Consider the following 91,845-nt stretch of genomic DNA (forward strand, 5'->3'; position numbering starts at 1 on the left):
GCACAGGGAGCCGTTGGCCTGCCAGTCGAGCGTCGCCGGTCCCCGGTAGCTGCCCATCGCACCAGTATCCTCACCGGGCCGTTGCCGCGCCCGCCTGTTTCCGGGGAGCGGCCGCATCCCCGCACCCGGCAAAGCCGCTACACCGACATGGTGTGGATGAACCCGAGGGAGGTCAGTCCTTCGGCTCGGCACAGTGCATCGGACGGCCCCCCGACCTCGGTTTGCAGAAGTTGATAGGCGGCGCCGTGGGACTGCCCCCAGTGCATCGCCGCCCGCCACAGGGCGCGGCCCAGCCCCCGGCCTCGGTAGTCGGGTAGAACGGCGAAGTACTGGGGCATGAGTTGGGGGCACCCGATCGCGTCGGGTCGCACTTCCATGGGCCCGATGGCACCCACGATGCGGTCCTCGACGGCGGCGCTGAGGACCGGGCCGCACAGACCGGCACGCATCTGCCCGTGCAGAAAGGCCAGGCCGTCCGCGGCCATGGCCACGGCAAACGCGCCGAACGTCTCCTGCACGGCGGCAGGCCAGTCAGTGACCGGGCGGACCGGGCCGCCGGGGTCGGGGCAGGCGCGGGCTGCGAAGTCGTGGAGCTGGATCCGGTTGCCACGCGGGAAGCCGTTTTCGGGGCCGAGCGGGCGCACGACTCGCGCTTGGACCGCACCGTGCACGACGGCGAGCTTCGCCGACAGTTCGGCCGCTTCGTCCACGACGCCGTCATGGTGCCCATAGGCAAAAACCTTGACGGTGCCGCGTCCACGCCGGTTCAGGGTGGGGACGAGCGTCCGATCGGCCCGGTGGACCACTTCGCCACGAAGGACCATCTCGTCCTTCTCACTAGTCCAGCGCCTGTCCTTGTCGTAGTGAAGGAAGGAGCGGGCGGCCACGGCCGCACGCAGGGTGTCCTCGAAGAGATCCGCAGTGAGGACGTGCGGGTGGACGGGCCCCAGAGTCGGCACGACGGGTGCGGTCAGCACAGGCCGGAGCCAGTCCCAGCGGAAGAACATGAGCGGCACCCTAGCGGTCGGTACGGCAGGGCTCGGGCCCCGGCAGGATCACGCCGGGGCCCAAGCGAAACGAAAAGCCGGTCACCTCGGCTAGTGGGGGTTGTCGTCACCGGCGTCGCAGGAGCATTCCGCGCTTTCCACGATGTCGTCCAGGTCCAGGACAGCAGTCACGGAGAGGACGGCAACAGGCGGCGCCGGACGACGGGCAGCAGCCGGTGGACCGGGCAGAAGATCCACCGATACGGGCGAGGTCATGATGCGTTCTCCTTGTCGCCGTGTTGGCAGTAGCTGTGCAGAGGCGCCTTGGCCTCCTGGTAGTGCTTGGCCAGGGGGCGGCAGACCCGGCAGGTGCCGGACAGGGCGCAGCCCTCGCACCCACCGGTGCGAAGCATGAGGCGATCGGCGATGGCACCGAGCCGGGTCAGGCCTTCGATGCCTTCGGCCATGAGGTCGATCCTGTCGTCCCGGCCCACCTTGCAGATCGACACCTTGGCGTGCGGGTCGGCGTGGAAGAAGGTGTGTCCCGCGTTGCAGCCGGCGAACGGCTTGCGTTGCCTCAGATGAGCGGCGGACTGGGCAAGAAGCGGCTCACCGCCGCCATAGATTGTGGGCGTCATGTTCGTGTAGGCGTGGTTCTCGACGTTCCACGCATTGGCGAGAGCAGCCATCTCGTCCGCCTCGGAGGCGTTGTCCTCTGTCACCACAACGTTGATGCGCAACGGCAGGCCCGCTTCGCGCGCGGCGTCCAAGCCCCGCCTGAATGCCTTCCACGCCCCGCGACGCCGGGTGAGCGCGTCGAAGGCCTCCTCACTCGCCCCGTACATGCTGACGACCAGCCGGTAGGGCGGGCAGTCTCGGAAGAGTCCGAGAAGGTCCGGCCGCCAGAGCAGCGAGCCGTTGGTGGAGACGGTGAGCATCATCCCGGCCCGCCAGGCGTACCGATAGGCATCCGGGAAGTGGGGGTCCATCGTGGGCTCCCCGCCCGTGATCTGAAGCCAGAGGACACCCGCATCACGCATGATGTCCAGCAGCCGCACTTTGTCCTCCCAGCCGAGGCCGGAGAACGGGCGCTCAGCGAGATAGCAGTGCTTGCAGCCGAAGTTGCAGCCGAGGTTGATCTCCCAGGAGGCACGGCAATAGCCGTACAGGGACGGCTCTCGCACCAGCACCGCGCCCTGCGCAGGCCGACCGTTCAGGTCCAGACTCCACATATCTGCGGCGGTACGCACCGCCCAGGCCGGCAACTCCTGACCGTCGGTCACGGCCTGTCGCAGGTCCTTGTAGCGTTCGACGGGGATACGGGCTCCGGCCCTCGCTCCGGGCCTGAGCAGCAGGTGCCCGTCGAGGAACGGCGACGCAATCAGTGTGTGGGCCATCAGTGGCCGCCCTTCGAGATTCTGGAACGTGGCGATTGCACCTCTGCGTCCTCTCTCGGTCGGTTACCGATCCGCGGGGGAAGCAACGATTCGCAGACGCGCCGTGGTGGGGTCATTACGGTCCGCTGTGGGGAGGGGCCGCATCTCCGGGCGGCTGTGACCAGTCAACGCCGTCGGCCATGCCCCGAACAGGGCATTCCACTAGGCATGTTCCAGGCACGAGGAAGGCAGATCGGGACTAGGCTGTCGGCGCCCAACCCGACCAGAGGACGGCGGGAGCATGGCGAACGAGGCTCTTCGCAACCACAGACGGACACGCCGATGGACTCAGGCACAAACCGCGGAGCGTGTGTGCGCCCAGGTTCGGGCCGACACCGGACGTGACCCGGAACTCGATGCGAACTGGATCTCCCGTCTTGAACGAGGGACCATCACATGGCCTTCCGGCGGCTACAGGGCGGCCCTGTGTGCAGTGTTCCAGGTAGCCGACGAGACGGAGCTGGGCCTGTACCCGAAGGCGTCTGCAGGACAGGGGGCGAAGACGCCTCAGACGGCCCCCGCAGACGGTGGCTGGTGCCTCGCCGTCGATACGGAGCTCTCCACCAGGCTTACCCGATACGCAGCGGAGACCAATGTCAACTCACTTGTCCTGGAACAATTCGATGCCGATGTTCAGCGGCTCGCCAGGGACTTCATCTGCACGCCTCTGCCGCTCCTGATCCCGGAAATCCGGGCCGCCAGGACTGCGGTGTTCCGATTATTGGAAGGCCGACAGCACCCCGGTCAGACTCGTCATCTGTACGTGATCGCAGGCTGGCTGTGCGGGCTTGCGGCGCATGTGTCCCTCGACCTCGGTGACCGGTCCGCCGCAGCCACCCATGTTCGCACCGTGGTGCAGTGCGCGAAGATCGCCGAACACTCGACGCTGCGCTCCTGGGCACGGTCGTACCAGTCACTCGCCTCCTACTGGGCCGGGGACTACCGGAGGGCGGGAGAGTTCGCCCGGGCCGGGCAGAACGAAGGCCGGGGCCCCGGCCCAGGAACAATCAAGACACGGCTGCTGAGCCTGGAAGCACGTGCGCGTGCAGCGGAGGGAGACCGCCGCGGGGCGCTCCGGTGCCTCGCTCTGGCCCATGAAGAACGGATGGCTGCGGAACCCGATGAGCTGCCCGGGGTCTTCTCGTTTCCGGAGGCCAAGCAGTGGGCTTATGCGGGGACTACCCTGCTGGCCGTCGGTTGTGCCGAGCAGGTCCGGCAAGCCGTGGCGGCTTCCCATCGTGCTGTGGAGCTGTACCGGACCGGGCCGGAGGCAGAGCGCTCTCCCGGTGATCTGCAAGCCGCTCACCTCGACCTGGCCACTGCTTGTCTTGCAAGCGGAGAAGTAGACGGGGCCGACGCGAAACTCTCGGAGGTCTTCGCCGCCGAGAGGTTCACGGCCAGCATCACCATCCGGCTTCGCCATCTGAGCGCTCTCCTCGCTAGCGAGCCGTACCGTGAATCGCAAGCGGCAATCGAACTGCGCGCCCGCATTCACGAAGTGACCCGTCGGCCCGCATTGCCCAGCAACCCCATGGAGCCGCGATGACCTACGAGCCCACACCCGATCGCATGATCACCAACCGCAGCCTTCTCGCCACCAAGGCGTACGGCACGGCCCGGCACCTGGCCGCCCGACAATCGCTCTACCAGTGGCAGACCCCTCGTCACGATCTCCCCGGCATCGTCGTGAACGAGTTGGCCGGGGTACGCGGTGCGGTTGCCGACATCGGTTGTGGGAACGGGAAGTTCGTCGCCCGGGTACGGAAAGACCGGCCTGATCTGACCGTCCTCCCCATGGACATCTCCCCCGGCATCCTCGGCGTCATACCGGGAGCCGTCGTCGCGGATATCCACCAGTTGCCCATCTCGGACGGAGCACTCGGTGCGGTCCTTGCCCTGCACATGCTCTACCACGCCGAGCACCGTACCCAAGCCGTGCGCGAACTGGGCCGGGTCCTTGAACCCGATGGCATCGCGATCGTCTCGACCAACAGCAGGATCGACAAGCGGGAACTGCAAGACCTCTGGCGCCGCGCCGCAGGTGATGTGTTGGGCATCGGCGAAGGGCCGACCCGTGTGCAGCTCTCCGCCCGCTTCACCCTGGAGGAGGCCCCCAGGGTCCTCGGTGCGGTGTTCGAGGATGTGCGGACGATCCCCCTACCCGGGGTGATCGAGGTGACGGACGCCGAACCGGTCATCGCCCACTTGGCCTCGTACGAAGCCTGGGCGGACCGGACCGGCGTACCGTTCGAGGCGACCATTGAGCGCGCCCGGGAGCGGGTCGCGGAGTCCATTAGCGTTACGGGCGCGTTCCGTGTCACCTGCCTGGGCGGCATGCTCATCTGCCGACGGCCCCATCTGTAGGTCGGCAACCCGGTGCGGACGTCATCGCCGACGACACCCCCGGGACGAAGATCAGACAGGCCGGACGGCGCGGAGACGCCTCCGCAACACCCTCCTGAAGGATCCCCGGGGAAACGGCCTACACCCGCAGCGAGTCCCCGAGGGGCGGCAGGTCATCGTAGAGGCGCAGTTCGGCGGAGTCGTCCAGATAGGGCAGGAAGTCCGTCTGCGGCAGCACCCAGCCCTCCCGGGCGAAGATCTCCGTGCCCGCCTCCCGCAGCGACCGGTCCGCCCCGGCCCGGGCCACCCAGGTCCGCGGGTCGGGGCCCAGCAGCTCCCGCAGCGGCGCGGAGGCCGCGAGCAGGTCCGCCAGGATTTCGGCCTGGTCGCCGCCGCCGGGGCGGGGAGTGCCGTCCGGGCCCGCCAGGACGCCGTGGGCGCTGAAGTAGATGTACGCGCCGGACAGCCGCTCTCCCGAGGGCATCGTCATCGGGAACTCGTCGCCCGGCAGGATCGCCCGCCGGTAGTCCGGGAACTCCGTGTCGTCCACCGCCTTGAGCTGGGTCGCGTCCAGCCAGGTGACAACGAGGACCGTCTCCGCCTCCGGAGCGATATAGGGCGTGCCCGCCACATACCCGGCCGGGCTGATGTGCCCCGAGCATCCGACGCCGATGCCCCGCACCCGTACCGGCACCATCGGCACCGCCGCCGGGATGCCGAGCCGGGTCAGCTTGTGGCTCACCTGCCCCGGGGAGGCGTTGGAGCCCACCGAGATGACGGGATGCCTGCGGCCGGCCGGTGCCTGGCCCAGTTCGCTGAGGAGATCGTCCAGGCTCTGCCCCGCGGCCTGCTCCAGCACGGGCCACTCGCCGAGCCTGCGGGGGCGGACGTCGAGCGGGAGCAGTTCCTTCCCGGTGAGCAGCGACGGCTCGGTGGTGGGCCGGCCCGGATAGGTCAGCGGCTCCTTCGCCGGTACTCCGTCCAGGCCCAGCGCTGCGAGGCTTCGGTCCGTCACGAGAGACGCCCTCCACGGTGTGGTGCTTCACGGTGTGTTGTACGAGCACGGGCGGAACTCACATTCCAGGTCTACCCGCGCCGAGCGTACGGGACGCGCCGCCCCGCCCGGATTGGCGGGAACCCGGACCGGGCATCACGTACTCCACGTATCAACACAGCGGATTCACGGGGGAGTTGAATCGCTATGTGGTCACGGCCGGGGTGGCGCAGACCCCATCCCAGATATCGGACATCGGTTCGCTGGTGGATCGCCGGACACTCCGTCCACGCCCTGATGCTGATGGCCCTCGGCGGGCTGATGGTCCTCGCCGTCGCCATCGCCTCGATATGGACCCTCACCGACAAGTCCCCGAAGAGCGTGCGGGAGCGCTTCGGCGACGGCGAGGCGCTGCTGAACCTCTCCCTGGAGGCGCTGCGGGCCTCCGTGGGCACCGACAACCTCAATCCCGGCAAGGACAGTGCGATGCAGCAGTGGCTCGCCACCATCGCCTCCCTGACCGGCGCGCTGGTACCCGCCGTACTGCTCGGCATCGTCCTGATCAAACTGTTCTCGCTGCGGCCCTTCGTCTGGCGGCGGCGGGCCAGCATCTCGCACGCCTGGGCCGCGGACTTCCCCGGCTACGCCCGCCTCCACGCCACCAGCGACCACGCCATCATCGCCGTCCGCTTCTACAACCGCTTCGACAACCTCTCCGTCGTCGACCTCCGCGCCCGGGCCCATCTGCGCTTCCTGGAACCGTCCCCGAACGACGGCAGCCTCGTCATCTACAAGAAGTGGCTCAAGGTCCTCGACGAGAAGGGCGAGCCCGCCGACGAGCGCTCCTGGCTCGCGGTGGAGCGCGGCGCGCCCTTCACCGTGTGGATTCCGGTGGAGGCGCCGGTCCCGCGGTTACCCGTCCACGAGATCCAGGGCAAGGACCTGTCGGCGTCGCACGGCGCGAAGCTCCTGGTCCGACTGACCGCCCGGACCATCGGCATGGGTACCGAGGTCGTCGACGAGCGCTGGTTCGACCTGGAGGCGGACGATTTCGAGATCGGCCGGTTCGTCCCCGTGGAGGCGAACCTCATGAAGGACGTCTGGGTCTGGCGCGGCTGGCGCGGCTTCGACGGCCTGCTGCCCGACGAGGGCAGTCCCCCCGCACCGGAGCCCGGGGAACCGGACCCGGCCCCGGACGCGGACGCGGCTCCGGCTCCGGCGGTACCGCCCGCCCGCGGGTCCGGCGTTCCGGAGGAGCCGCCGGGCGCCTCCGCACCCTAGTGCCGTGACCAACGACGTACACCGGCGCGGCGCTTGCGGGCCGCCTCGGGTGCGCTACTCGAAGTAGTCGTGACGTCCTGGGGCTTCGGCGCGAAGCCGGCTGCGGGTGCGCATCAGAATCCGGCCCAGCATGTTCTTGCCGCTCCCGGTCCTGCCCCGGCCCCAGTAGTGGTCGGTGCCGGTGTCCTCGACGATCTCCTCGTCGCCGGTGGACAGCAGAATGCCGCGGATATCCGCATGCGCCCGGAACTTGGCTGCCACGGCACGGCGCATCACATCGTCCTTCACCCGCTCCCAGTCCCGTCGCAGCGGCCTGGAAGGGTCACGGCCCAACTCGGCGGCACGCAGCGGCGTACGAGCCCGGCGGACGAGATCGGCATGGCGGGTGCCGATGAACTTCTGGGCCTGGAAGTAGTGCTCCGAGGTCGGCCACACCTGACCATCGAGTTCCAGGCTGTGCGCGGAGAAGTTGGAGAAGCAGCCGTACGGCACTTCGTCCGCGCCGTAGAAATAGATCGTCATCCCAACCTCGTCGCACTTGCCGGAACCCGCACGCTCCCAGGCACCGGGCAGCACCCGCAACCGGTTTCGCCCGCCCCTGCGGCCCTCACCTTCGTCCCCCGCTTCGGGCACCGGCACCGCCGACCGGCGGACGTTGCCGGTCACGGCACCAGGGCTCCGGGTCAGGTCCGCTTGCGGCTCGCGATCACATCGGAGAGATGCTGTACGTTGGCGGGGTCCGCGTCCCGGGCAAGGGCGACGCAGTGGTCCATGACGGCCGGCCGGTAGCGCACGGGCAACGTCTGTCCCTTGGCGAGCCGGGTCAGCTCGGTGATCGTGAGGTCTTCGTCCGCGATCCCGCGGAACGAGGTGCCCCCCGCGGTCTCCACGTCGAGCATCAGGACCACGCGCGGATTGCTGTTGACCTCCCGCCAGTCGACGAGAACACCGAGCGCAAGCGCCCCCGTGCGCAGTTCCGCATTGCGCTTCCGTGCGTCACCGCTCAGGAGCGGGTTCGGGGCGACGCCCGGGAATCCGGGCCCGACACCGAGCGCTTCCCGGCTGAGGTCGGGCCTGAGCCGCGCCATCAGGTCGTTCAGATCGTCGCGCTTCTTCTTCCTCGAACCGAACATCCCGCCCCCTCCGTCACGCCGGTGCCGGGAGTCCCGGCCCGGCGCCTCGCCCTCACCGCGAGTGTACGTAGCGGCCGCCGGGTGCCGGCGCCTCGGACGTGTGCTCGTCCGGAGTCGGGCCGGGTGGCGCCAGCGGAGCACACTGCGGGCAGGCGTACCGTACGGCCCGCTCCACCCAGCGCACCGGCACCGGGGCGTAGGTGATCCGGCCGCAGCGCAGACAGTTCGCCGTCAGCGGGCAGGGTACGGGCCCGGTGAGCGCCGCCGTCATCACGGACGGCCCCTCGGCGGTACGGAGAGTTCGGCCCAGACGTACTTCCCGGGCCCCACCCTGCTCTCCACCCCCCACCGGTCGGCCAGCTCCGCCACCAGCCACAGCCCCCGCCCGCCGCCCGCGTCGGGCCCGGGGCGGGCCGGGGCCGGGCTGCCGTCACCGGTGTCGTGCACCTCGATCCGCAGCCCGCCGGTGGTCGTGCGGACGCACCGCGTCTCGATCTGACGACCGGGCGCACCACCGTGCCGAACCGCGTTGGTGACCAGCTCGGAGAGCACCACGGCCGCGGAGTACTCGATCTCGGAGAGCCCCCACCCCGCGAGCGCCTTGCGCAGCCCTAGCCGTGCCCTGCCGACGCTCCGGGGGTGCCGACTCCACCGGGCGACCCAAGTACCGCCGTCACAGGGACTGTTCATGCCGCGCCGCTCCTCTGAGTACCCGCGCAAAAGCGGAGGATTCTCTACCAACTAACCGGAATCATCTGATCCTTAGTCGGATCAGGTGAATTACACTGCGCTTGATGGTTCCAGCATGGGGGTGCGGCGTTAGCTTCAACAGGTCGGAAGCAGTGACACCAAGGGGGTGTCACGAGGGGAGACGGCCATGCGGCGACGCAACGACAACTCCGGAGCGGCAGCCACATCAGCGGCACTCTTCGGGGAGTTGCTGAGACACCACCGCGAGCGGGCGAACCTCTCGCAGGAGCAGCTCGCGGCCCGGATCCCGTGCGACCGGTCACTGGTGACGAGGGTGGAGGCGGGGACGCGTGTACCCCAGCTGCCCTTTGTGAGCCGCTGTGATGCGATTCTGGGGACGGATGGACTCCTGGCACGGCTATGGCTGAAGATCAACTGGTACCCGAACGTCGATCATCCAGACTGGTTCCGGCGACGGGCGGACATGGAAGCCCGGGCCCTGACGCTGCACGAGTTCCAGGCACTGGTCATGCCAGGCCTTCTCCAGTCCGACGAATACGCCCACGCGCTGTTCTCGCGCGTTCTCAGCGCAGACGAAGCCCGTGAAAGGGCTGCTGCCCGGCTCAGCCGACAGCAGCGCTTCGTCCATCCCGATGGCCCCCTGCTCATCGTGATTCTCGACGAGAGCGCCCTGCGGAACGTCATCGGCGATGCGTCGGTCATGCGCAATCAGTGCGCACATCTGCTGGCCCTCGCTCAGCAACCGAACATCTGGGTCCAGGTCGCACCCGCGAATCTGTCGTTGATCCGCCCGAACACTTCCATGTCACTGATCACCCTGCCCAATGATCAGCAGTGGGTGTACTCCGAGTCCTTGGACCGAGGTCACTTCAGCGACGATCCGGCGGTCTACGCCCGGCACCTCCGCACCTATGATGTGCTCAGGGCGGGCGCCCTGTCCGCCCAGGAATCTGCTGCTCTGATCAGCGACTTCATGGAAGGGTACGCCCGCAATGAATCACCAGCTCAACGCGGCAGCCTGGATCAAGAGCAGCTACAGCGGCGACAACGGCGGCAACTGCGTCGAGGTGGCCCACGCATCCGGGGACACCAGCGCCGCCGTCGCCGTACGTGACAGCAAGAACCCCACCGGCCCTCAACTCCACCTCACCTCCCGCGCCTTCGCCGGGCTCCTCGACTACGCAAGAGGCGCCTCACTCTGAGCCGCGGGGTGTCTGCGACCGCGAGCTGTGGCCCAGTTCGCGGCCCAGGCCGAAGTAGTGGCGGAAGTTGTAGACCAGCGGGCTCCAGGCCCCGGGTTCGACGTACTGGGTGCCGGGCACAGTGATGCCCGGGGCCGCGTGGACCCGCAGGACCTGGGCCTCGACGATCAGGAACTCCCGCTCGCCGTCGTACCGCACCACCGCCGCCGTGGCCTCCATCTGGAGGGGGCACTCCGCGACGCGCGGTGGGGCGATCAGCTCCGAAGGGACGGGGGTAAGGCCGGCGGCGGTGAACTTGTCAGGCTCGTGGGTGACCCGGCCGCGCGAGTCGCCGGGGAAGGACGGGCGGCCGGTCAGCCCGCCCAGCCGCTCCACCTGAGGCCACAGCTCGGGGCCCGGGAAACTGATGGCCAGGTCGCGGCGTCCGGCGAGGAGGTTCTCGCCGGTGCGGCCGTCGGGGCCGAGGCCGAGGACCAGGGTCTGGCCCAGCGCCCAGGCGGAGGAGATGGGCGCGAGATTGTCGGTGCCGTCCTCGTTCCGGGTGGTGAGCAGGGCTACGGGGGTGCCGAAGTAGAGGATGCTGGGCGTGATGGTGCGGGTGGCGGCAGCCGCCGGGGCCTGCGCTGTTGCGGTTGTTTCCATGGCCCGAACCGTAGGAGGGCGACGTTTCGGCGGGTGCCGAAGCGTCCAGGCAGGAGAATCGGTGGATGGACCCCCGAGAATCCGGCCGCGACCTGGCCGCCGTCGCCTCCCTGCTCGCCGACCCGACCCGGGCCGCGATCTGTCTGGCGCTGCTCGACGGGCGGTCCTGGAGCGCCGGGGAGCTGGCCCGGTACACGGGTGTGGCGCCGTCGACCGCCACCGGGCATCTGCATCTGCTCGTCGCCTCCGGGCTGCTGGCGGAGCAGCGCCAGGGGCGGCACCGGTACGTGGCCCTGGCGGACCCGGCCGTCGCGGAGCTGGTGGAGTCGCTGGCCGCGTTCGCCCCGCCGTCTCCCCCGGTCGCCCCGCGTTCGCTCCGGGCCGCCCGGGCAACCAAGGCGCTTGCCCGGGGCCGTACCTGCTACGACCATCTGGCGGGCGAACTCGGCATCGGCATCACCGACGCACTGACCGGCCGGGGCCTGCTCGACGACCGCGGCGGACTGGCGCTGACCCCCGACGGCCGGGCGTTCCTCACGGATCTGGGCATCGTCCTCCCGGTGACCCGTAGACCCGCCGTGCGGTCCTGCCTGGACCTCACCGAGCGCCGCCCGCACCTCGCGGGCGCGGTGGGAGCCGCCCTGTGCAGCCATGCCTTCGACGAGGGGTGGATCACGCGTATCGACTCGACCCGGGCGGTCGCCGTCACCGAGGCCGGTGCCCGGGAGTTCCGTCGGCACTTCGGGCTCGACATGACGGACGCCCGCACGGCCGCCTGACAGGGACGGCCGGGCGGGCGCTCGGTGGGGTTACGTCAGGCCGAGGGAGTCGGCCCGCATCATCATCGGGCAGGCAGTGAGACCCGGCCGTCACCGCCACCCGCAAGAACGCTGTCCGGTGGCAGCCGTCCGACCGCTTCCGGCGCCGACACACTCGGAACGGTTGAATTCGACACGACCGACAGAGCACGGAAGGAAATATCGGGCCATTTGGCCGGCCATCCAAGCCATTCACACCCAGGTGCCGCCCCCGCCTTCCTCTGCCTGAAGTTCCGCTTCCGCGAACAACCGCAGGCCAGTTCTCGAACGCATCTTGAAGCGGAATTTCCCGTAGCGGCGATCAAACACCCCCCGCGCCCCGCAGGCGTGATATTCGTTGCCTCGAAAAATGCGGCCCCATAAGCTCTCGGGGAGCCCGGAGATAGATTCCGGTCCGGGCTGACACTCACAAGCCCACGCACCGAACAAGGAAGTCGAGACAGCTGTGCAGTTACGCATTCACCGAAAAGTAATCGCCACAGCCGGAACCGCCTTGGCGATATCGCTGATGGCGATTCCGCAATCCGCCCAGGCCGAGACCGGAACCGAGGAGCCCGCCGAGGTTTCCGCACCGATCGGCCCCGGCCCGCACGAACTGAACCTGGTCCCGGAGGTCGTCGAGGGCGAGCCCCCTCCTGTATCCGGCCAGAGCGCAACGAAATGCACACCCAACGGCGACACCTGCCAGATCCTCAAAGGCTCGGGGCTCAGGGTCGACAAGTGGTGGAGCACCGCGTACCAGTTCCCGGCCGACGGGCGAAAGTGCGATATCCTCGCCACGTTCAAATACAACACCACGCACCCCTCGGGACCCAACGTCTGGGCCATCGCCAGCTTCCCGGGGTGCGCAACCGCACGCCCCGGGACCTTCATCAAGTGGACAACCGAAGACGTGGGACCTGTGATCTTCAGCAGGAACAATCACGTCAACGTGTCCTGGACTGACGGCTTCGGCACCACTCCGAACGCCCACGTTCACCGCTGACTCGTGATTCCGGCCATGCCGCCGCAACAGTGAGCGGCATGGCCGGAACTCTTCGCCGGTTCGCGGAAAAATGAAACAATGGCTGCCATGACTAAAAAGGTATCCATCACCGGCGAAGCCGTTCCGATGACCTTGCCGAGGGAAACGATTCGCAAGGTCGCGCATCTCCCCGGCATCTTCCAAATGATCACCTGGGCCGACGCATCCGTCCCTCTGCTCCGCAATCGGATCGGCACGCTGGTGGACGGCCCGGCCAAGCACGACCGCTCGCCTGCCTGAGGCCGTCGAACCCGGGTCGCGGACATACGCGTCCCGTGCCCTGGCAGGCGATGCCCTCAGAGCCACCGACCGCCCTCCCCCGCCCCCGCCCGTCATGCGATGATCCGCTCATTCGTTCGTCTCGGAGTGCGGAAAACGGGGGTTCACTCAATGACGGAGCTTCTGCGGCGTGCCACTTGTCCGGTGCCGGTCGCGTCGTTGCGGATCGGGGTGATGCCGGAGATGTCGGTCGGCGTGGAGCTGTGCACGCCGGACGCGCCCTCCGGAAGCGAGAACTCGTCCTGGGTCACCGATGAGCAGCCCGTGCACCCATCCGGTGCCGTGCGTCTGGTCGGGGCGCACGACGGAGCGCAGTGGCTCCAGGCCGATGTCCCCTATATCGGCGGGGCGGTCGACACCATCAACATCATCGGGCTGCCGGGGGCGGATCTCACCGAAGCGGCCATCGGTGTGGTCGCGCCCGACGGCACCCTCATCGCCCGGCACACGGTCACCGGCGCCCGTGACGGGGACGGGCTCTTCCTGGGGCAGCTCATCCACCGCGACGGCACCTGGTCCTTCCGCGCCGTCGGGCAGTGGCTGAAGCCCGACGAGGAGGACACACCCGAAGAGCCCGAAACCGCACCCGAGCCGGAGGACGAGGCCGAGGACGAGGCCGTCCCCGTACCCGTGCCCCGGGCGCCCGACGGGTCCTGGCAGCCCGGACCGGTCTTCGAGCCGTACACCGTGGAAGGGCGGGGCAAGGACGTCATCACCGCGCCCGCCTGGCTGCCGCCGGGGCTCGTCATCGTCGAGCTGGAGGCCGACGACAACAAGGGGTACACCACCGTCCGCACCATCGACCGGTCCAACGAGTGCAGCAGCCTGTTCAGCGCCCCCAGCCCGCGCAAGGGCCGCCACCGGGCCGTCGCCGAGGTCCCGGCGCACGGGCGGCTGCGGCTGTCCGTCGACGACAAGCGGGCCTGGACGCTCCGGATCCTGCCGCTGTCCATGGCCGAGCGGCTCAACGGCCCGGTCAGGGGGCGGGGCGACGACGTCTTCCTGTACGACGGCCCGCCGGCCGACCTGAAGTTCCGCTCCGAGAGGTACCACCTGATCCGCGTCCACCAGAACGCCAACCTGGACAATTACAAGAGTTTCAGCGGGGACAGTGACGAGACGTCGCCGCTGCCGGTCGGGCGACTGCTGTTGCGGGTCGGCTGCGACGAAGCGTGGGAGATTGACGCCGCCCCGGTCGAGGACGCGGGTGACCGCAGCACCGACGGCTCCAGGGCGAAGCCCGAGCCCCGGCCCCGCGCAAAGGGGGAAGGGAAGGCTCCGGAGCCGCTTTACGCCGGGTCCGACGACAGCTGGCCGTTCACCCCCTTCGAGACCTTCACCACCGAGGGCAAAGGCGAGCAGGTCGTATCCGCTCCCGGCGGACTGCCCAACGGCTCGGTCATGGTCCAGTTCGAGGCCCTCGGCAAGCGCTCCTACACGAGCATCTACTCGCTCAACCGGTGGCACAAGGACGAGGACAACCTCCTCGGCGCCGAGGTCATGAACCCCAGCCATCTCTTCCTCGCCGAGGAACCGCCCATGCGGCGTCTCCGGATGCGGGTCACCGACCAGAAGTATGAATCCCAGCCGCGGCCGTGGACCGTACGGATCATGCCGGTCACCGCCGCCCCGCGGCTCGACGCCGCGCCCCGGCAGGGACGTGGCCACGCGGTCTTCCTCTACCACGGTCCCCTTGCCGATCTGCGGCTGCGGACCGTCGAGGGCGACGAGCACTACGTCAATGTCCGGGCGTACGACAACGCGGACACCAGCGATCCCGGCAACTGGCGCTCCCTGATCTCCGACGACGGCGGAGGAACCGCGCCGCTGCCCGCCTGCAAGGTGCTGCTCGTGGTGAAGACCGACGCCCGCTGGGAAATCGAAGCCCGGCCCGTCGCCGACTGACGCGGCGGGGAACAGAGAGACCGAAAGGCAGAGGAGCAGGAGAGATGACGGACCTTCTCAAGGGAGCGAACTCCTTTGTCCCGTCCGTACCGTTGCGGGTCGGGGTCATGCGGGGGCTGAACGCCTCGGTACTGCTGCTGACGGAGCAGGGGCGGGTACGAGGCGATGCCGACCTGGTCTTCCAGGGGCAGCCCCGGCATCCGTCCGGCGCCGTACACCACCTCGGGCCGCACGACGGCGCCGACTGGCTCCAGGTCGACCTGCCCGCGGTCGAGCCCGGGGTGGACCGGATCCTGATCGCCGCGTCCTCCGGGGGCGGGCCGCTGCACCCGGCCGGGCCGACGGTCGCGGCCTTCGCGCCCGACGGCACGATGGTCGTCCGGTACGCCCTCACCGACGCGACCACCGAGACCGCCTGTGTGCTGGGCGAGTTCTACCGGAAGGCCGGCGGCTGGAAGTTCCGCGCCGTCGGGCAGGGCTGGGACAGCGGACTCGCCGGGCTGGCCACCGACTACGGGCTGGAGGTCGCCGGGGCGGGAGCCGCGGCCTCCGCCCCCGTACACCCGCCGGTTCTCCCGGCCCCCGCGCCCGTAGCCCCGCCGGTTTTCCCGGCGCCCCTGGCCGCACCGGCGCCGTACTTCCCGCCGCACGGCGCCCCCGGCGCCCCCGCCGCCCCCGCCTTCGCCGCACTCCAGCCGCATGCGCCGAAGACCGGGTACGAGGCCGCCGTCCCGCAGGTGCAGCAGCTCCGCAGCGGGCCGCCCGCCCCCGTGGTGCCCGCCCCCGCCCCCGCACCGGCCGTCCCCGCGAGGCCCGGCGGCTGGGACTTCGGTGCCGAGTTCCGGCCCTACACCGTGAAGGAGCGCGGCAGCCAGGTCGTCACGGTGCCGTCGAACGTGCCGCCCGGCCCGGTGATCGTCGAGTTCGAGACCACCGGCGACGAATACGTGTACGTATACACACTCGACAAGCGGAACAAGGACGACGACCTCGTCATCAACACCACCCTGAAGGATCCGCGGCACCGCGCGCTCGCCGTCGTCCCCGAGGGCCGCCGTCTCCGGCTCAAGGTCCGCTGCGACCGGCGGTGGACCCTGTCGGTCCTGCCGCTGAGCGCCGCCCGGCTGCTCGACGGCCCGCTGGAGGGCCGGGGCGACGAGGTGGTGCGCTACACCGGTCCGCTGGCCGATCTGGTCTTCCGCGCCAAGTCGGACGGCCATCTCACGATGTACGGCTACCAGGTCGCCGACGCCGGGAACAAGCTCCCGAAAGACGAGATCCTGCTGGTCAACGAGGTCGACAATGTCCGGATGAGCTGCCCGATGCCCAAGGGCCCGCTGCTGCTGAAGCTGCGTGCGGACGGGGCCTGGAACATGAAGGCCCGGCCCGTCTGAGCCCGCCTGAGCCCGTACGGGCCCGTGCGGGCCGGGCCGTCCCCCGGCGGGCGGCGCCCGGACTGCGCCGTGGGCGGTGATCGCGGACACTGGCCCCGTACGCCGTCGTACCCACGCCGCCCCGCCGGAAGGACCGCCGCCATGAGCAGCACCGCCCCCGCCGATCCCGCCGCGCCCGTCATCGCCGTCACCGGGGCCTCCGGGCGGCTCGGCGGCCGGGTCGCCAAGGGGCTCGCGGACCGCGGGACGGCGGTCCGGCTGGTGGGGCGGGACCCCGGACGGCTGCCGCGGCTGGCGGGGTGCAGCACCGCGGGGATCGCGTCGTACGGCGACGAGGAGGGCATGCGCCGGGCCTGCAAGGGCGTCGGGACGCTGTTCCTGGTCTCCGGGCACGAGGACCCGGGCCGGGTCCGGGAGCACCAGATCGCGGTGGACTCGGCGCTGGCGGCCGGGGTGGAGCGGGTGGTGTACGTGTCGTTCCTGGGCGCCTCCCCGAAGGCGACGTTCACCTTCGCCCGCGACCACTGGTACACCGAGGAGTACATCCGCGCCTCGTCCCTGCGGTACACCTTCCTGCGGGACAGCTTCTACCAGGAGGGCCTGGCCGGGATGGCGGGCGCCGACGGGGTGATCCGGGGTCCGGCGGGGCAGGGCCGGGTGTCGGCGGTCTCCCTGGACGATGTGGCGGACGCGGCCGTCTCCGTACTCCTCGGCGAGGGGCACGACAGTGCCGTGTACGACCTCACCGGCCCGTCGGCGCTCACCCTGGCGCAGGCCGCGGAGCAGCTCTCGCGGTTCTCCGGCCGTACGGTGACCTACGTACCGGAGAACCACGACGAGGCGTACGAATCCCGCTCCTCCTTCGGCGCCCCGGAGTGGGAGGTCGAGGGCTGGGTCAGCTCCTACGAGGCGATCGCGGCGGGCGAGCAGGCCCTGGTCTCGGACGCCGTGCCCCGGCTGACGGGACGCCCGGCGCAGTCGTTCGCGGAGTTCCTGGAGGCCCGTCCGGAGACGTACGCCCATCTGCGCTTCTGACGCCGCGCCGCGCGGGGGACCTCCGTCAGCGGAGGTGGTAGCCCTTCAGATCGGTGATCCGGACATAGCCGAGCCGCTGGTAGAGGGCATTGCTGGTGGGGTTCGCCGGGTCGGTGTAGAGGACCACGTCGGTGGCGCCCCCGGCCAGCGCGGCCCTGCTGATCTCGGCCGTCACGGCGGCCGCGTAGCCGCGGCCCCGGAGCGGGGCCGGGGTGTAGACGGGGTCCACCCGGACCATGCCCGCGACCATCGTGGTCGCCGCGGCGATAGAGGCGGGGGTGCCGTCGGGGGTCTCCCAGAAGGTGTAGTGCCGGTCCCCGAAGCGGGTTCCCGCCCAGGTGGCGGCGGTCGGGACGGGGGTCTCCCCGACGGTCTCGCAGAACTCGGCGCACATCCGGATCACCTCGCCGAGGTCCTCTTCGCCCGCGCGGCGGCCCCGGCCCTCCGGCCGCGGATCCGGCGGGACGAGGGTGCCGAGACGGTAGAGGTGCCACCGCTGGAACAGCTCCGGCACCGCGCCGGTGCGGCGCTGCCATGCCTCGGCGAAGGCGGTCGCGGTGGTGTCCTCGGCGACGACACCGGCGACGGTACGGCCGAGGCCGTGCAGACGGGCGGCGAGGGCATCGGCCTGCTCCGGGGAGAGGGGGGTGAGGCCGAGCCGGTTGGACGGGGGGAGATAGAAGACCGCGTTCACGCCGTCGACCGTGTCCGCGCCTTCCTCGCCATCCGCGCCGTCCGCGTCGGGGGCGCTTTCCAGCCTGCCGAGGAGGGTCGGGCCGGCGGCGGGCGCGCCGTCGGCCGGTTTCCGCAGTTTTTCGAGCGTGGTGAGCGGGGTGTTGTGGAGGGCGGGACGGGACCGCAGAAAGTCCCCGGCCCGGTCCAGGAAGGCGTCGACGTCCTCGGTGAGCTGCCAGTTCGCTGAGTGCATGCTGCATGGTCGCCGAAGTGGGCGGGCGGCGCAGGGAGTTATCGGGAGGGCCGTCCCGCCCCGGTCCTGCCCTGCCCCGGCTGCCCGCCTCAGCTCCGGACGCCCGCCCGCCACACCTCCCGGACCAGCGGAACCCCCGGCCGGTACGCCAGATGGACATGGCTGGGCGCGTCGAGAAGGACCAGATCGGCGCGGGCCCCGACGGCGACCCGCCCGATGTCGGTACGGCGCAGGGCCGCCGCGCCGCCCGCGGTGGCGGACCAGAGCGCCTCGTCGGGCGTCATCCCCATGTCCCGTACCGCCAGGGCGATACAGAACGGCATGGACGAGGTGAACGACGAACCGGGGTTGCAGTCCGTGGAGAGCGCGACCGTGGCGCCCGCGTCCAGCAGCCTGCGGGCGTCCGGCCAGACGGCGCGGGTGGAGAACTCGGCGCCGGGCAGCAGGGTGGCGACCGTCGTACCGCTCGCGCTCGCCAGGGCGTCGACATCGGCGTCCGACAGGTGGGTGCAGTGGTCGGCGCTGGCGGCCGCCAGCTCCACCGCGAGCTGTACGCCGGGTCCGTGGCCGAGCTGATTGGCGTGCACCCGGGGGACCAGGCCCTTCGCCGCCCCCGCGGTGAGCACGGCCCGGGCCTGGTCGCCGTCGAAGGCGCCCTTCTCGCAGAAGACGTCCACCCAGCGGGCGTACGGCGCGCAGGCGTCCAGCATCGGGCCGGTGACCAGGTCGACGTAGCCCGCGGGGTCGTCGGCGTACTCGGGGGCGACGATATGCGCGCCCAGATAGGTCGTCTCGTCGGTGTGCCGGGCCGCGATCCGCAGGGCGCGGGCCTCGTCCTCGACGGTGAGGCCGTAGCCGGACTTGGTTTCGAAGGTGGTGGTGCCCTGGCGCAGGGCCTCGGCGAGATAGCGGGTGACATTGGCTTCGAGCGCGGCGTCGGAGGCGGCGCGGGTCGCGGCGACGGTGGTCCGGATGCCGCCCGCGCGGTAGGGGCGGCCGGACATCCGGGCGTTGAACTCGGCGGTGCGGTCGCCCGCGAAGACGAGATGCGAGTGGGAGTCGACGAACCCGGGGAGTGCGGCCCGGCCCCCGGCGTCGTACCGCTCGTCGGCCGCGGGCGCCCGGTCCGCCGGACCGGCCCAGACGAACCGGTCCCCGGCGATGACGACGGCCGCGTCGTGGACCAGCCCGAGGGGCGTGTCGTCGGCACCGGTGCCGGGGTCGTTGGTGACGAGGCTGCCGATGTTGGTGACGAGGGTGGTGGGCGCGGGGACGGTGGGAGCGGGGCTCATGGTGCGGCTCCGGTGCTGGGGAGGGGACGGGAGTGGTTCACGAGTGGCGGTACGGCGACGGGGGCGGCCGGTACCGCTTCGGACCGGTGCGGGGACACGGGCGCCACCGGCATCAGGCCGTCACCGCCGCGATCGTCCGGGCCAGCTCCTCCGCGGTGTCCGGCACGGTCAGGTGGACTCCCCCGGCGACCACGGTACGGCCGCCGACCACCACGTCCCGGACGTCCGCCGCCGTCGCCGCGAAGACGACCGCCTCGGCGGCGAGCCGCGGTACCGGACCGGCCGTCCGTACGGTGTCGAGCGCGACGGCCGTGAAGTCGGCGGGCGCCCCGGGCTCCAGCCGGCCCGCGCCGGGGCGGCCGAGGGCGGCGTGCCCGTCCCCGGTGGCGGCCCGCAGCAGGGCGGCGGCCGTCCAGTGGCCGCGGGTACGGGTCCGCAGCCGCTCGTCCAGCTCCATCGCCCGGGCCTCTTCGAGGATGTCGATCACGGCGTGGCTGTCACTGCCGAGGCTCAGCGGGCAGCCCGCGCGGCCGAGGGCGGCGGCCGGGCCGATGCCGTCGGCGAGGTCGCGTTCGGTGGTGGGGCACATGCAGACGCCCGCGCCGGACGCGCCGAGGATCCGGATGTCGTCATCGGTGAGATGGGTGGCATGGACGGCGGTGGCGGTGGGTTTCCAGAAGCCGTGGCGGTCGAGGAGGGCGGTGGGGGTGACGCCGTGGACCGCGAGACAGGCCTCGTTCTCGGCGGGCTGTTCGGAGAGGTGGACATGGACGGGTACGCCGTCGGTGCGTTCGGCGAAGGCCGCCCAGCCGTCGCTCTCGGCGAAGGCGCGGACCGAGTGGACGGCGGCGCCGACGGTGACGCGGTCGCCGTCCGCCCGCTCCCGGAGCCGGGTCCACCGCTCGTACCAGGCATCGGCCGAACCGTCGCCGAAGCGGATCTGGGGGCCTTCGAGGGGCCGGTGGCCGCCCGCGGTGAGGCCGCCGTGGAGATAGACGGTGTCGAGGAGGGTGATCCGTACGCCCGCGTCCCGGGCGGCTTCGGTCAGCGCCTCGCCCATGGCGTTGGGGTCGGCGTACGGGGTGCCGTCGGGGCCGTGGTGGAGATAGTGGAACTCGCCGACCGCGGTGATGCCCGCGAGCGCCATCTCCGCGTACACCGCGCGGGCGAGGGCGTGGTAGCTGTCGGGGGTGAGCCGGGCCGCGACCCGGTACATGACCTCGCGCCAGGTCCAGAAGGTGCCGGAGCCGACCTGGACGGTGCCGCGCAGGGCCCGGTGGAAGGCGTGGGAGTGGGTGTTGGCGAGCCCGGGGAGGGTGAGCCCGCCGAGCCGTACGGCGCCGGGCGGCGGGGCGTCGAATCCGGTCCGTACGGCGCTGATCAGCCCGTCGGCCCCGGTGTCGAGGACGACGCCGGGCTCGGCGCGGTCCCCGAGCCAGGCGTACTCGGCCCAGAAGGTCCGGCTGCCCTCCGCGGCGGTCAGCGGCTCCCGCATGCCAGCCCCTCCAGTACGTCCGCCAGGGCCAGCACTCCGGCCGTGCAGTCGTCCTCGGACGCCGTCTCCGCCGGGGAGTGGGAGACACCGGTCGGGTTGCGGACGAACAGCATCGCCGTCGGGACGGCGCCGGAGAGGATGCCCGCGTCATGGCCCGCGCCGGTGCCGAGGACCGGTACGGAGCCGCCGAGGAGTGCGGCGAGTTCGTCGCGCAGGGTGTGGGCGAACTCCACCACCGGGGTGAAGGACTCCCGTACCAGCGTCACATCGACACGGTCGCGGGCGGCCCGCTCCCGGGCCGCGGCCTCCACGGCGGCCACCACCTCGTCCAGTACCTGCGGATCGGCCGCCCGGGCGTCCAGCCAGCCGCGGACCAGGGACGGGATGGCGTTGACGCCGTTCGGTTCGACCAGGACCCGGCCGAAGGTCGCCACGGCGCCGGTCCGTTCGGCCTCGCGGCGGGCGGCCAGCACGGTCTCCGCGAAGCCCGGCATGGGGTCGCGGCGGTCGGCGATCCGGGTGGTGCCCGCATGGTTGGCTTCGCCCGCGAAATCGAAGCGCCAGCGGCCGTGCGGCCAGATCGCGGAGGCGAGGCCGATGCGGTGGCCGGTGAGGTCGAGGGCGCGGCCCTGCTCGATGTGGAGTTCGACGAAGGCGCCGATCCGGGCGAGCCGCGCGGGGTCGGGGCCGATGGCCGAGGGGTCGTATCCGGCGTGCTCCATGGCCTCGGGCAGGGTCACCCCGTCCGCGTCCGTCAGCCGGTACGCGGCCTCCTTGGTGAGGGCCCCGGCGGTGAGCCGGGAGCCGACGCAGGCCAGCCCGAAGCGGGCGCCCTCCTCGTCGCCGAAGTTCACGATCCCGACGGGGCGGCGGAAGGCGGCGCCCCGGGAGCGGAGTTCGTCGAGGGCGGCGAAGGCGGAGACCACGCCGAGGGGGCCGTCGAAGGCGCCGCCGTCCGGTACGGAGTCGAGGTGGGAGCCGGTGACCACGGCGTTCCCGGCGGCGGGGTCGCCCAGCCAGGCCCACTGGTTGCCGTTGCGGTCGGTCTCGTAGGCGAGTCCGCGTGCCTCGGCCTGCTCCTGGAACCAGGTACGGCAGTCGGCGTCGGCGCCGGTCCAGGCGTGCCGCCGGTAGCCGCCGGTGCGGGCGGAGCGGCCGACGGGGGCCAGCTCCTTCCACATGGTGTGGAAGGAGGGGCCGACGGGGGCGGCGGGGGCCGTCATGCGCGGGCCTCCCGGCCGGCGGCGGGGACGGTACCGGGAGCCGTCTCCGCCGGTCGCCCGGGGCCGTCCGCACCCACCGCACCGGAGCCGTCCGCGCCCGCCGGTCGCCCGAGACCTTCGCGCATCGGGATCCGTACCCCCCGCTCCCGCGCGACCGTCTCCGCCGTCTCGTACCCGGCGTCGACATGGCGGATGACGCCCATGCCCGGGTCGTTCGTCAGCACCCGCCGGATCTTCTCCCCGGCCAGCGGGGTGCCGTCGGCGACCGTGACCTGGCCCGCGTGGAGGGAGCGGCCCATCCCGACGCCGCCGCCGTGGTGAATGGAGACCCAGGAGGCGCCGGAGGCCACATTGACCATGGCGTTCAGCAGCGGCCAGTCGGCGATGGCGTCGGAGCCGTCGAGCATGGCCTCCGTCTCGCGGTACGGGGAGGCCACCGAACCGCAGTCCAGGTGGTCGCGCCCGATGACGACCGGCGCGGCCAGTTCGCCGCTCGCGACCATGTCGTTGAAGCGTTCACCGGCGCGGTCGCGCTCGCCCTGGCCCAGCCAGCAGATCCGGGCGGGCAGCCCCTGGAAGCGGACGCGTTCGCCCGCGAGCCGGATCCACCGGGCGAGGGACTCGTTCTCCGGGAACAGGTCGAGGACCGCCCGGTCGGTCTTCGCGATATCGGCGGGGTCGCCGGAGAGCGCGGCCCAGCGGAAGGGCCCCTTGCCCTCGCAGAACAGCGGCCGGATATAGGCCGGTACGAAGCCGGGGAAGTCGAAGGCCCGTCCGTATCCGGCGAGTTTCGCCTCGCCCCGGATGGAGTTGCCGTAGTCGAAGACCTCGGCGCCCGCGTCCTGGAAGCCGACCATCGCCTCGACATGCCGGGCCATGGACTCCCGGGCCCGCTCGGTGAATCCGGCCGGGTCCTTCGCGGCCGCCGTCGCCATCTCGTCGAAGTCCATCCCGGCGGGCAGATAGGCGAGGGGGTCGTGGGCCGAGGTCTGGTCGGTGACGATATCGACCGGCGCGCCCTCGGCCAGCAGCCGCGGCAGCAGTTCGGCGGCATTGCCGAGGAGGCCGACGGAGAGCGGGCGGCGGGCGTCCCGCGCCTCGACGGCGAGCCGCAGGGCGTGTTCCACGGAGTCGGCGCGGATATCGAGATAGCGGTGCTCGATCCGGCGTTCGATGGCGCGCGGGTCGCAGTCGATGCAGATGGCGACGCCGTCGTTCATGGTGACGGCGAGCGGCTGGGCGCCGCCCATACCGCCGAGTCCGGCGGTGAGGGTGATGGTCCCGGCCAGGCTGCCGCCGAAGCGTTTGGCGGCGACGGCGGCAAAGGTCTCGTACGTGCCCTGGAGGATGCCCTGCGTGCCGATGTAGATCCACGAACCCGCGGTCATCTGGCCGTACATGGTGAGCCCGAGGGCTTCGAGCCGGCGGAACTCCTCCCAGGTGGCCCAGTCCCCGACCAGGTTGGAGTTGGCGATCAGGACCCGCGGGGCCCATTCGTGGGTCTGCATCACACCGACCGGCCGGCCGGACTGGACGAGCATCGTCTCGTCGGCCTTGAGGGTGGTCAGGGTGCGGGCCATCGCGTCGAAGGAGCGCCAGTCGCGGGCCGCCTTGCCGGTGCCGCCGTAGACGACGAGCCGGTCGGGGTGTTCGGCGACTTCGGGGTCGAGGTTGTTGTGGAGCATGCGCAGGGCGGCCTCCTGCGGCCAGCCCGGGGTGGTGAGCCGCGGGCCGCGCGGGGCGCGAACGGGCCGGGGCCCGGGCTCGGATCCGGGTGCGGCTCCTGACATGGTGTGCCCTCCTTGCTCCGGCGGCCTCGGACCGGTCCGCGGGCGCGCGAGCGCACCACCGGCCCCGACTCGAACTATTCACATCCTGATCCGATGAATAGGGCTAGTCAACACTCGCGTCCGGGCGGCGGAAAATGGTTGGCTGAACCACATGACTCTCGAAGGACGTGAACGTGCCCGCCGCCGGGACGCGGCGGTGCGCGCCGCCGTCGAGCAGGGGCTGCTCGACGGGGACCAGGTGGTCGCCGCACTGCTGGACACCACCGGAATACGCAGTTCCGCTGCTGCGCTGCGCGCCGCCTTCGAGGCGGTGACGGATGCGCCGGTGCTGCACGCCTTTGCCGTGAAGGCAGCGCCGCTCGTGCCCGTACTGGCGCTGCTGAACGCCGAGGGCATCGGCGCGGAGGTGGCCAGCCCCGGCGAACTCGCCCTGGCCCGGGCGGCCGGGATCCCGCCCGAGCGGATCGTGCTGGACTCCCCCGCCAAGACCGGGGGCGAGCTGCGCGAGGCGCTGGAGCTGGGGATCGCGCTCAACGCCGACAACGTGCAGGAAGTGGCGCGGCTGGACGCACTGGTGGGCGGCGGCCCCCCGGGCGCCGGGGCTTCGGGAGACGGAACTTCGGGGGCCGCCGGGACCGGCGCCGTACCGCCGCTGGGGCTGCGGGTGAACGCGCAGGTCGGCGCGGGCGCGATCGGCGCGCTGTCGACGGCGACCGCGACCTCCAAATTCGGTTTCGCGCTCCGCGACAAGGGCGCCCGCAAGGAACTCGTCCGGCTCTGCCTGGACCGGCCGTGGCTCACCCGGCTGCACACCCACTCCGGTTCGCAGGGCGTGCCCATGGAGCGGATGACGGCGGGCGTACGGGAGGTGTACGAGCTGGCCGAGGAGATCAACACGGCGGCCGGGCGACAGCAGATCGACACCATCGACATCGGCGGCGGACTGCCGGTGAACTTCGGCTCCGACGAGGACACGCCGTCGTTCGGGGAGTACGCCCGCCTGCTGAAGGCGGAGGTCCCCGGACTACTGGACGGGCGGTACGGCATCGTCACCGAGTTCGGCCGGTCGCTGCTGGCCAAGCACGGGCTGATCCTCGCCCGGGTCGAGTACGCGAAGGAGTCCGGCGGCCGTCCGATCGCGCTGACCCACGCGGGAGTTCAGGTCGCCACCAGGACCGTGTACGACCCGGAGTCCTGGCCGCTGCGGATCGCCGCGTACGACGGCACGGGCCGGCCGAAGACGGGACCGGACGTGGTGCAGGACGTGGCGGGCCCGGCCTGCTTCGCGGGCGACCTGCTGGCGCAGGGGCGGGCGCTGCCGCCGCTGGCGGCCGGGGACGTGGTCGCGGCGCTGGACACCGGGGCGTACTACTTCTCCAACCACTACGGCTACAACAGCCTGCCGCGGCCCGGGGTGTACGGCTTCCGGGAGACCGGCCCGGAGGGGCGGGTGTCGTTCGCCGCCGTACGGGAAGCACAGACGGTGGCGGAGATCGTCGCGGAGTCGGGCGGGGCGCTGCGGGGCGCGCTGCTGTAGCGGGGGCCGGGCCCGGAAGGGGGCGACGGGCGATCCGGGGGCGGGCACTCTACCCGCCGCCCGGCAAGTTCCGTTGGAAAATGCCACAACTTCTGCCGGGAGCAACCACGTTGCGTAGTCTTCTCGTCACTGCCGTGCCGTTGCGCGCGGACCCGCGCGCGGGGAGGAGGCGACTGGTGGCGGCCGAGGAGAACGTGCTCGACGAACTCAGACGGCTGAGGCGGTGCGTGCCGCAGCTCACCGGAGTCCTCGCGGCCGGCACCAACGGCCTGGTGCTCGGGGCCGACGCGGGGAACCCGGAAGGGGTGGCCGCGCTGACCGCCGCCGCACACGGGGTCTGCGTACGGCTCACCGAGGCGGGCGGACAGGGCCGGTTCCAGGACATGCTGGTCCGCGGGGAGCGGGGGTACGTGGCGACCTACGCGGCGGGCTCGTCCGCCGTACTGACCCTGCTGGCGGGGCCGCGGGTCAATATCGACCGGCTCCACCGGGAGGCCCGCCGCTCCGGCGCCCGGATCGGCGACCTGCTCGACGGCCGCCCGCGACGCGCGTACCCGGGCTCATGACGGCCGGCGGCGGGCTCGGCGGCCGCCGGGCCGACTGGACGGACCCCCGCTACGGCGAACTCGCGGACCATGTGGACCGGGAGATCACCCGCGCGTTCCGCCGCCACGACCGGACCCCGTGCCCGGAGTGCGGCGCGCTCGGCGTCCATGTCCTGGTGACGGACGGCACCCGCGGCCCGGTCTCGGTGCCGTGCCTGGCGTGCTGAACGGCTCCGCCGGGGGTGCGGGCGCCCCGGGGCGCGGCGGGTGAGACCGGCGCCCGCCCCGCCCGGCACCTCGCGGGTGCCCGCACCCCGGGGCGCCGCATCCCCCACCCGCGGAGCGCTCAGCGGCGCTTCGGCGCGGTCCGCCTGCGGGCGCCGCCCGGGGCCGCGTCGCCCGCGGCGATGCCCGTCGTACGGAAGCCCTTCACCTGCTTGCCGACCGGACCGCGGGCCGTCCAGTCCGTACGGATCCAGAGCAGGGTCTCCGTATCGCGCTCCCGGCGGCCCAGCCAGAGCGCCTTCGCCCAGAGCCCCGCACCGGCACCCGCCAGCAGCAGGCCCAGCGCGCCGGGCAGTACGAAGGAGCTGACGACCGCCGCGGCGAAGGCCCCCAGCAGCCACCAGCGCAGGGCGCGGCGGCGCACCTTCAGCGTCACGGCACGGTCCTGGAGGACATCGGAGCGCCCCGCGCGGGTCGCCGCGTCCGCGAAGTGGGTGTAGCGGCCGCGGCGTACGACGGAGACCACCGCCAGGGCGATCAGGAAGAGCGCCGCCCCGGTCAGCAGCCCGATCCGGCGGCCGGTCAGCCCCGGCACCAGCCCGCCGACGGCCGCGCCCAGCAGCCCCAGCCACCACAGGGGCGCCGCGCCCGCCCGTACGACCACTGCCACCCTCGCCAGCGACTGCGCCCCGCGTCCCACGCCGTACTCCTTCCGCTTCCGCCACTGCTTCCACCGCTGCCGTGCCCCGTTCTGCGGGGGAGGTTAGCGGTGGTTTCTGAGCGCTGCCTGAGAACGGCGGATCACCCCTTATGCCCCTTCCGGCCTTTGCGACCCTTCCGGCCGGTCCGCTCCGGAGCTACTCCGCAAAGAGGGAGCGTGCCGCCGCCCCGGCGTCGAACTCCTCCAACCGCGCCTGCGCGTCCGGCAGTTCGTCGCACATGGCCTCCAGGAGCACCCGGCCCAGCAACATCGGGGCGCAGGCCGTGTCGAAGGAGAGGCCGGTGCCCACGGCGGCGGGGATCAGCACCTCGCTGACCGCGGCGACCGGCGCGAACGCGGAGTCCGCGACGGTGACGACGGTCAGCCCGGCGGCGCGGGCGTACCGCAGGGCGTCCACCACCTCGCGGGGGTGGCGGGGCAGTGCGAAGCAGAGCAGGGCGGTGGCACCCGCCCGGCGGGCATGGTCGATCCGGTCGGCGAGCAGCGAGCCGCCCTCGTCGAGGAGGCGGACATCGGGATGGACCTTGGCCGCGAAGTAAGCGAAACCGCGGGCCTGCGCGGCGGCGGCCCGGAGGCCGAGGACGGGCAGCGGGCGGGAGGCGGCGAGCAGCCCGGCGGCGCGCACCACGGGCGCCGGGTCGGCGAGGAGTTCACCGAGGTGCCGCAGGTTCTCGATCTCGGCCCGGACCGCCTGCTGGTACTCGTTGAGGGAGTCCCCGGCGGGCCCGGGGCCACCGGCCGGGACGGCCTCCCGCAGATATCTGCGCAGCGCCGGGTAGCCGTCGAAGCCGAGCGCGACGGCGAACCGGGTGACCGAGGGCTGGCTGACCCCGGCGACCTCGGCCAGCTCCACGCTGGACAGGAAGGGCACATCGGCGGCGCGCCGGACCATGCTGTGGGCGATCCGGCGCTGGGTGGGGGTGAGCCGGTGCCCCTCGAAGAGCTGCTGCAGCTTCGCGGCGGGGCTGTCCGTCATGCCGTGGTCCTCGTCTTCCGCTCGTCCCGGGCTGGTCCCGCGCTCCCCCGCGCTCGTCCCGGGCCGGTCCCGGGCCGGTCCCGGGCCGGTCCCGGGCTGATCCTTCGCTCGTCCCGGGCCGGTCCCGGGGTCGTCCGGTGCTCGTTCCGTGCTCGTCCCGGGGGCCGCGGAGCCACCCGTCTATTCAGCCACACCCTGCTCTGCATGACCATATGCAGCACCGGGGGGCCGGTCGGGCGGCCCGGGCGATGCCGGTGGGTGCCGGTGGGTGCCGGGCAGCGCCGGTTGACGGACCTTCCGACAGCCCGCCCGGCACTCCTCCCCGCGCCCTCCCGTCGCCCTCCTCTCGCCCTCCCGGCAGCCCGCCCTGAAGAACGGGGGGTAACCCCAATGACGGAGGTGGAGCGGAACCGTAGCGTGGAGGTATGGAAGCCCGCGATCCAGAGCTGAAGAGAGAACTCGACGCGACGTTGCACGCGCGCCGCGACCTGGGCGAGGAGTACGAGTCCGCGCTCGTCGACTCGTTCCTGGAGAAGGTGGAGCAGCGCGTGGACGGCACGGTGGACCGCCGCGTCCGCAGACAACTGGCCGAGCAGCAGATGGTGGTGGCGCGCGGCGCCCGCCCCCAGCAGCCGGTGGACTCCAATTTCGGCGAGCGGTTCGGCTTCGGCATCATCTCGATGATCCTGGCGATCCCGCTGACCGCGATAGGTGTGGTCAACGCCGGATTCAAGGGTCTGGTGGTGGCCTGGCTGGGCATCGTCGGGGTCAACTTCGTCCATGCGGCCCGGGGCTTCCCGTGGCGCCGCCGGGCGGAGGCCGGCAAGGGCCGGGACGGTTCGGGCTCCGACTGGGAGATATGACCGGCACCCGGCGGGATCCGGCCGACACCGACACCGGGGAGGCCTGACCGCCACCGCCCCGGCACCCGGCGGGTTCCGGGCACGCCTGCTTCCGGACCGCGCTCTGGTGAGAGGCGCGGCGCCGGATCCCGTACGAGTGTGGGCCGTACGGGAATACGCGGGGGCCGCCGCACACCCCGGGCCGCCTGCCCGGGGTCGGGACGTCGGCGGCCCCCGCGTAGGACGCGACCGGACCCGGCCGTCATCCGGCTGGTCACCGCCGCGTCGGGCGTCTTCGGGCCGGGAGCCGCTCCGGAGGTTCCGAGACGCCTGCTGGGCATCGGCGGAGGCCCGCCCCTGGACGGGCCCCCGTTACCGATACCTCCACTCTCCCCGATCCTTGTTAACCGGGTGCTGCGGCTGTGTGAAACCCGCGTTCCAGCTCTGTGAACCGGCTCCCGAAGGTGCTACGTGCCGCCACCCGCGATGAACGGGAGGTGCTACTTGCCGCCGCCCGCGAGGAAGGAGAGCAGGTCCTGGCGGCTGACAACGCCCATGGGCTTCCCCTCCACCAGGACGATCGCCGCGTCCGCCGCGCTCGCCGGGTCGCTCAGCACCGCCATCAGATCGGAGACCGGCTCACCGGAGCCGACCTGCGGCAGCGGGGCGCTCATATGCTTCTCCAGCGGGTCGGTCAGGGCGGCCCGCCCGGTGTAGAGGGCGCCCAGCAGCTCCCGCTCCACGACGGAGCCGATGACCTCGGCGGCCATCACGTCCGGGTGCCCGGCGCCCGGCTTCACGATGGGCATCTGGGAGACGGCGTACTCCCGCAGCACCTCGATGGCCTCGCCGACGGTCTCCTCCGGGTGCATATGCACCAGGCTGGGCATCTTCCCGCCCTCCTTGTGCCGCAGGACGTCCCCGACGGACGCGGCGGGCCCGGCCTCCTCCAGGAAGCCGTAGTCCGCCATCCACTCGTCGTTGAAGATCTTCGACAGATAGCCGCGCCCGCTGTCCGGCAGCAGCACGACCACCACATCGTCGGGGCCGAGCCCCTCGGCGACCCGCAGCGCCGCCACGACCGCCATCCCGCAGGAGCCGCCGACCAGGAGGCCCTCCTCCTTGGCGAGACGGCGGGTCATCTGGAAGGAGTCCTTGTCGGAGACCGCGACGATCTCGTCCGTCACGCTTGCGTCGTAGGCGGTCGGCCAGAAGTCCTCACCGACGCCCTCGACGAGATACGGACGGCCCGAGCCACCGCTGTAGACGGAGCCCTCCGGGTCCGCGCCCACGATCCGGACCCGGCCCTCGCTCGCCTCCTTGAGGTAGCGGCCGGTGCCGGAGATGGTGCCGCCGGTGCCGACGCCCGCGACGAAATGGGTGATCTTTCCCTCGGTCTGTTCCCACAGTTCGGGACCGGTGGTCTCGTAGTGCGAACGGGGATTGTTGGGGTTGGAGTACTGGTCGGGCTTCCATGCCCCCGGGGTCTCCCGGACCAGCCGGTCGGAGACGTTGTAATACGAATCCGGGTGCTCCGGGTCCACGGCGGTGGGGCAGACGACGACCTCGGCACCGTAGGCGCGCAGGACGTTGATCTTGTCGGTGGACACCTTGTCCGGGCAGACGAAGATGCACTTGTAGCCCTTCTGCTGGGCCACGATCGCCAGTCCGACACCGGTGTTTCCGCTGGTCGGCTCCACAATGGTGCCCCCGGGCAGCAGAGCGCCGCTCTCCTCCGCCGCCTCGATCATGCGCAGGGCGATCCGGTCCTTGACCGAGCCGCCGGGGTTGAAGTACTCGACCTTGGCCAGGACGGTCGCCTGGATGCCCTCGGTCACGCTGTTCAGCTTCACCAGCGGGGTGTTGCCGACCAGGCTGATCATCGAATCGTGAAAGCGCACAATTGTTCTCCGGGGTCTCCGACTGAAAGGTGCTGAGAGGGTGCGCTAAAGCGTATGCGGCCACGACCGTGATTGGGCGGTGCCGGTTACCGGGCAGTTAGCTCTTGACGGCCGGAGACGACTGGAGGTGAGCGGTGTCGGGAGCGAGAGTGGCACGGCGGATCGCCGCGGGCGCGGCCTACGGCGGTGGCGGCATCGGTCTGGTCGGCGTCGCGGCGGTGGGGCTCGTGCTGGCGGAGGTCCAGCTGGCGAAGCGCTCGGTGGGCGGCGGGGTCGCCCCGCTCCCGCCGCGCGGCGACGGGCTCTACGGACTGGCCTTCGGCCGCACCGGGCCGCTCTTCCTCGGCCTGCTCGGCGACTCCACGGCGGCCGGACAAGGCGTACGCCGGGCCGGCCAGACCCCGGCGGCCCTGCTGGCCTCCGGCCTGGCGGCGGTCGCCGAGCGCCCGGTGGACGTGGTCAATGTCGCCCTTCCGGGGGCCCGCTCCGACGATCTCGACCGCCAGGTGACGATGCTGCTGGCGGACACCTCCCGGCTGCCCGACGTCTGCGTGATCATGATCGGGGCCAACGATGTCACGCACCGGATGCCGCCGACGGAATCCGTCCGGCATCTCGCGGCGGCGGTCCGGCGGCTCCGCACGGCGGGCGCGGAGGTCGTCGTCGGCACCTGCCCCGACCTGGGCACGATCGAACCGGTCTACCAGCCGCTGCGCTGGCTGGCCCGCCGGGTCTCCCGCCAGCTGGCCGCGGCCCAGACGATCGTCACCGTGGAGCAGGGCGGCCGGACGGTATCGCTGGGCGATCTGCTGGGGCCGGAGTTCGCGGCGAATCCGCGCGAGATGTTCTCCGTCGACAACTACCACCCCTCGGCCGAGGGGTATGCGACGGCGGCGATGGCCATGCTCCCCACGGTCTGCGCGACCCTCGGCCTCTGGCCGGAGGCGGACCGGCTGGAGGCCGCCCGGGACGAGAGCATGCTCCCGGTGGCCAAGGCGGCGGCCACGGCGGCCCAGGAGGCCGGCACAGAGGTCACGGCGGCCCGCGCCCCCTGGGCCCTCCTCAAACACCGCCGCCGTCGCCGCCTCCCGGCGGACCGCTCGGCGGAGCCCCCGGCCGGGGCACCGGAGGACCCGCCCGGCCCCCCGGAGCATCCGGCGGGCGGCACTCCCCCGAAGCCGGACTCCCACCGGATGCGCTTCCGGGCACATCGCGGCTGAGGAATTCCTGGGAACCGTCAGGACGCACTGCTTCCCGCCACCTTCGGCGGGAAGCAGAGTTCCCTGTGACGACTTTCCGTGCAGCACACATCATCACCGTGTGATCAGCGGTGCCGGCATACATCAGCGGGTAACGATGTCCTCCGATTGGCCTCTACAACCAACCCCGGAGGAATTCCCCCATGCGCGCTGCTTCCATCCTGGCGTCCGGTGCCGCACTCGCCGCTACGGCGCTCCTGACCGCACCCTCCGCCCAGGCGGCACCGGCACTGGACGCCGGGCCCGCCGTGGCCTTCAGTTGCGGTACCGGCGGAACGGCGACCTGGCGGGCCGACGAAACGGTCCTGGTGCGCTCCGTGGCATCCGAAGGCGGAACAAGCTGGGGGCAGGTCAACCAGGGGAGCACCAGGACGGGCTGTGCGGCGTACGTCATCGGAAACAGCTACTCGAGTTGCGGCACGCTCTCGAACCGATGGGTCGCGGTCAACTGGAACGGACAGAAGGGCTACTCCAAGCAGGCCTGCATGACCAGGCTGTAAGCCGTGACGGGATGAGCGGAGGCGGCGATGGGCATGACCCTCACGGCCTGTGCAGCCCCTGATTCGCGCCTGCCGCGCTTCCGGGCGGGCCGGGGCTGAGCGTTCCCCGGGCGGTCGGGGCCGGAGGAAACCTCAATGCACAGGCCCCGGCCCGTGCGCCGTACGGGTGCCGGTGGCTTGTCGCACCGGCCCCCGCTGGCGGGAAATAGGCTTCCGGCAGATGACTTTCCGTGCAGCATGCACTATCACCGCGTCATCAGAGGTGCTCCCACCTGGGCCCGAGTGACCATGGACCGCCACATGGCCCGTACATCCACCTCTGGAGGATTCCCGATGCGCTCACGCGCGATCCTGGCCGCCGGTGCCGCTCTCGCCGCCGCGATAACCCTGATGACCCCGTCGGCCCAGGCGTCCACGGCCACCGTGCCCGACCCGGAAGTACCCGCCCCCTTCTACTGCATCATCGGCACCGAGCGCTCCTGGCAGGCGAACTACCTGACCGACGTCAGGAGCACGCCGAGCAACTCCGGGCGTTATCTGGGCTCCATCCCGGTCGGGGGCCGCCGGACCGGGTGCAGCGTGCCGACGAACGGCAACCCCGCCGGCCAGTGCGGCGGCGGCGACCAGTGGGTGATCATCAACTGGAGCGGGCACAAGGGCTACGCCCCGGCCAGGTGCATGCGGCCCGTATAAACCCGGGAAGACTTCCCCGGGCCGGGCGGCGCGGCCCGGGGAGCAGGCGACGAAGGGGCGGGGTAGCCCCCTGGGGAAAGTACTGAGCGGGCGCTTAGAATTGAGGCGACCGTCACACTCCGGCACTCGTGACCCCGCTGCTACCTGGCGGTAGCTTCCATCGAGTCCGCCCCCTCCACCTGGAGCCGTGATGCCCGAAGCCGTCATCGTTTCCGCCGCCCGCAGTCCGATCGGCCGGGCCTTCAAGGGCTCCCTCAAGGAGCTGAGGGCCGACGATCTGACCGCGACGATCATCCAGGCCGCCCTGGACAAGGTCCCGGGCCTCGACCCCGCCGAGATCGACGATCTGATGCTCGGCTGCGGTCTGCCCGGTGGCGAGCAGGGCTACAACCTGGCCCGGATCGTCGCCGTACGGATGGGGCTCGACCACCTCCCGGGCTGCACGATCACCCGCTACTGCTCCTCCTCCCTCCAGACCTCCCGGATGGCGCTGCACGCCATCAAGGCCGGGGAGGGCGATGTCTTCGTCTCGGCCGGGGTCGAGATGGTGTCCCGCTTCGCCAAGGGGTCGTCGGACGGACTGCCGGACACCCAGAACCCCCTCTTCGCCGAGGCCCAGGCGCGGACCGCCCGGGTCGCGGAGGGCGGGGCGGACGAGTGGCACGACCCGCGCGAGGACGGGCTGCTGCCCGACCCGTACATCGCCATGGGGCAGACCGCGGAGAACCTGGCCCGGCTGAAGGGCGTCACCCGCCGGGAGATGGACGAGTTCGGCGTACGGTCGCAGAACCTCGCGGAGGCGGCCATCGCGGCGGGATTCTGGGAGCGCGAGATCACCCCGGTGACCACCCCGGACGGCACCGTGGTCAGCCAGGACGACGGCCCCCGCGCGGGCGTCACGCTGGAGGGCGTCGAGGGCCTGAAGCCGGTGTTCCGCCCGGACGGCCTGATCACCGCGGGCAACTGCTGCCCCCTCAACGACGGCGCCGCCGCCCTGGTGATCATGAGCGACACCAAGGCACGGCAGCTCGGCCTGACCCCGCTGGCCAGGATCGTCTCCACGGGCGTCTCGGCGCTCTCCCCCGAGATCATGGGCTACGGCCCGGTGGAGGCGTCGAAGCAGGCGCTGGCCCGGGCGGGGCTGACGATCGGCGATATCGACCTGGTCGAGATCAACGAGGCCTTCGCGGCACAGGTGATCCCCTCCTACCGCGACCTCGGGATCGACCTCGACAAGCTGAACGTCAACGGCGGCGCGATCGCGGTGGGCCACCCGTACGGCATGACCGGCGCCCGGATCACCGCCACCCTGATCAACAGCCTCCAGTTCCACGACAAGCAGTTCGCGCTGGAGACGATGTGCGTGGGTGGCGGCCAGGGAATGGCGATGGTCCTGGAGAGGATGAGCTGAGCGGTAGCGGAGGGTAGGGGTCGCCCGAGGAACGAGGGCGGCACCTGCCCACAGCGGACGCGAAGCCCATCCCGACCAAAAACACCAGAGGATGAGCTGAGCGGTAGCGGAGGGTAGGGGTCGCCCGAGGAACGAGGGCGGCACCTGCCCACAGCGGACGCGAAGCCCATCCCGACCAAAAACACGCGCGGATACGCAGTAGCGGAGGGGCTGGTCCGGCGCGGAAACAACCGCGTTCTCCAGCCGTGATGGAAACTCACCCAGGCTGTGACCTAACCCCTCCCTCTGCTACATTTCCGCAGGTCAGCGGCGTCTACACGATAAACCCCGGGCCAAAAGTCCTGTCCAATTCGTGACGTATTGCACTGACAGGACCGGCACCACCCTTGCAAGCTGAGGTAGGAAGTCGGGGGTGTCGACGAAACCGGGAGTACGCCAGTGAGCGCCTTGTCTCTTGCTCTGCTGCTGACCACGGCCGCTGCCACGGCCGTGGGCGTCGCTGCTCTGCATGCCGCCCACGGGCTGCGCCGCCAGGTCACGGCTCTGCGCACCGAACTGTCCGCCGTCACCGTCGCCGCCCGGGCCACCGCCACGGCGGCCGCGACCGCCGCCGCCTCCGTGCCGCAGGCGCGGCACACCCCTGCCTCCGAGATACGCGCGGCCGTCGCCGAGGCGCTGGCCGAGGAGCGGGAGCGGGAGCTGGCCGAGGCCCGGGCCTTCTGGGCCGCCCAGGAGGCCAGGGACGCCGCCGACGCGCCCGCGCCGCTGGTGGGCGGGGTGTCGGCGCCCGGGTCGGCCGGGGCGCCCGGTGACGAGCTGCCCTTCTTCGTACCCCGGCAGGCGGATCTCGTCGGCCTGGAGGCCGTCGACTACGACATGGCCGAGGCGCTGGAGGAGCTGGCGGAGCTCGCCGATATCGCCGAGGCGCCGGACGCCCCCGAGTACCCCGAGGACTCCCCCGAGCTGGCCGCCGCCCGCCGCCGGCACCCCTCGCACCCCGACTTCGTCCCGGCGCAGTCGCCGGCCCCCACGGACCACGAGAGCACGGTGGCCCGGCTGGCCGAGCTGGCGGAGGCGCGGACCGAGCTGGCCGACGTACGGCCCGGACCGCTCGGCACGCTCGACGTGTACGTCTTCGTGGACGGTACGACGCTCTGTATGACCCCCGGCCACCGGGAGACCGCCGAGCGGCTCGCCCGGGCGCTGCGGGGCGGCGACACCCCCGTACTGCTCGGCGGGTCCGGGGTGTTCGGCGCGTACGCGCTCACGTTCCTCTGCGGCGAGGAGCCGGTCTACGTCCTCGCGGACCGGGTCATCGCCTCCCTCTAGCCTCCCCGGCCCCGGGCCGGGCCCGGCGCCCGCTCAGGGAAAGGCGCGGCGCTTCGCCGCCAGCACCAGTGCCACGGCCTCGTCCAGGATCAGATCCGGGTCCGCCGCTCCCGCGGCGGTCCCCGCGGACGGGGCCGTTCTCAGTGCCTCGGATCTCAGCGCCTCGGAGAAATCCGCTCCGGCCACCAGCACTTGGTCCGCGACCGCGAACAGACCGGCGTCGGGCATCGTCCGGGGCTCCCGGTCCGGCTCCTCCAGAAGCTGGGCACGCCGTGCCAATTCCCTGGCCAGTGCCAGTCCTTCCGCCGCCGCTCCGCGCGCCAGGCGGCTCTGGGGGGCCGCGCGCAGGGTGTCGGCGAACCGGTCGACGGCATCGAGCAGGGGGGTCGTATCAAGCACAGCGCAGCCTATGCACACTCCGCGGACTGTTGCCAATACGCGAACCCTCGGGCACGGTGTCGGGAAGGAGCACACGCGCAACGCGTCCGGAGGCGCCGATGTCCCCAGCCCCTGTCTTCTCCGAAGAGACCCACCGCAATCTGCTCTCCCGCATTCCCCATTGCACCGGCCGTGAGATCTCGGAATGGCTGCACACCGTCGAGGAAGGCCCTTCTCTCATCCGATTCGAGGAGAAGGTGAGCTGGCTCCGGAGTGAGCACCAACTGTCGTACGGCCACGCAAAGGCGATCATCCACGAGTACGACCTCCGGCGGGCCGCGCGCAGACTCCTCTAGGCGGCGCCCGCGGCGCCCCGGGAGGGCCCGCGGAGCGACGCCGAGCGGCAGTACCGGGCGGAGCAGTACGGATCAACGGGGAACGGGGAAACGGAAAGGACCCGCGGGCTTGCGCCCGCGGGTCCTTCGTCAGCCGGCGGTCACCGTGGTGACCTGCGGACCGGTCAGTCGTCGCCCTGGAGGATCGACAGCACCCGGAGCATCTCCAGGTAGATCCACACCAGCGTCATGGTGAGGCCGAAGGCGGCGAACCAGGCCTCCTTGCGCGGCGCGCCGTAGGTGATCCCGTCCTCGACCTGCTTGAAGTCGAGGGCGAGGAAGCAGGCGCCGAGGATGATGCCGATGACACCGAAGAGGATGCCGAGGCCACCGCTGCGCAGGCCCAGACCGTCACCGCCGCCGATCAGGGCGACGAGGAGGTTGACGGCCATCAGCAGCATGAAGCCGATCGCGGCGCCGATCACAAAGCCGTAGAACCGGCGGTTGACCCGGATCCAGCGCATCTTGTACGCGACCAGCACACCGGCGAAGACCGCCATGGTGCCGAGCACGGCCTGGGCGACGACGCCCGGGCTGATGTAGGTGCTGACGGCGCTGGAGATCACACCGAGGAAAACGCCCTCGAAGGCCGCGTAGGCCAGGATCAGCGCCGGGACGGGCTTGGCCTTGAAGGACTGGACCATCGCCAGGACGAAGGCCACCAGCGCGGCGCCGATCGCGATCCCGTACGACTTGCCGAGGTTGTCCTCGTCGACCGGGAGCAGCATCCACGCGAGCGCGGCGGTGACCACGACGGTACCGAGCGTCATCGCGGTGCGCGAGACGACGTCGTCGATCGTCATGGCGCCGGAGCGCTGCTGCTGGCCGCTGTCGGGCTGGGCGTCCGTCGGCGCGTACGGGTTGGTGGCGTACGGGTTGCCGGTGGTGGTGCCCTGGGCGTAGGGGTTGCCGGTGCCCTGGGCGTACGGGTTGGTTCCTACGGCGGCGCCCCCGGCCTGCGGCTGCGCGTTGAAGCCCGCCATGCCGTTGTCGCGGCTGAACCCCCGTCGCGAGAAGACCGGGTTACTGCTCCTCATTTCACTCCTTCATGGCCGCCCTGCGCGGCCTTAGCGACAAGAGTAATCGGAGGGCAAAGATCAGGCCCTCGTGCCAACGGAGGATCTTTCCGGATCGTGACCCTTTTCTCAGATCTTTTTCACCGGCCGGGCCGCGTTCCGGGGCCGGCCGGCGGGCAGCCCTCGGAGCCGTAGAGGGGGACGCCCCGCCGCCAGACCTCGCGGACGGCCCGGATCGCGGTGACGGACCGGGTGGGGTCGCCGTCGACGAGGAGGAGATCGGCCCGGAGCCCGGGCGCTATCCGGCCGCGGTCGGTCAGGCCGAAGCGGCGGGCGGGGGCGGCGGTGCAGGCGGTGAGAGCGGCGGCGGGGGTCAGTCCGGCGGCGGTCAGCAGCTCCAGCTCCCGGTGGAGCCCCTCGCCGTGGCGCGGCGCGAAGGGTGTGGCGTCGGTTCCGGCGAGCAGCGGCACGCCCGCCCGGTGCAGGGCCCCGGCGATGCCCGCGGCCCGGGCGGCCCGGCGCGGGTCGGCGGCGTGGATCACCTCGGTGTAGGCCAGCGTGGTGATGACGAAGACCCCGTGTCCGGCGGCGCGGCGGATCAGCCGGACGGTGGCGGGGTCGTCCGGGGCGGTGTCGCTCCAGACATGGCCGAGTCCGTCGACCCCGGCGTCCAGGGCGGTCGCCGCGTCGGCGGCGGAGGCGATGTGCGCGATGGTGAGGAGCCCGGCGCCGCGGGCTGCCCGGACGAGGGCGCGGGCGGTGGGGAGGCCGAGCGTGGGGACCGGATGGGCGGCGCCGGGCGCGGGTTCGCCGTCGTCGATCACGATCTTGAGGTAGTCGCTGCCTGCGGCGGCCCGGGCGGCGACGAAGGCGGCGGCCCCGGCCGGTCCGGTGAGGGTCTCGAAGGGTTCGGTGGCGTCCTCGGGGCGCGGCAGCAGATGGGCCACGTCCCGCATCACCCGGAGGGGGTGGCCGCCGGGGGCGGTCGCGAGGGTGCCGGCGCTGCGCAGGTCGGCGACGTCGTCGCGTTCGGCGGCGAGCCTGCGCTGCCGGGCGAGGTTGGCGGGCAGACAGAACATGTCCAGCTCGGTGGTGACGCCGTGGCGCAGGGCTTCGGCGAGGGAGCCGTCGAAGGTGTGGGTGTGGGCGTCGACGAGCCCGGGGAGCAGGGTCCGCCCGGCGCCGTCGACGACGCTGCCGACGGTGCCGGCGGCGATGGGGCCGGCGGCGGGGCGGCCGGGCGGGGCGGGGTCCGCGGCACACCCGGAGCAACCGGAGCAACCGGCCGGACCGGCGGGACCGGTGTCGACCGCGGTGATGGTGTCTCCGTCGACGAGCACGGTCGCTCGTTCCGCGGTGCGCCGCCCGTCGAAGAGGCGTACGTCGTGGATCAGGGTGCGCATGGCTGTCTCCCGGTTCGCCGTACCAAGATAGTTCGCCAGCGAATAGTACGCCGGATAATTATCTGGCTGACTATCACCCGGGGGCCGCCCTTAGACTCCGCCCCATGAACGACGCCACCCCCGGCCGCCCGGACGACCACCCCGACGGCCGCCCGGCACCCGGGCCGCCGGACCCCGCCGGGCGGCTCGTGGCGGACTGGCGGCGGGAGCGCGCCGACCTGGATGCGGACGGCGCCGCCGTCATCGCCCGGCTCTGCCTGCTCGCCGAGAACGTCATCGGCCCCGCGGGCGAGGCCGCGGTCCGGCGGCACGGTGTCGGCCGGGGCGAATTCGACGTCCTCGCGACGCTGCGGCGGGGCGGCGAGCCGTACACCCTCAGCCCTTCCGCGCTCGCCGCGGCCCTGACGACCTCGCGGGCGGGAACGACGAAACGGCTCGACAAGCTGGAGCGGGCCGGACTGGTGGTGCGCGGCGCCGACCCGGAGGACCGGCGGGGGTTCCGGATCACCCTCACCGCGGAGGGGTGCCGGGTGGCCGACGCGGCACTCACCGATCTGACGGAGGTGCTCGGCGGCTTCGCCCGGGCGCTCACCGAGCAGGAGCGCGCTTCGCTGGACCACGCCCTGCGCACCCTGGCGGACGCGGCGGACGCGCGGCGCGACGGCCGAGGCTGACGACTGACAGCCGACGGAAGCCCCTGGGCTCATTCGGGATTCAACGAAACTCGGGGTACCCCCGAGGGCGGCAGTGCCCGGAGCCGGACTCGAACCGGCACGCCCTCTCAAGGGGCAGCGAGGTTTAAGCTCGCCGTGTCTACCGTTCCACCATCCGGGCCTGGTGAGCGGCTGCGCTACGGGGCATGAGCCTAGCCTCGGACGACCCGTCAGCGGCCGGACCGTGGCCCGATGTTGTCTGATTTCATTACTGACTGAGAGGGCGTCAGCGCAGGTCAGGGCCGTGCGTCTGCACATGTCCCGACAGATGGTCACTCTCACGACTTCATGCGATTGACGGAAAGTCGACGCCCGTGCCCCTTACCGGCGTACGCCCCGCGCTACGGACCGCGGAAAGCGCCCCGGAAGTGCGCCCCGCACCCCCCGTCGTCCACCGGACGGGCGATCGGTCTCCGGCGCGGGGTCATACCCAAGGAGGAGGCTCGGGGGGCCGGGTGCGACCCAAGACGGCCCCGGGAACGGGCACGGGGACTGACGTCCGGGCCCCGGGGCAGACGAGACGATATTGACGTCCCCGAACGACATCCCGACAGGAGCCCTCCCTCGTGACCACCATGCACCTCACCCACCGCGCGGCCGCCGTCGCCGCGCGTGCCACGGACCTGTCCAAGGTGTACGGACAGGGCGAGACCCAGGTCGTCGCGCTGGACAACGTCAGCATCGACTTCCGCCAGGCCGAGCTGACCGCGATCATGGGCCCGTCCGGATCCGGCAAGTCCACGCTGATGCACTGCGTGGCCGGTCTCGACACCTTCAGCTCCGGCTCCGTCCGGATCGGGGACACCGAGCTGGGCAGCCTCAAGGACAAGCAGCTCACCCAGCTCCGCCGGGACAAGATCGGCTTTATCTTCCAGGCCTTCAACCTGCTGCCGACGCTGACCGCGCTGGAGAACATCACGCTCCCGATGGACATCGCGGGCCGCAAGCCGGACCAGGCGTGGCTGGAGAACGTGATCAACATGGTGGGCCTCTCCGGCCGTCTCGGCCACCGGCCCACGCAGCTCTCCGGCGGTCAGCAGCAGCGCGTCGCCGTCGCCCGCGCGCTGGCCTCCCAGCCGGAGATCATCTTCGGTGACGAGCCGACCGGAAACCTCGACTCGCGCTCCGGCGCCGAGGTGCTGGGCTTCCTCCGGAACTCCGTGCGCGAGCTGGGCCAGACCGTGGTGATGGTGACCCACGACCCGGTGGCCGCCTCCTACGCGGACCGGGTCGTCTTCCTGGCCGACGGCCGCATCGTCGACGAGATGCTGGACCCGTCCGCGGACGGCGTCCTCGACCGCATGAAGGCCTTCGACGCCAAGGGCCGGACGAGCTGACCCAGGCCGCCTCCCCGCCCGGCTCTCACCACAGGACTGAATGACAATGCTCCGTACCGCTTTGCGCAATGTTCTTGCGCACAAGGCCCGGCTGCTGATGACCGTGCTCGCCGTGATGCTCGGCGTGGCCTTCGTCTCCGGCACCCTGGTCTTCACCGACACCCTCGGCAACGCCTTCCGCAAGCAGTCGGCGAAGGGCTTCGAGAAGATCGCCGTCCAGGTCGAAAGCCCCACCTGGGGCGAGGGCGAGACCGAGTCCGGCCTGCCGGCCGGCACGCTGGCCCGGATCCAGGGCCTGCCCCAGGTCGCGGAGGTCACCGGCCGGGTCACCGGCTTCGCCGGTGTCGCCGACCAGAAGGGCAAGCTGATCGGCAACGGCTGGTCCAACACCGGCAGCAACTTCGCCCCCGGCAAGGACGGCAAGGACCCCTCGTACGACTTCACCGAGGGCAACGGCCCGGCGAACGCCGGGGAGATCGCCCTCGACAAGGAGACGGCGAACAAGGGGAAGTACAAGGTCGGCGACAGCATCCGGGTCGCCACCAACGGCCCCGTCGCCGAGTACACCCTCTCCGGTGTCTTCACCACCGAGCTGGGTTCGGTGAGCGCGGGCGGCAGCATGGTGCTCTTCGACACCGCCGTGGCCCAGAAGCAGTATCTGAAGCCGGGCTTCTTCAGCACCCTCACGGTCACCGCCAAGGGCTCCGCCACCGACGAGCAGGTCCTCGCCGCGGTGAAGCCGCTGCTGCCGGAGGACGCCAACGCCCAGACCGGCACCAAGCTGGCGGCCGACGAGGCCGACATGATCAAGCGCGAGCTGAGCGGCCTCAGCACGATGCTGCTGGCCTTCGCCGGAATCGCGCTCTTCGTGGGCATCTTCCTGATCGCCAACACCTTCACCATGCTGGTCGCCCAGCGCACCCGTGAGCTGGCCCTGATGCGCGCCGTCGGCGCCTCCCGCCGCCAGGTCAAGCGCTCGGTGATCCTGGAGGCCGGTCTGGTCGGCGTCCTCGCCTCCGCCGTCGGCTTCGGCCTCGGCCTCGGCCTCGCGGTCGGCCTGCGCTCGCTGATCGGCTCCATCGGGGCCAAGATCCCCAACGGTCCGCTGATCATCTCCCCGACCGCGGTGATCTCCGCCGTCGCCGTCGGTGTGATCGTCACCGTCCTGGCCGCCTGGCTGCCCGCCCGCCGGGCCGCGAAGATCCCGCCGGTCGCCGCCATGAGCAGCGTCCACGCGGTGGCCTCCGCCAAGTCCCTGCTGATCCGGAACATCATCGGCAGCGTCATCACCGCGGGCGGTCTGGCGCTGATCGGCGCCGGTGCCGGTGCGAACGACGGCACCAACGGCCGGATCATGATCGCCGTGGGCGCGTTCTTCGCCCTGATCGGTGTGATCGTGCTGATCCCGCAGCTGTCCCACCCGCTGATCGCGATGGTCCGCCCGCTGATGGTCCGGGCCTTCGGGGTCTCCGGCAAGCTCGCCGCGCAGAACGCGGTCCGCAATCCGCGCCGTACCGGTGCCACCGCCTCCGCGCTGGCCATCGGGCTGACCCTGGTCACCGGTCTGACCGTGATCGGAGTGACCGTCGGGCAGGCCATCGACCGGATGACCACCGACAACATCCGGGCCGACTATCTGGTCTCCATGTCCAGCGGTACCCCGCTCGACGTCTCGGCCGTGGACGCGCTGGGCAAGGCCAAGGGTGTCGAGGGGCTCTCCCGCAAGCAGATCAGCAACGCGGAGATCAAGGGCTCCGACCAGATGATCACCGGGGTCGACGCGGCGGACTTCGACAAGGTCTTCAGCATCAAGACCGTCTCCGGCTCCCTGAACACCCTGGCCCAGGGCCAGCTGGTGGTCGAGGAGAAGACGGCCGACAAGCAGAAGTACAAGGCCGGGGACAAGCTGCCGCTCGTCTTCGAGCGCGACGGCAAGAAGACCACGAAGACCATGACGGTCGGCGCGGTCATCGCCGAGAACGAGCTGTTCTCCTCCTACGTCGTCGACCACAAGGTGCTCTCGGCCTTCGAGGAGAAGCCCCATATCCCCGAGGTGTGGGTGAAGATGGCCGGGGGTGAGACCAAGGCCAACGAGCAGGCCCTGATCGACTCCCTGGGCAACAACCCGGCCATGTCGGTCATGGACAAGCAGGACATCCGCAACTTCTTCGGCGGCATGATCAACACGATGCTGAACATCATGTACGGCCTGCTCGCCATGGCGCTGATCATCGCGGTCCTCGGGGTCGTCAACACCCTGGCGATGTCGGTCTTCGAGCGCCAGCAGGAGATCGGCATGCTGCGGGCGATCGGCCTGGACCGGCGCCGGGTGAAGCGGATGATCCGGCTGGAGGCCGTGGTCATCTCGGTCTTCGGCGCGGTGATCGGTGTCGGCCTCGGCGCCTTCCTCGGCTGGGCGATCGGCGAGACCTTCAGCAGCTCCATCCCCAACTACGAGCTGGTGATCCCCTACGGCCGGATCGCCGTCTTCCTCCTGCTGGCCGGAGTGGTGGGTGTGCTGGCCTCGCTGTGGCCCGCCCGCAGCGCCGCCAAGCTGAACATGCTGACGGCCATCAAGACCGAGTAGCCGGGACAGCCGGGCAGGACCGCCCGGCGGTACGGACGGGCGGTACGGACGGGGAGGGGCCCCGGGATCACAGGATCCCGGGGCCCCTCCCGTACGCCGGGTCCCCGCCGGCCGGCCGCCCGCCGGTCAGTTCCAGATACGTGCCCGCAGCGGCAGGCCCGAGGCGCCGTCGCCGGGCGTCCGTACCGCGAGGACCTGGTTCACCCCGATCCGGTTGCGCTCGAAGGAGAGCGCCGACGCCACCATGTAGAGCCGCCAGACCCGGGCCCGGCCGGGCGAGGTCAGCTCGGCCGCCCGCCGCGGCTCGGCCTCCAGCCGCGCCACCCAGCGGCGCAGGGTCAGCGCGTAGTGCTCCCGGATCGACTCCACGTCCCGCACCTCGAACCCGGCGGTCTCCAGCGCCGTCACCGTGGACCCCAGCGGAGACAGCTCCCCGTCCGGGAAGACATAGCGGTCGATGAACTCGTCCACGTGATAGGCCGCTTCGTCGGCCTCCGGGCGGCGGGCGATCTGGTGGTTCAGCAGCCGCCCGCCCGGCTTCAGCAGTCCGTGCAGCCGGGCCGCGTACTCGCCGTAGCGGGCCGCGCCGACATGCTCCGCCATCCCGATGGACGAGATCGCGTCGTACGGCCCGTCCCCGACGTCCCGGTAGTCCTGGACCCGGATCTCGATACGGTCCGTCAGTCCGGCCTCCGCGATCCGCTTGCGGGCATAGGCGGCCTGCTCGCGGGAGAGGGTGACCCCGGTGACCCGGGCGCCGTACTCGCGGGCCGCGTGGATCGCCATCGACCCCCAGCCGGAGCCGACGTCGAGCAGCCGGTCGCCCTCCGAGAGACCGAGCTTCCGGGCGACCAGGTCGAGCTTGGCGTGCTGGGCCTCCTCCAGGGTGGTGACGCCGTCGCCCCAGTAGGCGCACGAGTAGACCATGGAGGGGCCGAGGACGATCGCGTAGAAGTCGTTCCCCACGTCGTAGTGGTGGCTGACGGCCTGCCGGTCGCGGCGCCTGGTGTGCGAGGTGCCGCGCCGCCCGTGCACCTCCTCCGGGGGCGGCGGCGGGGGCGGCAGCAGGCCGCCCAGGAGGAACAGCTCCCGGACGGCGGACCGCACCCGGGGATCGCGCAGCCGCCGGAGCCCGTTCCAGCGGGGAGCGGCGGCCTCGGGCCCCACCGCCCACACCACCCCGGCGAGCGTCTCCAGCGCGGTGTAGAGATCGCCCTCGACATCCAGCTCCCCCGCCACCCAGGCCCGGGCGAGGCCCAGCTCGCCGGGGCTCCGGAGCAGGCGCCGCAGGGCCCGCCGGTGCCGTACGACGAGGACCGGTCCGCCCGGTGGCCCGGCCTCCGAACCGTCCCAGGCCCGGATCCGCAGCGGGAACGGGGTGCCCAGCAGGGACTCGGCGAGGGCGGTCAGCTTCGGCGCGACTCGGGTCATGGGCGCACACCTCCGTGGGTTCCCGCGTCCGGCGTCTGCGGACGCTGGGGTTGCCGGATTGCTGTCCGCCACAACAACCCGCCTACGGGGGGTGCTTCCCCGCCCGCTCGCCGTATGACCGGAAATACGCCCGTCGGCCCCGCACCGAACCGCCCGCACGGACGCGCCGGGGGGCCCGCGGCACCTGTTCCGGGTACGACAGAGGGGCCACCCGCACCACGGAGGCGGGCGGCCCCTCTGTTTCAGAGTGCCGTGGAGCGGGCCGGGCTCAGGAAGCCTTGGCCTTCTCGGGGGCGGCGGCGGCCGCGGGGGCGGGCGCCGGCTTGGCGGCCTCGTAGAACTCCTCGCGCGGGGTCTCGATCGCGCCGAGCGACACGACCTCGCGCTTGAGGAACATCTGGAGCGTCCAGTCGGCGAACACCCGGATCTTCCGGTTCCAGGTCGGCATGGCCAGACCGTGGTAGCCACGGTGCATGTACCAGGCGAGACGGCCACGGAGCTTGATCTTCATCTTGCCCATGACGATCATCGCAACGCCCTTGTGGAGGCCGAGGCCGGCCACGGCGCCCTTGTTGGCGTGGCTGTACTCCTTCTGCGGGAAGCCCCGCATACCGGAGATCACGTTGTCGCCGAGGACCTTGGCCTGGCGCAGCGCGTGCTGGGCGTTCGGCGGGCACCAGGCGTTCTCCACCCCGGCCTTGCGGGCGGCCACGTCCGGGACCTGGGCGTTGTCGCCCGCGGCCCAGATGTAATCGGTGCCCTGCACCTGGAGGGTGGTGGAGGTGTCCACATGGCCGCGGGGGCCGAGCGGCAGGCCGTAGCGGGCGAGCGCCGGGTTCGGCTTCACACCGGCGGTCCACACGATGGTGTTGGAGTCGACCTCCAGGCCGTTCTTCAGCACCACATGGCCGCCGACGCAGGAGTCCAGCGACGTCGAGAGGTAGATCTCGATGCCACGGCCTTCCAGGTGCTCCTTGCCGTAGGCGCCGAGCTTGGGCCCGACCTCGGGAAGGATCTTGTCGGCCGCGTCGACGAGGATGAAACGCATGTCCTCGCGCTTGACGTTGCGGTAGTACTTGGCCGCGTCGCGGGCCAGGTCCTCGACCTCACCGATGGTCTCGGCACCGGCGAAGCCGCCGCCGACGAAGACGAAGGTCAGAGCCTTGCGGCGGACCTCCTCGTCGGTGGTGGAGTCGGCCTTGTCCAGCTGCTCCAGAACGTGGTTCCGCAGGCCGATGGCCTCCTCGATGCCCTTCATACCGATGCCCTGCTCGGCGAGGCCGGGGATCGGGAAGGTACGGGAGACCGCACCGAGCGCCACGACCAGGTAGTCGAAGGGCAGCTCGTACGCCTCGCCGACCAGCGGGGCGATCGTGGCGACCTTGCGGTCCTGGTCGATCGTGGTGACCCGACCGGTGAGCACCTCGGCCTTCGGCAGCACGCGTCGCAGCGGGACGACGACGTGCCGGGGCGAGATGCTGCCGGCGGCGGCTTCGGGGAGGAAGGGCTGGTACGTCATGTACGAACGGGGGTCGACGACCGTGACGGTCGCCTCGCCGTAGCGCATCTTCTTCAGAATGCGCCGGGCCGCGTACAAGCCAACGTACCCACCGCCTACGACGAGGATCCTGGGACGCTCCGTGGTGCTCATGCCATCGAGTATCCACCCCCCTGGGAGGGGGTGCTCGTGAGCCCCTTCACAAGAACGGTGTCCCCCTCTGCTACACTGCGCGGCCCTCGTGATCCAGATGACATGGCAAAGGGGGAACCCGGCCGGTGGTCCAGTCGTTGGGAACCCCTCGTGAGCTGGACGCTTGGGCCTTGCGGAGGCGATTCCCCCGCATCTGGTTCACACGCCCGAAACAGGCCGAAGACCCCTATGTAAGGGTCCTGTCGGGCCCTTGGACCGGACGGAACGGGCCTTTCGGCCCTCCACCGCCCCCATCAGGCCCTTTTTCCTTGTGAAGAACTTCACGAAGTTGGTTTCCGGCCCCTCGCGGGGCGGTCCGGAGGCCTGCTTTATACGGGCCTTATGCCGGATTTATACGAGAGACCAGGCAATGCCGTCGAGGATGTCGTGCTCGCTGACGACCACCTCACGGGCCCCGGTCCGCTCCATGATCCCGAGCAGGACGAGCGCGCCCGCCACGATCACATCGACCCGGCCCGGATGCATCACCGGAATCGCCGCCCGCTCGTCATGGGTCGCGGCGGCCAGCGAACGGGTGATCTCCGCGACCGTCTCGCGGGAGATCCGCGCATGGTGGATCGCCGCCCAGTCGTAGCGGTCGAGCCCCAGCGCAATCGCCGCGACCGTGGTCACCGAACCGGCCAGACCGACCAGGACGGCCCCGCTCCGCAGCGGCACGGACTCCTCGGCCAGGTCGAGGGCCGCCTCGACGTCCGCGCGGATCGCCGCCAGCTCGGCGGGGGCGGGCGGATCGCTGCGGACATGCCGCTCGGTCAGCCGTACGCAGCCGATGTCGACGGAGCGCGCGGCCGCCACGTGCTCCCGGCCGGTGACGAACTCGGTGGAGCCGCCGCCGATGTCGACGACCAGCCGCTCCTCGTCCCCCGGCAGCTCCCGGGTGGCGCCGGTGAAGGAGAACTCCGCCTCCTGCGCCCCGGTCACCACCTCGGGCTCGACCCCCAGGATGTCCAGCACACCGCGGACGAACTCGTCGCGGTTCTCGGCGTCCCGGGAGGCGGAGGTGGCCACGAAGCGCACCCGCTCGGCGCCCAGGTCCTTGATGACGGCGGCGTACTCGCGGCAGGCGGCGAAGGTGCGCTCCAGCGCCTCGGGCGCCAGCCGCCCGGTGCGGTCCACCCCCTGGCCGAGCCGGACGATGACCATCCGGCGGTCCAGCTCGGTCAGCACTCCGGTGGCCGGGTCGAGATCCGCGACCAGCAGCCGGATGGAGTTCGTACCGCAGTCGACGGCGGCGACCCGGGTCATGCGGAGCCCTCCCCCGCGTCCGTACCGCACGGGCTGACACAGGGGCCCTTGGCCCACCACTCCGGCAGCATCGCGATGGCCTCGTCGCCCAGCGGGTTCACCCCGGGCCCGGCGGCCAGCGAGTGGCCGACCAGGACATGCAGGCACTTCACCCGGTCGGGCATCCCGCCGGCGCTCGGGAAGCCCGTCAGCTCCTCGATCTCGTCCCGGCGGGCAATGTAGTCCTCGTGCGCCGACCGGTAGGCGGCGGCCAGCTCCGGATCGGCGGCCAGCCGCTCGCTCATCTCCTTCATCACACCGTTGGCCTCCAGCGTGCCGATCGCGGAGGCGGCGCGCGGGCAGGTCAGGTAGTACAGCGTGGGGAAGGGGGTGCCGTCGGGCAGCCGGGGCGCGGTCTCGACCACGTCGGGCAGTCCGCAGGGGCAGCGGTGGGCGATCGCGCGCAGGCCGCGCGGCGGCCGCCCGAGCTGCTCCTCGAAGGCCGCGATGTCCGCGTCCGTGGGGGCGGTGTGCTCGGTGGTGGGAGGAGGGGTTTCCATGCCTGCCTTGGGTCCGGGTCGTTCCTGCTGGTGCTGCTGGTACTGCTAGTACTGCTGGTGCCGGGGAGAACGGGGTACGGGACGGCTCACTCGCGGTCCGCGGTGTCGACGCCCTCCCAGACGTTCGAGTACCAGGGCCGGTCGGCCGAGCCCTGGTCGGTGCGGCGCGTCTCGGCCGCCTCGGGGTCGATCATCGTATAGCCGGTCTCGCCGGGCTCCACGTAGTGCAGATGCTCCCGGGCCAGCTTCCTGATGTACATATCGTCCTGGAGCCGGGCCTTCTCGTCCCGGAGCTTCTCGACCTGCTCCTCGGCTTCCTTCCGCCGGTCCTGCTGCTCGGCGATCTCACCGCGCTGGGAGACGTACTGGCGCATGGGGTAGGCGAGGGCGACGACCAGGGAGCAGACGATCAGGGCGAGGAAGGCGGCCCGGCCGGTGAGCCGGGAGCGGCGGGCCTGCCGCTTGTTCTGGGAGCGGTAGACCCGGGCGGCCGTCTGCTCGCCGAGCAGACGCAGCCGGGTCGCCGTGGAGAACCGGTCGCCGCCGGATCCGGCACTCTTCCGGGCCATGCCGTCCGCCTCCCCTGCTCCGCGTATACGTGCACACGTCCCCGGACACGGTACGGGACCGCGGCCGGGGACGTGGCGCACGACGGGCGGCTACCGGCCCGGTTCGCCTGCGGAGGCGCACCGGGCGGCAGCCGGCCGTGCGGGGATCAGCCCTTGAAGCGGGGGAAGGCGCTGCGGCCCGCGTAGACGGCGGCGTCGTCGAGGATCTCCTCGATACGGAGCAGCTGGTTGTACTTGGCGACGCGCTCGGAACGGGCCGGGGCGCCGGTCTTGATCTGACCGCAGTTGGTGGCGACCGCCAGGTCGGCGATGGTGACGTCCTCGGTCTCGCCGGAGCGGTGCGACATCATGCACTTGAAGCCGTTGCGCTGGGCCAGCTCCACCGCGTCCAGGGTCTCGGTCAGCGAACCGATCTGGTTGACCTTGACCAGCAGGGCGTTGGCGGAGCCCTCCTCGATACCGCGGCCCAGACGCTCCGGGTTGGTGACGAAGAGGTCGTCGCCGACGATCTGGACCTTGGAGCCCAGCTTGTCGGTGAGGGCCTTCCAGCCCTCCCAGTCGTCCTCGAACAGCGGGTCCTCGATGGAGACCAGCGGGTAGGCGGCGACCAGCTCCTCGTAGTACGAGGTCAGCTCGGCGGCGGAGAGGGCCTTGCCCTCGAAGTGGTACGCGCCGTCCTTGTAGAACTCGGAGGCGGCGACGTCGAGCGCGAGCGCGATGTCCTGGCCGGGGGTGTAGCCGGCCTCCTTGATGGCCTCCAGGATCAGGTCCAGGGCCTCGCGGTTGGAGCCGAGGTTCGGGGCGAAGCCGCCCTCGTCGCCGAGGCCGGTGGAGAGGCCGCGGCCCTTCAGCACCTTCTTGAGGGTGTGGTAGACCTCGGTGCCCCAGCGCAGCGCCTCGGAGAAGGACTCCGCGCCGATCGGGGCGATCATGAACTCCTGGATGTCGACGTTGGAGTCCGCGTGGGAGCCGCCGTTGAGGATGTTCATCATCGGAACGGGCAGCAGGTGCGCGTTCGGGCCGCCGAGGTAGCGGAAGAGCGGCAGGTCGGAGGCCTCGGAGGCGGCGTGCGCCACGGCGAGGGAGACACCGAGGATGGCGTTGGCGCCCAGCGACGACTTGTCGGGGGTCGCGTCCAGGTCGAACATCGCCTGGTCGATCAGGCGCTGCTCGGTGGCGTCGTAGCCGACCAGCTCGGGGCCGATCTGCTCGATGACGGCGAGGACGGCCTTCTCGACGCCCTTGCCGAGGTAGCGGTTCGGGTCCCCGTCGCGCAGCTCCAGGGCCTCGAAGGCGCCGGTGGAGGCTCCGGAGGGCACGGCGGCGCGGCCGGTGCTCCCGTCGTCGAGGCCGACCTCGACCTCGACCGTGGGGTTGCCCCGGGAGTCGAGGATTTCCCGGGCTACGACGACGTCGATGGACGGCACGAGCATCTCCTTCTGGGATGTGACGCGTGGGGTGCGGGTCTCTTGGGCCTTGCGCCAAGAGCCTAACCGGACGGGGGGCGTCGGCCCGCCGATGCCCGCCCCCTGGGACGAAAAAGAGTGCGAAGAACTGCGGTGGTGGGCAAAAGCCGCTTACCTACCGATGAGTAAGGGTTCTCACCTGCGCCTCCGTTCGCTCAGACGGGTGCACGGAGGTGTTTTCCCGGGGCCGTACGGAGCAGTCGGCGGGGGCAGCAGGAACCCCGGACCGGCGCGTACGGGGGAAGCGCGCCGGCCCGGGGTGCGGGGGGTCGGACCCGTGGGGGGTGGACCGCAGGGGGGAGCCGCGGTCCGGGTCCTGGAGGGGCCGATTCCGGGGAGGACCGGCCCGGGTCCGGGCGGCCGGGCGCGGGCCGCCCCCTCAGGGAGCGGCCGGCCCGGGATCCGGACGGCGGGGTCAGCTCAGGTCGAGCAGCTGGCCCGGGAAGATGACGTCGGCGTCGTCGACGATGTCCTTGTTCAGCTCGAACAGCTTCTGCCAGCCGCCCTCGACCTGCTCGGCGTCGGCGATCCTGCTCAGCGTGTCGCCGGCCTTGACCTCGTACTCGCCGTCGCCCTTCTCGAAGCCCTTGGCCGGGGCCTGGGACTTCACCGGGGCCGGGGCCGCGGCGCGCTCGGAGCGGGTGGTCGGGGCCTCGGCACGCTCCTGCTTCGGCTGCGCGGGCTGGGCCTGCTGCTTCGGCTGCTCCTGCTTCGCGGGGGCCTGCTCGGCGGCGGCACCACCGTACGGGGTGTTCGAGAGGCCGACACCGCACTTCGGCCAGGCGCCCTTGCCCTGGCCCGCGAGGGTCTTCTCGGCGATCGCGATCTGCTGGGCCTTGGAGGCCAGGTGCGCGTTCGAGGCGTACTGGGTGCCACCGAAGGCGGCCCACGTCGAGCTGGAGAACTGGAGGCCGCCGTAGTAGCCGTTGCCGGTGTTGATGGACCAGTTGCCGCCGGACTCGCACTGGGCGACCTTGTCCCACTCGGCGGCCGTGGCGGCGGAGGCGGAGGTGGCGCCCATGATCGGGGCGGCGATGGCGGCGGTGGTGATGCCGGCGAAGGCGGCGAAGCGGGCGGCCTTGGACGGGCGGCGGTGCTTGCCCTTGCTGGAAAACAGCATGGTGGATCTCCTCACCGACGCCTGCGAGGTGAGCTGTCGGGTTCGGGCGCAGTGAGTGCCCGGCCGTACGGCTCGCGTCGTACGGCTTCACCCCAAGCCGGGTGTCCACCGCCCTCACGGGCAGCGGACGGGACCGGCACAAACCTGGGTCCCCCGCTCCTGCCTTCGGCGCTCTCGCGACGACTGTTCCCCCCGACCGACGGCAGGATTCGGCGTGACGGTCAGCGGTGCCCGCTTTGGCGAGCGGTCCAGACCGTAGTCACAGGCGTCCCGGTTCTTCAAAGACGGAACATCAGGGTCAAAACGCCCATCCCGCCCCTCCGGAAACAGGTATTTCCGCAGGTGACACACGGAATGCAGGATTCCGGAAGAGCGGGGGCAACGCCCGGAGCGAAGAGACTCATGTCTCACTTACACAGAAACGGACATATGCCAGCAAAATAGGGCGTCAGTTTCGGTGCCCCGGGGGCTACTTCGCCTGGAGATCAAGGCTCTGGCCAGGCAGGATGAGGTCGGGATCAGTACCGACGACCTCCTTGTTGGCCTCATAGAGCGCCGGCCAGCCGCCGGGGACCTTCTTCTCCTCGGCGATAGCCCAGAGATTGTCGCCGGAGCGGACCGTGTAGCTGCCGTCGGCCTGCCCGGCTTCACCCGTACCGTCCGCACTGCCGGTCTTGGCCGGAATGCCCGTACCGCCCTGATCGCCCTGGTTCAGGGCATCGGTACGGACCTCCTCGCCGGACCGGGAGGTGCGGTCGGGGCCGGAGGCGCGGGACGGGTCGACCGTGTCCACGCCCGGGGTCCCGGGGTCCTTCGGGGCGCCCGTGCCGGTACCGGCCGTACCCGACGGGGCCGCCGGGGCGGTCTCGTCGGCCGCGGGGGCGCCGCGGTGCTTGCCGGTGCCGTCGGCGGCGGGCTTGCCCGGCGCCTCCTTCTTCTCCACCGGCCCGGCGGGCGGGGTGACGGAGCTGCCCGGCACCTTCTCCCCGGCCTTCGGGGGGTCGGCCGGGGCGTCACCCTTCGCCGCGTCCGTACGTCCGGCGGCCGGACCGCCGGGCACCGGGTCGGCGCCGCCCGGGCCGGCCGTGGCGTCCGGGGAGCCCGCGGCCGCGCCGAGACCCGACACCGTCCCGCAGGACGGCCACGCCTTGGCGCCCTCGGCGGCGAGCACCTTCTCCGCCACGGCTATCTGCTGCGAGCGGCTGGCCAGGTCGGGGCGGTCGGCGTAGGACTTGCCGCCGTACGCCACCCAGGTCTCCAGGGAGAGCTGGAGCCCGCCGTAGTAGCCGTTGCCGTTGTTGACGGTCCACTGACCTGCGCTCTCGCATTCCGCGACCCGGTCCCAGGCCGCGGAATCAGCGGCGGATGCCGAGGTGGCGCCGAGGAGCGGGATCGCGATCGCGGACCCCGTCACCCCCGCTGCGACGACCAGGGCCGGTGCCTGTCGAGGACGGCGATGTCGACCATTCCCGGAGAGCATGCGGTGCTGCCTTTCGCGTGACGGCTGAGACGGGGGTGAACGTAGCCGCACTCGAACGCTTGTCACAAGTCGATGCAGCGGAGATCACGCGAGGATCACGAATATGACGATGCGTCATTTCCGGTCGGTGTGAACTCCACCGGAAGGGTGCGCAGTCCACGCATGATCAGGCCGCCGCGCCAGCGCAAATCGTGATGATCCACCGCCTGCCGCAGGTCGGGAAGGCGGCGCAACAGGGTCGCGATCGCGGTCTGTCCCTCCAGCCGGGCCAGCGGCGCACCCAGGCAGTAATGGATGCCGTGCCCGTATCCGAGGTGCTGATTGTCACGCCGCGCGAGGTCCAGAACATCCGGCCCGTCGAAGCGCTCCGGGTCCCGGTCGGCCGCCGCCAGCACCACGAGCACCGGATCGCCCGCCGCGATCTCCCGGCCGCCGATGGCCAGCGGCTCCCTGGCGTACCGCCAGGTCGCCATCTCCACCGGGCCGTCGTAGCGCAGCAGCTCCTCCACGGCCGTCGCCAGCAGCGCGGTCTCCCCCGCGGCGAGGGACTCCTGGAGCCGTGCCCGCTGCTCCGGATGGCGCAGCAGCGCGTGGACCCCGTTGCCGATCAGGTTGATGGTCGTCTCGAAACCGGCGAAGAGGAGTACGAAGCACATCGCGACCACCTCGTTCTCGGTGAGGTGCTCGCCGTGGTCGCTGGCCCGGATCAGACCGGAGATCAGATCGTCGTCGGTGTCCTCGGCGCCGAGGTGCTCCCGCTTGCGGTGGATCAGCTCGGCGAGATAGCCGCGGATCCGCTTCACGGCACGGGCCACACCGCCGCGCGGGCCGCCGCCGTGACGGATCATCATGCCCGCCCAGTCCCGGAGGTCGTCCTGGTCCTCCGGCGGCACCCCGAGCAGATCGCAGATCGCGTAGATCGGCAGCGGGAACGCGAACTCGTGGATCAGGTCCGCGCTGCCGCGGGCCGCGAAGCCGTCGATCAGCCGGTCGGTCAGCTCCTGCACCCGCGGCTCGAAGGCGGCGACCCGGCGCGGGGTGAACGCCTTCGTCACGAGCCGGCGGAGCCGGGTGTGGTCCGGCGGGTCGATGTTCAGCAGATGCGTCATCAGCCCGGCGCTGCGCTCGCCCGGGATCCCGGTCTTCCCGCGGGCGTGCGCGGGCTCGTCGTGATGCACCGGGTTCTTGGAGAGCCGCGCGTCGGCGAGCGCCTGGCGGGCGTCGGCGTACCGGGTCACCAGCCAGGCGTCGACCCCGCTGGGGAGGGTGGTGCGGTGCACGGGGGCGTGGGTGCGGAGCCAGGCGTAGGCGGGGTACGGGTCGGTGGCGAACTCCCAGGTGAAGAGTTCGGGCCGGTCCCCTTCGGGGGGACGGGAGGGGGGATGGGCGCTCACCCCCCGACGCTATCCCCTGCGGGGCGCGTGGGGCGGTCCGGGGCCTTGCGCCCCGGGGCCCTGGGTGTTCCCGAGCCCCCGGGGTGTCCCGCCCATTCCAAGGGGCTTGGGACCATGCGCCCAGGGGCGCGGGGAACTGCGCGAACGGCCCACGACGGCCCGCGGCCGACGGTCTCTCCGCAACCCCTACGGTCTCCCCCGCGGGGGAGAGCCGCCTTCGCCGTACGGCGAAGAGAGACCGTTGCCGGTCCGGCCGTTTCGTCGGCCGCGCGCCGCCTGTGGCTTGTCGCGCAGTTCCCCGCGCCCCTGGGTACTTCTCCTCAAGCCTTCTCGCAGAAGGCGGGAGCCCCAGGTGTCCCGGCCCGGGGCCATCGGCAGGAGACGGGCACTCCGGGCGGCCCTGCCCGGGGCCATCGGCAGGGGCGGGCGCTCCGGGGCCGGGGCCCGGGGGACTCCGGGCCCGGGCCCGGCGAGGGGGGCGGGGCTACTGCGGGAGGGATTCCCGGGTGCGGATGGTGGTGTGGTAGGTGCGGGCCGCTGCCCGCAAGGCGGCTTCCGGGTCCACGCCCTCCGCCTCCGCCGCGACCGCGAGGGCGAGCAGCTCGTACCCCACGCCCTCACCCCTCGGCAGCGGGACGTCCAGCCCCGCGACCCGGACCCGGGACGCCAGCTTCGCCGCCAGCGCCAGGCCCGGCTGGCCGAGGGGGATGCCGTCGGTGACGGAGCCCCGGTGCTTCTCCTCCGCCTTGGTGCGGAGCCAGATCCGCCGTACGTCCTCCGGCGTCTCCGCCTCCTCGTCGCCGAAGACGTGCGGATGCCGGTGGACCAGCTTCGCCACGATCGTCGCGGCGACATCGTCGACGGAGAACGGCTCCGCCGGGTCCTCCTCGGCGATCCGGGCGTGGAAGACGACCTGGAGCAGTACGTCGCCCAGCTCCTCCCGCAGCTCGTCGCGGTCGCCGCCCTCGATCGCCTCGACCAGCTCGTACGCCTCCTCGATGGCGTACTTGGCGAGGTCCCGGTGCGTCGGCACGGACGACCACGGGCACTCCACCCGGATCCGGTCCATGACCTGGACCAGGTCGAGGAGCCGGGCGCCGGGCAGATCGTAGGAGCCGGGCAGCAGCTCCAGATCGGGCATCCCGCCGCGGCCGGAGCCGGCGAGCCGGGCGAGGCCGTCGGTCAGCGCCCGGTCGCCCTCGCCGGAGACCAGGACGACGACCGTCGTACCCCCGGCGCAGAGGGCCACCAGCGCGGGCGCGTCCGGATCGGCGATCCCGACCTCCACCCCGGCCTCGCGGAGGTACGGCAGCTGGGGATGGCCGGGGTCGGCGCACAGCACCCGGCCCGCCTCGCGCAGGACGCCCCACGCGGGCCAGGACAGCAGCCCGGGAGCGACCCGGTGGCTCGTGGTGAGCAGGACGATGCGCCCGTCGGGGTTGTTGGAGGTCACCCCCCGAACCTACCCCGGCGCCCGCCCCGCCCCGCTCCCCGCACCCCACTCCCCGCGAGCGGCCGACGGCGAGCGGTCAGGCGGTGGGTTCGGCGTCGGCCGGCGGTGCCTGCTTGGTGAGCTGGGTGATCCACGGCGCCCGGTACTCGCCCAGCTCCAGCTTCTTGTTGTCCCAGGCCCCGTACCGCGGGTTCACATCGATGTCGAGGGATTCGGCGGCCTTGGTGAAGACCGCGTTGAGCCGCTGCTGCCCGTCGGGGGTGTCGGCCGCGCCGATGGACTCGGCCAGCTTGCCGATCAGCAGCTCGCGCTCGACGACCTCGCCGACCCGGTCGGGGGCGACGCCGCGCTGCTGGAGGAAGGTCGCGGCCAGCGCCTGCTCGCCGCCCGCCTGCTCGGCATAGGCGGCCCGGGCCTGCTGCAACTCCTTGCGGGTGACCGTGACGCCCGCGTCGTCGGCGGCCTTTCTGACCACCTCGTCGACGAGCAGGTCGAAGAGCTTGGCCCGGCCGAGCTGGCCGGTGTTCGCGATCATCTCCGCGCCCTGGGGCGCCTTCTCCTGGGCGGCGCGGACGTCCGCGACCCGGGCCTGGAGCGTGGACACCTCGATCCGCTTGCCGTCGACGACGGCGGCGGCACCCGGGTGGGCCTCGTTGCCGCAGGCGGTGAGAAGGGGAGCGGCGACGAGCAGAGCGGCGGAGACGGAGATCGCGGTGCGACGACGGCGGTGCAAAGGAGCCTCCAGACGAGGTTTGTGCGACGAGTCACAAAGTCCTGCGGTGACCGATGGTAGGCAGTCGGCGGGACGGGGGCCACTACTTCACCGCGACTGTTTTGGTCCAACGAGGCGCCCGATGCGGGGGATACGGAAGATACGGACGAGGCCGCCCGAAGCGGCGGGCCGCCCGGTCCCTCAGCGGCGCTCGGTGGAGCCCACCGGCTCCGGCGGCTTCGGCTCGCCGCGCTCCCCCGGTTCCGGGCGGAGCATGATCGTGCGGGAGACCACGAAGGTGACCGGGATCGCCGCGGCGGCCGCGATCAGCGGCGCGTACCGGTCGTCGAAGCCGAGGACGTCGACCAGGAGGTAGACCCCGCTGGTGGTGACCGTGAAGTTGGTCAGATTGGAGAGCGGGAAGAGCAGGAACTTCCGCCAGGTCGGCCGGGTCCGGTAGGTGAAGTACGAGGTGAGGAAGAACGAGCCGATCATGCTGAGGACAAAGGCGACGACATGGGCGGCGACGTACGGCATGACGTTGAGCAGCAGCAGGTACAGGCCGTAGTAGGTGCCCGTGTTGACCGCGCCCACGAGGGCGAATCGGACCAGCTGGCCGCGGATCGTCGTCTTCTCGCCGGTCACTCGGTCACTCGGTCTTTCGGTCGCTCGCGCGCTCGGTCGCTGCGCTGGGGCCGGACGGCCGGGCCGCCCTTGCGGGGAAGCGTACGGCATGGCGGACCACCGGCCGGGCGCTCCGGAGCACGGCCCGCGCGCGGCGGGGTGCGGCGGGGTACGGCGGGGTACGGCGCACCGGGCGGCCCGCCCGGTACCAGGCCGGGCCCGGCGGTCAGCGGTGGAACTGGCGCTGGCGGGCGAGGGCCCGCCGCAGCTCCGCGGGGAGCTGGTGGTACGGCCCGTAGACCCGCTCCGCGTCGTACAGCAGGGCCTGGAGCTGGTGGTGCGCCCCGGTGTGGTCGCCGACGGCGAGCAGCAGGTTCCCGATGCGCTGCCGTACGTCGAAGGCCCGGGCGGTGTCGCCCGCGCTCTCGTAGTAGGGGAGGACGGCGCGGTACTCGGCGACGGCCGCGGCCGCCTCGCCGAGCTGTTCCAGGCACTGGGCCGCGTCGTGCCGGAACTGGAGGGTCTGGGCGTCGGCCGGGCCCGCCTCGGCCGCCCGGTCGTCGGCGAGCCGCCGCAGCTCGGGCAGGGCGCGGCGGTACTGGCCGTCGTCCATCAGGGTGGTCGCGTACTGCTTGCGCAGGATGCGGACGACCGGGGAGTGCTCGCCGTGTTCGGCGGCGGCGGCCGGGAGGATGCCGCCGAGGATGTCCACGGCGCGGGTGATGCTGCCCTCGCCGAGGAGCTTCTTGACCTCGTCGACGGCGGCGGCCACATCGGGCGGCCCGCCGGGCGCCGCCGCCGCGGGCGGTGGCACGGGCGGCGGGGGCGGCGCGGCGGCCGCGGCCCCGGCACGGTCGGGCCAGGGCGCGTGCGGGCGGAGGAAGGGCCGGGTGGGGTCGAGCGGCCCGCCGGGTTCGCCGCGGCGGGGCAGCAGCGGCGCCAGTGCCCCGTAGACCTCCTGCGCCCCGGACGGCCGGTGCTGGGGGTCCTTGGCGAGCAGCCGCAGCACCAGGCCCTCCAGCGGCTCGGGGATATCGGGGCGGACCCGGCGGACCGGCAGCGGGGGCTCGTAGAGATGGCGGTGGAGGACACCGAGCGCGGTGGAGCCCGCGAAGGGCACATTGCCGCTGAGGAGTTCGTGCATCAGCACCCCGAGCGCGTACAGATCGGTGTACGGGCCGACGGCGCCGCCCATGGCCTGTTCGGGGGCCATATAGGCGGGGCTGCCGATGGGTGAGCCGGTATGGGTGAGGCGGGTGGTGTCGGTGTCGATGACGGAGGCGACGCCGAGGTCGAGCACGGTGACCGTGCCGTCGGGCTTGATCATCACGTTCCGCGGTTTGAGGTCGCGGTGGACGATGGGGACGGCGTGGACGGCGGCGAGCACCGCGCAGATCTGGGCGGCGACGCTGACGGTCCACTGCCAGGGGTACGGCTCGTGCTCGGCGAAATGGTCCGCGAGGTCGGCGCCGTCGACGTACTGCATCACCAGATACAGGTCGTCGCCGTCGCTGCCGGCGTCGTGGACGGTGACCAGCCCGGGGTGGGTGACCTGGGCGGTGACCCGGCATTCGCGGACGAAGCGGCGGCGCATCTCGTCGGCGGCGGTGCCCTTGGTCATATGGTCCGGGCGGAGCAGTTTGACCGCGACCCGGCGGTCCAGCCGGCCGTCGTAGGCGGTCCAGACCTGGCCCATGCCGCCCTGGCCGATGACGGTGGAGAGTTCGTACCGGTCCGCGATGACGCGTCCGTTCACCGGTCCCGCTCCCCGCGGTCCTTGCGGAGGTAGTCGCTCAGCTCGTCGAGTTCGGCGCGGACCTGGTCGATCCGGGGTCCGGCGGCGGGCGGCGGCGGGGGTACGGGGGTGCCGGGCGCGGGGGTCCCGGTGGCGCCGGGGACGGGTCCCGGAGCGGAGCCGGGCGCGGCGGCGCCCGGGTGGGCGGGGTTCCCCGGAGCTGCCGGGTGCGCCGGGTTCACGGGGTTCACCGGGTTCACCGGGGGATAGCCGTAGCCGGGGCGCTGCGGCGGATAGCCGTAGCCGGGGGTGGTGGCGGCCGTACCCGGGCCCTGGGGGGCCGGGCCGAAACCGTAGCCCTGGCCCGCCGCCGGACCCGCCGCCGGACCGCCCTGGTAGCCGGGCGCGGGCTGCCACTGCCGCCGCAGCTCGTCCTGGGTGCGCAGGTCGATGACGAAGAAGTGGACGGCGACCGCGAGGCCGACGGCGCCGAGGCCGAGGATCGCGGTCGCGTCGGCGCCGTTGACCTCGTCCGTGTTCGGGTCGGAGCCCCAGATCCCCATCAGGGCGAACAGGCCCATGGTCACCAGGCAGCACACCACGAACAGCAGCCAGTCGACGGGCTTCCGCCGCATGACGGCGACCCGGAGCATGGTGAGCCAGGCGAGCATGCCCCAGGTGAGGACGGCGAGCAGCAGGAAGAGGGTGCGCAGCAGGACGACCGCCACCGCCGAGGGCGGCTGCTGGCGCGGTGGGGCGTAGCCGGGGCCGTGCATTCCTGCTCCTGGGGACGAGGGCCTGGGTACGAACGAGGGTATACACCGGGGACGGCACCGTCCCGGGGTATAGCGGGACGGAATGTCGGCGGCTCCCGCTACCGGTTCCGCCGGTGCTTGCGGCAGGGCGTCCGGCGGGGGTTCCGGTTGGCCGCGGGTGCGGCCGGGGCGGGCCGGGAGGCGGTCACGCCCCCCGTTCCGGTTCGACCGTGCCGTCGGTGAGTCCGTCGTACAGCCCCTGGACGAGCTGTTCCCCGAGCCGTCCCGCGAGCCGGAGCGCGTCCTCGAAGGCGGCCAGCGCGCGGAACCGTTCGCCGTACCGCCGCTGGTCGGCGAGGGGGACCCGGGGCAGTTGCAGTCTGCGTACGTCGAGCCGGGTCGCGGTGGAGGCGAAGCTGCTGGCCTGCCGGGTGTTGGCGGTGCCGCGGAGGAATCCGGCGAGGAACCAGGGGTCCAGCGCTTCCGGCGCGGGGCGCAGCAGCTGGAGGTTGCGGCCGAGGACGGCCCCGGCCGTGGTCTCGTCGACGACCCGGACGACGGAGGCGCCGCCGAGGACGGGGATCACGATGTCCCCGGCGCGGGTCCGGACCGGCTCGTCGTCGGCCGATTCGGGCAGGACGCCGGTCGGCGGGGTCCCGGCGACGACGTCCTGTTCGGTGAGGACGGCGCCCCGGCCGCCGGGCGCGGGGCGCCCGGGGTGGCCGCCGCCGGGCACGGCGGAGCCGGTTCCGGCGCGGATGGTGAGGGCGCCGGACCGGGCCAGCTCGCCGACGGTGGTGGAGGGCCAGGGCGCGGGCCGGGTGGTGGCGGCGGGTGCCGGGGTCAGCTCGCCGGTGAGGCGCAGGGTGTCGGTGAGCCGTTCCCGTACCCGCTCCAGCTCGTCCGCGTCGCCGCCACCGGCGGCGGGCGGCACATGGCGGGCGGGCGCCAGGTCGACATCGTCGTCGAGGAGTTCGATGACGGGGACGGCCCGGCTGAGCCCGGCCCGGTCGGTGCCGTCGCCGCCGCCGTGCCCGTCGAAGGGCTGCCAGATGTCGAGGACGGTGTTGTGCACGGCCTGCCAGTCGACCCGGTCGCGGCCGCCGCCCGCGCCGCCCGTGTCGGCCGTGTCGACGACGAGGAGTTCGGCGGGGGGTGTCCGGCCGGGCTCGGGGCGGCGCAGCACCCAGAGGTGGAGCGGGATGCCGTACGGCGGCGCGGCGCCCGCGGGGAGGGCGATGACGGCCCGCAGGGCGCCCCGGCGGAGCAGTCCGGCGCGGATCCGGCGGCCGGAGCGGCGGGAGGCGGCGGCGGGCGGCATCAGCAGGACGGCGGTGCCGCCGGGCCGCAGCCGGGCGAGGGCGTGCTGGACCCAGGCCAGTTCGGATTCGGTACGGGCCGGGAAGCCGTACTCCCAGCGGGGGTCGTAGCCCAGCTCGTCGTGGCCCCAGTTCCGCTCGTTGAACGGGGGGTGGCAGAGGACGGCGTCGGCGTGGGTGTCGGGGAAGGCGTCGGCGCGCAGGGTGTCCCCGGCCCGGGCGCCGACGGTGACCTGGGGTCCGCAGTGCAGGGCGAGCCGGAGCGCGGTGAGGGCGGTGAGGGCGGGGTCGCTGTCCTGGGCGAGCAGGGCGGCGGGGTGCTCCACGGCACGCAGCAGGGTGCCGGTCCCGGCGGCCGGGTCGAGCACGGTGGTGCCGCGGGCGGGGTCCGGGGGCGCGGCGATGGCGGCCATCAGCGCCGCGGGCCCCGGCGGGGTCGGGGTGTACTGGCGGATATTGGCGTCGAGGAAGCGGCCGAGGAGGAATTCGTACGTCTGGCGGGGCCCCAGCTCGGCGGCGAGTTCGCCGACGGAACGGAGGAAGGGCACGGCGGCCGGGGCGAGGGCGTGGCCGCCGCGCAGCGCGGGGGCGAGGGCTTCGAGGCGGTCGTCGCCGAAGCGCTGGGCCAGGAACTGTTCGGCGGCGGTGGGCAGCAGCTCGGCCATCCGCCGGTCGTCCGCGGCGGTCAGCTCCTGCCAGACGGCGGGCCGGTCGCGGACCAGGAGCAGGGCGACACCGGCGCCGGTGAGATCGGCGGCGGCGGTGGCCGGATGGTCGGCCAGTTGCTGCCAGACCCGTTCCCGGAGCGGGACCTCGGCCAGCTTCCCCTGTTCGCGCAGCCAGCGTTCGACATCGGCGAGCGCGAAGGAGGGGCTGGTCTCGGTACCGCCCACGGGCTTGGGGAAATCGGGGTGCCGGCGGCGCCAGTTGCTGACGGCGGCGCGCCCCACGCCCGCGAGCCGGGCGATGCCGGCCGCGGTGACTTCGCTTGCGGACTCGGGCACCTGGCCGCCTCCGTGATCCGTTCCGGATGTCCCGGAGCCTGTGTGGTGTCGCTGATTGTGTCGCTGATCATAGCGACGTTTACACGAGAGACCACTTCACATGGAGGAGAAATTGCTCCATGAACTTTCATGTTGACTCCGTTCACAGGCTCTGCTCTTATTGACCCGGCGCTTCACGGAGGGCCCGGCCCGCCTCCACGGCGGTGTGAACACTCTTCGGTGTTCCCCGGGTCCGTCCCGTCTCCGCCGCCACCGCCACCGCCACCCGGAAAGGGCACGCCCATGCCGCATGACGTACGACAGCCTCCGCTCGGCTCGACCACCCGTGCGGCCCGTTCCTCCGGTGACCCCGGATGGGAGCCGGGCGCGGGGGCGGAGCCGGAACCGGGCTGGGGCGGCGTACCGGCCGCGGCCGTCCGGTGAAGCACGTCCGGAGTGCGGCGGGTACGGGGGTCCCGCCGTTCTCCGGCCCTCCCACCACGGCGCCGCCGCTTCCGGCCGGGCACTACACGTACGGCACCACCATCGCGACGGCCGCCGGCACCGCCAACCAGCCCTGCACCCACCGCCACCGCAACCGGCCGGGCACCACGCGCCCGGCACCGCAACGGCCACTGCCACTGCCACTGCCACCAGCACCAGCACCAGCACCAGCACCAGCACCAGCACCAGCACCAGCACCAGGATCCGGAGAACCGTCATGCCGCTCATGCCCCGCTCCCGCCGCCGCCCGATCGCGGTCGCGGCCCTCGCCTCGGCGCTCGCGCTGACCGCGACCGGTTGCCTCGGCGGTGAGGACGAGAAGGCGAAGGGCCCCTTCGGCGGCAAGTCGAACAAGGAGGTCATCGAGTCCGCGAGCACGGCCACCAAGGCCGCCAAGTCGCTGACCATGACCGCCGAGGGCAGCATGGCGCTGGACCGGACGAAGAAGCAGCGGCAGGTCACGATACGGATGGCCATCCACGACGGCGGCCGGTGCAGCGGTTCGATGTCCGTCGCGGGCCAGGGCAAGGTGGACATCGTCGTCTCCGGCAAGGACGCCTATATGCGGCCCGACGAAACCTTCCTCCGCACCCAGCTCAAGCAGTCGGACGAGACCGGCCCGGCGCTGTCGGCGGCCGAGATCAACGGTGCCGTCGGCATCATGAAGGGCAAGTGGCTGAAGGAGGACGCGGCCTCCCCCGACATCAAGGAGATGGCCGAGTTCTGCCATCTCGACGCCGTGCTCAAGGACCTCGGCGCCGAGGGCACCGCCGGGGTCGAGCGGGCCGGGGAGACCACGGTGAACGGACAGAAGGCGCTCAAGCTCACCAACCCCGTGGAGGTCGGGACCGCGAAGGGCAAGGCCAAGGTCAAGGTCACGGAAGAGCTGTACATCGCCACCTCGGGCAAGCCCTATGTCCTCAAGATCGTCGGCTCCCCCGAGGACGCGGAGGCCGGGGAGCTGATCACGGCCACGTTCTCCGACTTCGACAAGGCACCGCTCCCGAAGATCCCGGCCCCGGCGGAGATCATCGACCCGGACAAGCTGGGCTGAGCGGAGCCGTACGGGACGGAAGTCCCCACCGGACGGAGCGGGGTGGAAACCGACGGGGAGGTCGGCGCCCACCCCGCTCTCCCGTGCCCGGCCCCGCCCGGCCCGGCGGAATCCCGGCCTCCTGACCGCCGCCACTCTCGCGGCGGGCCTGTCGTCCCACGGGCCCCGAGGATCAGCGGTTCCCGAAAACGGTGTCCAGTGCCGCCGTCAACCGCTCGGGAAAGGCGGCGACGACGGCCTCGGCACCGGGGTGGTCCTGGAGGAAGCCGTCCCACTCCACCTCGTCCAGCACCGCCCGGTACAGCTCCGTGCCGAGCGGATCGCCGTGGCGTTCGCCTGGCCACTCGCCCACTTCGCGGAGGACCCTCTCCAGCAGCTCCACCGGCATCGCGCAGCTCTCGGCGAGCAGCACGGCGTCATAGACGTCCTTGCCCTGCGGATACATGTCGCAGCCGATCCACATCAGCTTCCAGGCGAGCGACAGTTCACGGCTCGCCGCCGCGATCCGTACACCCGCGACCTCCGCCGGTTCGGCGGGCACGGGCATCCGCTCGTTGAAGACGAAGTCGAGCTGTACCTGGCCGTTGGGCAGGCCCGGGGCCGCCCAGGGCAGCACCAGCCGACGGCCGGGCACCCGCTCGTAGGTCCAGATGTACTCGGAGACCGCGCCGGAAGCCGACAGGTGGAGACCGGTGCCGCGCTCCCGGGCCAGTTCCTCGGCGGCCGCGGCGATACCGTCCAGCATCTCGCCGGTACGCGGCTCCTCGATGCGCCAGGAGTCCGGGACGACGACGAAGTCGATGTCCCGGGGCGACCGGGCCGCCGGGCCGAACCAGGCGGACATCAGCATGCTGCCGCGCAGCACCAGCGAATCGGCCCAGGGCGTCGAGGCGACGGCCGCGAGGACGAGTTCCAGCGCCTCGCGCCGGGTCTCCTGCCAGCGGGCCCGCAGCTCGGGGTCAGGCACGACGCCGTCGCCGGGTCGGTAGGCGCCGTAGAAGTGCTTGAGCGCCGGGTCGAACACCCGGTGCCGTACGGCTCCGGCTCCGATCCCCGCGGTCAGGGTGGCGGCCGTCCCGGTGCGGCGCCGCTGCTCCTCCGGCGGTTCGCCGGCGAAGCCGGGGCCGTTGGGGATAGGGGGCGGCCAGGTGGATCCGTTCATATGTCCTTCTCCCGCTTCTCCGGCCGCGCCGGGCTGTCCGGCGCCTGCCGCCTGTCCGTCTTCGCTGCGCTCTCTGCGTCCTTCGGGCTCTCGGGGCTATCCGTACTCTCCAGCCAGCCGTCGTCCACGCTCGGATCACTGTCGGAGAGCACGAACTCCCGCTCCTCCGACAGCACCGCGTACCCTCCGGCGGCGAGCGCCGCCAGCAGTTCGTCGCAGGCCCGCCCGGCGGCGTCGGCCGGGCCCGGGTGCCGCTGGGTGACGAAGCGCTCGTGCCGTGCCCCCGGCAGGACCCGCCGGGCGTTCCACGACAGATGCGCGCCGTGCGGGACGACCAGCGCCTCCAGGGCGGGCCGGTCGTAGTCGGCGGGCAGGGCGAGCTTGAGGTGGTTCTCGTAGTAGCCGCCGCCGGGGCCCGCGGGCTCCCGGCTCCACGGCACCGTCTCGACCTTCACCCGTACCGGCTCGAACCCGGCCTCGCGCAGCCCGGCCACCACGGCGTGGTGCCCGGTCCGGTCCGGCAGCGTCAGCATCGGCTGCTCCGCCATCCGGCCCCGGGCCAGCACAATGCGGGTGACCTTGAGCCCCCGGCCGGCCGCCCAGGTGTCCAGGGCGGCCAGTTCGTCCCCGGTCCGGCAGCGGACCGTCACATGCGTCTCGTACACCGGTCCGATTCTGGCAGCGGGACCGGACCGGCGGCCAAGGAATAACCCCCGGTCAGGAGTGGAAGCGGACCCGGACGATCAGAGCCTCGTCCGGCAGCCCGTCGAGATAGGCGCGGGCTCCCCCGCCCACCGGAGGTACCGCTCCAGCGCGTCCACCCCGTCCGCCACGAAATCCCGGTGCCGGACGGCCTCCAGGAGCGCTTCGGGGGTGAGCCACTCGTACGACGCGATCTCCGACGGGTCGGCGGCGAGCCGGTCCGTGATCACCACCTCATGGAGCCCCAGCCAGTAGGGGCTGATGACACCGCGGCACAGGTACGTGAAGAGGAGCCGCGGCGCCGCTACGACGCCCAGCTCCTCGCGGAGCTCCCGGGCCGCGGCCTTCTCGTACCCCTCGCCGACCTCCACCGCGCCGCCGACCAGCCAGTTGTACGCGTCCGGGAAGCGTGAGACGCCCGGCGGTCTGCGGTGCACCAGGATCCGGCCGTCGGGGCGGCGGCAGACGGTGGTCGCGACGCGGTGCAGCCACCCGTTCGCAATGGCCTCCCGCCGCTCCACCACCCCCAGCACCCGGTCCTGCCCGTCGACCCGCTCCACCGGCTCACTCATGGGCGGAGCGTCTCAGGAACCGCACTGCCTGAGCATCATGTTTCTGTCCGGGGCCGTGACCGCAAGCTCGTACTTCAGCGCCACCTGCGCGAACCGTACGGCGTACGAACAGCGGACCGCCTTGTTCGGCGGCAGCCAGGACGCCGGGCCGGAGTCCCTCTTGGCCTGGTTGGCCGGGCCGTCGACCGGGAGGAGGTTGAGCGGGTCATTGGCGAATCGTTCCCGCTTCTCGGCGGTCCAGCGCGCGGCGCCCATCCGCCAGCCGTACGCCAGCGGCACCACATGGTCTATCTGCACCTCGGCGGCCTTCGCCTTCTTCCAGACGATGTCCTTGCCGGTGTACGGGTCGGCGAGGGTCATCGCCACCACGACGCAGTCCGAGCCGTCCCGGAACCGCAGTTCGCGGCCGTCGCGGCGAATGAGGTCGTTCCGGGTGTCGCAGCCGTTACGGGCCAGGGGTACGCCGTCGGTGCTGTCGCTCCAGGCCCGGCCGAACTCCGCCCGTTCGTAACCGGTCCCGGGGCCGCGGCCCTTGGTCCGCAGCGACCCGATGAGTTTCCGCGCCGCGGCCCGGTCTCCGGCGGCGACGGGCGCGAGGCCGGGGCGCGTACCGTCGGGATTGGCCAGCGGAGCGACCGCACCGGGCCCACCACCTCGCGCGCCCTCCGTCTCCGGTGCGCCCTCGCTCTCGCAGCCGGTAAGCAGCGCCGCGGTGCCGAGCAGGGCGATCGCATACGTTATGGGGGCCTTGCGACTCTTCTTCACCTCGGCAGAGTACTGATCGCGACCCTCCGGCCCCGCCCCTGGCGGGAGCGTTGTCGGCGCCGCGTGTCACGATCGGAGCCAGCACATATCAGGGGCGGGGCGGGCGCGGTCAGCGGCCGGCTTCCACGGGAGGGACAGCACTATGGGCGCCTGGGACATCGGACCCTTCGACAACGACACCGCGGCCGACTTCTCGGGCGATCTCGACGACAGGGAGCCGGAGCAGCGTGAGGAGCTGATCCGCCGCACCCTCGCCAAGGCCGCGGACACCGCCGCTTCGGCCTTCCTCAACAGCTACGACGGCGACCGCGGGGTGGCCGCGGCCGCCCTGGTCGCGGGACAGTGCCCGGACGGCGAGACGGTGAACCCGAGCTACGGCCCGAAGAAGCCGGTCCCGGTCCTCTCCCCCGACCTCCGCCCCCTGGCCGTCGCCGCCCTGGACCGCATCACGGCCCCGGAGTCGGAGTCGGCGGAGCTGTGGGAGGGCGAGGACGCGGTGGAGTGGGGCAACCGGGTGGCGAGGCTCCGCGCGGTCCTGGCGGCGGGGACCGGGGCGGCGCAGTAGCGTCTGTCCGGGCTGCTCGCCGTCGCGGGCTCCGCGGGAGTCGAGTTCATATGTGAGGGGTCCGGTCAGGAACGGCGAAGTTCGGCCGGTCGGCCAGGACGCTTACCCGATCCTGGGCGCCACTGAGTAACGCCGACGCCCCGGCCCCCCACTCCGTCGACGGGTCGGTGGCGCACCCGCACCGATTCCTACGACGCCATGTATTCGATCTTCGGCGCCGTGTGGTTCACAGACCCGGCCCAGTTGTTGCCGCTGGTCGCCGCCCGGCTGAATCCGGGGGGCGTGCTGGCTTTCTCGCATCCCCCTGCCATCCCCGGCGCGTACGGGCCCCAGGGCATGTACAAGGGCGGGTTCGCGGGCAAAGCCATGTACACGTACCGGTACAGCTACACGCCCCGGAAGTGGGCGAACCTCTTGTCCGGGGCAGGGTTCAGGGACGTGGAAGTGCAGGTACTGGACGCCCCGGCGAAAGGCCATATCGGCACCTTGCTTGCCCGTGCGGTCAAGGCATAGGACCACGCACCGAACCCGGCCGGACTACCACCGGATCTCGTCGTCCGGAGTCGGCCCGGCACCGTGCTTCAGTGCGCACGGCGGGCAGGCGTAGTACACGACCGGCGGGCCGCTGGCGCGCTCCACAGAACCGACGGCGACAGGTATGCACGTCTCGTTCCCGCAGTGGACGCACCGGGCGCCGAAGGGCTCCGGGGAATGGGACAGGAGCGCGTCTCGGGTCATCCGTACACCTCTCTCCACTGCTGCCGCCGTCACGGCGAGGGCTGCGACTCGGGCCGGTGGCCGAACTCCTCGTGGCGGCGGAGAACACGGCAGTCGGCGGCGCGCGACTGGTCACCCGCGTGTTCCGCCCGCTGCTCCTCGTCCGCCAGCTCCCGGCATGTCTCGCACCCGGCGGCCATCTGTTCCGTGAGTTCCTCGGGGCCGTTCATGCGAACTCTCCTCTGCTGCTGCGCTGGTTGGCCTCGGCCACGGCGGTGGTCAGGGCGTCGGAGGTGACCGCGGGGCGCAGATCGCCGGGGAGCGCGTCCCATTCGCAGCCGCCGTTCAGCGGGCGCAGGTAGTAGCGGTTGCTGAACCGGTCCATCACCCGGCCGGTCCGCTTCCGGGCCACATCCGTCACGGTGTCGCCGATCCGCGGCTCCCACGGCGGTGCGGGCTGTTCGTCAGTGGACACGGGCACACCTCCGGCGCAGCCTGACGGACTCGTTCTGCAACAGCCGCCGGAGCCCGGCGAGCGCGGTGACGAGGGTGTTCCGGTCGGTGGCGTATCCGGTGCGCGGCACCCAGTCGGGCGCGATCCCCCAGAATCCGCCGGCGGCGATCAGGGCGTCGAGCTGGGACTGGTGAGTGGGGTCCTTCGGCCGGGCGCCGGGCGCGATGCGCTGGGCAGCGGGCATGACTGCTCCTTTCCGTAGCGATTCCACTACAAGAAGCTTCAGAGTTACCTAGAATTGGACCCTCCTCAACGTTGCTCTGCCGGAGGACACATTGGTAAACCGCAAGGAGTTGAATCCCGACGCATCACCCGAAGCTGCTTTCGGAGCACGCTTACGCAGCTCACGCGAGTCCCACGGCTGGACCCAGGATGAGCTGGCCGAACGTATGGGCTATACGGGAAGGCATATCTCCGCGGTCGAAACCGGCCGCAAGCCTCCGACTCATCGCTTCGCAAGGGCACTTGACGTGGTCCTGGAAATCGAAGGAAAGGCCGAATCCTTCGAACGGGCGTGGGGTGAACTCCGGCACGGAGTGCTGCTGGAGGGATTTCCGGAGTACGTGGGCTACGAGTCCAGGGCCGTTGAGATCCGGCTGTACGAGATCGGCATCATTCCGGGGCTGCTACAGACACCGGAGTACGCCCGGGTACTGGCCGACAGCGCGGTGCAGCGCGGGAGCATCACTCCCGAACTGGCGGATGAACGAGTCTCGTTCCTGGCGGATCGGCAGGCAACGCTGATCCGGCCCACGCCACCGATGGTGATCGTGGTGATGGACGAGAGCTGTGTCCGCCGACGGGTGGGCGGGCACAGGATCATGGAGGCTCAGCTCGACCGGCTGGCCGAGTTCGCCGCACAGCCCAACACCATGGTGCAGATCGCCCCGTACGACATAGGAGAGCAGAGGCCGTTCGACCTGCCGGTCAATCTGCTGACGCTCAAGGACCGGTCCGTGGTCTCCTACGCCGAGTCCCAGACACAGGGGCACTTCGACCGTCACGCGCCATCCGTACTGCCTATGTTGACGGCCTACCATCAGCTACAGGCCGTTTCAGCCTCCCAGGCGGAATCCGTGGCCATGATCCGCGAGCTACGAAAGGGCTCCCCGTGACGACCGCATCCCCCCGCTGGTTCACGTCCTCGTACAGCAACAACGGCGGCAACTGCGTCGAGGTCGCCGCCAACCTCGCCATAACCGACGGCACCATCCCCGTCCGCGACTCCAAAAACCCCACCGGCCCCACCCTCGCCCTCCCCACCAGCGCCTTCGCCGCGTTTGTCGCGGGGGTCAAGGGCGGGGAGTTCCGGGTCGGCTGACCGGACCCGTACCCGTCCGGCCCCGCAGGGGTACGGCCCCGCCGCTCCGGTGAACAGAACGGCGGGGCCGGCCGGTGTCAGTCGTGTTCCTCGCCATGGAGACGGTGGCCGAGATCCGTGGCCCATTCCAGAGCCCAGGTCCGCAGTTCGCCGATCCGGCCGGGAGTGAGGCCGTAGGCGAGGAACTCTTCGTCCTCGTACCAGTCGGCTCCGATGAGACGGTCACGAAGGTCGTGCAGGCTGAACTCGGTCCGGGCATGGCGACGCCCGAGAAGTTCCAGGTCGGAGATAGTGCGGTCCCGGGCGGCGGCATGAACGTCGATGAGGTCACGGACAGCGCCGCGGTCGGCCAGGGCACGTACCTTGGTGCCGACGACGTCGTCCAGCGCGAGGACGGGCCCGTGCTCGCTCCGGGCTGGCGGAGCCCAGAAAGCCTCCTTGAGGATGTCGACCTCGCACTCGTCTCCGGTCTCGGGGTCGGTGACGATCAGACGCCCGGACAAAGGGTCGGTGCTGACCTCACGGACGGTCCAGCCGTAACGGGCCAGGCCGTCGGTGACCGTGCGGACGATGTCGGCCATCGGGGCGGGGTTCTCGGTGGCGACGTCCAGGTCCTGGCTGAGGCGGTTGACCAGGCCGTGTGCCTGGACGGCGTAGCCGCCGGTGATGACCAGAGGGTAGGGATGGCCGATGGAGAGGACGTCCGCGAGCAGTCGGCGGTGCAGGTCGCTCAGATTCACGCGGCGGCCACGGCGGGGGCGAGTTCGGGGAAGACCGCTTCCCAGACGTCACGCGCGGCGCGGGGAATCAGGGTGCGCAACACGGGCCACTGGCCGACAAGCAAATCGGCGTCGAGGTATGTGGTGAGGTCGTCTCGCTGGCCCTCGGCCAGGAGCGTCCGGTAGAGGCTCATCCGGGAGCGGGGCCGGTCCAGGTCCCAGGTGCGCAGGCCGGACCAGACGATGTGCAGGGGAAGGGTGACCGTGCCGTGGCGGGGACCCGCCAGCTCGCTCAGTTCTCCGGGCAGCCGCGCGGCATAGCGCGCCCGCAGGATTTCGGCGGCGGACAGTGGACCGGGGGTGGGCGGGACGGCGGTGGCCATACCGACATTATGGGCCCGTGCGGCGGGTACGGGGCCGGAACCGGGCCCTGTACCCGCCGCACGGGTTCGCCGGTCAGCTCCCGAGGATCGTCGTCAGGAACTCGCCCGTCCACGCCAGCAGCTCCCGGCCCACAACCGGCTTGCCGCCGATCTTGCCCGTGGTCGGGCGCGGGACCAGGATCTGGTTCATGGCCGGCTTCACGACCGTGCGCGGGTAGAGGCGCATCAGGCGCAGTTCCTGGGACTCCCGCAGCTCCACCGGGGCGAAGCGGATGTTGTTGCCCTGGAGGACGATCTCGCCGACGCCGCAGGCGCGGGCCAGCATCCGGAGGCCCGCGACCAGGAGGAGGTTCTCGACCGGCTCGGGGAGCTTGCCGTAGCGGTCGGTCAGCTCCTCGCGTACCGCCTTGACGTCCTCCTCCGAGTTGGCCGCGGCAATGGACCGGTAGGCCTGGAGGCGCAGGCGCTCGCCCGGCGCGTAGTCGTGGGGGACATGCGCGTCGACCGGGAGTTCGATCTTGACCTCCAGCGGGGGCTCCTCCTCCGCGCCGCCCTCCAGGGACGCCCGGTAGTCGGCGACCGCCTCGCCCACCATCCGTACGTACAGGTCGAAACCGACGCCCGCGATATGGCCGGACTGCTCGCCGCCGAGCAGGTTGCCCGCGCCGCGGATCTCCAGGTCCTTCATCGCCACGTACATGCCCGCGCCCATCTCGGTGTGCTGGGCGATGGTGGCGAGGCGCTCGTGGGCGGTCTCGGTGAGGGGCTTCTCCGGCGGGTAGAGGAAGTACGCGTACCCCCGCTCCCGGCCCCGGCCGACGCGGCCGCGGAGCTGGTGGAGCTGGGAGAGGCCGAAGTTGTCGCCGCGCTCCACGATCAGGGTGTTGGCGTTGGAGATGTCGATACCGGACTCCACGATCGTCGTGGAGACGAGGACGTCGAACTTCTTCTCCCAGAAGTCCACGACGACCTGTTCGAGCACGCTCTCCGACATCTGGCCGTGCGCGGTGGCGATCCGCGCCTCCGGGACGATCTCCCGCAGCCGGGCCGCCGCCCGGTCGATGGACTCGACCCGGTTGTGGATGTAGAAGACCTGGCCCTCGCGGAGGAGTTCGCGGCGGATCGCGGCGCCGATCTGCTTCTCCTCGTACGGGCCGACGAAGGTCAGGACGGGGTGCCGCTCCTCCGGCGGGGTGGTGATCGTCGACATCTCGCGGATGCCGGTGACCGCCATCTCCAGGGTCCGGGGGATCGGGGTCGCGGACATCGTCAGTACGTCGACATTGGCGCGCAGCTTCTTCAGCTGCTCCTTGTGCTCGACGCCGAACCGCTGCTCCTCGTCGACGATGACCAGGCCCAGGTCCTTGAACTTGGTCTCGGACGAGAACAGCCGGTGGGTGCCGATGACGACGTCGACCGTGCCGTCCCGCAGGCCCTCCAGGGTGGCCTTGGACTCGGTGTCGGACTGGAAGCGGGAGAGCGCGCGGACCTTCACCGGGAACTGCGAGTACCGCTCGGAGAAGGTGCCGAAGTGCTGCTGCACCAGCAGCGTCGTCGGGACGAGGACGGCGACCTGCTTGCCGTCCTGGACCGCCTTGAACGCGGCCCGTACCGCGATCTCCGTCTTGCCGTAGCCGACGTCGCCGCAGATCAGCCGGTCCATGGGGACGGACTTCTCCATGTCCTCCTTGACCTCGGCGATGGTGGAGAGCTGGTCGGGGGTCTCCGCGTACGGGAAGGCGTCCTCCAGCTCCCGCTGCCAGGGGGTGTCGGGGCCGAAGGTGTGGCCGGGGGCCGCCATCCGGGCCGAGTAGAGGCGGATCAGATCGGCAGCGATCTCCTTGACGGCCTTCTTCGCGCGCGCCTTCGTCTTGGTCCAGTCCGCGCCGCCGAGCCGGTGCAGGGTCGGGGCCTCGCCGCCGACGTACTTGGTGATCTGCTCCAGCTGGTCGGTGGGGATGTAGAGCCGGTCGCCGGGCTGGCCGCGTTTGGCGGGGGCGTACTCGACGACGAGGTACTCGCGGGTCGCGCCCTGGACGGTCCGCTGGACCATCTCGATGTACCGGCCGACGCCGTGCTGTTCGTGGACGATGTAGTCGCCGGTCTCCAGGGTCAGCGGGTCGATCGTCTTGCGGCGGCGGGTCGGCATCCGCCGGCCGTCCTTGCCCGCGGCCTTCTGGCCGGAGAGGTCGGTCTCGGTGAGGACGGCGAGCCGGAGCCCCGGATCGATGAACCCGTAGTCGATGGAACCGGTCGCCACCTGGACGACCCCGGGGGCGACCTCGGTGAGATCGGTGTCGAGCCGGGCCGGAACGCCCTCGCCGCCGAGGACCTCCACGGTCCGGGCGGCCGGGCCGTGGGCCTCGGTGACGAAGACCGTGCGCCAGTTGTCGGCGAGCCAGCCCTTGGTGTCGGCGAGGGCGCGGGCCGTGTCGCCGCGGTACGACTCGGGGGCGTGCATCCCGAGCTTGATGGTGTCGTCGGACAGCTCCTCGTCGGCGGCGAACGGGGCCACCGTCCACCACATCATGTCCAGCTCACGGGCCCGGTCCCGGACATCGGCGATGCTCCACAGCGATGCCGCGCCGACGTCGATGGGCGCCTCGCCGCCGCCCGCCGTCGCGGCCCAGGACGCCTGGAGGAACTCCCGCGAGGTGGCGACCAGGTCCGCGGCCCTGGTCCGGACCCGCTCCGGGTCGCAGACCAGCGTCATCGCTCCGGCCGGGAGGACGTCGAGCAGCAGCTCCATATCGTCGACGAGGACCGGGGCGAGGGACTCCATGCCCTCGACCGCGATCCCCTCAGCGATCTTGCCGAGGAGTTCGCCCAGCTCGGGGTGGGCCTCGGCGAGCGCGGCGGCCCGCTCCCGGACCTGTGGGGTGAGCAGCAGCTCACGGCAGGGCGCCGCCCACAGACCGTGCTCGGCGACCTCCAGCGACCGCTGGTCGGCGATCTTGAAGTAGCGGATCTCCTCGATGTCGTCGCCCCAGAACTCCACCCGGAGGGGGTGCTCCTCGGTGGGCGGGAAGACATCGAGGATGCCGCCGCGGACGGCGAACTCGCCGCGCTTCTCGACCAGCTCGACCCGGGAGTACGCGGCGGCGGCGAGGGCGTCGACGACCTCGTTCAGATCGGCCTGCTCACCGGTGCGCAGCGCCACCGGAACCAGCTCGCCCAGCCCCTTGACCTGCGGCTGGAGTACGGAGCGGATCGGGGCGACCACGACGGAGACGGGCCCGGCGGCCGGGTCGTCGGCGGACGGGTGGGCCAGCCTGCGGAGCACGGCGAGCCGCCGGCCCACGGTGTCGGAGCGGGGGGAGAGCCGCTCGTGGGGCAGGGTCTCCCAGGCCGGGTACTCGGCGACGGAGTCCTCGGGCAGCAGCGAGCGCAGGGCCGCGGCCAGGTCCTCGGCCTCCCGGCCGGTGGCGGTGACCGCGAGCACGGTCCGCCCGGCGTCCCTGGCCAGCGCGGCCACGGCGAAGGGCCGCGCGGCGGGCGGCCCCACCAGGTCCACCTGCCTGCGGCCCGCGCTGCGCGCGGCCTGCACGGCCTCGGCGAGCGCGGGATCACGTACGACGGCGTCCAGCAGACCGTGGAGACTCATGAAAGGCGTTCCGTCCCGGGTGATGCGATACGGGTAGGGGCAACGGTGCGCGCTGCGGCTGTGGGCAACGCGAACGGCCCGGCACGTCGAACGGGCCGGGGTCCACCAGCGTACGCCCGCCGGACGCCTCCCGCTCGGGGATACCCCGGGGCCCGGTAGCCCCCGGGCGCAGGCACCCTCTGACATCCGGGCCCGGTTGTCCGAGGGTGTGGCGGACATCCGGGTCCGGATACGGCGGCGGGCCCGGCGGCCGAGCGGATGCTCGGTCACCGGGCCCGTTTCCCGTGGGGCGGGTTGCGGAAGCCGCCGGGGCTACTCGCTGGCGATCGCGTTCAGGACGTTCATCCGGCCCGCCCGGAACGCCGGGACCAGGGCCGCGAACAGACCGACGAAGGCCGATCCGACGAAGACCGTGATGATCGTGGGCCAGGGGATCTCCAGCACGCCCAGCCCCTCCAGGGCCAGCAGCTTCTGGGCCGCGGTGCCCCAGCCCATGCCCAGACCGAGGCCGAGCAGGGCGCCGAAGAGGGCGATGACCACCGACTCCAGGCGGATCATGCGGCGCAGCTGGCGGCGGGAGAGACCGATGGCCCGCATCAGACCGATTTCACGGGTCCGCTCGACCACCGACAGCGCCAGGGTGTTCACCACACCGAGGACGGCGACCACGATCGCCAGGGCCAGCAGCCCGTAGACGAGGTTCAGCATCTGGCCGACCTGGTCCTTCAGGTCTTCCTTGAAGTCGGCCTGGTTGGAGGCCTTGTACTGCGGATACGGCTCCAGGGAGTTCTTCAGCGCGGTGTACGCCTGCTTCTCCTGGCCGTCCTTCGCCGAGGCGAAGAGCATGAAGTTCTGCGGCAGCTTGTCCGCGGGGATATGACGGCGCGCGGTCTCCGTGCTCAGGATGATCGCGCCCTGCTCCATGGCGCTGTCGTCGGAGGTGATCGCCCGGACGGTCAGCTCCACGGGCTTCGCACCGCTGAACGCGACCGTCAGCTTGGAGCCCAGCTTCAGCCCGTGCTTCTCGGCGTACTCCGAGCCGACCGAGAGGGAGTCCTTGCGGTAGGCGTCGGACTGCTTGCCCTCGACCATCTTCTTCCGCAGGTCGGTGGCGTACGTCGGGTCGGTGGCGACCAGCGTCATCTTGGCGGAGGCGCCGTCGGGGGCAGTGACCTTGGCGAGGATGTCGCGGTACTCGGTGACATGGGCGATGCCCTCGGTCTTCCGGACGGCCTCCAGGGCCGCGGGCACCACCGGCTGGCCCGGCTGCGCCTGGATGATGAAGTCGGCGCCGACCGACTTGTCCAGCTCCTCGGTCGCCGAGGCGACCATGGAGGAGCCGACCACCGAGAGGCAGGCGACCAGGGCGAGCCCGATCATCAGCGCGGCGCCGGTGGCGCCGGTGCGGCGCGGGTTGCGCAGGGCGTTGCGCTCGGCCATACGGCCGACCGGGCCGAAGGCGCGGAGCACGACCACGCTGAGGGCGCGCACCACCACACCCGCCAGCAGCGGGCCGATCACGATGAAACCGAGCAGTGAGAGCACCACTCCGGCGGCGAGGACCAGGGAGCCCTCGGACGCCTTGTCCGCCTGGCTCGCGGCGACCAGGGCGAGCGCGCCGCCCGCGGTGAGGAGCAGTCCGACGGCGGCCCGCACCCAGCCGGACTTGCCGTCCGCCGGGACCCCGGTCTCGCGCAGCGCGGCCATCGGGGAGATCTTCCCGGCCCGGCGGGCCGGGATGTAGGCGGCGACGATCGTCACCACGACACCCAGCACCACACCGACGAACGGGGTCGTCCACTTCACCGTCAGATCCTCGGTGGAGAGGTTCATCCCCATGCTGCCCATCAGCTCCATCAGGCCGACAGCGATACCGACGCCGGCGCCGACGCCGAGGGCGGAGCCGACGGTGCCGAGCAGGACGGCCTCGAACAGGACGGAGCGGTTGACCTGCTTGCGGCTGGAGCCGATGGCCCGCATCAGGCCGATCTCACGGGTGCGCTGGGCGACCAGCATGGAGAAGGTGTTGACGATCAGGAAGATGCCGACGAGCAGGGCGATCCCGGCGAAGCCGAGCATCGCGTACTTCATGACGTTGAGGAAGGATCCGACGTCCTTGCGGCCCTCGTCGGCGGACTCGTCCGCGGTCTTGAGGTCGTAGCCGGCGCCGAGGGCGGCGGTGAGGTTCTGCTTGGCCCGGACATCGGAGACGCCGTCCTTCGCGGTCACCGCGATCTGGGTGAAGACGCCTTCCTTGCCGAGCAGCTGTCGCTGGGCGGTGGCGGTCTCGAAGACCACCATGGCGGCACCGGGGTTGGTGACCTTGAAGGCCATGATCCCGCTGATGGTGGCGGTGAAGTCGCCGTCCACGGTGATGGTGCGGATCGGGTCGCCGATCTTCAGCTTCTTCTTGTCGGCGGTGTCCTTGTCCACCATGACGTCCGTCGGGCCGCGCGGGGCCTGTCCGGAGCTGATGTCGAAGGTCTTGAGGTCGACCTCGGTCCAGTTGCCCGCGATGGTGGGTCCGCCGCCGGTGGCACCGATGTTCTTGTTCTTCTTGTCGACGATGGTCACGGCCGTGCTGTGGACCATGCCGACGGCTTCCTCGATGCCCTCGGCCGAGCCGACCTTCGCCACCAGCGACGCGGGCAGCGTCTCGGGGCGGCCGGTGGACGGGGGCCCCTCGTCCTCGTCGTCCGTCTCCTTCGGGGAGACGGTGACATCGGACGAGGTGACTGCGAAGAGCTTGTCGAACGTCGTGTTCATGGTGTCGGTGAACACGAGGGTGCCGCAGACGAACGCCACCGACAGCAGCACGGCTATCGCGGAGAGCGCCATCCGCCCCTTGTGGGCGAAGAAGTTTCTCAGGGACGTCTTGAACGTGGTCACGAGGTACGCCCCCGGGCGTCGAAGTCCTTCATACGGTCGAGCACAGCCTCGGCGGTGGGCCGGAACATCTCGTCGACGATCCGGCCGTCCGCGAGATACAGCACCCGGTCCGAGTAGGAGGCGGCCACCGGGTCATGGGTGACGATCACGATGGTCTGCCCCAGCTCGTCCACCGAACGCCGCAGGAAGCTCAGCACCTCGGCGCCGGCCCGGGAGTCCAGGTTTCCGGTCGGCTCGTCGCCGAAGATGATGTCCGGCCGGGCGGCCAGCGCCCGGGCGACGGCCACACGCTGCTGCTGGCCGCCGGAGAGCTGCGTCGGCCGGTGCTTGAGCCGTCCGGCGAGACCGACGGTCTCCACCACCCGGTTCAGCCAGGCGCCGTCCGGCTTGCGGCCCGCGATGTCCATCGGCAGCGTGATGTTCTCCAGGGCGTTGAGCGTGGGCAGCAGATTGAACGCCTGGAAGATAAAACCGATCCGGTCCCGGCGGAGCTGCGTCAGCTTCTTGTCCTTGAGACCGGTGATCTCCGTGTCGTCGAGGTAGATCTGGCCCGCGGTGACGGTGTCGAGTCCGGCGAGGCAGTGCATCAGCGTCGACTTGCCGGAGCCCGACGGGCCCATGATCGCGGTGAACTGCCCGCGGGCGATGTCGACGTCGACCTGGTCGAGGGCGACGACACGGGTCTCCCCCGAGCCGTAGGCCTTGACGATCTGCCGTCCACGCGCGGCCACGGCCGAACGCTCTCCGGTGGCCCCGTGGGGCGAAATGGTCATGGCCGTAGTCACGGTCGTCTCCTCGTTCGGTGAACGGTCTGCATGTCGCCGACTGCCTTCTGATATGAGTCTGTCGGCGGGGCGCGGGCGGCGCGCTGGTGCGGGTCACCGTCTTGGTGCGGGGGTTTTCCCCACCCCCCGGGCGCCTCGGGCGGCCGGCGGTGGCGCCGTAAGAACAAGTTAAGGAACGGGGGCGCTTCGGCTCGTCGTTCCACGGAACGAATGCGGCAGGAACTGCCCTAGGGTCCAGCCCCTAGGGCCTCTCCACCTCAGGGTGGAGACCTCCCCTAGGAGTCCCGGCCGGGGGCCTGCCGAGGCCGTTCGGGAAACCGGGGCCCTCGGGGCCGACGCCCCGGAGGGCCTGGCCCTCACCGCGCCTGGAGCACACGGGGCCCAGCGCGGCCAGCGGATGACCGCCGTGGCGGCGGGGATTGTTTTCCGACTGCGGCCCGTCGTCGGCTTGTCGCGCAGTTCCCCGCGCCCCTAACGGCCCTCGCCGCCCCCTGTCGGACGGGGCCTCAGCTGCGGGTGCGCGCCGCTGGGAAGATCCTCGGGAACAGGGGCAGGTCGGGGTTACCGAGGAGTGGGGTGCAGGGTCGCCCCCGCAGTGGGCTGCGACAAGACGGGACGCGCCCGGGAGCGGTGCATCGCAGGCCGCGAGGAGGTGAGCCCGGAGGCCCACGACCCACCCGAACCAGACAGGACCCCGCGCCTACCCCACGAAGCAACGGGACTCGACCACCCCGGAGAACCCGCACCCCGCCAGGGCGCACGGCACCAAGGACCGGGGGCGCACCCCGAGGGCCCGCACCCCACAAGGGGCGCACGGCCCCAGGAGCCCGCGCCCCCGCAGGAGCGGACCGCAGGTCAGGACGCGGGCGGGAGGAGGGACTCCTGGAGGAGCTTCAGGGGCGCCAGGGCCTCCTCGCGGGATGCCGCGTTCGCGGCCAGGATGCGTTCCGTCTCGCCGGTCACCGCCTCCGCCTCGCCCCGCGCCTCCCCCAGCATCGCGTCCGCCCGCGCCTGGGCCTCCTCCCCCGTGCGGCGCGCGTACTCCTCCGCCTCCGCCAGCTCCCGCTCCGCCTCCCGCAGCAGCGCCGCCGCGCGCTCCTCCGCGCCCGCCCGCCGCTCGTCCCCCGCGGCGGCCTCGCGCTCCGCCTCCCGGTCCACCTGCGCCCAGCGGTCGGCCTGTTCGGCCTCCAGGACGGTGAGCATGTGCTCGGAGCGCTGCCGCATGGACTCCCAGACGACGGTCGCCTCGGCGCGGGCCGCGGTGGCGTCGCGGCGGGCGTCCATCAGGAGCCGTCCGCCCGCGGTCCGGGCGGCGGTGGTGAGGCGCCGGGTGTGTTCCTCGGCCGCGGCGAGCACCGCACCGGCCGCCGCGCCGGCCTCGTCGGCGAGGCCGCGGGCCGCGGCCCCGGCTTCGTCGGCGGCGCGGCGCGCGTCGTCGCGGGCCGAGGAGCGGACGTGGTCGGCGGTCTCCCAGGTGAGCGCGAGCAGTTCGCGGGCGGGGGTGCCCAGGGATTCGTACGACTGCGGCGGAGCCTCCGCGGCAGCCTGCGCGGCGGACTCCCGCAGTCCGGCGACCTCCGCGGCCATCCGCTTGGCGAGCACGGTCAGCCGCGCGGCGCGCTCCCAGGCGTCGTCGCGCTCCCGGGAGAGCGTGTCGAGGTGGGCGTCGGCCTGGTCGGGGCGGTAGCCGCGGCGTACGAGGTCGAAGCCACGGGGCGAAACCGGGGGCGGGGGCGGCGTATCGGCTTCTGTGATGGTCATCCTGCGACCCCTTCGTCTCCCGTGACCGATGACATGACGAACAGTGCGCATATCATCCGCGATACGGACGAAGTGGTCACATGACGACACTCGGAAACGATGACCAACGGGTCCGAAAAGACGAACGGGGCGCCGGTCCCGGAGGACCGGCGCCCCGTCCGGGCGCTCCGTACAACCACGGCGTACGACCACCGCGTACGACCACCGCGTACGGGGACCGCGTACGCGGCTACCGCGGACAGCGGTTACAGCAGGCCGTCCCACATCTGTTCCAGCAGGACGGACCACCAGCTCTCGGGCGACGCCAGCGCCGCCGGGTCGAGTGCGGCGAGGTACCCCTGGAAGTCGGCCGTCCAGCGGCCCGCCTGCTCCGGGTTGAGCCCGTACCGCAGCCGCCACATCTGCCCCAGCAGGGCCATGCAGCGGACGAACTCGGGCAGCCCGGTGTTGACGAACTGCGGTGCGGTCGCCTGGCCGCCGGGCCCGGCCTCGACCGGGACGGCGACGATGTTCGCGGTGCCGTACTGGACGCAGATCGCGCGGCCGAAGTCGCTGCCGACGACGAGGTACGAGTTGGCGTCCGGGGCGGCCTGCACCTGCCGCTGGGCGGCGAGTTCGGCGAGGGTCGGGATGACCGGCTGGGCGGGCTGGGCCCAGAAGAAGGGGTTGAAGTCCCCGGGCAGCCCGGCGTACACGAGGGTCGCGGCGACGACGTCCGGTACGCCCTGCCGGGAGACCGCCCGCTGGTCGAAGCGGAGGACGCCCTGCGGCCCGAAGGCGCCGAGCAGCTCCTGTGCGACGCCCTGCGGCGGGACCGGCGGCGCGGGCTGCACCTGCGGCAGTGGAACCCGTACCGGCGCGGGCCGGGCGGGGCCGTCGGCGACCTGGTGCAGCTCCCCCTGGTGGGTGATCAACTGCCGCATGCCGTCCTGCCGTCCCGCGTGGTCGCGGCCGTACGGGGCGATGCTGGTGATCCGCGCCTGCGGCCAGGTCTCGCGGATCATGCGCGCGCAGTAGCCGCCGGGCAGCTCGCAGGACTCCAGCTCGGTGTGGAGCCCCAGCACCTGGTTGGGCGGGACGTTCATGGCCCGCAGCTCATGGAGGATCTGCCACTCCGGATGCGGTGTGCCGGGCGCGCTGCGGCGGATGATCTGCGCCTCGGAGCCGTCGGGGGCCCGGTAGCGCAGAACGGCCTGGTAGCCGGGGCCGACGGTGGGCACGCCCGAGGTCTGCTGGGGGTAGCCGTAGGCGCCGGGCGCGCCGGGGGGCGGACCGGGAGGGGCGGGCGGACCCGCCGTCGGCGGGCGTCCGGCCGCCGGGGCCTGCCCGGGTCCGGCCGGGGGCGCGCCGGGCGGACCCGGCGGGGGTACGGCGCCGGGCGCGCCGGGCATCCCCGGGGGCGGCGGGGGCGCACCCGGGCCCAGCGGGTTCGGCCCGGCGAGCATGGTCGCCGCGTGGTGGACCTGGTCACCGGGCTGCGGCGGCGGGGTGGGGGGCCCGGGCGGCGGAGCCGGGGCCTCCGGGGGTACCTGGGAGACGAGCTGGGTCGGGATGTACCCGCCCGCGGGCTGACCGGGAGGTCCGGGCTGCCCGGGCCGGCCGGGAGGACCCGGCGGGCCGGGAGGCGGCGGGGCCGTCGCGGGGGCGCCGGGGCGGCGCGGGGGCGCGGCCTTGGCGGTCGCGGCGTCCGCGATATCGGCGGCGCCCGTCGCGGGACCGGCCGGAGGCGGGGTGGCACCGGACGGCACCGGCGGTACGGGCGGGGGCGTGGCCGCCGCCGGAAGCCCGGGGGCGGGCCCCGTGGCGGCAGGGGGCGGTACGGGCGCGGACGCGACGGGCCGCAGCGCGCCTTCGACCGCGGTCGGCGGGAGTTGGCTGCCGCCCTCCATGAGCGCGGTCGGCATATCCGCCGGGACCACGTCCGGGGCGGTGTCCGGGCCGCCGGGCGGTTCGAGGACGGTCGCGGGCAGCGGTACGGACCCGTCGTCCGCTCCGGCGGCCGGGCTGCCCTGGCTGGGGGTGGGCCAGGCGCTGCCGCCGGAGGTACCGGCGGCCGGGGGCGCGTGCTCCGGGGCGGCGGGAACGGGCGGACCGCCGGGCACCGCGTCCTGCGGGGGCGGTACGGCCCCGGGCAGGGCCCCCGGCACCGCGTCGGCGGGCGGCGGTACGGAGTCGGCGGGCGGCCGCACGGTGCCGGCCGTGTCCCCGGGCCCCGGCACGGCGTCCGCGGGCGACGGCGGTACGGATCCCGTACCGGACGCAACATCGCCGGAAGTGCTCCGGGGACCGGCCCCCGGTACGGCATCGGCGGGCCCGGACACGGCGGGCACGGCGTCCACCGGGCCGGACGCGGCGGGTACGGCGGGTACGGCGTCCGCGACACCGCCCGCCGGAACGGTCCCGGCACCGGAGTCGCCGCCCGGCGGCGCGAACGGCACACCGGAGCCACCCGCCGGGCGGGTCCCGTTCCCGGACCCGGGCCCGGGCGCGGGCGCGGGCGCAGCGGACGCCGAAGCATCACCGCCACCACCCGCGGCACCGGCAGCGCCAACAGCCCCCGGCACCGAGTCCGGCCGCGGGTGACCGCCACGGGAGTCCGCGGTCGCGGCGGACGCCGAAGCATCACCACCAGTCCCCGCGGCGCTACCGGAACCGGCACCGGGACCCGGCACCGCGTCCGACGGCGGGTGCGCGGCGCGGGAGTCCCCGGACCCGGGCGCGTCCGCCGCTGCGCCCCCGGCCACGGGACCGGCCGCCCGGTCCGCCGCCTCCTGGAGCCATTCCGGCGGGGTGATCAGGAACGACGTCTGGTTCTGGTCGATCCGCCGCGGCCGCTCGGGCGCGGTGGGCCGCGGCGCGTCCGCGGGGGCGCCGTACTCCTCCTCGTACCGCCGGATCACCTCACCGACCGGCAGGGCGGGCCAGAGCGTGGTGTCCCCGCTCGACCGGGCGATGACCATCCGCTGGCCGCCGCCGCCCGAACGGACGCCGCCCTCGCGGTCCTCCGCCCACACCACGAAACCCAGGTCGAACTCCCGTACCCGCACCTCGCGGTGCTGGTAGGCCGGGACATCGCCGTTGATCCACTCCTCGGCGCGCTCCTGCGCCTGCGCGAACGTCACCATCGCCGCGTCACTCCCCATCCGGTGCTTCGGTCGCGGACCCGGAACCCTGCCCGGACACGGCGCGGGCGAAGCCGCCGTCGACCATCAGGCCCGCCACGGTCTCCAGCTCGGGCGGACTGCCCGCGAGCCGGCCGAGGAAGGTGTCGAAATCGTCTCCGCAGGGCCGGAGCAGCCGCTCCACCCGCTCCCCGGCGGGCTCGCCGTCCCCGTCGCGGACGTCGTCGTAGGCGCAGAACCAGACCGAACCGGGCGCCGTGCCCCGTACCTTCACCGCGAGCAGCCCGCCCTGGACATAGGCGACGCCGAGGTAGTCCTTGGTCAGATGGTCGCGCAGGCACTTGTTGACATAGCCGAGGTCGTCGGCGGCGGCCTCGTCGCGGACCGTGAAGAACGGCTGGTCGACCAGGAGCCCCAGCTCCGGGTCGAGGGCCACTCCGGCGGGCGCGCAGCCGCCCGCGGCCTTGAGGAAGTCCCGGTAGGCGCCGGGCAGCCGGTAGCCGAGGTCCTCCTCGACGCCGAGGAGTTGCGTCTCGCCGACGGCGACGCCCCGCCGGGACAGCCGCAGATGCGCTGGGCGGGCCTCCTGGAGCGGACGGGTGCCGTACTTGCCGTGGTCGACGGCGGCGGTGGCGATACCGCCGTGGTGCCGCAGCAGCGCCTTCACCTCGACCGGGACCAACTCCATCCGGCGGCCGCCGCGGACGTGGTGCCAGGTCCAGCCGTGGGGCGTGGCGACGGGGGGCAGGCCGTGCCAGAGTTCATGGCCGTCGGCGTGCAGGGCGGCGTTCGCCGATACGTAGTCCGTCAGACGCAGTTCGTCGACGCCGAAGCCCTCCGGCGGGTCCGCGATCTCCGCCACGGCGCGGGCGTACGGCGAGAAGTCCGGGTAGCCGTCGGCGTCCACGCGGACACCCCGGGGGTGGCGGGCCGCGCGGACCGGATCCGGGAAGTGCACGACCTGACCGGCATAGGCCGCGTTCGGCGGTCCGGCGGGAAGCCGGGTACCGGGGCCCGGAGGCGGGGCCCCCGGCCCCTGCGGACCTGTCGTCCCTGTCGTCATCGGTATGCGCCCCCTGCTGGCTGCTGAATGTCCGGGACAGCCTATGCGGTGGGGTCGGCGGGTTCGCCCGGCCGCTCGCCCCGCAACGAGGGGCGCGGGCGCGGCTCTTCCCACCCCTCCCTCACACCGTGCTGTCGCGCCACAGCGGGCCGCTTCGTTCCCGTCGCAAACGCTCACCAAGTGTCACGGGCGAGTGACCGAACGCCGACGGGCGGACACGTTTCATCGCCCCAGCTTCCCCAGAAAGCACAGCATTTGGCAGGCTGTTCCCTGCTCGGGGGGAGTGCACTGGAGGGACCACGGCACCATGCACACAGCGCAAACGTTTACACAGAGCGACACGGGTGATCCTCGTCTCAGGTGGAGCAACGACGAGGGAACACGGCCGCCGCTGCTCGGCCACCGCCGCGACGGCATCCTGCCGACGGTCGCGGCGGCGCTCTCCGTGCGCGGCGCGGTCCTCACTTCCACGGCGGCGAAGGCGGACCGGCCGCCGGTCCTCCACGCCCTGGTCCAGGATTTCCTGGACACGCTCCCCAGCAGCCAGCGGGAACGATTCACCGGGCGGTGCGCGGAAGCGCTGCTGCTCTCCCGGCGGCTCACCGAGGCGGACGGCGCACGGTCCCGGCGGGCCCAGCGCAAGCCCATGACGTACGCCGAGGCCAAACGCGCGCTGAAGAACGCCAGGCTGACGGCGCGCCGGATCCGCGAGGACGGCGACCCCCTGCACGGCACCTACGCGCCGCCGTGCCGGTCCTGTGCGGCCATGCTCGACCACTTCGGCGTACTCGCCGTCGATCCCAGCGCCCCCGAGAACGGCTGACCCCCACGCCATGTCCGACAGACTCAGTACGACACGGTTCCCCGTCGGCATCGACGCCGCGCTGCGGGAAGCGGGCTGGCTGCCCGGCCGCTGGGACATCAAGCTCGCCGAACACTGGGCGGACACGCTCCGGGCGTACGAGTCGCCCGCGGGGCACCGGCACGAGGTGTTCCCGGCGGCGGTCGAGGCATGGGCCGAGTTCGGCGGGCTGCGGATCACCGCGCCGCCGCCGGGCCGCCAGGTGGCTCCGCCGGACCTGCGGGTGGACCCCCTGCACGGCCTCCACCTCGCCCGCACCCTCGGCGACCTGGGGCGGGCCCTGGGCACGCAGCTCGCTCCGCTGGGGGCGGAGGGCGAGGACCAGGCGGTGCTGGCGATGGACGTCCAGGGCCGGGTGTACAGCGTGGACCACACGGGCGACTGGTACGTGGGCCCGACCCTGGACGCGGCCCTGATCCACCTGCTCCTCGGCCGCGCGCCCCAGCGCCTCGCGCCGCAGGGGTAGCCCGAGTGGCCCTGCGCTTGCCAGTCTGGGAACCCCCAGTGCCCTACCTCGCCCGGGGCAGCGGATGACCGCCGTAGCGGCGGGGACTGTTTTCCGACCGCGGCCCGTCGTGGGCCGTTCGCGCAGTTCCCCGCGCCCCTAGAGACCCTTGCCCGGCTTGTCAGGTGGGGAGCCTCCGGGGAACAGAAAAGCTTGAGGGCGAGGGCAGGTCAGGGTTACCGCGGAGTGGGGTGCAGGGTCGCCCCCGCAGCGGGCTGCGACAAGAAAGAAGGCGCCCGAGGGCGGTGCATCGCAGACCGCGAGGAGGTGAGCCCGGAGGCCCACGACCCACCCGCACCCGACAAGACCCCGCACCTACCCCACGAAGCAACGGGACTGAACCACCCCCGAAGAACCCGCACCCCGCAAGGACGCACGACCCCAAGGGGCCCGCGACACGCGAGGGGCGCACAACACCAAGGGGCCCGCACCCAGCAAGGGCACGACCGCGCCAAGGGCCCGCACCCCACAAGGCGCGACCACAGCAAGGGCCCGCACCCCCGCAAGGCGCGACCACAGCAAGGGCCCGCACCCCCGCAAGGCGCAGCCGAGGGGCCCGGTTACCCCGGAGCGGGAGGCGGCACCGTGGGGAGGACCGCCGAGACGCGGAAGCCGCCCGCGTCCGTCGCGCCCGAGACGAAGACGCCGCCCAGCCCGTGGACCCGCTCCCGCATACCGACCAGGCCGTTGCCGCCGCTGGGCAGGTCCGCGCCGGGAGCGCCGCCGCCCGCCGCCCCGGGGGCGCCGTTCTCGACCTGCATGGCGACCTCCGCCTCCCGGTGCGCCAGCCGGACCAGGACCTTCGCCCCGGCCGCGTGCTTGTGGACGTTGGTCAGGGCCTCCTGGACCACGCGGTAGGCGGTCTGCTCGACCTCCGGGGCATAGCCGCGGGCCTCGCCGTGGACGGTGTACTCGACGACCATGCCGGCCTGCCGGGACTGGCCCACGAGGCACTCGACATCGGCGATGGAGGGGCCGCCGTCCTGGCCGCCCGGAGCACTCCCGGCGGCAGCGGCGGCGGCAGCGGCGGCCGCGGCGCCCACCGCGGCGAGCGGCACCGCCGCCGTCCGGGGCCGGTCGGCCTCCCCGGCCCGCAGCACCCCGAGCATCTCGCGCAGCTCGGTCAGCGCCTGGCGCCCCATATCGCCGACGAGGGCCGCGTTCTTGACGGCCTTCGGGGGGTCCTTGAGGGCCACGGCCTGGAGGGCGGCGGCGTGGACGACCATGAGGCTGACCCGGTGGGCGACGACGTCGTGCATCTCGCGGGCGATCCGGGTCCGCTCCTCCGTACGCGCCCACTCGGCGCGCTCCTCGGCCCGGTCGGCGAGGAGCGACAGCTCGGCCTCCAGGCTGTCGGCGCGCTCCCGGAGGCTCTCCATCAGCCGGCGCCGGGCGCCTATGTAGAGGCCGAAGAGGACGGGCGGCAGGGAGATGCCGACGGCAACGAACGCGGACATGGCGGGGACGAACCAGGCGCCGGGGTCGCCGAAGTCCTCGGGGGCGTCCCGGACGTCCTGGCCCATCTGGACGTAGGCGACGATGAACATGGCGGTCAGCGTCATCCCGGTCAGGGTGGCCGTGATCCGCTTCGGCACCTCGGAGGCGGCGAGGGTGTAGAGGGCGACGATCGACATCAGCCAGCCCATCTCGGCGGGTGTGACGGCGATGCCGACGAGCACGACCGCGATGGGCCAGCGCCGCCGTACGACGAGGACGGATCCGGCCAGCAGGCCGAAGAGGACCCCGAGGGCCGACGGAGCGCCGGTGGACTCGGCGAACTGTGCGCCTTCGAAGGCGCACTCCACGGCGGAGACCAGCGCGAGTCCGACGTCCAGCGCGACGCTTCGCCGCCTTACCCACCACCCCGGGACGCGGGGCGTGGTGCCCGCGGCGTCCTGGTGTGCCCCCGTTATGGTCATGCACTCCACCCTACGGGCGGCGGGCACCGAACACCCGGGGTGTTTCCCGCGATTCCCCACGGGATAACGGGGGCCGGAACCGGCTGCGGGCGCCCGGGAACGGGACGGGACCGGAACCGGCGCCGGGCGGGGTGCCGGTCCGCCCGGGCCGGGGCCCCGCCCGGCGGTCCGCCCGGCCGTCCGGCCGACGATCCGGCCGCCGCACCGTCGCGGGGGAGGCGGCCGGTACGGCATAGTAGGGGCTGCCCCGGTGGTCTCCGGTCACGGCGATGAGACTCGTATCACCTCGGGCAGGCGATCCCAGGTCGTCTAATGGCAGGACAAATGGTTTTGGTCCATTGAATGAGGGTTCGATTCCTTCCCTGGGAGCAGCGCAGAGCAGTGGGCGAAGGGCCCCGGCCGCCGAAGGCCGGGGCCCTTCGGCGTTTCCGGCGGGGGTACGCCCCGATGGACCGGCACCCCGGCGCACCCCGTCGGCGCAACCCCGGAGCCTCTTGGGCGGATCTTGGGTTTCCCTGGTCATTTCGCTGGTCAGACGCCCCGGTATCCTTCGGATGTCCACCACCCGAAGCCGAAGGGCATACCCGTGAGCGCCAACCGCCCGGCAGCCGTCGTCGTCCTCGCAGCGGGTGAGGGCACCCGCATGAAGTCCAAGACCCCCAAGGTCCTCCATGACATCTGCGGGCGGTCCCTCGTGGGCCATGTCGTCACCGCGGCGCGCGAGCTGGACCCCGAGCATCTGGTCGTGGTCGTCGGCCATGCCGCCGAGCAGGTCAGGGGGCATCTGACGGAACGGTACGCCGGTACCCGCACCGCCTTCCAGGCCGAGCAGAACGGGACCGGGCACGCGGTCCGGATGGCCCTGGAGGAGCTGGGCCAGGCGGTCACCGGGACCGTCGTCGTGGTCTGCGGGGACACCCCGCTGCTCTCCGGCGAGACGCTGACCGCGCTGGCCACGACCCATGGGGGCGACGGCAACGCGGTGACCGTGCTCACTGCCGAGGTACCGGACTCCACCGGGTACGGGCGGATCGTGCGGGACCCGGCGTCGGGTGCCGTGACCGCGATCGTGGAGCACAAGGACGCTTCGGAGGAGCAGCGGGCGATCCGGGAGATCAACTCCGGGGTGTTCGCCTTCGACGGGCAACTGCTCGCGGACGCGCTGGGGAAGGTCCGTACGGACAACAGCCAGGGCGAGGAGTATCTGACGGACGTCCTCGGCATCCTGCGCGAGGCCGGTCACCGGGTGGGCGCCTGTGTGGCCGCCGACCACCGGGAGATCCTCGGCATCAACAACCGGGTCCAGCTGGCGGAGGCCCGCCGGCTGCTCAACGGGCGGCTGCTGGAGCGGGCCATGCTGGCCGGGGTCACCGTGGTCGACCCGGCGTCGGTCCAGCTCGACGCGACCGTCGCTTTCGAGCCGGACGCCGTCATCCATCCGGGCACCCAGCTGCTCGGGACCACCCGTCTCGCCGAAGGCGCCGAGGTCGGGCCCAACACGCGGCTCACGGACACCGTCGTGGGTGCGGGCGCCCGGGTGATCAACGCCGTCGCGGACCGTGCGGAGATCGGCGACGGTGCCTCGGTGGGGCCTTATGCCTATCTGCGTCCGGGTACCCGGCTGGGGGCGAAGGCCAAGGCCGGTACCTATGTCGAGATGAAGAACGCCACGATCGGCGAGGGCACCAAGGTCCCCCATCTGTCGTATGTCGGCGACGCCACGATCGGCGATTTCACGAATATCGGCGCGGCCAGCGTCTTTGTGAACTACGACGGTGAGGCGAAGCACCACACCACGATCGGCTCCCACTGCAAGACCGGTTCGGACAATATGTTTGTGGCTCCTGTCACGGTCGGGGACGGCGCCTATACGGCGGCCGGTTCGGTGATCACCAAGGATGTACCGGCCGGGTCGCTGGCCGTCGCCCGTGGCCAGCAGCGGAATATCGAGGGCTGGGTGGCCCGCAAGCGGCCGGGCAGCTCTGCCGCGCAGGCAGCGGCGGCGGCCGCCGAGAAGGCGTCCGGCGAGAACTGACCGGAAACGGGTGCGCCAAAGACGGCGTACCGTGATACGTGCACACATTCGGCTGGCTCGCGAATCCCCATGCCCGCGGCCAGAGAACACCCTCTGAGGAGACAGTGCTGTGACCGGGATCAAGACGACCGGCGAGAAGAAGCTCATGCTCTTCTCCGGCCGCGCCCACCCCGAGCTGGCCGAGGAAGTCGCGCATCAACTGGGTGTCAGCCTGGTTCCGACCAAGGCTTTCGACTTCGCGAACGGCGAGATCTATGTCCGTTTCCAGGAGTCCGCGCGCGGTGCCGACTGCTTTCTGATGCAGAGCCACACGGCTCCCATCAATAAGTGGATCATGGAACAGCTGATCATGATCGATGCGCTGAAGCGGGCTTCCGCCCGGAGCATCACCGTGATCGTGCCGTTCTACGGCTATGCCCGCCAGGACAAGAAGCACCGCGGCCGTGAGCCGATCTCGGCCCGTATGATCGCCGACCTGATGAAGACCGCCGGCGCGGACCGGATTCTCACGGTCGATCTCCACACCGACCAGATCCAGGGCTTCTTCGACGGCCCGGTGGACCACCTGTTCGCCCTGCCGGTGCTGGCGGACTACGTGGCCGCGAAGGTCGACCCGGCGAAGCTGACCGTGGTCTCCCCCGACGCCGGCCGGGTCCGGGTCGCCGACCGCTGGTGCGACCGGCTCGGCGCGCCGCTGGCGATCGTGCACAAGCGGCGGGACAAGGACGTCGCCAACCAGGTGACCGTCCACGAGGTCGTCGGCAATGTCGAGGGCCGGGTCTGCGTCCTGGTCGACGACATGATCGACACCGGCGGCACGATCTGCGCCGCGGCGGACGCGCTCTTCGCCAACGGCGCGGAAGACGTCATCGTGACGGCGACGCACGGTGTGCTCTCCGGCCCGGCGGCCGACCGCCTGAAGAACTCCAAGGTCAGCGAGTTCGTCCTGACCAACACCCTGCCGACCCCGGGTGACCTGGAGCTGGACAAGATCACGGTGCTGTCGATGGCACCGACGATCGCCCGCGCGGTACGCGAGGTCTTCGAGGACGGCTCGGTCACCAGCCTCTTCGAAGAGCAGGCGTAACTCTTAGGGCTCGGTTCGCCTCCGGGGCGCTGAAGACGAGTTCTTCAGTCGATCGTGCTCGGTCGCTCGTTCCTCGCGACCTGCGCGCGTTCTCCTTCCAGAACTCGCCGCGCCCCTTCGGCTCACTCGCCTTGGGTACCCGAGGTCGGCGCGAGTCGGTGGATCAAGGGCCGCGGTCTCCGTTTCGGAGACCGCGGCCCTTTCCCGTAGACTGCTGGGGTTGCTCGGCGAGGGAGGCCGTACCGGAAGCGGTACGGCGGTCCGTAATCGACGCGCTCTTCGCATCAGGCGTAGCAGGCCGTTCACGGCCGGGTGACCGATCCCCTTCCGTCTGTTGTGCGAGGAGTGCACATGTCCGAGGTCAAGCTGGCCGCGAGCGTCCGTACCGAGTTCGGCAAGGGCGCCGCCCGCCGCGTCCGCCGTGAGAACCGGGTTCCCGGTGTCCTCTACGGCCACGGCACCAACCCGGTCCACGTGACCCTCCCGGGCCACGAGCTGCTGCTGGCGCTGCGTACGCCGAACGTCCTGCTCTCCCTCGACATCGAGGGCAAGAACGAGCTGGCGATCCCGAAGGCCGTGCAGCGCGACGCCCTCAAGGGCCACCTGGAGCACGTCGACCTGCTGCTGGTCAAGCGTGGCGAGAAGGTCACCGTCGAGGTTCCGGTCGTCGCCGAGGGCGAGCTGGCCGCGGGCGGCAACCTGCTGGAGCACGTCCTGAACACGCTCTCCGTCGAGGCCGAGGCCACCCACATCCCCGAGTCCTTCACGGTCTCCGTCGAGGGCCTGGAGGCCGGTGCCTCCGTCCTCGCCAAGGACATCGCGCTGCCGTCCGGCGTGACCCTGGTCACCGAGGAGGACGCGGTCGTCCTCCAGGTCCTGGCCGCGCAGGCCGAGGAGCCCGCCGCCGAGGGCACCGAGGGCGAGGAGGCGGCCGCGGAGGCGTAAGCACTCCCGGCACCCACCGCTGTACGGTCGCCGCCCGCACCCCGCCGGGACCGGTGCGGGGGATCTCGTACTGCC

General features: G+C 72.0%; 83 protein-coding genes, 2 tRNA genes, 1 pseudogene and 1 riboswitch. Of the genes and pseudogenes, 35 read left to right on the plus strand and 51 right to left on the minus strand.

All coding sequences use genetic code 11. The features are described from left to right. Positions 1 to 137 precede the first annotated feature (137 nt). From ACWDR0_RS13870 to ACWDR0_RS13880, 3 genes are all read right to left on the minus strand, one after another. On the minus strand, positions 138 to 1,007 hold the full coding sequence (locus tag ACWDR0_RS13870; protein WP_456351881.1) for a GNAT family N-acetyltransferase: 870 nt from the start codon (positions 1,005 to 1,007) through the stop codon (positions 138 to 140). Positions 1,008 to 1,097: 90 nt separating this feature from the next. Next, positions 1,098 to 1,262: a hypothetical protein gene (locus tag ACWDR0_RS13875; protein ID WP_456351882.1), complete on the minus strand. Its 165-nt coding sequence runs from the start codon at positions 1,260 to 1,262 to the stop codon at positions 1,098 to 1,100. Continuing rightward, positions 1,259 to 2,383, minus strand: a complete 1,125-nt coding sequence (locus tag ACWDR0_RS13880) for a radical SAM protein (protein ID WP_456351883.1) — start codon at positions 2,381 to 2,383, stop codon at positions 1,259 to 1,261. The genes ACWDR0_RS13875 and ACWDR0_RS13880 overlap by 4 nt, the downstream gene beginning before the upstream one ends. 280 nt (positions 2,384 to 2,663) lie before the next feature. Here ACWDR0_RS13880 and ACWDR0_RS13885 point away from each other — a divergent pair, with 280 nt between their 5' ends. Both ACWDR0_RS13885 and ACWDR0_RS13890 read left to right on the plus strand, forming a co-directional pair. Then, positions 2,664 to 3,968: a helix-turn-helix domain-containing protein gene (locus ACWDR0_RS13885; protein WP_456351884.1), complete on the plus strand. Its 1,305-nt coding sequence runs from the start codon at positions 2,664 to 2,666 to the stop codon at positions 3,966 to 3,968. Then, positions 3,965 to 4,786 (plus strand): class I SAM-dependent methyltransferase, encoded by an 822-nt coding sequence (locus tag ACWDR0_RS13890; protein ID WP_456351885.1) that lies wholly within the window; start codon positions 3,965 to 3,967, stop codon positions 4,784 to 4,786. The genes ACWDR0_RS13885 and ACWDR0_RS13890 overlap by 4 nt, the downstream gene beginning before the upstream one ends. A gap of 118 nt (positions 4,787 to 4,904) precedes the next feature. On the opposite strand, the gene ACWDR0_RS13895 is transcribed toward ACWDR0_RS13890, so the two are convergent. Beyond that, positions 4,905 to 5,780 carry a hypothetical protein gene (locus tag ACWDR0_RS13895; protein WP_456351886.1) on the minus strand — a complete coding sequence of 292 codons (876 nt, stop codon included), beginning with the start codon at positions 5,778 to 5,780 and terminating at the stop codon, positions 4,905 to 4,907. 276 nt (positions 5,781 to 6,056) lie between these two features. Between ACWDR0_RS13895 and ACWDR0_RS13900 the strand changes: the two genes are divergently transcribed. Next, positions 6,057 to 7,040 (plus strand): hypothetical protein, encoded by a 984-nt coding sequence (locus tag ACWDR0_RS13900; RefSeq protein ID WP_456351887.1) that lies wholly within the window; start codon positions 6,057 to 6,059, stop codon positions 7,038 to 7,040. A gap of 54 nt (positions 7,041 to 7,094) precedes the next feature. On the opposite strand, the gene ACWDR0_RS13905 is transcribed toward ACWDR0_RS13900, so the two are convergent. The 3 genes from ACWDR0_RS13905 to ACWDR0_RS13915 all read right to left on the minus strand — a co-directional run bounded on the left by ACWDR0_RS13905 (position 7,095) and on the right by ACWDR0_RS13915 (position 8,863). Continuing rightward, positions 7,095 to 7,562, minus strand: a complete 468-nt coding sequence (locus tag ACWDR0_RS13905; protein WP_456351888.1) for an NADAR family protein — start codon at positions 7,560 to 7,562, stop codon at positions 7,095 to 7,097. A 161-nt stretch (positions 7,563 to 7,723) separates the two neighbouring features. Beyond that, a complete protein-coding gene (locus ACWDR0_RS13910; RefSeq protein WP_456351889.1) occupies positions 7,724 to 8,173 on the minus strand; it encodes a hypothetical protein in 450 nt (149 codons plus the stop codon). A gap of 270 nt (positions 8,174 to 8,443) precedes the next feature. Next, a complete protein-coding gene (locus ACWDR0_RS13915) occupies positions 8,444 to 8,863 on the minus strand; it encodes an ATP-binding protein (protein WP_456351890.1) in 420 nt (139 codons plus the stop codon). A gap of 187 nt (positions 8,864 to 9,050) precedes the next feature. Between ACWDR0_RS13915 and ACWDR0_RS13920 the strand changes: the two genes are divergently transcribed. Next, positions 9,051 to 9,998 carry a helix-turn-helix domain-containing protein gene (locus ACWDR0_RS13920; protein ID WP_456351891.1) on the plus strand — a complete coding sequence of 316 codons (948 nt, stop codon included), beginning with the start codon at positions 9,051 to 9,053 and terminating at the stop codon, positions 9,996 to 9,998. Continuing rightward, the gene (locus ACWDR0_RS13925; RefSeq protein ID WP_456351892.1) at positions 9,952 to 10,086 is read left to right on the plus strand and encodes a DUF397 domain-containing protein; all 135 of its coding nucleotides are present in this window, start codon (positions 9,952 to 9,954) and stop codon (positions 10,084 to 10,086) included. The genes ACWDR0_RS13920 and ACWDR0_RS13925 overlap by 47 nt, the downstream gene beginning before the upstream one ends. On the opposite strand, the gene ACWDR0_RS13930 is transcribed toward ACWDR0_RS13925, so the two are convergent. Beyond that, positions 10,078 to 10,728, minus strand: a complete 651-nt coding sequence (locus ACWDR0_RS13930; RefSeq protein ID WP_456351893.1) for a flavin reductase family protein — start codon at positions 10,726 to 10,728, stop codon at positions 10,078 to 10,080. The two genes, ACWDR0_RS13925 and ACWDR0_RS13930, sit on opposite strands and share 9 nt — an antisense overlap. A gap of 65 nt (positions 10,729 to 10,793) precedes the next feature. On the opposite strand from ACWDR0_RS13930, the gene ACWDR0_RS13935 reads away from it, so the two are divergent. The 6 genes from ACWDR0_RS13935 to ACWDR0_RS13960 all read left to right on the plus strand — a co-directional run bounded on the left by ACWDR0_RS13935 (position 10,794) and on the right by ACWDR0_RS13960 (position 17,183). Then, on the plus strand, positions 10,794 to 11,507 hold the full coding sequence (locus ACWDR0_RS13935; RefSeq protein ID WP_456351894.1) for an ArsR/SmtB family transcription factor: 714 nt from the start codon (positions 10,794 to 10,796) through the stop codon (positions 11,505 to 11,507). A gap of 484 nt (positions 11,508 to 11,991) precedes the next feature. Next, positions 11,992 to 12,531: a hypothetical protein gene (locus tag ACWDR0_RS13940; RefSeq protein WP_456351895.1), complete on the plus strand. Its 540-nt coding sequence runs from the start codon at positions 11,992 to 11,994 to the stop codon at positions 12,529 to 12,531. A gap of 78 nt (positions 12,532 to 12,609) precedes the next feature. Continuing rightward, a complete protein-coding gene (locus ACWDR0_RS13945) occupies positions 12,610 to 12,810 on the plus strand; it encodes a hypothetical protein (protein WP_456351896.1) in 201 nt (66 codons plus the stop codon). A gap of 150 nt (positions 12,811 to 12,960) precedes the next feature. Then, complete coding sequence (locus tag ACWDR0_RS13950) at positions 12,961 to 14,754, plus strand: hypothetical protein (protein WP_456351897.1); 1,794 nt, start codon at positions 12,961 to 12,963, stop codon at positions 14,752 to 14,754. Positions 14,755 to 14,798: 44 nt separating this feature from the next. Next, positions 14,799 to 16,148: a TerD family protein gene (locus ACWDR0_RS13955; RefSeq protein WP_456351898.1), complete on the plus strand. Its 1,350-nt coding sequence runs from the start codon at positions 14,799 to 14,801 to the stop codon at positions 16,146 to 16,148. Between the two features lie 141 nt (positions 16,149 to 16,289). Then, positions 16,290 to 17,183, plus strand: coding sequence for an SDR family oxidoreductase (locus ACWDR0_RS13960; RefSeq protein WP_456351899.1), 894 nt, complete (start codon positions 16,290 to 16,292; stop codon positions 17,181 to 17,183). A 25-nt stretch (positions 17,184 to 17,208) separates the two neighbouring features. Here ACWDR0_RS13960 and ACWDR0_RS13965 read toward each other — a convergent pair whose 3' ends face one another. From ACWDR0_RS13965 to hutU, 5 genes are all read right to left on the minus strand, one after another. Then, positions 17,209 to 18,111, minus strand: coding sequence for a GNAT family N-acetyltransferase (locus tag ACWDR0_RS13965; protein ID WP_456351900.1), 903 nt, complete (start codon positions 18,109 to 18,111; stop codon positions 17,209 to 17,211). A gap of 89 nt (positions 18,112 to 18,200) precedes the next feature. Then, on the minus strand, positions 18,201 to 19,403 hold the full coding sequence (hutI, locus tag ACWDR0_RS13970) for an imidazolonepropionase (RefSeq protein WP_456351901.1): 1,203 nt from the start codon (positions 19,401 to 19,403) through the stop codon (positions 18,201 to 18,203). Positions 19,404 to 19,515: 112 nt separating this feature from the next. Further along, entirely contained in the window at positions 19,516 to 20,898 is a 1,383-nt protein-coding gene (locus ACWDR0_RS13975) for a formimidoylglutamate deiminase (protein WP_456351902.1), read from the minus strand. Then, positions 20,883 to 22,121 (minus strand): allantoate amidohydrolase, encoded by a 1,239-nt coding sequence (locus tag ACWDR0_RS13980; protein ID WP_456351903.1) that lies wholly within the window; start codon positions 22,119 to 22,121, stop codon positions 20,883 to 20,885. The genes ACWDR0_RS13975 and ACWDR0_RS13980 overlap by 16 nt, the downstream gene beginning before the upstream one ends. After that, positions 22,118 to 23,911, minus strand: coding sequence for a urocanate hydratase (hutU, locus tag ACWDR0_RS13985; protein WP_456351904.1), 1,794 nt, complete (start codon positions 23,909 to 23,911; stop codon positions 22,118 to 22,120). Before hutU ends, ACWDR0_RS13980 begins: the two co-directional genes overlap by 4 nt. 151 nt (positions 23,912 to 24,062) lie before the next feature. Between hutU and ACWDR0_RS13990 the strand changes: the two genes are divergently transcribed. The 3 genes from ACWDR0_RS13990 (at position 24,063) to ACWDR0_RS14000 (ending at position 26,220) form a co-directional block, all read left to right on the plus strand. Beyond that, positions 24,063 to 25,448 carry a diaminopimelate decarboxylase gene (locus ACWDR0_RS13990; RefSeq protein ID WP_456351905.1) on the plus strand — a complete coding sequence of 462 codons (1,386 nt, stop codon included), beginning with the start codon at positions 24,063 to 24,065 and terminating at the stop codon, positions 25,446 to 25,448. Positions 25,449 to 25,624: 176 nt separating this feature from the next. Next, positions 25,625 to 26,014 carry a roadblock/LC7 domain-containing protein gene (locus ACWDR0_RS13995; protein ID WP_456351906.1) on the plus strand — a complete coding sequence of 130 codons (390 nt, stop codon included), beginning with the start codon at positions 25,625 to 25,627 and terminating at the stop codon, positions 26,012 to 26,014. Further along, positions 26,011 to 26,220, plus strand: coding sequence for a hypothetical protein (locus ACWDR0_RS14000; protein ID WP_456351907.1), 210 nt, complete (start codon positions 26,011 to 26,013; stop codon positions 26,218 to 26,220). Before ACWDR0_RS13995 ends, ACWDR0_RS14000 begins: the two co-directional genes overlap by 4 nt. A gap of 119 nt (positions 26,221 to 26,339) precedes the next feature. Here ACWDR0_RS14000 and ACWDR0_RS14005 read toward each other — a convergent pair whose 3' ends face one another. Both ACWDR0_RS14005 and ACWDR0_RS14010 read right to left on the minus strand, forming a co-directional pair. Then, complete coding sequence (locus tag ACWDR0_RS14005) at positions 26,340 to 26,918, minus strand: hypothetical protein (protein ID WP_456351908.1); 579 nt, start codon at positions 26,916 to 26,918, stop codon at positions 26,340 to 26,342. 157 nt (positions 26,919 to 27,075) lie between these two features. Then, positions 27,076 to 27,915, minus strand: coding sequence for a MurR/RpiR family transcriptional regulator (locus ACWDR0_RS14010; RefSeq protein WP_456351909.1), 840 nt, complete (start codon positions 27,913 to 27,915; stop codon positions 27,076 to 27,078). Between the two features lie 425 nt (positions 27,916 to 28,340). Here ACWDR0_RS14010 and ACWDR0_RS14015 point away from each other — a divergent pair, with 425 nt between their 5' ends. Beyond that, complete coding sequence (locus ACWDR0_RS14015) at positions 28,341 to 28,778, plus strand: hypothetical protein (RefSeq protein ID WP_456351910.1); 438 nt, start codon at positions 28,341 to 28,343, stop codon at positions 28,776 to 28,778. Between the two features lie 479 nt (positions 28,779 to 29,257). On the opposite strand, the gene ACWDR0_RS14020 is transcribed toward ACWDR0_RS14015, so the two are convergent. Then, a complete protein-coding gene (locus ACWDR0_RS14020; RefSeq protein ID WP_456351911.1) occupies positions 29,258 to 30,658 on the minus strand; it encodes a cystathionine beta-synthase in 1,401 nt (466 codons plus the stop codon). Between the two features lie 149 nt (positions 30,659 to 30,807). Here ACWDR0_RS14020 and ACWDR0_RS14025 point away from each other — a divergent pair, with 149 nt between their 5' ends. The 5 genes from ACWDR0_RS14025 to ACWDR0_RS14045 all read left to right on the plus strand — a co-directional run bounded on the left by ACWDR0_RS14025 (position 30,808) and on the right by ACWDR0_RS14045 (position 35,850). Further along, entirely contained in the window at positions 30,808 to 31,878 is a 1,071-nt protein-coding gene (locus tag ACWDR0_RS14025; protein WP_456351960.1) for an SGNH/GDSL hydrolase family protein, read from the plus strand. 182 nt (positions 31,879 to 32,060) lie between these two features. After that, positions 32,061 to 32,417, plus strand: coding sequence for a hypothetical protein (locus ACWDR0_RS14030; RefSeq protein ID WP_456351912.1), 357 nt, complete (start codon positions 32,061 to 32,063; stop codon positions 32,415 to 32,417). A gap of 333 nt (positions 32,418 to 32,750) precedes the next feature. Next, a complete protein-coding gene (locus tag ACWDR0_RS14035) occupies positions 32,751 to 33,110 on the plus strand; it encodes a hypothetical protein (RefSeq protein ID WP_456351913.1) in 360 nt (119 codons plus the stop codon). 190 nt (positions 33,111 to 33,300) lie between these two features. Further along, positions 33,301 to 34,521 carry an acetyl-CoA C-acetyltransferase gene (locus tag ACWDR0_RS14040; RefSeq protein WP_456351914.1) on the plus strand — a complete coding sequence of 407 codons (1,221 nt, stop codon included), beginning with the start codon at positions 33,301 to 33,303 and terminating at the stop codon, positions 34,519 to 34,521. A 462-nt stretch (positions 34,522 to 34,983) separates the two neighbouring features. Further along, positions 34,984 to 35,850: a hypothetical protein gene (locus tag ACWDR0_RS14045; RefSeq protein ID WP_456351961.1), complete on the plus strand. Its 867-nt coding sequence runs from the start codon at positions 34,984 to 34,986 to the stop codon at positions 35,848 to 35,850. Positions 35,851 to 35,883: 33 nt separating this feature from the next. On the opposite strand, the gene ACWDR0_RS14050 is transcribed toward ACWDR0_RS14045, so the two are convergent. After that, the gene (locus ACWDR0_RS14050) at positions 35,884 to 36,249 is read right to left on the minus strand and encodes a hypothetical protein (protein WP_456351915.1); all 366 of its coding nucleotides are present in this window, start codon (positions 36,247 to 36,249) and stop codon (positions 35,884 to 35,886) included. A gap of 98 nt (positions 36,250 to 36,347) precedes the next feature. On the opposite strand from ACWDR0_RS14050, the gene ACWDR0_RS14055 reads away from it, so the two are divergent. Beyond that, entirely contained in the window at positions 36,348 to 36,584 is a 237-nt protein-coding gene (locus ACWDR0_RS14055) for a DUF4287 domain-containing protein (RefSeq protein WP_456351916.1), read from the plus strand. A gap of 164 nt (positions 36,585 to 36,748) precedes the next feature. On the opposite strand, the gene ACWDR0_RS14060 is transcribed toward ACWDR0_RS14055, so the two are convergent. Together ACWDR0_RS14060 and ACWDR0_RS14065 are read right to left on the minus strand one after the other, a co-directional pair. Then, on the minus strand, positions 36,749 to 37,660 hold the full coding sequence (locus tag ACWDR0_RS14060; RefSeq protein ID WP_456351917.1) for a Bax inhibitor-1/YccA family protein: 912 nt from the start codon (positions 37,658 to 37,660) through the stop codon (positions 36,749 to 36,751). A gap of 119 nt (positions 37,661 to 37,779) precedes the next feature. Beyond that, the gene (locus ACWDR0_RS14065) at positions 37,780 to 39,042 is read right to left on the minus strand and encodes an amidohydrolase family protein (protein ID WP_456351918.1); all 1,263 of its coding nucleotides are present in this window, start codon (positions 39,040 to 39,042) and stop codon (positions 37,780 to 37,782) included. 104 nt (positions 39,043 to 39,146) lie between these two features. Here ACWDR0_RS14065 and ACWDR0_RS14070 point away from each other — a divergent pair, with 104 nt between their 5' ends. Beyond that, positions 39,147 to 39,716 (plus strand): MarR family winged helix-turn-helix transcriptional regulator, encoded by a 570-nt coding sequence (locus ACWDR0_RS14070; protein ID WP_456351919.1) that lies wholly within the window; start codon positions 39,147 to 39,149, stop codon positions 39,714 to 39,716. Positions 39,717 to 39,790: 74 nt separating this feature from the next. Here ACWDR0_RS14070 and ACWDR0_RS14075 read toward each other — a convergent pair. After that, positions 39,791 to 39,876: transfer RNA gene (locus tag ACWDR0_RS14075), tRNA-Leu, on the minus strand. 454 nt (positions 39,877 to 40,330) lie between these two features. Here ACWDR0_RS14075 and ACWDR0_RS14080 point away from each other — a divergent pair. Then, positions 40,331 to 41,092: an ABC transporter ATP-binding protein gene (locus ACWDR0_RS14080; protein WP_456351962.1), complete on the plus strand. Its 762-nt coding sequence runs from the start codon at positions 40,331 to 40,333 to the stop codon at positions 41,090 to 41,092. A gap of 46 nt (positions 41,093 to 41,138) precedes the next feature. Further along, positions 41,139 to 43,679: an ABC transporter permease gene (locus ACWDR0_RS14085; protein WP_456351963.1), complete on the plus strand. Its 2,541-nt coding sequence runs from the start codon at positions 41,139 to 41,141 to the stop codon at positions 43,677 to 43,679. A 126-nt stretch (positions 43,680 to 43,805) separates the two neighbouring features. Here the strand turns inward: ACWDR0_RS14085 and ACWDR0_RS14090 are convergent, their stop codons facing one another. From ACWDR0_RS14090 to ACWDR0_RS14160, 15 genes are all read right to left on the minus strand, one after another. Continuing rightward, complete coding sequence (locus ACWDR0_RS14090) at positions 43,806 to 45,110, minus strand: class I SAM-dependent methyltransferase (protein ID WP_456351920.1); 1,305 nt, start codon at positions 45,108 to 45,110, stop codon at positions 43,806 to 43,808. A 268-nt stretch (positions 45,111 to 45,378) separates the two neighbouring features. Further along, complete coding sequence (locus ACWDR0_RS14095) at positions 45,379 to 46,761, minus strand: NAD(P)/FAD-dependent oxidoreductase (protein WP_456351921.1); 1,383 nt, start codon at positions 46,759 to 46,761, stop codon at positions 45,379 to 45,381. A 390-nt stretch (positions 46,762 to 47,151) separates the two neighbouring features. Continuing rightward, complete coding sequence (locus tag ACWDR0_RS14100) at positions 47,152 to 48,066, minus strand: Ppx/GppA phosphatase family protein (protein WP_456351922.1); 915 nt, start codon at positions 48,064 to 48,066, stop codon at positions 47,152 to 47,154. Continuing rightward, positions 48,063 to 48,605 (minus strand): DUF501 domain-containing protein, encoded by a 543-nt coding sequence (locus ACWDR0_RS14105; RefSeq protein ID WP_456351923.1) that lies wholly within the window; start codon positions 48,603 to 48,605, stop codon positions 48,063 to 48,065. Before ACWDR0_RS14105 ends, ACWDR0_RS14100 begins: the two co-directional genes overlap by 4 nt. An 86-nt stretch (positions 48,606 to 48,691) precedes the next feature. Beyond that, a complete protein-coding gene (locus tag ACWDR0_RS14110) occupies positions 48,692 to 49,174 on the minus strand; it encodes an FtsB family cell division protein (protein ID WP_456351924.1) in 483 nt (160 codons plus the stop codon). A gap of 146 nt (positions 49,175 to 49,320) precedes the next feature. Beyond that, entirely contained in the window at positions 49,321 to 50,607 is a 1,287-nt protein-coding gene (gene eno, locus ACWDR0_RS14115; RefSeq protein ID WP_456351925.1) for a phosphopyruvate hydratase, read from the minus strand. Between the two features lie 448 nt (positions 50,608 to 51,055). After that, positions 51,056 to 51,760 carry a transglycosylase family protein gene (locus tag ACWDR0_RS14120; RefSeq protein WP_456351926.1) on the minus strand — a complete coding sequence of 235 codons (705 nt, stop codon included), beginning with the start codon at positions 51,758 to 51,760 and terminating at the stop codon, positions 51,056 to 51,058. Positions 51,761 to 51,763: 3 nt separating this feature from the next. Then, positions 51,764 to 51,941: riboswitch (cyclic di-AMP (ydaO/yuaA leader) on the minus strand. 288 nt (positions 51,942 to 52,229) lie between these two features. Beyond that, positions 52,230 to 53,240: a transglycosylase family protein gene (locus tag ACWDR0_RS14125; RefSeq protein WP_456351927.1), complete on the minus strand. Its 1,011-nt coding sequence runs from the start codon at positions 53,238 to 53,240 to the stop codon at positions 52,230 to 52,232. Positions 53,241 to 53,335: 95 nt separating this feature from the next. Next, entirely contained in the window at positions 53,336 to 54,634 is a 1,299-nt protein-coding gene (locus tag ACWDR0_RS14130; RefSeq protein ID WP_456351928.1) for a cytochrome P450 family protein, read from the minus strand. Between the two features lie 484 nt (positions 54,635 to 55,118). Continuing rightward, the gene (locus tag ACWDR0_RS14135; RefSeq protein ID WP_456351929.1) at positions 55,119 to 56,087 is read right to left on the minus strand and encodes a nucleoside triphosphate pyrophosphohydrolase; all 969 of its coding nucleotides are present in this window, start codon (positions 56,085 to 56,087) and stop codon (positions 55,119 to 55,121) included. Positions 56,088 to 56,163: 76 nt separating this feature from the next. After that, positions 56,164 to 56,820 carry a SurA N-terminal domain-containing protein gene (locus ACWDR0_RS14140; RefSeq protein WP_456351930.1) on the minus strand — a complete coding sequence of 219 codons (657 nt, stop codon included), beginning with the start codon at positions 56,818 to 56,820 and terminating at the stop codon, positions 56,164 to 56,166. A gap of 180 nt (positions 56,821 to 57,000) precedes the next feature. Beyond that, entirely contained in the window at positions 57,001 to 57,444 is a 444-nt protein-coding gene (locus ACWDR0_RS14145) for a GtrA family protein (protein ID WP_456351931.1), read from the minus strand. Positions 57,445 to 57,649: 205 nt separating this feature from the next. Beyond that, positions 57,650 to 59,179, minus strand: a complete 1,530-nt coding sequence (locus ACWDR0_RS14150; protein ID WP_456351932.1) for a serine/threonine-protein kinase — start codon at positions 59,177 to 59,179, stop codon at positions 57,650 to 57,652. Next, a complete protein-coding gene (locus ACWDR0_RS14155; protein ID WP_456351933.1) occupies positions 59,176 to 59,934 on the minus strand; it encodes a hypothetical protein in 759 nt (252 codons plus the stop codon). The genes ACWDR0_RS14150 and ACWDR0_RS14155 overlap by 4 nt, the downstream gene beginning before the upstream one ends. A gap of 184 nt (positions 59,935 to 60,118) precedes the next feature. Next, positions 60,119 to 62,236 carry an N-6 DNA methylase gene (locus tag ACWDR0_RS14160; RefSeq protein WP_456351934.1) on the minus strand — a complete coding sequence of 706 codons (2,118 nt, stop codon included), beginning with the start codon at positions 62,234 to 62,236 and terminating at the stop codon, positions 60,119 to 60,121. 700 nt (positions 62,237 to 62,936) lie between these two features. Between ACWDR0_RS14160 and ACWDR0_RS14165 the strand changes: the two genes are divergently transcribed. After that, the gene (locus tag ACWDR0_RS14165) at positions 62,937 to 63,773 is read left to right on the plus strand and encodes a hypothetical protein (protein WP_456351935.1); all 837 of its coding nucleotides are present in this window, start codon (positions 62,937 to 62,939) and stop codon (positions 63,771 to 63,773) included. A 172-nt stretch (positions 63,774 to 63,945) separates the two neighbouring features. Here ACWDR0_RS14165 and ACWDR0_RS14170 read toward each other — a convergent pair whose 3' ends face one another. From ACWDR0_RS14170 to ACWDR0_RS14185, 4 genes are all read right to left on the minus strand, one after another. Beyond that, positions 63,946 to 64,935 (minus strand): nucleotidyl transferase AbiEii/AbiGii toxin family protein, encoded by a 990-nt coding sequence (locus ACWDR0_RS14170; protein ID WP_456351936.1) that lies wholly within the window; start codon positions 64,933 to 64,935, stop codon positions 63,946 to 63,948. After that, the gene (locus ACWDR0_RS14175) at positions 64,932 to 65,600 is read right to left on the minus strand and encodes a hypothetical protein (RefSeq protein WP_456351937.1); all 669 of its coding nucleotides are present in this window, start codon (positions 65,598 to 65,600) and stop codon (positions 64,932 to 64,934) included. Before ACWDR0_RS14175 ends, ACWDR0_RS14170 begins: the two co-directional genes overlap by 4 nt. A gap of 78 nt (positions 65,601 to 65,678) precedes the next feature. Further along, the gene (locus ACWDR0_RS14180; RefSeq protein WP_456351938.1) at positions 65,679 to 66,209 is read right to left on the minus strand and encodes an NUDIX hydrolase; all 531 of its coding nucleotides are present in this window, start codon (positions 66,207 to 66,209) and stop codon (positions 65,679 to 65,681) included. A 12-nt stretch (positions 66,210 to 66,221) separates the two neighbouring features. Then, on the minus strand, positions 66,222 to 66,974 hold the full coding sequence (locus tag ACWDR0_RS14185) for an HNH endonuclease family protein (RefSeq protein ID WP_456351939.1): 753 nt from the start codon (positions 66,972 to 66,974) through the stop codon (positions 66,222 to 66,224). A gap of 142 nt (positions 66,975 to 67,116) precedes the next feature. Between ACWDR0_RS14185 and ACWDR0_RS14190 the strand changes: the two genes are divergently transcribed. Then, the gene (locus ACWDR0_RS14190; RefSeq protein WP_456351940.1) at positions 67,117 to 67,539 is read left to right on the plus strand and encodes a DUF4259 domain-containing protein; all 423 of its coding nucleotides are present in this window, start codon (positions 67,117 to 67,119) and stop codon (positions 67,537 to 67,539) included. A gap of 186 nt (positions 67,540 to 67,725) precedes the next feature. Next, positions 67,726 to 68,052 (plus strand): annotated as a pseudogene (locus ACWDR0_RS14195) (SAM-dependent methyltransferase); the annotation flags it as partial. A gap of 254 nt (positions 68,053 to 68,306) precedes the next feature. Here the strand turns inward: ACWDR0_RS14195 and ACWDR0_RS14200 are convergent. From ACWDR0_RS14200 to ACWDR0_RS14210, 3 genes are read right to left on the minus strand one after another with little or no spacing between them, the layout of a single operon-like run. Continuing rightward, entirely contained in the window at positions 68,307 to 68,486 is a 180-nt protein-coding gene (locus ACWDR0_RS14200; RefSeq protein ID WP_456351941.1) for a hypothetical protein, read from the minus strand. Next, positions 68,483 to 68,731 carry a hypothetical protein gene (locus ACWDR0_RS14205; protein WP_456351942.1) on the minus strand — a complete coding sequence of 83 codons (249 nt, stop codon included), beginning with the start codon at positions 68,729 to 68,731 and terminating at the stop codon, positions 68,483 to 68,485. The genes ACWDR0_RS14200 and ACWDR0_RS14205 overlap by 4 nt, the downstream gene beginning before the upstream one ends. Continuing rightward, the gene (locus ACWDR0_RS14210; protein ID WP_456351943.1) at positions 68,721 to 68,954 is read right to left on the minus strand and encodes a hypothetical protein; all 234 of its coding nucleotides are present in this window, start codon (positions 68,952 to 68,954) and stop codon (positions 68,721 to 68,723) included. Before ACWDR0_RS14210 ends, ACWDR0_RS14205 begins: the two co-directional genes overlap by 11 nt. 91 nt (positions 68,955 to 69,045) lie before the next feature. On the opposite strand from ACWDR0_RS14210, the gene ACWDR0_RS14215 reads away from it, so the two are divergent. Both ACWDR0_RS14215 and ACWDR0_RS14220 read left to right on the plus strand, forming a co-directional pair. Further along, a complete protein-coding gene (locus ACWDR0_RS14215; RefSeq protein WP_456351944.1) occupies positions 69,046 to 69,885 on the plus strand; it encodes a helix-turn-helix domain-containing protein in 840 nt (279 codons plus the stop codon). Further along, positions 69,882 to 70,091: a DUF397 domain-containing protein gene (locus ACWDR0_RS14220; protein ID WP_456351945.1), complete on the plus strand. Its 210-nt coding sequence runs from the start codon at positions 69,882 to 69,884 to the stop codon at positions 70,089 to 70,091. The genes ACWDR0_RS14215 and ACWDR0_RS14220 overlap by 4 nt, the downstream gene beginning before the upstream one ends. 77 nt (positions 70,092 to 70,168) lie before the next feature. On the opposite strand, the gene ACWDR0_RS14225 is transcribed toward ACWDR0_RS14220, so the two are convergent. From ACWDR0_RS14225 to ACWDR0_RS14260, 8 genes are all read right to left on the minus strand, one after another. Next, positions 70,169 to 70,831, minus strand: a complete 663-nt coding sequence (locus ACWDR0_RS14225) for a nucleotidyl transferase AbiEii/AbiGii toxin family protein (RefSeq protein WP_456351946.1) — start codon at positions 70,829 to 70,831, stop codon at positions 70,169 to 70,171. Continuing rightward, complete coding sequence (locus ACWDR0_RS14230; protein ID WP_456351947.1) at positions 70,828 to 71,193, minus strand: hypothetical protein; 366 nt, start codon at positions 71,191 to 71,193, stop codon at positions 70,828 to 70,830. The genes ACWDR0_RS14225 and ACWDR0_RS14230 overlap by 4 nt, the downstream gene beginning before the upstream one ends. Positions 71,194 to 71,266: 73 nt before the next feature. Then, positions 71,267 to 74,797, minus strand: coding sequence for a transcription-repair coupling factor (mfd, locus tag ACWDR0_RS14235; protein ID WP_456351948.1), 3,531 nt, complete (start codon positions 74,795 to 74,797; stop codon positions 71,267 to 71,269). A 312-nt stretch (positions 74,798 to 75,109) separates the two neighbouring features. Then, entirely contained in the window at positions 75,110 to 77,686 is a 2,577-nt protein-coding gene (locus ACWDR0_RS14240; RefSeq protein ID WP_456351949.1) for an ABC transporter permease, read from the minus strand. Then, entirely contained in the window at positions 77,683 to 78,459 is a 777-nt protein-coding gene (locus tag ACWDR0_RS14245; protein ID WP_456351950.1) for an ABC transporter ATP-binding protein, read from the minus strand. The genes ACWDR0_RS14240 and ACWDR0_RS14245 overlap by 4 nt, the downstream gene beginning before the upstream one ends. Before the next feature lie 867 nt (positions 78,460 to 79,326). Further along, positions 79,327 to 80,232, minus strand: coding sequence for a cellulose-binding protein (locus ACWDR0_RS14250; protein ID WP_456351951.1), 906 nt, complete (start codon positions 80,230 to 80,232; stop codon positions 79,327 to 79,329). Positions 80,233 to 80,477: 245 nt separating this feature from the next. Next, the gene (locus tag ACWDR0_RS14255) at positions 80,478 to 83,357 is read right to left on the minus strand and encodes an SUKH-4 family immunity protein (protein ID WP_456351952.1); all 2,880 of its coding nucleotides are present in this window, start codon (positions 83,355 to 83,357) and stop codon (positions 80,478 to 80,480) included. A gap of 7 nt (positions 83,358 to 83,364) precedes the next feature. Beyond that, positions 83,365 to 84,417, minus strand: a complete 1,053-nt coding sequence (locus tag ACWDR0_RS14260) for an SMI1/KNR4 family protein (protein ID WP_456351953.1) — start codon at positions 84,415 to 84,417, stop codon at positions 83,365 to 83,367. 307 nt (positions 84,418 to 84,724) lie between these two features. On the opposite strand from ACWDR0_RS14260, the gene ACWDR0_RS14265 reads away from it, so the two are divergent. After that, positions 84,725 to 85,240 (plus strand): YwqJ-related putative deaminase, encoded by a 516-nt coding sequence (locus ACWDR0_RS14265; RefSeq protein WP_456351954.1) that lies wholly within the window; start codon positions 84,725 to 84,727, stop codon positions 85,238 to 85,240. A gap of 10 nt (positions 85,241 to 85,250) precedes the next feature. Next, positions 85,251 to 85,745, plus strand: coding sequence for an SUKH-3 domain-containing protein (locus ACWDR0_RS14270; RefSeq protein WP_456351955.1), 495 nt, complete (start codon positions 85,251 to 85,253; stop codon positions 85,743 to 85,745). Between the two features lie 599 nt (positions 85,746 to 86,344). Here ACWDR0_RS14270 and ACWDR0_RS14275 read toward each other — a convergent pair. After that, positions 86,345 to 87,703 (minus strand): sensor histidine kinase, encoded by a 1,359-nt coding sequence (locus ACWDR0_RS14275; protein WP_456351956.1) that lies wholly within the window; start codon positions 87,701 to 87,703, stop codon positions 86,345 to 86,347. A 298-nt stretch (positions 87,704 to 88,001) separates the two neighbouring features. Here ACWDR0_RS14275 and ACWDR0_RS14280 point away from each other — a divergent pair. From ACWDR0_RS14280 to ACWDR0_RS14295, 4 genes are all read left to right on the plus strand, one after another. After that, a tRNA-Gln gene (locus tag ACWDR0_RS14280) sits at positions 88,002 to 88,072 on the plus strand. A 217-nt stretch (positions 88,073 to 88,289) separates the two neighbouring features. Continuing rightward, entirely contained in the window at positions 88,290 to 89,738 is a 1,449-nt protein-coding gene (glmU, locus tag ACWDR0_RS14285) for a bifunctional UDP-N-acetylglucosamine diphosphorylase/glucosamine-1-phosphate N-acetyltransferase GlmU (RefSeq protein WP_456351957.1), read from the plus strand. Between the two features lie 109 nt (positions 89,739 to 89,847). Next, positions 89,848 to 90,825 (plus strand): ribose-phosphate diphosphokinase, encoded by a 978-nt coding sequence (locus tag ACWDR0_RS14290; protein ID WP_456351958.1) that lies wholly within the window; start codon positions 89,848 to 89,850, stop codon positions 90,823 to 90,825. A 351-nt stretch (positions 90,826 to 91,176) separates the two neighbouring features. Beyond that, positions 91,177 to 91,770, plus strand: coding sequence for a 50S ribosomal protein L25/general stress protein Ctc (locus ACWDR0_RS14295; RefSeq protein WP_456351959.1), 594 nt, complete (start codon positions 91,177 to 91,179; stop codon positions 91,768 to 91,770). The last annotated feature ends 75 nt before the right edge of the window (positions 91,771 to 91,845 follow it).

This window comes from Streptomyces sp. NPDC003691, from assembly GCF_053981115.1.

Excerpts from the sequence above, each read along its gene's own strand:
- ACWDR0_RS13885 (WP_456351884.1), top strand. The coding sequence starts at position 2,664 with ATGGCGAACGAGGCTCTTCGCAACCACAGACGGACACGCCGATGGACT.
- hutI (WP_456351901.1), bottom strand. The coding sequence starts at position 19,403 with ATGAGCCCCGCTCCCACCGTCCCCGCGCCCACCACCCTCGTCACCAAC.
- ACWDR0_RS13870 (WP_456351881.1), bottom strand. The coding sequence starts at position 1,007 with ATGTTCTTCCGCTGGGACTGGCTCCGGCCTGTGCTGACCGCACCCGTC.
- ACWDR0_RS14085 (WP_456351963.1), top strand. The coding sequence starts at position 41,139 with ATGCTCCGTACCGCTTTGCGCAATGTTCTTGCGCACAAGGCCCGGCTG.
- ACWDR0_RS13900 (WP_456351887.1), top strand. The coding sequence starts at position 6,057 with ATGCTGATGGCCCTCGGCGGGCTGATGGTCCTCGCCGTCGCCATCGCC.
- mfd (WP_456351948.1), bottom strand. The coding sequence starts at position 74,797 with ATGAGTCTCCACGGTCTGCTGGACGCCGTCGTACGTGATCCCGCGCTC.
- ACWDR0_RS14040 (WP_456351914.1), top strand. The coding sequence starts at position 33,301 with ATGCCCGAAGCCGTCATCGTTTCCGCCGCCCGCAGTCCGATCGGCCGG.
- ACWDR0_RS14200 (WP_456351941.1), bottom strand. The coding sequence starts at position 68,486 with ATGAACGGCCCCGAGGAACTCACGGAACAGATGGCCGCCGGGTGCGAG.
- ACWDR0_RS13990 (WP_456351905.1), top strand. The coding sequence starts at position 24,063 with ATGACTCTCGAAGGACGTGAACGTGCCCGCCGCCGGGACGCGGCGGTG.
- ACWDR0_RS13945 (WP_456351896.1), top strand. The coding sequence starts at position 12,610 with ATGGCTGCCATGACTAAAAAGGTATCCATCACCGGCGAAGCCGTTCCG.
- ACWDR0_RS14245 (WP_456351950.1), bottom strand. The coding sequence starts at position 78,459 with ATGACCATTTCGCCCCACGGGGCCACCGGAGAGCGTTCGGCCGTGGCC.
- ACWDR0_RS14010 (WP_456351909.1), bottom strand. The coding sequence starts at position 27,915 with ATGACGGACAGCCCCGCCGCGAAGCTGCAGCAGCTCTTCGAGGGGCAC.
- ACWDR0_RS14095 (WP_456351921.1), bottom strand. The coding sequence starts at position 46,761 with ATGAGCACCACGGAGCGTCCCAGGATCCTCGTCGTAGGCGGTGGGTAC.
- ACWDR0_RS13875 (WP_456351882.1), bottom strand. The coding sequence starts at position 1,262 with ATGACCTCGCCCGTATCGGTGGATCTTCTGCCCGGTCCACCGGCTGCT.
- ACWDR0_RS13960 (WP_456351899.1), top strand. The coding sequence starts at position 16,290 with ATGAGCAGCACCGCCCCCGCCGATCCCGCCGCGCCCGTCATCGCCGTC.
- ACWDR0_RS13955 (WP_456351898.1), top strand. The coding sequence starts at position 14,799 with ATGACGGACCTTCTCAAGGGAGCGAACTCCTTTGTCCCGTCCGTACCG.
- ACWDR0_RS13905 (WP_456351888.1), bottom strand. The coding sequence starts at position 7,562 with ATGACGATCTATTTCTACGGCGCGGACGAAGTGCCGTACGGCTGCTTC.
- ACWDR0_RS14230 (WP_456351947.1), bottom strand. The coding sequence starts at position 71,193 with ATGGCCACCGCCGTCCCGCCCACCCCCGGTCCACTGTCCGCCGCCGAA.
- ACWDR0_RS14080 (WP_456351962.1), top strand. The coding sequence starts at position 40,331 with ATGCACCTCACCCACCGCGCGGCCGCCGTCGCCGCGCGTGCCACGGAC.
- ACWDR0_RS14260 (WP_456351953.1), bottom strand. The coding sequence starts at position 84,417 with ATGACGACAGGGACGACAGGTCCGCAGGGGCCGGGGGCCCCGCCTCCG.
- ACWDR0_RS13930 (WP_456351893.1), bottom strand. The coding sequence starts at position 10,728 with ATGGAAACAACCGCAACAGCGCAGGCCCCGGCGGCTGCCGCCACCCGC.
- ACWDR0_RS14105 (WP_456351923.1), bottom strand. The coding sequence starts at position 48,605 with ATGGAAACCCCTCCTCCCACCACCGAGCACACCGCCCCCACGGACGCG.
- eno (WP_456351925.1), bottom strand. The coding sequence starts at position 50,607 with ATGCTCGTGCCGTCCATCGACGTCGTCGTAGCCCGGGAAATCCTCGAC.
- ACWDR0_RS14275 (WP_456351956.1), bottom strand. The coding sequence starts at position 87,703 with ATGACCATAACGGGGGCACACCAGGACGCCGCGGGCACCACGCCCCGC.
- ACWDR0_RS14060 (WP_456351917.1), bottom strand. The coding sequence starts at position 37,660 with ATGAGGAGCAGTAACCCGGTCTTCTCGCGACGGGGGTTCAGCCGCGAC.
- ACWDR0_RS14170 (WP_456351936.1), bottom strand. The coding sequence starts at position 64,935 with ATGAACGGATCCACCTGGCCGCCCCCTATCCCCAACGGCCCCGGCTTC.
- ACWDR0_RS14070 (WP_456351919.1), top strand. The coding sequence starts at position 39,147 with ATGAACGACGCCACCCCCGGCCGCCCGGACGACCACCCCGACGGCCGC.
- ACWDR0_RS14270 (WP_456351955.1), top strand. The coding sequence starts at position 85,251 with ATGTCCGACAGACTCAGTACGACACGGTTCCCCGTCGGCATCGACGCC.
- ACWDR0_RS14030 (WP_456351912.1), top strand. The coding sequence starts at position 32,061 with ATGCGCGCTGCTTCCATCCTGGCGTCCGGTGCCGCACTCGCCGCTACG.
- ACWDR0_RS14250 (WP_456351951.1), bottom strand. The coding sequence starts at position 80,232 with ATGACCATCACAGAAGCCGATACGCCGCCCCCGCCCCCGGTTTCGCCC.
- ACWDR0_RS14015 (WP_456351910.1), top strand. The coding sequence starts at position 28,341 with ATGGAAGCCCGCGATCCAGAGCTGAAGAGAGAACTCGACGCGACGTTG.
- ACWDR0_RS14210 (WP_456351943.1), bottom strand. The coding sequence starts at position 68,954 with ATGCCCGCTGCCCAGCGCATCGCGCCCGGCGCCCGGCCGAAGGACCCC.
- ACWDR0_RS14180 (WP_456351938.1), bottom strand. The coding sequence starts at position 66,209 with ATGAGTGAGCCGGTGGAGCGGGTCGACGGGCAGGACCGGGTGCTGGGG.
- ACWDR0_RS14110 (WP_456351924.1), bottom strand. The coding sequence starts at position 49,174 with ATGGCCCGGAAGAGTGCCGGATCCGGCGGCGACCGGTTCTCCACGGCG.
- ACWDR0_RS13910 (WP_456351889.1), bottom strand. The coding sequence starts at position 8,173 with ATGTTCGGTTCGAGGAAGAAGAAGCGCGACGATCTGAACGACCTGATG.
- ACWDR0_RS13890 (WP_456351885.1), top strand. The coding sequence starts at position 3,965 with ATGACCTACGAGCCCACACCCGATCGCATGATCACCAACCGCAGCCTT.
- ACWDR0_RS13920 (WP_456351891.1), top strand. The coding sequence starts at position 9,051 with ATGCGGCGACGCAACGACAACTCCGGAGCGGCAGCCACATCAGCGGCA.
- ACWDR0_RS13975 (WP_456351902.1), bottom strand. The coding sequence starts at position 20,898 with ATGCGGGAGCCGCTGACCGCCGCGGAGGGCAGCCGGACCTTCTGGGCC.
- ACWDR0_RS14255 (WP_456351952.1), bottom strand. The coding sequence starts at position 83,357 with ATGGTGACGTTCGCGCAGGCGCAGGAGCGCGCCGAGGAGTGGATCAAC.
- ACWDR0_RS13965 (WP_456351900.1), bottom strand. The coding sequence starts at position 18,111 with ATGCACTCAGCGAACTGGCAGCTCACCGAGGACGTCGACGCCTTCCTG.
- ACWDR0_RS14065 (WP_456351918.1), bottom strand. The coding sequence starts at position 39,042 with ATGCGCACCCTGATCCACGACGTACGCCTCTTCGACGGGCGGCGCACC.
- ACWDR0_RS13880 (WP_456351883.1), bottom strand. The coding sequence starts at position 2,383 with ATGGCCCACACACTGATTGCGTCGCCGTTCCTCGACGGGCACCTGCTG.
- ACWDR0_RS13950 (WP_456351897.1), top strand. The coding sequence starts at position 12,961 with ATGACGGAGCTTCTGCGGCGTGCCACTTGTCCGGTGCCGGTCGCGTCG.
- ACWDR0_RS14155 (WP_456351933.1), bottom strand. The coding sequence starts at position 59,934 with ATGCACGGCCCCGGCTACGCCCCACCGCGCCAGCAGCCGCCCTCGGCG.
- ACWDR0_RS14120 (WP_456351926.1), bottom strand. The coding sequence starts at position 51,760 with ATGCTGTTTTCCAGCAAGGGCAAGCACCGCCGCCCGTCCAAGGCCGCC.
- ACWDR0_RS13935 (WP_456351894.1), top strand. The coding sequence starts at position 10,794 with ATGGACCCCCGAGAATCCGGCCGCGACCTGGCCGCCGTCGCCTCCCTG.
- ACWDR0_RS14190 (WP_456351940.1), top strand. The coding sequence starts at position 67,117 with ATGGGCGCCTGGGACATCGGACCCTTCGACAACGACACCGCGGCCGAC.
- ACWDR0_RS14125 (WP_456351927.1), bottom strand. The coding sequence starts at position 53,240 with ATGCTCTCCGGGAATGGTCGACATCGCCGTCCTCGACAGGCACCGGCC.
- ACWDR0_RS14035 (WP_456351913.1), top strand. The coding sequence starts at position 32,751 with ATGCGCTCACGCGCGATCCTGGCCGCCGGTGCCGCTCTCGCCGCCGCG.
- ACWDR0_RS13915 (WP_456351890.1), bottom strand. The coding sequence starts at position 8,863 with ATGAACAGTCCCTGTGACGGCGGTACTTGGGTCGCCCGGTGGAGTCGG.
- ACWDR0_RS14000 (WP_456351907.1), top strand. The coding sequence starts at position 26,011 with ATGACGGCCGGCGGCGGGCTCGGCGGCCGCCGGGCCGACTGGACGGAC.
- hutU (WP_456351904.1), bottom strand. The coding sequence starts at position 23,911 with ATGTCAGGAGCCGCACCCGGATCCGAGCCCGGGCCCCGGCCCGTTCGC.
- ACWDR0_RS14295 (WP_456351959.1), top strand. The coding sequence starts at position 91,177 with ATGTCCGAGGTCAAGCTGGCCGCGAGCGTCCGTACCGAGTTCGGCAAG.
- ACWDR0_RS14055 (WP_456351916.1), top strand. The coding sequence starts at position 36,348 with ATGTCCCCAGCCCCTGTCTTCTCCGAAGAGACCCACCGCAATCTGCTC.
- ACWDR0_RS14100 (WP_456351922.1), bottom strand. The coding sequence starts at position 48,066 with ATGACCCGGGTCGCCGCCGTCGACTGCGGTACGAACTCCATCCGGCTG.
- ACWDR0_RS14090 (WP_456351920.1), bottom strand. The coding sequence starts at position 45,110 with ATGACCCGAGTCGCGCCGAAGCTGACCGCCCTCGCCGAGTCCCTGCTG.
- ACWDR0_RS14165 (WP_456351935.1), top strand. The coding sequence starts at position 62,937 with ATGCCGCTCATGCCCCGCTCCCGCCGCCGCCCGATCGCGGTCGCGGCC.
- ACWDR0_RS14265 (WP_456351954.1), top strand. The coding sequence starts at position 84,725 with ATGCACACAGCGCAAACGTTTACACAGAGCGACACGGGTGATCCTCGT.
- ACWDR0_RS13980 (WP_456351903.1), bottom strand. The coding sequence starts at position 22,121 with ATGACGGCCCCCGCCGCCCCCGTCGGCCCCTCCTTCCACACCATGTGG.